This is a genomic window from Ketobacter sp. GenoA1 (genome assembly GCF_003671475.1).
Taxonomy (GTDB): domain Bacteria; phylum Pseudomonadota; class Gammaproteobacteria; order Pseudomonadales; family Ketobacteraceae; genus Ketobacter.
Genome location: NZ_RCHM01000045.1, coordinates 346,029 through 461,371, shown reverse-complemented (window position 1 = coordinate 461,371; position 115,343 = coordinate 346,029). Strand labels below are relative to the sequence as shown.

The 115,343-nt window shown below is 55.9% G+C and carries 96 protein-coding genes (1 of these 96 only partly in view); 59 read left to right on the top strand and 37 right to left on the bottom strand.

Annotation, left to right across the window (positions count from 1 at the left end; all coding sequences use genetic code 11):
• Positions 1 to 2,008, top strand: the 3' portion of a protein-coding gene (locus tag D9N13_RS22515; protein WP_290594227.1) for an EAL domain-containing protein. 854 nt of this gene lie to the left of the window's left edge; 2,008 of the gene's 2,862 nt are visible here — the last part of the coding sequence; the start codon falls outside the window, past its left edge; its stop codon occupies positions 2,006 to 2,008.
• Positions 2,009 to 2,016: 8 nt separating this feature from the next.
• On the opposite strand, the gene D9N13_RS22510 is transcribed toward D9N13_RS22515, so the two are convergent.
• Positions 2,017 to 2,781 carry a DUF4126 family protein gene (locus tag D9N13_RS22510; RefSeq protein ID WP_290594226.1) on the bottom strand — a complete coding sequence of 255 codons (765 nt, stop codon included), beginning with the start codon at positions 2,779 to 2,781 and terminating at the stop codon, positions 2,017 to 2,019.
• 101 nt (positions 2,782 to 2,882) lie between these two features.
• Here D9N13_RS22510 and D9N13_RS22505 point away from each other — a divergent pair, with 101 nt between their 5' ends.
• Complete coding sequence (locus D9N13_RS22505; RefSeq protein WP_290594225.1) at positions 2,883 to 4,547, top strand: Na/Pi cotransporter family protein; 1,665 nt, start codon at positions 2,883 to 2,885, stop codon at positions 4,545 to 4,547.
• A gap of 182 nt (positions 4,548 to 4,729) precedes the next feature.
• Positions 4,730 to 5,254: a hypothetical protein gene (locus D9N13_RS22500; protein ID WP_290594224.1), complete on the top strand. Its 525-nt coding sequence runs from the start codon at positions 4,730 to 4,732 to the stop codon at positions 5,252 to 5,254.
• A gap of 1 nt (position 5,255) precedes the next feature.
• On the opposite strand, the gene D9N13_RS22495 is transcribed toward D9N13_RS22500, so the two are convergent.
• Both D9N13_RS22495 and D9N13_RS22490 read right to left on the bottom strand, forming a co-directional pair.
• Positions 5,256 to 6,299, bottom strand: coding sequence for a hypothetical protein (locus D9N13_RS22495; protein WP_290594223.1), 1,044 nt, complete (start codon positions 6,297 to 6,299; stop codon positions 5,256 to 5,258).
• Positions 6,296 to 7,786 carry a glutamate--cysteine ligase gene (locus tag D9N13_RS22490; RefSeq protein WP_290594222.1) on the bottom strand — a complete coding sequence of 497 codons (1,491 nt, stop codon included), beginning with the start codon at positions 7,784 to 7,786 and terminating at the stop codon, positions 6,296 to 6,298. Before D9N13_RS22490 ends, D9N13_RS22495 begins: the two co-directional genes overlap by 4 nt.
• Before the next feature lie 183 nt (positions 7,787 to 7,969).
• Here D9N13_RS22490 and D9N13_RS22485 point away from each other — a divergent pair, with 183 nt between their 5' ends.
• Positions 7,970 to 10,024, top strand: coding sequence for a neutral/alkaline non-lysosomal ceramidase N-terminal domain-containing protein (locus D9N13_RS22485; protein WP_290594221.1), 2,055 nt, complete (start codon positions 7,970 to 7,972; stop codon positions 10,022 to 10,024).
• A 39-nt stretch (positions 10,025 to 10,063) separates the two neighbouring features.
• Here the strand turns inward: D9N13_RS22485 and bfr are convergent, their stop codons facing one another.
• Positions 10,064 to 10,546: a bacterioferritin gene (bfr, locus tag D9N13_RS22480; RefSeq protein WP_290594220.1), complete on the bottom strand. Its 483-nt coding sequence runs from the start codon at positions 10,544 to 10,546 to the stop codon at positions 10,064 to 10,066.
• A 284-nt stretch (positions 10,547 to 10,830) separates the two neighbouring features.
• On the opposite strand from bfr, the gene D9N13_RS22475 reads away from it, so the two are divergent.
• Entirely contained in the window at positions 10,831 to 11,100 is a 270-nt protein-coding gene (locus D9N13_RS22475) for a YiaA/YiaB family inner membrane protein (RefSeq protein WP_290594219.1), read from the top strand.
• Positions 11,101 to 11,106: 6 nt separating this feature from the next.
• A complete protein-coding gene (locus tag D9N13_RS22470; RefSeq protein WP_290594218.1) occupies positions 11,107 to 11,799 on the top strand; it encodes a PspA/IM30 family protein in 693 nt (230 codons plus the stop codon).
• An 87-nt stretch (positions 11,800 to 11,886) separates the two neighbouring features.
• On the opposite strand, the gene D9N13_RS22465 is transcribed toward D9N13_RS22470, so the two are convergent.
• On the bottom strand, positions 11,887 to 12,768 hold the full coding sequence (locus D9N13_RS22465; RefSeq protein ID WP_290594217.1) for a LysR family transcriptional regulator: 882 nt from the start codon (positions 12,766 to 12,768) through the stop codon (positions 11,887 to 11,889).
• A 164-nt stretch (positions 12,769 to 12,932) separates the two neighbouring features.
• Here D9N13_RS22465 and D9N13_RS22460 point away from each other — a divergent pair, with 164 nt between their 5' ends.
• The 6 genes from D9N13_RS22460 to parC all read left to right on the top strand — a co-directional run bounded on the left by D9N13_RS22460 (position 12,933) and on the right by parC (position 17,724).
• The gene (locus tag D9N13_RS22460) at positions 12,933 to 13,547 is read left to right on the top strand and encodes a glutathione S-transferase family protein (RefSeq protein ID WP_290594216.1); all 615 of its coding nucleotides are present in this window, start codon (positions 12,933 to 12,935) and stop codon (positions 13,545 to 13,547) included.
• On the top strand, positions 13,537 to 13,953 hold the full coding sequence (locus D9N13_RS22455) for a nuclear transport factor 2 family protein (protein WP_290594215.1): 417 nt from the start codon (positions 13,537 to 13,539) through the stop codon (positions 13,951 to 13,953). The genes D9N13_RS22460 and D9N13_RS22455 overlap by 11 nt, the downstream gene beginning before the upstream one ends.
• A 20-nt stretch (positions 13,954 to 13,973) precedes the next feature.
• Complete coding sequence (locus D9N13_RS22450; protein WP_290594214.1) at positions 13,974 to 14,183, top strand: 4-oxalocrotonate tautomerase family protein; 210 nt, start codon at positions 13,974 to 13,976, stop codon at positions 14,181 to 14,183.
• 249 nt (positions 14,184 to 14,432) lie between these two features.
• Positions 14,433 to 15,017: a PEP-CTERM sorting domain-containing protein gene (locus D9N13_RS22445; protein ID WP_290594213.1), complete on the top strand. Its 585-nt coding sequence runs from the start codon at positions 14,433 to 14,435 to the stop codon at positions 15,015 to 15,017.
• Between the two features lie 35 nt (positions 15,018 to 15,052).
• Positions 15,053 to 15,340: a hypothetical protein gene (locus D9N13_RS22440; RefSeq protein WP_290594212.1), complete on the top strand. Its 288-nt coding sequence runs from the start codon at positions 15,053 to 15,055 to the stop codon at positions 15,338 to 15,340.
• A gap of 140 nt (positions 15,341 to 15,480) precedes the next feature.
• Positions 15,481 to 17,724: a DNA topoisomerase IV subunit A gene (gene parC, locus D9N13_RS22435; protein WP_290594211.1), complete on the top strand. Its 2,244-nt coding sequence runs from the start codon at positions 15,481 to 15,483 to the stop codon at positions 17,722 to 17,724.
• 86 nt (positions 17,725 to 17,810) lie between these two features.
• Here the strand turns inward: parC and D9N13_RS22430 are convergent, their stop codons facing one another.
• Both D9N13_RS22430 and D9N13_RS22425 read right to left on the bottom strand, forming a co-directional pair.
• The gene (locus D9N13_RS22430; protein WP_290594210.1) at positions 17,811 to 20,294 is read right to left on the bottom strand and encodes an acyl-CoA dehydrogenase; all 2,484 of its coding nucleotides are present in this window, start codon (positions 20,292 to 20,294) and stop codon (positions 17,811 to 17,813) included.
• Positions 20,295 to 20,316: 22 nt separating this feature from the next.
• The gene (locus tag D9N13_RS22425; protein ID WP_290594209.1) at positions 20,317 to 20,727 is read right to left on the bottom strand and encodes a hypothetical protein; all 411 of its coding nucleotides are present in this window, start codon (positions 20,725 to 20,727) and stop codon (positions 20,317 to 20,319) included.
• A 262-nt stretch (positions 20,728 to 20,989) separates the two neighbouring features.
• Between D9N13_RS22425 and D9N13_RS22420 the strand changes: the two genes are divergently transcribed.
• Positions 20,990 to 21,739, top strand: coding sequence for a response regulator transcription factor (locus D9N13_RS22420; RefSeq protein ID WP_290594208.1), 750 nt, complete (start codon positions 20,990 to 20,992; stop codon positions 21,737 to 21,739).
• Here the strand turns inward: D9N13_RS22420 and D9N13_RS22415 are convergent.
• The 6 genes from D9N13_RS22415 to D9N13_RS22390 are packed head-to-tail and all read right to left on the bottom strand — an operon-like array spanning position 21,728 to position 26,797.
• The gene (locus tag D9N13_RS22415; protein ID WP_290594207.1) at positions 21,728 to 23,212 is read right to left on the bottom strand and encodes a hypothetical protein; all 1,485 of its coding nucleotides are present in this window, start codon (positions 23,210 to 23,212) and stop codon (positions 21,728 to 21,730) included. The two genes, D9N13_RS22420 and D9N13_RS22415, sit on opposite strands and share 12 nt — an antisense overlap.
• Positions 23,169 to 23,822, bottom strand: coding sequence for a hypothetical protein (locus tag D9N13_RS22410; RefSeq protein ID WP_290594206.1), 654 nt, complete (start codon positions 23,820 to 23,822; stop codon positions 23,169 to 23,171). The genes D9N13_RS22415 and D9N13_RS22410 overlap by 44 nt, the downstream gene beginning before the upstream one ends.
• Positions 23,770 to 24,543, bottom strand: a complete 774-nt coding sequence (locus tag D9N13_RS22405; RefSeq protein ID WP_290594205.1) for a lysophospholipid acyltransferase family protein — start codon at positions 24,541 to 24,543, stop codon at positions 23,770 to 23,772. Before D9N13_RS22405 ends, D9N13_RS22410 begins: the two co-directional genes overlap by 53 nt.
• A gap of 21 nt (positions 24,544 to 24,564) precedes the next feature.
• Positions 24,565 to 24,858, bottom strand: coding sequence for a PA4642 family protein (locus tag D9N13_RS22400; RefSeq protein WP_290594204.1), 294 nt, complete (start codon positions 24,856 to 24,858; stop codon positions 24,565 to 24,567).
• Positions 24,859 to 24,913: 55 nt separating this feature from the next.
• Positions 24,914 to 25,936, bottom strand: coding sequence for an AI-2E family transporter (locus D9N13_RS22395; RefSeq protein ID WP_290594203.1), 1,023 nt, complete (start codon positions 25,934 to 25,936; stop codon positions 24,914 to 24,916).
• Between the two features lie 18 nt (positions 25,937 to 25,954).
• Positions 25,955 to 26,797, bottom strand: a complete 843-nt coding sequence (locus D9N13_RS22390) for a glucosaminidase domain-containing protein (RefSeq protein ID WP_290594202.1) — start codon at positions 26,795 to 26,797, stop codon at positions 25,955 to 25,957.
• Positions 26,798 to 27,000: 203 nt separating this feature from the next.
• On the opposite strand from D9N13_RS22390, the gene serB reads away from it, so the two are divergent.
• The 4 genes from serB to D9N13_RS22370 are packed head-to-tail and all read left to right on the top strand — an operon-like array spanning position 27,001 to position 31,695.
• Positions 27,001 to 28,230, top strand: a complete 1,230-nt coding sequence (gene serB / locus D9N13_RS22385) for a phosphoserine phosphatase SerB (protein ID WP_290594201.1) — start codon at positions 27,001 to 27,003, stop codon at positions 28,228 to 28,230.
• Between the two features lie 18 nt (positions 28,231 to 28,248).
• Entirely contained in the window at positions 28,249 to 29,343 is a 1,095-nt protein-coding gene (locus tag D9N13_RS22380) for a GNAT family N-acetyltransferase (RefSeq protein ID WP_290594200.1), read from the top strand.
• 39 nt (positions 29,344 to 29,382) lie between these two features.
• Positions 29,383 to 30,837 (top strand): exosortase A, encoded by a 1,455-nt coding sequence (gene xrtA, locus D9N13_RS22375; protein ID WP_290594199.1) that lies wholly within the window; start codon positions 29,383 to 29,385, stop codon positions 30,835 to 30,837.
• A 33-nt stretch (positions 30,838 to 30,870) separates the two neighbouring features.
• Complete coding sequence (locus D9N13_RS22370; protein WP_290594198.1) at positions 30,871 to 31,695, top strand: XrtA system polysaccharide deacetylase; 825 nt, start codon at positions 30,871 to 30,873, stop codon at positions 31,693 to 31,695.
• A 4-nt stretch (positions 31,696 to 31,699) separates the two neighbouring features.
• Here the strand turns inward: D9N13_RS22370 and D9N13_RS22365 are convergent, their stop codons facing one another.
• Both D9N13_RS22365 and D9N13_RS22360 read right to left on the bottom strand, forming a co-directional pair.
• Positions 31,700 to 32,287 carry an acyltransferase gene (locus D9N13_RS22365; protein WP_290594197.1) on the bottom strand — a complete coding sequence of 196 codons (588 nt, stop codon included), beginning with the start codon at positions 32,285 to 32,287 and terminating at the stop codon, positions 31,700 to 31,702.
• Positions 32,288 to 32,300: 13 nt separating this feature from the next.
• Positions 32,301 to 33,515, bottom strand: a complete 1,215-nt coding sequence (locus D9N13_RS22360; protein WP_290594196.1) for a TIGR03087 family PEP-CTERM/XrtA system glycosyltransferase — start codon at positions 33,513 to 33,515, stop codon at positions 32,301 to 32,303.
• 280 nt (positions 33,516 to 33,795) lie between these two features.
• On the opposite strand from D9N13_RS22360, the gene D9N13_RS22355 reads away from it, so the two are divergent.
• From D9N13_RS22355 to D9N13_RS22305, 11 genes are all read left to right on the top strand, one after another.
• Positions 33,796 to 36,393: a hypothetical protein gene (locus D9N13_RS22355; RefSeq protein WP_290594195.1), complete on the top strand. Its 2,598-nt coding sequence runs from the start codon at positions 33,796 to 33,798 to the stop codon at positions 36,391 to 36,393.
• Between the two features lie 49 nt (positions 36,394 to 36,442).
• Positions 36,443 to 37,564, top strand: coding sequence for a glycosyltransferase (locus D9N13_RS22350; RefSeq protein WP_290594194.1), 1,122 nt, complete (start codon positions 36,443 to 36,445; stop codon positions 37,562 to 37,564).
• Positions 37,561 to 38,562 carry a polysaccharide deacetylase family protein gene (locus tag D9N13_RS22345; RefSeq protein WP_290594193.1) on the top strand — a complete coding sequence of 334 codons (1,002 nt, stop codon included), beginning with the start codon at positions 37,561 to 37,563 and terminating at the stop codon, positions 38,560 to 38,562. The genes D9N13_RS22350 and D9N13_RS22345 overlap by 4 nt, the downstream gene beginning before the upstream one ends.
• Positions 38,559 to 39,596: a FemAB family XrtA/PEP-CTERM system-associated protein gene (locus D9N13_RS22340; protein WP_290594192.1), complete on the top strand. Its 1,038-nt coding sequence runs from the start codon at positions 38,559 to 38,561 to the stop codon at positions 39,594 to 39,596. Before D9N13_RS22345 ends, D9N13_RS22340 begins: the two co-directional genes overlap by 4 nt.
• An 18-nt stretch (positions 39,597 to 39,614) precedes the next feature.
• Complete coding sequence (asnB, locus tag D9N13_RS22335; protein ID WP_290594191.1) at positions 39,615 to 41,501, top strand: asparagine synthase (glutamine-hydrolyzing); 1,887 nt, start codon at positions 39,615 to 39,617, stop codon at positions 41,499 to 41,501.
• Positions 41,502 to 41,504: 3 nt separating this feature from the next.
• Complete coding sequence (locus tag D9N13_RS22330; protein ID WP_290594190.1) at positions 41,505 to 42,605, top strand: glycosyltransferase; 1,101 nt, start codon at positions 41,505 to 41,507, stop codon at positions 42,603 to 42,605.
• Positions 42,606 to 42,876: 271 nt separating this feature from the next.
• Complete coding sequence (locus D9N13_RS22325) at positions 42,877 to 43,530, top strand: hypothetical protein (RefSeq protein ID WP_290594189.1); 654 nt, start codon at positions 42,877 to 42,879, stop codon at positions 43,528 to 43,530.
• A gap of 163 nt (positions 43,531 to 43,693) precedes the next feature.
• Positions 43,694 to 44,893 carry a glycosyltransferase family 4 protein gene (locus tag D9N13_RS22320; protein WP_290594188.1) on the top strand — a complete coding sequence of 400 codons (1,200 nt, stop codon included), beginning with the start codon at positions 43,694 to 43,696 and terminating at the stop codon, positions 44,891 to 44,893.
• Positions 44,894 to 44,905: 12 nt separating this feature from the next.
• Positions 44,906 to 46,030, top strand: coding sequence for a glycosyltransferase family 4 protein (locus D9N13_RS22315; RefSeq protein WP_290594187.1), 1,125 nt, complete (start codon positions 44,906 to 44,908; stop codon positions 46,028 to 46,030).
• Positions 46,031 to 46,270: 240 nt separating this feature from the next.
• The gene (locus D9N13_RS22310) at positions 46,271 to 47,197 is read left to right on the top strand and encodes a glycosyltransferase family 2 protein (protein WP_290594186.1); all 927 of its coding nucleotides are present in this window, start codon (positions 46,271 to 46,273) and stop codon (positions 47,195 to 47,197) included.
• A 23-nt stretch (positions 47,198 to 47,220) separates the two neighbouring features.
• Positions 47,221 to 48,699: a lipopolysaccharide biosynthesis protein gene (locus D9N13_RS22305; RefSeq protein ID WP_290594185.1), complete on the top strand. Its 1,479-nt coding sequence runs from the start codon at positions 47,221 to 47,223 to the stop codon at positions 48,697 to 48,699.
• A gap of 21 nt (positions 48,700 to 48,720) precedes the next feature.
• Here D9N13_RS22305 and D9N13_RS22300 read toward each other — a convergent pair whose 3' ends face one another.
• Positions 48,721 to 50,040, bottom strand: coding sequence for a hypothetical protein (locus tag D9N13_RS22300; RefSeq protein ID WP_290594184.1), 1,320 nt, complete (start codon positions 50,038 to 50,040; stop codon positions 48,721 to 48,723).
• 464 nt (positions 50,041 to 50,504) lie between these two features.
• On the opposite strand from D9N13_RS22300, the gene D9N13_RS22295 reads away from it, so the two are divergent.
• Positions 50,505 to 51,761, top strand: a complete 1,257-nt coding sequence (locus tag D9N13_RS22295; RefSeq protein ID WP_290594183.1) for a hypothetical protein — start codon at positions 50,505 to 50,507, stop codon at positions 51,759 to 51,761.
• Positions 51,762 to 51,862: 101 nt separating this feature from the next.
• Here D9N13_RS22295 and D9N13_RS22290 read toward each other — a convergent pair whose 3' ends face one another.
• The 8 genes from D9N13_RS22290 to asnB (D9N13_RS22255) form a co-directional block, all read right to left on the bottom strand.
• Complete coding sequence (locus D9N13_RS22290; protein ID WP_290594182.1) at positions 51,863 to 53,314, bottom strand: glycosyltransferase family 39 protein; 1,452 nt, start codon at positions 53,312 to 53,314, stop codon at positions 51,863 to 51,865.
• 44 nt (positions 53,315 to 53,358) lie between these two features.
• A complete protein-coding gene (locus D9N13_RS22285; RefSeq protein WP_290594181.1) occupies positions 53,359 to 54,396 on the bottom strand; it encodes a glycosyltransferase in 1,038 nt (345 codons plus the stop codon).
• 22 nt (positions 54,397 to 54,418) lie between these two features.
• Complete coding sequence (locus D9N13_RS22280) at positions 54,419 to 55,471, bottom strand: polysaccharide deacetylase family protein (RefSeq protein ID WP_290594180.1); 1,053 nt, start codon at positions 55,469 to 55,471, stop codon at positions 54,419 to 54,421.
• On the bottom strand, positions 55,461 to 56,534 hold the full coding sequence (locus D9N13_RS22275) for a hypothetical protein (RefSeq protein WP_290594179.1): 1,074 nt from the start codon (positions 56,532 to 56,534) through the stop codon (positions 55,461 to 55,463). Before D9N13_RS22275 ends, D9N13_RS22280 begins: the two co-directional genes overlap by 11 nt.
• Before the next feature lie 12 nt (positions 56,535 to 56,546).
• Entirely contained in the window at positions 56,547 to 57,536 is a 990-nt protein-coding gene (gene nadE, locus D9N13_RS22270) for an NAD(+) synthase (RefSeq protein ID WP_290594178.1), read from the bottom strand.
• A complete protein-coding gene (locus D9N13_RS22265; RefSeq protein ID WP_290594177.1) occupies positions 57,533 to 59,068 on the bottom strand; it encodes a class I adenylate-forming enzyme family protein in 1,536 nt (511 codons plus the stop codon). The genes nadE and D9N13_RS22265 overlap by 4 nt, the downstream gene beginning before the upstream one ends.
• 16 nt (positions 59,069 to 59,084) lie before the next feature.
• Positions 59,085 to 59,333, bottom strand: a complete 249-nt coding sequence (locus tag D9N13_RS22260) for an acyl carrier protein (RefSeq protein WP_290594176.1) — start codon at positions 59,331 to 59,333, stop codon at positions 59,085 to 59,087.
• Positions 59,334 to 59,410: 77 nt separating this feature from the next.
• A complete protein-coding gene (asnB, locus tag D9N13_RS22255; RefSeq protein ID WP_290594175.1) occupies positions 59,411 to 61,324 on the bottom strand; it encodes an asparagine synthase (glutamine-hydrolyzing) in 1,914 nt (637 codons plus the stop codon).
• A gap of 347 nt (positions 61,325 to 61,671) precedes the next feature.
• Between asnB (D9N13_RS22255) and D9N13_RS22250 the strand changes: the two genes are divergently transcribed.
• Complete coding sequence (locus tag D9N13_RS22250) at positions 61,672 to 63,912, top strand: xanthine dehydrogenase family protein molybdopterin-binding subunit (protein WP_290594174.1); 2,241 nt, start codon at positions 61,672 to 61,674, stop codon at positions 63,910 to 63,912.
• Here D9N13_RS22250 and D9N13_RS22245 read toward each other — a convergent pair.
• Both D9N13_RS22245 and D9N13_RS22240 read right to left on the bottom strand, forming a co-directional pair.
• Positions 63,909 to 64,397: a (2Fe-2S)-binding protein gene (locus D9N13_RS22245; protein WP_317622545.1), complete on the bottom strand. Its 489-nt coding sequence runs from the start codon at positions 64,395 to 64,397 to the stop codon at positions 63,909 to 63,911. The two genes, D9N13_RS22250 and D9N13_RS22245, sit on opposite strands and share 4 nt — an antisense overlap.
• A gap of 109 nt (positions 64,398 to 64,506) precedes the next feature.
• A complete protein-coding gene (locus D9N13_RS22240; RefSeq protein WP_290594172.1) occupies positions 64,507 to 67,257 on the bottom strand; it encodes an immunoglobulin domain-containing protein in 2,751 nt (916 codons plus the stop codon).
• Positions 67,258 to 67,747: 490 nt separating this feature from the next.
• On the opposite strand from D9N13_RS22240, the gene D9N13_RS22235 reads away from it, so the two are divergent.
• Complete coding sequence (locus D9N13_RS22235; protein WP_290594171.1) at positions 67,748 to 68,737, top strand: immunoglobulin domain-containing protein; 990 nt, start codon at positions 67,748 to 67,750, stop codon at positions 68,735 to 68,737.
• Positions 68,738 to 68,789: 52 nt separating this feature from the next.
• On the opposite strand, the gene D9N13_RS22230 is transcribed toward D9N13_RS22235, so the two are convergent.
• The 3 genes from D9N13_RS22230 to efp all read right to left on the bottom strand — a co-directional run bounded on the left by D9N13_RS22230 (position 68,790) and on the right by efp (position 71,497).
• Entirely contained in the window at positions 68,790 to 69,899 is a 1,110-nt protein-coding gene (locus D9N13_RS22230) for an NAD(P)/FAD-dependent oxidoreductase (RefSeq protein ID WP_290594170.1), read from the bottom strand.
• A gap of 7 nt (positions 69,900 to 69,906) precedes the next feature.
• Positions 69,907 to 70,866 carry an EF-P lysine aminoacylase EpmA gene (gene epmA / locus D9N13_RS22225; protein WP_290594169.1) on the bottom strand — a complete coding sequence of 320 codons (960 nt, stop codon included), beginning with the start codon at positions 70,864 to 70,866 and terminating at the stop codon, positions 69,907 to 69,909.
• Between the two features lie 67 nt (positions 70,867 to 70,933).
• The gene (efp, locus tag D9N13_RS22220; RefSeq protein ID WP_290594168.1) at positions 70,934 to 71,497 is read right to left on the bottom strand and encodes an elongation factor P; all 564 of its coding nucleotides are present in this window, start codon (positions 71,495 to 71,497) and stop codon (positions 70,934 to 70,936) included.
• 54 nt (positions 71,498 to 71,551) lie between these two features.
• Between efp and epmB the strand changes: the two genes are divergently transcribed.
• The 5 genes from epmB to D9N13_RS22195 all read left to right on the top strand — a co-directional run bounded on the left by epmB (position 71,552) and on the right by D9N13_RS22195 (position 78,419).
• Positions 71,552 to 72,571, top strand: a complete 1,020-nt coding sequence (gene epmB / locus D9N13_RS22215) for an EF-P beta-lysylation protein EpmB (protein ID WP_290594167.1) — start codon at positions 71,552 to 71,554, stop codon at positions 72,569 to 72,571.
• Positions 72,572 to 72,714: 143 nt separating this feature from the next.
• Positions 72,715 to 74,562, top strand: coding sequence for a hypothetical protein (locus D9N13_RS22210; RefSeq protein ID WP_290594166.1), 1,848 nt, complete (start codon positions 72,715 to 72,717; stop codon positions 74,560 to 74,562).
• Between the two features lie 83 nt (positions 74,563 to 74,645).
• Positions 74,646 to 76,724, top strand: a complete 2,079-nt coding sequence (locus D9N13_RS22205; protein ID WP_290594165.1) for an EAL domain-containing protein — start codon at positions 74,646 to 74,648, stop codon at positions 76,722 to 76,724.
• A gap of 243 nt (positions 76,725 to 76,967) precedes the next feature.
• Positions 76,968 to 78,041: a hypothetical protein gene (locus D9N13_RS22200; RefSeq protein ID WP_290594164.1), complete on the top strand. Its 1,074-nt coding sequence runs from the start codon at positions 76,968 to 76,970 to the stop codon at positions 78,039 to 78,041.
• A gap of 66 nt (positions 78,042 to 78,107) precedes the next feature.
• Positions 78,108 to 78,419, top strand: a complete 312-nt coding sequence (locus D9N13_RS22195; RefSeq protein ID WP_290594163.1) for a hypothetical protein — start codon at positions 78,108 to 78,110, stop codon at positions 78,417 to 78,419.
• Here D9N13_RS22195 and asd read toward each other — a convergent pair.
• Together asd and D9N13_RS22185 are read right to left on the bottom strand one after the other, a co-directional pair.
• Positions 78,416 to 79,300 (bottom strand): archaetidylserine decarboxylase, encoded by an 885-nt coding sequence (gene asd, locus D9N13_RS22190; RefSeq protein WP_290594162.1) that lies wholly within the window; start codon positions 79,298 to 79,300, stop codon positions 78,416 to 78,418. The genes D9N13_RS22195 and asd overlap by 4 nt on opposite strands.
• Positions 79,301 to 79,373: 73 nt before the next feature.
• The gene (locus D9N13_RS22185; protein WP_290594161.1) at positions 79,374 to 80,210 is read right to left on the bottom strand and encodes a sulfurtransferase; all 837 of its coding nucleotides are present in this window, start codon (positions 80,208 to 80,210) and stop codon (positions 79,374 to 79,376) included.
• A 408-nt stretch (positions 80,211 to 80,618) separates the two neighbouring features.
• Here D9N13_RS22185 and D9N13_RS22180 point away from each other — a divergent pair, with 408 nt between their 5' ends.
• Both D9N13_RS22180 and D9N13_RS22175 read left to right on the top strand, forming a co-directional pair.
• Positions 80,619 to 82,235, top strand: a complete 1,617-nt coding sequence (locus D9N13_RS22180) for an alkaline phosphatase family protein (RefSeq protein WP_290594160.1) — start codon at positions 80,619 to 80,621, stop codon at positions 82,233 to 82,235.
• Positions 82,232 to 83,236 carry a glycosyltransferase family 2 protein gene (locus D9N13_RS22175; protein WP_290594159.1) on the top strand — a complete coding sequence of 335 codons (1,005 nt, stop codon included), beginning with the start codon at positions 82,232 to 82,234 and terminating at the stop codon, positions 83,234 to 83,236. Before D9N13_RS22180 ends, D9N13_RS22175 begins: the two co-directional genes overlap by 4 nt.
• Before the next feature lie 41 nt (positions 83,237 to 83,277).
• Here D9N13_RS22175 and D9N13_RS22170 read toward each other — a convergent pair whose 3' ends face one another.
• The gene (locus tag D9N13_RS22170) at positions 83,278 to 85,038 is read right to left on the bottom strand and encodes an HDOD domain-containing protein (RefSeq protein WP_290594158.1); all 1,761 of its coding nucleotides are present in this window, start codon (positions 85,036 to 85,038) and stop codon (positions 83,278 to 83,280) included.
• A gap of 98 nt (positions 85,039 to 85,136) precedes the next feature.
• Between D9N13_RS22170 and motA the strand changes: the two genes are divergently transcribed.
• A complete protein-coding gene (motA, locus tag D9N13_RS22165) occupies positions 85,137 to 85,988 on the top strand; it encodes a flagellar motor stator protein MotA (protein ID WP_290594157.1) in 852 nt (283 codons plus the stop codon).
• Complete coding sequence (gene motB, locus D9N13_RS22160; RefSeq protein ID WP_290594156.1) at positions 85,988 to 87,034, top strand: flagellar motor protein MotB; 1,047 nt, start codon at positions 85,988 to 85,990, stop codon at positions 87,032 to 87,034. Before motA ends, motB begins: the two co-directional genes overlap by 1 nt.
• Before the next feature lie 23 nt (positions 87,035 to 87,057).
• Here motB and D9N13_RS22155 read toward each other — a convergent pair whose 3' ends face one another.
• Positions 87,058 to 88,449, bottom strand: coding sequence for a PLP-dependent aminotransferase family protein (locus D9N13_RS22155; RefSeq protein WP_290594155.1), 1,392 nt, complete (start codon positions 88,447 to 88,449; stop codon positions 87,058 to 87,060).
• A gap of 390 nt (positions 88,450 to 88,839) precedes the next feature.
• Between D9N13_RS22155 and D9N13_RS22150 the strand changes: the two genes are divergently transcribed.
• The 7 genes from D9N13_RS22150 to D9N13_RS22120 are packed head-to-tail and all read left to right on the top strand — an operon-like array spanning position 88,840 to position 94,511.
• Positions 88,840 to 89,322, top strand: coding sequence for an MSMEG_0572/Sll0783 family nitrogen starvation response protein (locus D9N13_RS22150; RefSeq protein ID WP_290594154.1), 483 nt, complete (start codon positions 88,840 to 88,842; stop codon positions 89,320 to 89,322).
• Between the two features lie 3 nt (positions 89,323 to 89,325).
• On the top strand, positions 89,326 to 90,267 hold the full coding sequence (locus D9N13_RS22145; protein ID WP_290594153.1) for a Nit6803 family nitrilase: 942 nt from the start codon (positions 89,326 to 89,328) through the stop codon (positions 90,265 to 90,267).
• A 1-nt stretch (position 90,268) separates the two neighbouring features.
• The gene (locus D9N13_RS22140; protein WP_290594152.1) at positions 90,269 to 91,375 is read left to right on the top strand and encodes an MSMEG_0568 family radical SAM protein; all 1,107 of its coding nucleotides are present in this window, start codon (positions 90,269 to 90,271) and stop codon (positions 91,373 to 91,375) included.
• Between the two features lies 1 nt (position 91,376).
• Positions 91,377 to 91,973 carry an MSMEG_0567/Sll0786 family nitrogen starvation N-acetyltransferase gene (locus tag D9N13_RS22135; protein ID WP_290594151.1) on the top strand — a complete coding sequence of 199 codons (597 nt, stop codon included), beginning with the start codon at positions 91,377 to 91,379 and terminating at the stop codon, positions 91,971 to 91,973.
• The gene (locus D9N13_RS22130) at positions 91,966 to 92,934 is read left to right on the top strand and encodes a sll0787 family AIR synthase-like protein (RefSeq protein WP_290594150.1); all 969 of its coding nucleotides are present in this window, start codon (positions 91,966 to 91,968) and stop codon (positions 92,932 to 92,934) included. The genes D9N13_RS22135 and D9N13_RS22130 overlap by 8 nt, the downstream gene beginning before the upstream one ends.
• Position 92,935: 1 nt before the next feature.
• Positions 92,936 to 93,217, top strand: coding sequence for an MSMEG_0570 family nitrogen starvation response protein (locus D9N13_RS22125; protein WP_290594149.1), 282 nt, complete (start codon positions 92,936 to 92,938; stop codon positions 93,215 to 93,217).
• A gap of 28 nt (positions 93,218 to 93,245) precedes the next feature.
• Positions 93,246 to 94,511 (top strand): MSMEG_0569 family flavin-dependent oxidoreductase, encoded by a 1,266-nt coding sequence (locus D9N13_RS22120; protein ID WP_290594148.1) that lies wholly within the window; start codon positions 93,246 to 93,248, stop codon positions 94,509 to 94,511.
• Positions 94,512 to 94,533: 22 nt separating this feature from the next.
• Here D9N13_RS22120 and D9N13_RS22115 read toward each other — a convergent pair whose 3' ends face one another.
• Positions 94,534 to 95,724: a tetratricopeptide repeat protein gene (locus tag D9N13_RS22115; RefSeq protein ID WP_290594147.1), complete on the bottom strand. Its 1,191-nt coding sequence runs from the start codon at positions 95,722 to 95,724 to the stop codon at positions 94,534 to 94,536.
• Between the two features lie 27 nt (positions 95,725 to 95,751).
• The gene (gene rsgA, locus D9N13_RS22110) at positions 95,752 to 96,807 is read right to left on the bottom strand and encodes a small ribosomal subunit biogenesis GTPase RsgA (RefSeq protein ID WP_290594146.1); all 1,056 of its coding nucleotides are present in this window, start codon (positions 96,805 to 96,807) and stop codon (positions 95,752 to 95,754) included.
• A 73-nt stretch (positions 96,808 to 96,880) separates the two neighbouring features.
• Here rsgA and orn point away from each other — a divergent pair, with 73 nt between their 5' ends.
• Positions 96,881 to 97,429, top strand: a complete 549-nt coding sequence (gene orn / locus D9N13_RS22105) for an oligoribonuclease (RefSeq protein ID WP_290594145.1) — start codon at positions 96,881 to 96,883, stop codon at positions 97,427 to 97,429.
• Position 97,430: 1 nt separating this feature from the next.
• Here orn and queG read toward each other — a convergent pair whose 3' ends face one another.
• The gene (queG, locus tag D9N13_RS22100) at positions 97,431 to 98,501 is read right to left on the bottom strand and encodes a tRNA epoxyqueuosine(34) reductase QueG (RefSeq protein WP_290594144.1); all 1,071 of its coding nucleotides are present in this window, start codon (positions 98,499 to 98,501) and stop codon (positions 97,431 to 97,433) included.
• A gap of 78 nt (positions 98,502 to 98,579) precedes the next feature.
• Between queG and D9N13_RS22095 the strand changes: the two genes are divergently transcribed.
• From D9N13_RS22095 to D9N13_RS22045, 11 genes are all read left to right on the top strand, one after another.
• Positions 98,580 to 100,103, top strand: a complete 1,524-nt coding sequence (locus D9N13_RS22095; RefSeq protein ID WP_290594143.1) for an NAD(P)H-hydrate dehydratase — start codon at positions 98,580 to 98,582, stop codon at positions 100,101 to 100,103.
• Between the two features lie 14 nt (positions 100,104 to 100,117).
• Complete coding sequence (gene tsaE / locus D9N13_RS22090; RefSeq protein ID WP_290594142.1) at positions 100,118 to 100,585, top strand: tRNA (adenosine(37)-N6)-threonylcarbamoyltransferase complex ATPase subunit type 1 TsaE; 468 nt, start codon at positions 100,118 to 100,120, stop codon at positions 100,583 to 100,585.
• Between the two features lie 133 nt (positions 100,586 to 100,718).
• A complete protein-coding gene (locus D9N13_RS22085; protein ID WP_317622547.1) occupies positions 100,719 to 102,026 on the top strand; it encodes an N-acetylmuramoyl-L-alanine amidase in 1,308 nt (435 codons plus the stop codon).
• Positions 102,027 to 102,115: 89 nt separating this feature from the next.
• Positions 102,116 to 103,972 (top strand): DNA mismatch repair endonuclease MutL, encoded by a 1,857-nt coding sequence (mutL, locus tag D9N13_RS22080; RefSeq protein ID WP_290594140.1) that lies wholly within the window; start codon positions 102,116 to 102,118, stop codon positions 103,970 to 103,972.
• Complete coding sequence (gene miaA, locus D9N13_RS22075; protein WP_290594139.1) at positions 103,972 to 104,946, top strand: tRNA (adenosine(37)-N6)-dimethylallyltransferase MiaA; 975 nt, start codon at positions 103,972 to 103,974, stop codon at positions 104,944 to 104,946. Before mutL ends, miaA begins: the two co-directional genes overlap by 1 nt.
• An 81-nt stretch (positions 104,947 to 105,027) precedes the next feature.
• Positions 105,028 to 105,294, top strand: a complete 267-nt coding sequence (gene hfq / locus D9N13_RS22070) for an RNA chaperone Hfq (RefSeq protein ID WP_290594138.1) — start codon at positions 105,028 to 105,030, stop codon at positions 105,292 to 105,294.
• A 101-nt stretch (positions 105,295 to 105,395) separates the two neighbouring features.
• Complete coding sequence (gene hflX, locus D9N13_RS22065) at positions 105,396 to 106,709, top strand: ribosome rescue GTPase HflX (RefSeq protein ID WP_290594137.1); 1,314 nt, start codon at positions 105,396 to 105,398, stop codon at positions 106,707 to 106,709.
• 82 nt (positions 106,710 to 106,791) lie between these two features.
• Positions 106,792 to 107,937, top strand: a complete 1,146-nt coding sequence (gene hflK, locus D9N13_RS22060) for an FtsH protease activity modulator HflK (RefSeq protein WP_290594136.1) — start codon at positions 106,792 to 106,794, stop codon at positions 107,935 to 107,937.
• Entirely contained in the window at positions 107,937 to 108,803 is an 867-nt protein-coding gene (gene hflC, locus D9N13_RS22055) for a protease modulator HflC (protein WP_290594135.1), read from the top strand. The genes hflK and hflC overlap by 1 nt, the downstream gene beginning before the upstream one ends.
• A 211-nt stretch (positions 108,804 to 109,014) precedes the next feature.
• Positions 109,015 to 110,199, top strand: coding sequence for an ATP phosphoribosyltransferase regulatory subunit (locus D9N13_RS22050; protein WP_290594134.1), 1,185 nt, complete (start codon positions 109,015 to 109,017; stop codon positions 110,197 to 110,199).
• Between the two features lie 25 nt (positions 110,200 to 110,224).
• Positions 110,225 to 111,526: an adenylosuccinate synthase gene (locus D9N13_RS22045; RefSeq protein ID WP_290594133.1), complete on the top strand. Its 1,302-nt coding sequence runs from the start codon at positions 110,225 to 110,227 to the stop codon at positions 111,524 to 111,526.
• Between the two features lie 42 nt (positions 111,527 to 111,568).
• Here the strand turns inward: D9N13_RS22045 and D9N13_RS22040 are convergent, their stop codons facing one another.
• Positions 111,569 to 115,195, bottom strand: a complete 3,627-nt coding sequence (locus D9N13_RS22040; protein WP_290594132.1) for a response regulator — start codon at positions 115,193 to 115,195, stop codon at positions 111,569 to 111,571.
• Positions 115,196 to 115,343: the final 148 nt, after the last annotated feature.

Sequence of the window (115,343 nt, the reverse complement as noted above, 5' to 3'; positions counted from 1 at the left end):
AACCTACTTTTCCTCCCAGTTCAAAACCATGATGGGTTTCAGTCTGGGCTCCAGTGTCAGTTGGGATGATTGGAAGAACCTGGTGATGGCCGATGACTGGCCGTTTGTAGAGCGTAAGATACAACGCCACATTCAGGGTTTGTCGGATCTGTGCCGCATTGAATACTGCATTCGCCACCGCAACGGTGAGGCTCGTTTTATTCTGATGCGTGGAAAGGTGGTGGATTTTGACGCCGATGGCCGCGCTGTTCGATTCATTGCCACCCACAGTGATATCACATCACAGCGCCGGACCGAGGATGCGTTACGCAGCAGTGAAGAGAAGTACCGAATGCTGTTTGATATGGCCCAGGAAGGCATCTGGGTGCTGGATGCGAATGGATATACAACGCTGGTGAACGATTCTCTGGCGGATATTCTTGGTTATGAAAAAGAGGACATCGTAGGTCAGTCCATTTTGGACTTTGTCGACCCCAGTAACCGTACCCGCCTGCAGGAAGCAATAACTGAAGGGGTTCAGACCAGGGTTGTGCATCAGGACTATGAGTTTGTGTCCCGAACCGGTCGCCGTATTCATGTCACCATTAAAGCGGCGGCGTTGTATGATTCTGCCGGTCAATACGCCGGCAGAATTGTCGGTGTGATGGACATAACGGAGCGTAAGCGGGCAGAGGAACGCATTCGTCAACAGGTGTTGTATGATGAACTGACGCGGTTGCCGAACCGGCGCATGCTTAATGACCAGCTCAGCCAGGAGCAGGCCCGGGCCATCCGCCATGGTCACTGTGGGGCATTGTTGTTTATCGATCTGGATCATTTCAAAAATATCAATGATTCTTTGGGGCACCCCATTGGCGACGGATTGCTGATTGCGATTGCCGAACGTCTGCGCCAGGTGATACGCGAAGAAGATACATTGGCGCGCCTGGGAGGAGACGAGTTCGTGGTGCTGCTGCCGGAGCTGAACGATGATACGTCCAAGGCAGCATCCATGGCACGCAATGTGGCGCTGAAAGTGCAGTCGGCGTTGGCGGAGGCCTTTGATGTTTCGGGCCATAAGCTCAACATTGGTTGCAGTATCGGCATTGCCCTGTATCCACTGGATCAGGATACCATCCACGATATTATGAAGCAGGCGGATGCCGCCATGTATCGTGCCAAAGAGGAAGGCCGAAGCGCCGTTTGTATATTCAGCAAGGAAATGCACCAGCAGATTGAACAGAATCTCAGGTTGCAGATGCTGTTGCCGGGCGCATTGGAGGAAGAACAGTTTATTCTGTATTTCCAGCCGCAGTTTAATGAACGCAGTGAGCTGATTGGTGCCGAAGTCCTGTTGCGCTGGGAAGAACCCACTCTGGGGTTTGTAAGGCCGGATCTGTTTATTCGGGCGGCAGAGGAAAGCGGTCAGATTATTCCTCTGGGTGATTGGGTGTTGCGCAAAGCCTGTCAACAGATGGCTCAATGGCGGGCAAAGGGTCTACCCGACAGTTTTGACCGTTTGGCAATTAACATCAGTGCCCGGCAGTTTTCCCAGGATGATTTTGCGTTGAAGGTGGAGGCGTTTACCAAGGAAGCCAATATCAGCCCCAACGATTTGGAGTTGGAAATCACCGAAAGCATGTTGTTGCACCACCTGGATCAGGTGGTGGAGAAGATGCGCCTGCTTAACCGCATGGGTTTTTATATTGCCCTTGATGATTTTGGTACCGGCTATTCATCGCTGTCTTATTTGCGAGAGCTGCCCTTGCATAAACTCAAGATCGACCAGGCCTTCGTGCGTGATATTCGCAGCGATAAGAATGACCGGGTTATCGTGGAAACCATTATCGCCATGGCGCGCTTGATGGAGCTGGATGTCATTGCCGAAGGTGTGGAAGAGGAATACCAGCTCAACTTCCTGAAGGAAAAGGGGTGTTATCAGTACCAGGGTTATTACTTTGACAAACCGGTGCCGGCGGAGGTGTTTTACGACACCTGGGTAGCCAACCGCAATGCCCAACAGCGCTGAAACTGTGCCTAACCAGTACCCTGGCTGCGCTGACGCAGCAACAGTGCTTTTTCTGTTTCGAATTCTTCCGCGGTTAATGCGCCTTGATCGAGCAACTGCTTCAGCTGACTTAAGCGTTCCAGATAATGTTGCTGGGGCAGGCTATGTGTGCTGGTATCGTCTTTATCCACCAACCCCAGCCATTGTCCCAGCTTCCTTGCCATCAGTTTGATGGCCCGAAAGATTTTCGGCAGCAGCCAGATTGCCAGGGCGAGGAACACCAGCAACAGCAGCAGGAACAGGACCGGATGATTCAGGGCCGCCCACAGCCCGGCCAGTACCAGCACGTCTTCACTGAATGAAGCAATCCAATTGGTCACCGGTTCCGGAGAGGTGTTGATCAGTAAGCGGGTTCCGGCCTTGGTGGCGTGTGAGGTGGCCGCCATGCCGCCGCCGAGTATGCCGGCGGCGATTTCCAGGGTGGGTGTCACATCGCCCACCGCCCCTGCCGCCAGCATGGCCCCCGCCGGAATGCGCACAAAGGTGTGCAGGGTATCCCAGCCGGAATCCACCCCCGGAGTTTTATCGGCAAAGAACTCAACCGCGTACATGGCGCCGGCGGCCATGATCACCAAAGGGTCCTGCAGGGCCCTGAGATCCGGCGGCAAATCGATATTACCGGTGGCACCGCCCACACCCAGCACCAGCAGGGCGGCATAGAGATTGATGCCGCTGGCCCAGGACAGTCCCATGGTCAGCGCAATGGTATTGATAAGTGCCTGATATTCTTCCACGTGTGCCTCTTGTACAATTTATCGCGATGGGGGCCGAGCCGCCTATACCAGTGTGCTGATTTTAACCTTAACCGAGCCTGAATGGGATCGCTAACCTAACCATGTCACTGCCGATGGGATTGTTGTCATTTTTTGCCGGATTGGGGTTGTTCCTTTATGGGATGGCGCAACTTGAAGCGGCGCTGGGGGCCCTCAGCAGTGCCTCGTTCCGGCGTTTTCTGCGTCGTTCCACCGGCCATCCATTGACCTCGCTGTTAGGGGGTACCCTCACCACCATGTTGGTGCAAAGCAGTTCCATGGTGGGATTGATGATGATGGCGTTGGTGGGGGCCGGCGTGCTGCCGCTGGCCAACGCGGTGGGGGTAGTGCTGGGGGCCAACCTGGGGACCACCTTTACCGGCTGGATCGTGACCACACTGGGCTTCAAGCTGGATCTGGCGGCGTTGGCCTTCCCCAGTATGGGGGCCGGTGCCCTGTGGTGCGTATTGTTGTCCCGCAGCGAACCCTGGCTGGCCTGGGGGCGCCTGGTGCTGGGTCTGGGCATGTTGTTGTTCGGGCTGGGGGCCATGAAAAGCAGCATGGAGCAGGTGGCCGGGTTGCTGGATGTTGCGGTTCTGCAGGGTTATCCGGCCATTGTGTACTTACTGGTGGGGGTGCTGTTTACCGCCATGATTCAGTCCAGCTCCGCCACCATGATGATTACGCTCAGTGCGCTGCACGCCGGCATTGTGGACCTGCCGTCGGCTGCGGCTTTGGTCATCGGCGCCGACCTGGGTACTACCAGTACGCTGGCCCTGGGGGGAATTGGTGCCACCGCCATCAAGAAGCAATTGGCCCTGGCGCATGTACTGATCAATGTGGTGACCGCGGGCCTGGCGTTCGCGTTGCTGCCGTTGTTGTTGGGGCTGATCAGCGATTGGGGGCTGGAGGATCCGCTGTACAGTCTGGTGGCGTTTCACAGTGGCTTCAATGCCATCGGTATTCTGTTGTTGTTGCCTTTTGTGAAACCGTTTTCCCGATTTTTGGAAACCTGTTTTGCCGGTGACCAGGAAGAGGTCCGTACCTACATTCAGAGTGTCCCGGCTAATATGGTCAGTGAAGCGGTGCTGGCGGTGGCCAAGGAGGTGGAGTGCCTGTTGCTGAAAGTGATGGCGTTGAGCCTGCGCGATTTGAAGGTGGAAACCGGCAGTTTGCGTATCGGCGGCGAGTTGCAGCGGCGTCTTGATTTGGCGTTTGCCAGTGGGGTCAAATTTGAAGACTGTTATGATGAGATCAAAACGCTGGAAGGAGAAATCCTGGAGTTCTGCGGTGAGGTACAGGCGGGCAGTGTGGCACCGGATCAGGTCAAACAACTGCATCGCTACCTGAGTGCGGCACGTCATGGCGTTTACGCAGCCAAAGCCATGAAAGATATTCGTGAAAACCTGGTGGCGTTGCGTCACGGGGAACAACCTGCTCTGACCGCCTTCTATCAGGCCAGGGTGGCGTTGCAAAAGCAACAGATCGGCGCGCTGTTGAACCTGTTGGTGACCCCCCATCAGAGCGGGCATTTACGGCAGGAACTCACCCGGGTGCGGGAAGCCAGTCGGCGTGATCATGAAGAATCAGAACATGCGCTGTTTGTGCAGGGGTTGCACCAGGACGCCGATGAGCGGGAAACATCAACGTTGTTGAATGTGAATCGCGAATTGCGGGCGGCGGCTCAGAACATGTGCACCGCCATCGGTTTTTTGCGATTGCAGGAGGGTGATTTGGATGATTACTGAGTGCCGGGAAACGTTGTGGTTAAGTCTGTATACGATGGTCGCCAATGAAGTGTGCGCGTGTTCCCGTTTTGTTTTGCTCAATGGCGATTAATTGCCAAATTTGAATGCAGTCCACAGTTTCCGTTGTGATTTGTTTTTAGCATTCATCCCTTGAGACCAATGTGAGTTTCGGGGGATTCTCGGTGCCTGCACCAAAATTCAGACTGTCGATACTGGGCGTATTGAAAGGATTCGATACCGTCACAGTACAAAACAACTTAATCCGCCAGTTGCACTTGACGCCGCAACAAGTGGAATTGCTGCTGAGCAACCAGGCTGCGGCAACCCGCAAATTGATGGCGCACAAGGATGCGTTTCAATTGCAATCCGCCCTGCGCGAAGCGGGTGTTGATTGCGTGATCAAGCCGGTCCCGTTAGAAGGGCTGGCAGAGCGGGCCGAAACCTTCAGCCTGAACGGCAGTGCCGAGCCCAGCGCAGTGAACCGGGCTCCGGCAAGCCGGATTCAGCGCCCGTCGCCGGTACGCACCGGTCGCTCCGCGAATCAGCCGACCCCGTCCACCAAAGGTGCCATGAGTGTCTGGCCCATGGCGGCGTTGGTGATCTTGGTGGTGCTGGCCAGCTGGCTGTTCGAAGCGCCGGAGCGCGGCCTGGATGCCGCTTCTGCTCCACAGGTGGCTTCGGTTCTGGATTCGCGGGCCATCGACTGACTCACTGCAGGTGGCTGCCGTCGTCGGTGACCGCATAGAACAGGCAATCGCTTTTGGCGATGCTGGCATTGGTGGTGATCATAAACAGCTTCAAGGGTTGTGCCGGGTACAGGCGGTTGCCGTCCAGTTTTAGAATCTTGTCTTTAACATCAACCCCGGCGGGTGTGTTGATCACCAGCTTGTCCCAACTCTCCGGTTTGACCCAGCCCAGTTGTACTTCCTCGGTGATGCGGCCGAAGTTGTAATGCTCCACATTGGGCGGCAGGGTAATATCCGCGTATACGTCTTCCGCTTCGCTGTAGGTAATTCGGGCATCGTCACGCAGCTCCAGCCGCACCGGTTCGGTTAACACTTCCAGTTGCCAGTCCGCTGGCTGCGGCGTCAACACATCGTTGGCGGTGGCATAGCGCACCAGGCCCTCGTAGGCGATGTCGTCGGCGCGGGGGTCCTGGGCGCCGCCGCATTCAATGGTGACGGTGGGCACGTCACGCTCGCTGTATTCAAACAGCGCTCCCAGGCGCAAACCGGTGACCAGCATGCGCTTGGTGAACAGGCTGGTGAGGGCTTCGTGTTGGGCATCCTGTTTCATGGAGACGGCAAACGAAGGCCCCATGCCGGAGGTATTGTGAATGTCCACCAGGGCCTCGGGGTTCATCTCCTGCAGAATATCCAGGATGGCCTTGGCCAGACGGCCCTGATCACTCTCGAAGGGGGCCTTAAAACAGCGGTTTAAATCCCGGTCTTGAGGCAGGTGGCGATAGAAAAACGGGGGCTCATGCAGGGCCGTGCGCACCGAACCAAAAAAGCACAACAGGTCCACGGCCGGTTGTATGCCTTCTTGCAGAAAACGGAACATACCACGGGTGCCCGACGGTTCGTTGCCATGCAGCAGGGTACACACCGCGCGCTTGCGCTGGCGGTTGGCACCGGGAATGTGAATCAGGGTGGGGCCTGCCATTTCCTGCAGAAACGCCTCTACGGTTTCCCCCACCATATCGGCTGTGGGATTGTACCAATAGCGGATCAGCGGGCTTCCCAGGCTCATAATTCAGTACTCCATTGGCTGACAGGTTGGTGCGAATTGAAATGCCGGCGATAGCGCTCCAGCATCTGCTGAGTGGCCTCTGTGGCGGACAAACCGGATGCTCGCAGTTTGTGCAGCACAGTCAACTGCCACTGGGCGCCGTTGGTGCGTGCCGCAATCCGTTGGCGAATGTTGTTCATCAGGCGGTTTGTTTCTGCTGCCTCCATACCGGCTTGCTGCAATGCCTCCTCGGCCATGGGGACCAGGCGCTGGGCCAAATCCAGTACCTCATATTCCACCACTTTTATCTGGCTGGATGAAGGCCAGAGCAGGGTCGCTTCCAGTCCATGCTGGGCAGCACGGTAAAAATTGTGTTCAGCAAACTTGAATGGCAGAAGGTTGATTCGGTCGGGCATGGAATCGCGCAACGCCAGCGCACTGCCCAGCAGAAAGGCCCCGGTGGCACTCATGTCCTGCAAACTGGGGCCGGCGGGCAGGGCGCGCACCTCCATGCGCACGTGCCCGCCGTCGTGGTGATCGTAGATGGCCCGGTTCCAGGGCCAGGTGCTGCCCTGGTGCAATCTCAGCTCATGCAACTTGGGGAGCTTGCCCGCCGCCAGCTCCTGCAGCGGATCGTCTTCGTGCAACACGGGCATGATGGGTGGAAACAGTGCCACGCTGGATGCGAACAACTCCAGGGCACCCTGCCTGAGCCAGCCGTTACCAAAATACACCCGCGGCGGGTATTTGCGCTGGGCATGGTTTTCATCCCGGCAATCGATGGATTGCTTGAACAGCGCAATGCGGGTTTCCTGCCACAGCTCATGACCGAACAGCAGCGGCGAGTTGGCCGCCAGGGCCAGGGCGATGGGGGTGATCAACTGCACGGCATTGAAGCTGTTGGCAAAGTGCTCCGGGTTCAGCCGCCAGTGCAGCTGGAACGAGGTATTGGCCCCCTCCAGGGTGACATCATCCCAGGTCAGATTGAGCGGTGGCGTGCCATCAATGTGTACTTCGAACGGGGCGCCCCGCAGGCGCCGCAGGGCATTATCCATGGCCCGATAGCGGGGTTGATCCGTCATCATGTGGGCGCCGAACTGGCTTAAGGTTACGGTGGGCAGGATGCCGATGGGCAACAGCTGCGCGCCCAATGGCTCGGCAACTCGGTTGGTGGCGTCGATGGCGGTTTGCAGCTCCTGCTCGAACCCGCTAAACGGCCTGCCACGGAAGGGTTGTGGCTGCAGGTTGTATTCCAGGTTGAACCGATTCAACTCGGGTGTCAGTTGTGGGTTGCCGGCGGCTTTGAGAATGGCCTGGTTGCAGGGCACCGGGTTGCCCCCGGCATCCACCAAGTAAAACTCCAGTTCGGCACCCAGAGAATCCTCCCCCACACCAAATCCCGGTTGCTCCAGCAGCTGCTGCAGCGCTTTCAGGTTGTCGCGAATCTTGGCGTTAAAGTGCGCGAAGTCTTGCTCGCTGAAATGGTCTTGCCGAATCTCGATGCCCATATGCGGCCTATGTTTTGTGTGCCAGACGGCTTTCTCTTAAAGATGAATCAGTTAGCATGATGTGTCCATGCCTGACATCACCTGGTGCACACTTTTTAACGAGTATGGTTGAGTGAGCGGTTGTTAGGGCAGGGTAATAGTTGGTACTATCGTGCATATTTTGACAGGTGGCGCAGCAGTCTGATGAAAAAAACAATAACAAGAGTGGCCTGCGGGCTGTTGGTGGTGTTGCTGCTGGTGCTGGCCGCCGGGGTACACGCAGTGTGGCCGCTGCTGGCGTATCCGGTGGTGGATATTCAGATCAGCCGCCAGTCACCGCTGCCTTCGCAACCCAATGAGCAGTTTCTGGCGGGGGTGGGGGTCAGCGATATTACGCCTCCGGTGGGCATTCCCAAAATGGGCTATTCCGCCTGGGCACGGGATGCCGATGGCTTTCGCAATCGACTCAAGGCTCGGGCTTTTTATCTGAAACCGGTGAATGGCGAGCCGCTGATGGTGATACAGGCGGACCTGCCGGCCAGCTCGCTGGTGCTGCAGCGCCGGGTGGCCGAGCTGGTGGCAAGCCAGACCGATGTGGCGGTACACAACCTGAGTATTCATGCCACCCACACCCACAGTGGGCCGGGCCAGTATTTCTCCAGTGACTTCTACAATACCTTTGGTTCCAACCGGCCGGGGTTTGATATGGCGGTGTTTGAGTTTCTGGCAACGCAGATCGCCGATGCCGTGGTGCAGGCCTACCAGCAGCGGCGGCCGGCGAAGCTGGCCATTGGTCACACGGATCTGTACGGGGCCACCAAAAATCGAGCCATGGGGGCCTATGTGCGTAACGACACGGTGGTGGACAAGCAGCAGAACGACGCCGCCGCACTGCGGGCGGTAAATCCGCGGATCACCCTGGTGCGCCTGGATGGTCTGACCCAGGGTGGTGAATATCAACCCATGGGGGCCTTTTCAACGTTTGCCATTCACGGTACGGGCATACCGCCTTTTACACACCCTTATCATGGTGACGTCTGGGCAATCTTTGAGCGACAACTGGAAGCCAATATCCGCCAGCACTATCAGCCCCCCTGGCCTGTGGTGCACGGCCCGTTTGAAGCCAATCATGGGGATAACAATCCCAACTACCGGGCCGGGCTGCGCGGCGAGATTGAAACCCGCCGTATCGGCTTGGCATTGGCGGAACAGGCCTGGCAGCTTTTTACCACGCTGGATGCGCAGTTAACCGATCAGGTCGAGCTCACCAGCGCGCAACGTGAACTGGATTTGCTGGCATTGTCGCCGCAGCAGCGTGGCGGACTGTGTCAGCGGGCCATCGTGGGCACGGCAACCGTGGGCGCGGCGAAAAACGATGAAGTGTTTCCCATCAGTTATCTGCCGCCGTTTCAGCGCGGCTGGCCGGACGACGGTGATGACGACTGTCATGGGGAAAAGCGCTGGATGCTGTCGGCACTACAGGCCTGGGGCCTGGCGCCTGAGCGCTACCCACACCGGCTTGCCATCAGTGCGTTCCGCATCAATCAATTACTGGTGGTTGGCTTGCCTTTTGAGGTGACCTTCGAAGCCGGTAATCGCATGGCGGCTGCCGTGCAGAGTACAGCAGAGGAACTTCGGGCAGGTGTAGAGCAGGTGGTGATCAGCAGCCACACCAACGGGTTTTTCGGTTACAGCACCACTGGGGAGGAATACTCTGCCCAATGGTATGAGGGGGGCCACACCCTGTATGGCCCCCAAACCACGCCATTTCTCACCCGGCAGGCAGCCGCCTTGGCCGGTATTATGCTGCAACAGCCGGGCTATGCCGAGCTGCCGTCACAATGGCAGTTCAGCCTGGCCAGTGCCCAATACTTTCCGGCACCGGTGCCGCCCCAGGGCCAGCGGGTGCAGCTGATGCCGCCGCACTTTGTGGACGCCGCCGCCAATCAGGAGCCGTACTGGCAATGGCAGTTACTGGATGTGAATGTCAGTGCCATCCGCTTGCACGAGCCCCTGCTGGCCGTGGAGTACAGCGATGATGGAAAGCATTTTCAACCGTTGCGGGATGCGCAGAACACAGTGGTGGATGATCAGGGGCTGGATCTGCAGATCATTCATGATGGGCCCTCCGATGCCGGCATGGCCCGTTATTTCCTGCGTTGGTACAACCCGCAGATTGCCATACCGGGGCGCTGGTTCCGGTTCAGGGTGGCGGCGCGGGAAGGGCAGCAGGTGTTTTATTCCTCTGCCTTCCGTTGATGGCGGCTGATATGGCGGCTGGTGTGACGATTGGTTTGATTAGGGCGCGCCGGATTCCATTTGCGATTGCAGGTAATTCTCCAGCCCCACCTTGTTGATCAGCCCCAACTGGATTTCCAGCCAGTAAGCGTGATCCTCTTCGGTATCCTTTAACAGGCCCAGCAGAATGTCACGGGTCACGTAGTCCTGTTCCTGTTCACACAGGGCGATGACCGTCTTTAACTCGGCGTCCACCTCGTATTCCACGCGCAAATCACTTTCCAGCATGGCAACCACATCCGCTCCCACTTTGAAGCCTTTGCGTTGGGTCATGTCCGGGGTGCCCTGAAGAAACAGCATGCGCTCAATCAGGGCCGCCGCATGGCCTTTTTCATCGTCAAATTCATGGCTGATGCGCTCATATAATTTATGTAACCCCCAATCCTGATACATGCGGGAGTGAATAAAGTACTGGTCCATGGCCGCCAGTTCACTGGCCAACAGGCCGTTGAGGGCGTCGATGATTTTGGGATTGCCTTGCATGCCGGGCCCCTTGTGGGTGTGAAGCAGGTTGGTGATGGGATTCAATCAGTGGCTCAGTATAACCCTAATAAAGCTGGGGTAAAAATCCCGCGCCTTTCCCAGGAGGCGAGTCAGAGGAGGCGAGTCAGGTGTTGAGTCGGCTGTTGAGCAAGGTTAAATAGTAATCTGGTATCGATTTTTGATACCGAAAGGATATCAGGGTGAGGCTTTCTGGGTTTTGGTTGTTTAAAGCGATACTTCGTTCCAAGCTGACCCTGCTGCTTTCAACAACGGAGAAAACGCACATGATCGATAACATCACGGATAACTCATCAGGTTGGCTGTTCTTTGTCAAAGCCTCGTTTGTGGTGGCGCTGGCCGCCACCGCTGCGGGTATTCTGTTCATTCCCACGGATTTTCTGGTGAAAGGCTACATGGGGTTGTGTGCTCTGTTTCTGGTCAGCACCAGCATCACGCTTTCCAAAACCCTGCGCGACGAGCATGAGAACCAACGCCTGATTAACAAGATTTCTGAAGCGAAAACCAAACAGTTAATCAAGGAATACGCGGAGTAATTCATCATGAGTTTATGGACTAAATTGAACACCCTGTTTCGAGCCTCAGCCGAAGAGCCGTTACATCACCTGGTGGATGCCAACAGTATCCGCATTTTTGAACAGGAAATTCGCGATGGGCAGAAGGCCATTCAACAGGCCAAACTGCAACTGGCAACGGTAATGGCGGAAAAAAAGCAACTGCAACGGCACAATCAGGCGCTGCAGGAAAACATCGGCAACAAGGAGCGTCAGGCCTGCGCGGCACTGGACCAGGAGGCCCAGACGCTGGCGCGGGATGTGGCGGAACTGATAGCGGAAGATGAACACTTGCTGCAGCAGCAGACACAACAGGTGGCGCAGCTGGAAAAACAGGAGGCGCATCTGAAACGGCAGTTGCGCACCGCCGCCACCAGCATGCAGAAATACCAACGGGAGCTGACGTTGGCGAAGGCCAATCGTTCCGCGCAGCAGGCTGTGGGAAACCTGAACGGACATTCCCGGGGCCTGTCGGCCTGCATGCAGGAGATGGCCAGCTCGTTGGACAAGATCAAGGGGCAGCAGACCCGCGCGGCGGAGATGGATGATGCATTGCGGGAAATTGACGCAGAGCTCAATGGCGAACAACTGGATGCCCGCTTGAAACAGGCAGGTATAGCAAGCAGCGAACACGATGCCGACAAAGTGTTGGAGCGGCTCCGAAAGCAGCGAGCGGCCTGACGGATCGGTAACCGGTGTTGACCGGTGCTGGTTCGGGGGGGTGGCGTAAGCCACCCCTGTTTTACGTTAGAGGCCTGTGTTTTAGGCTTAAAACGGTTGGGTTTGAAACCATTGCTGCAGGAATTCAATGCAGCGTAATAATTTGGGCTGCACAAACTGACGGTTGGGGTAAAGCGCATACAGGGTGAGGGTGGGGCGTTCCGCTTTGGGCAGGATTTCCTTGAGCGTGCCCTGTTGGATTCCCGGTGCCGCGACGAAGCTGGGCAGAAAACCGATGCCCAATCCGGCCTCGATGATCTGGCGCATGAAGAGTGTATTGTTAACCCTGAGATTTCCGGAAACCGTAACGCCTTCGTTCAGCGGCCAGCGGTTATGATTGCGAAAATAACTGTAAATAAAGCAATTGTGTTGCGCCAGATCACTGACCTTGCGAATGCGGCGGTGGCGGGCAAGGTACTGGGGTGCGGCACAGACCTGATAGCGGAAGCGGGTTAACGGTTTACCGATGTAGTTGGAGTCAAAGGTTTGGCTGGCGGCGCGAAAGCCCAGATCAAAACCGTGTTCAATCAGATCCAGGCTTTCATCACCCAGGTGTATATCCAGCTCAATGTCTGGAAACGCCTGCAGGTAGGCGGCAAACATGCGGGATAAATCCGTAATGCCCAATGCCATGGGGACATTGATTCTGAGTTTGCCTTTGGGGTTGCTTTGCATGTCCTGAACGTAGGCATCGGCGTCGTCCATCTGCAACAGCAGCGCTCGACAGCGTTGCAGATAACCCTCTCCAATGGGAGTCAGTTGCTGGCCGCGTGTGGATCGGTACAACAAGCGTGCGCCCAGCTCATCTTCCAAACGCCGCAGTTCTTTGCTGACCATCGATTTGGTGACATTCATCTCATCCGCTACGGCGGTAAAGCTGCCGGCGTCCACCACGCGGACGAACAATTGCATTGCTCTGAGTTTATCCATGCTGGATGGTTTCACTGTTTCCTGTGTGTTGACAGTGTATCAACATTATTGCCATTTATTAAGGCGCTGCGGGTGGGCACACTGAGCCCCGAATACATCGGTTAGGTTTTTAATTCGCAAAGAAAGCGCTGTTAAGAGGCAGTGCTGACTCAATGGAGGTGTGCATGTACACGTTGTATTTCATTCCCGACGCCTGCTCGTTGGCAATTCATTCCATACTGAACGAACTGGATCAGCCGTTGACCCTGATTCACAAACAGGACGCCGCCGAATTCGCCCAACTGAATCCGGTGCAGACCGTGCCGGTGCTGGTGGATGAGGGGGAGGTGCTGTGTGAAGGGGCGGCGATCCTGCTGCATTTGCTGGATAAGCATGACAACCGGTTGTTGCCCCGCAGTGGCGCTCCCCGTCAGCGCGCCATCGAACAGATGTTGCTGGCCAATGCCACTGTGCATCCGGCCTATGGGCGCCTGTTTTTCATCGACGGTGTGCTGCAACAGGAAACGGCGCGACACCAGGCTTTTGCTGCCGCCGCCGCCCAGATCAGCGCCCTGTGGCAGGCACTGGAAACCCGCTTGCAGGGTCAGCCCTACCTTGGCGGAGAGCATGTCTCGGCGGCGGATTTTCTGCTGGCCGTTTATTACCGCTGGGGAGCGCTGTTCCCGGTTGAGATCGAAACCGGGCCTCGGGCACGCGCCATGGTAGAGCGGGTGCTGGCCCGCGACAGTGTTCAGCGGGCAATACAACGGGAGCAGGAGTACACCCATCATGCAGGCTGATCTGGTCCAAATTCTCAGTATGGTGGAGCTTTATTTCAAAGGCCTGCATTATGGCGATGCCGGTACCCTGGAAACGCTGTTTCACCAGGATTGCGTGTTGAAAGCGCCTGGCCAGCGGCGCTCCATAAGCACCTGGTTGAATGATGTGGCTAAACGGAGTGTGCCTGCCCACAACAACCATCCCTGGGAGTATCGCGTCCTGGGTGTGGAGTTGATGTCGGAGCAGGCTGTGGTGAAACTTAACTGCCCGTTACCCCATGGCCATTTTATTGATTACCTGGGCCTGTTGAAGGAGCAGGGTGAATGGAAAATCGTAAACAAGATGTACGCTAACAACAGTGCAACCTACTGCTTGCAGTCGAAGGCACCGCAGATAAACCAGAGCAGCAATGTAACTAACCCCTAACCTGAAGAAAGGAGACAAACATGCCATACGTTAATATTAAGATCACCGATGAAGGTGTCACCGAAGCCCGTCTGCAGCGTTTAATCGAAGGTACCACCCAACTGTTGGTGGACACCCTCGGCAAGAACCCTGCCACCACCCATGTGGTGATCGATATTGTGTCCACGGATCACTGGGGTGTCGGTGGGAAAACCGTGACTGAGCTAAGACGGGAGCAGGCCGCAGAGTAGTAATCACCTAAGATGGATAGTCGAAAGTGACATGATTCACCGGCGCGTGTGTCATGTCACTTCGCCGCTCACTGTTGCTTTGTGACATGCTTTTGTAGTGCCGTTGCCGGCACCTTGTTTCGAATGCGTAAAACTACCAGAAACCCCGCCCACTAATACCAACTGACCTGCACGGGCGATCACTGGCATTGCGATTGCCTCTTCCCTGTTATGCGAATCATTTTACGGATCACATTTGGGGAACAGATCATGAAAATTTTAACCAGCATAGCGGTGATCAGCGGATTGATGTTCTGTCTGCCGCTGCAAGCCATGCCCATCACTTATGACTTCTTTCAAGATGGTTATGCCGCCGGCGCGCAGTTGACGGGGCAGTTTGTGGGCGAGGATCTGGACAACAACGGTCAGCTGTCATCCTTTGCCGGTGAGATCAGCGGTTTCCAGCTTCGTTTCGAAGGCGCGGGCTGGTTGGCTTCCTTCGAGCTGGGTATGGAACACCTGGCCGGTCTGGTGTACGACCTGGATGGCGGTGTGTTGGGTGATGGCCCAGGCCACTCCATGGAAGGCTTGTTGGCCTTCGGTGACCATGCCTTGCTGGCCGCAGGCCCGGGTCCGTTCTGGCATGCCTGTGATCAGGCCATGGTGTGCTCAGTGGCGCTGTCCGGCTATCATGCCCTGTTCAGTGAGCACAGCATCCAGGTAAGCCATCACCCCGTGCCCGTGCCGGAGCCGGGCACCGTGGGCTTGATTCTGATCGGCGTCGTGGGCCTTGTGATTGCGCGCCGACAGACCGTAGCCGGATCTCGAAATAGCAGGCTGAATGTGGCAAAGTGAGCGCTACTGTCACTACATGGACGCACAGGATGGCTATGTTCCGCTCTCTGACCATGATCGCGCTGGGCGTAATGTTATTGGCCTGCACCCAACAGGCAGCCCAGAACCCCCAGGATCAAAGTATCGCCCCGGAAATCGAATACCATCAGGATAGCTGGCGCACCCTGATCCCACGCTCCTGCACGCGTTTTTTCGATGGTTGTAATCACTGTACCCGGGCTCCGGGAGCCGACATGGCCGCCTGCACCCGTATGGCCTGTGTGAAGTACAAAAAGCCGGTGTGCCTGGACGATCAACTGCAGTCCGGTGCCGTGGGGTATTGAGCGGGGCCCGGCCAAACCGTTCATCCATCTGACAATAATTAACCCACTGAATCAATTCTGGTTTTTTCGGTCTCTTCTATTAGAATGAAGGCAATCTGTCTTCGACACATCCAGAATAAGAGCGAACAAACCAGACTATTATGACCCAGCCTATGGATTTTGAAGGCGTTGAACGCCTTCCCCTCAAAGAATACACCGAACGCGCCTATCTCGATTATTCCATGTACGTCATCCTGGACCGGGCCCTGCCCAGTCTGGGGGATGGCCTCAAGCCGGTGCAGCGCCGCATCGTATACGCCATGTCAGAGCTGGGCCTGAAAGCCAGCTCCAAGCACAAGAAATCCGCCCGCACCGTGGGTGATGTACTGGGTAAATACCACCCCCACGGCGACAGTGCCTGTTACGAAGCCATGGTGCTGATGGCGCAACCGTTCTCTTACCGCTATCCGCTGGTGGACGGCCAGGGCAACTGGGGCTCACCGGACGATCCGAAATCCTTCGCCGCCATGCGTTACACCGAATCCCGCCTGGCGCCCTATGCGGATGTGTTGCTGGGTGAACTGGGTCAGGGCACGGTGGAGTGGCAGCCTAACTTCGATGGTTCCCTGGAAGAGCCGGTGGTGCTGCCGGCGCGGCTGCCCAATGTGTTGTTGAACGGCGCCATGGGCATTGCCGTGGGCATGTCCACGGATATTCCACCCCACAACCTGCGGGAAGTGGGCAATGCCTGTATCAAGCTGCTGGAAGACCCGGGCTGCTCGGTGGATGATCTGTGCGACATCATTCAGGGCCCGGATTTCCCCACCAATGCGGAAATCATTACCCCCCGCAATGACATCATCAAAATGTACGTGACCGGGCGCGGTTCCCTGCGCATGCGGGCCCGCTATCTGTTGGAAGACGGTGATGTGATTGTGACGGCGCTGCCGCACCAGGTGTCCGGCAACAAGATACTGGAACAGATCGCCGACCAGATGAACAAGAAAAAGCTGCCCATGGTGAGCGATCTGCGGGATGAATCGGACCATGAAAATCCCACCCGCCTGGTGATCACACCCCGTTCCAACCGGGTGGACGTGGAGCAGTTGATGGGGCACCTGTTCGCCACCACCGACCTGGAACGTACCTATCGCGTCAATCTTAATGTAATCGGCAACGATGGCCGGCCCGGTGTGAAGGGCCTGCACGATATGCTCAGCGAGTGGCTGGAGTTCCGGATCACCACCGTGCGCAGGCGTTTGCAGTATCGCCTGGATAAAGTGCTGGACCGCCTGCATATCCTGGAAGGCTTGTTGATTGCCTACCTCAATATCGATGAGGTGATTCATATTATCCGCACCGAGGATGAACCCAAGCCGGTGATGGTGGAACGCTTTGGCATTTCCGACATTCAGGCCGAAGCCATCTTGAATATTCGCCTGCGCAATCTGGCCAAGCTGGAAGAGTTCAAAATCCGTGGTGAGCAGGATGAGTTGGAAGCAGAACGCAAAAAGCTGGAAGCCATTCTCAACTCCAATGCCAAGCTGAAAAAAGAGATCGTCAAAGAAATCCGTGAAGACATGGATAAGTTCGGTGATGACCGCCGATCGCCCATCGTGATGCGTACCGAGGCCCGGGCCCTGGATGAAACCGAGCTGGTGTCCGCCGATCCGGTGACCGTGGTGCTGTCGAAAAAAGGCTGGGTGCGGGCCGCCAAAGGGCATGAGGTGGATGCGGTTGGGTTGAGCTACAAGGCGGGTGACGAATACAAAGCCTCTGCCTTGGGCAAATCCAACCAGAACGCCATCTTCATCGACAGCACCGGACGCAGTTACGCGCTGCCGGCCCATACCCTGCCCTCTGCGCGGGGCCAGGGTGAGCCCCTGTCGGCCCGTTTGTCACCGCCTTCCGGGGCCACCTTTGACGCGGTGTTAATGGGCTCCGACCACCAGCGCTATCTGGTGACCAGTGATGCCGGCTATGGCTTTATCGGCAAGCTGGCGGATGCGGTGACCCGCAACAAGAATGGTAAAGCCTTTATCAACCTGCCCAAGGGTGGCCGTGTGTTGCAGCCTAAACCGGTCACCGATGCCGAGAGCCAATATGTGGTGGCGGTGACCAATGAAGGCCGCATGCTGATGTTCCCGGTGGCGGAGTTACCGGAGCTGGCGAAAGGCAAAGGCAACAAGATCATCAGTATTCCGGGAGCGCGGGTGGAAAGCCGTGAGGAGTTCGTGGTGGATACGGTGGTACTGGGGCAGGATAACCAGCTTAAGATCTACGCCGGCAAACGTCACATCGGTTTGAAGTTCGCGGATTTGGAACATTATCTGGGAGAGCGGGGCCGACGTGGCAACAAACTGCCCCGCGGCTTCCAGAAAGTGGACGCCATTGAAGTGGTGTAAGGTGCCCGGCGCCAGTGGTCTGAGCGACCATCCTCAGACCACCATGCTCAGACCACTATGCTTAGGCCATCGGCGCTTGCCACAGATCAGCTGGCGTTCTGCAGCGCTTTGGTCTGGGCCTTTTTAGTTGCTGTGGCAGCTTTGCCGGCAAAGGAATCCACCCGCAGGGCATCGTAGATGGCGCTCATTGCAGCGCTCAGTTGGCGGGTTTCGTCCTGACTCAGTACACCGTTTTCCTCCGCCCATTGCAGCTTCTTATCCCGCTGTTTTTCCAGCAGCATTTCCAGATCCTTAATGGTTTCCGTTTGGTCGCTTTCCCGCACGGCCCGATGTAATTTTTCCTGCAGGTGCGCGGTTTCCGTTTGCAGTTTAAAGGCATTCAATACGCGGCCCACCGCATCCTCCGGATCCAGGTTGAGGTAGATGCCACGGGTCAGTGTGTCGCGAACCACGCCCGGCTGGGTGATGGTTTGCGACACCTGCTGCCCCAGTAGATCGCCGGGAGGCGCGAGGCGCAGACCCAATGGAAACACCAGTACCCGCAGCAGTGGCCGCAACCATGGCACCGGGTAGTTGGCGATGACGTCGTTCATGGCACGTTGCACGTCGTACAGACAACGTTTCATGGCCCAGTCCACCAGCACCCGTTCTTCTTCCGGATAACCGTTGTCGTGGAAATATTTCAGGGTGGCGGAGGCGTAATACAGGCTCACCAGGCTATCGGCCATGCGCCCGGACAGCCGTTCACGGGCCTTCAGTTTACCGCCGATCACCGCCAGGCTGACGTCCGTCAGCAGTGCCAGTGCCGCTGAAAACCGGTTCAGGCGACGGTAGTAAGGTTGCAGTTGTCCCTGGTTGGGTGTGCGGCTGAGATAGCCCAGGCTCAGCGCCAGGCCCAGGCTGCGCAATACGTTACTGAAGGCGTGGCCAAGGTGACCGAAAAAGGCCTGGTCAAATTGTTTGACCGCGTCTGCACTGGGGTTGGCGGACGCCGCTTCGATTTCCTGTACCAGATAGGGGTGGCAGCGTATGGCACCCTGCCCGAACACCATCAGGCTGCGGGTAAGAATGTTGGCCCCTTCCACCGTAATGCTGATGGGGAGCGACTGGTATACCCGGGCCAGAAAATTCCTCGGGCCGACAATCACGCCGCGTCCGGCCACCACGTCCATGGCATTGTTCACCACGTCGCGCATCAGCTCGGTGTTGCGGTATTTCAACAGCGCCGAGGGAATGGCCGGTTTAATGCCGCGGTCCAGCATGGCGGCGGTGAGGCGCCGCGCGGCGTCCATCATGTAGGTGTCGCCGGCGATGGGTTCCAGCGCTTCCTGCACCCCTTCAAACTCCGCAATGGAGCGGCCGAACTGCTGCCGAATGGCGGCGTAGGCACCGGTGGTCAGGCAGCAATGTTTGCCCGCGCCTGTACTCAATGCGGGCAGGGAAATCGCGCGCCCCACCGACAGGCATTCCAACAACATGATCCAACCCTGTCCGATTCGCTCTTGACCACCAATGATCTGCTCCATGGGGATAAACACGTCTTCGCCCCAGGTGGGCCCGTTCATAAAAGCCTGGTTCATGGGCAGGTGCCGATCACCCTGATGGACGCCGTCGGTGTCGCTGGGAATCAGTACGCAGGTGACACCCATGGGGTGGTCCGCCCCCAGTAACCCGTTTGGGTCTTCCACTTTGATGGCCAGCCCGATCAGTGTTGCCACTGGTGCCAGCGTGATGTAGCGCTTGTTCCAGGTGACACTGAGGCCCAGGGTCTCCTTGCCTTTCCATTGGCCTTTGGTGACGATGCCCAGATCCGGAATGGCGCCGGCATCGGATCCGGCCAGGGCCGAGGTGAGCGCGAAGCAGGGGATCTCCTTGCCGGCCGCCAGCCGTGGCAGGTAATGCTGTTTCTGTTCATCGGTGCCGTAGTGTTGCAGCAATTCAGCGGGGCCCAATGAGTTGGGTACCATCACGGTGACGGCGGCGCTGACGCTGCGGGTGGAAATTTTCATGACGATTTCGGAGTGGGCGGCGGCGGAAAAGCCCTTGCCGCCGTATTGTTTGTCGATCACCAGCCCAAAGAATCCGGATTCGCGGATGTAGCGCCAGGCAGCCTCCGGCAGGTCCATCAATTCCTGGGTAATCTTCCAGTCGTCCAGCTTGGCGCACAATTCGCTGACCGGGCCGTCCACAAACTGTTGTTCCTCATCCGAGAGCCGGAAGGGGGGCGCATTGAGCAGGGTGTCCCAGTCCGGCTTGCCGGAAAATAACTGCGCATCCCAATCCACATCACCGGAACGCAGTGCCTGCTGTTCTGTTTCAGACAGGCTGGGCAGCAGATTGCGGATCAGGTCCAGTACTTTGGCACTGATGCGGGTGCGCACCGGGTTGGGGAACAGCAGGGCTGCGGCCAGCCCCAGCAGCAGGGCCGAGGGTATGATGGCCCACAGACTCCAGCCGTGCCATCCGCAACCCAATAGCGCAGCGACCGTGAGTGCCAGCAGTGCGATTTTGCGTTCGGTACGCAGGTACAGGGTGACCAGTGTGGTCAACAGCATTAAAACAATGGGCATGGGATTCCTCCGGGGTTGACGTTCAGGCGGCGCACATCAGGTTGCGTCGGAACTGGGTAGAGCACAGGCGCAGTTCATTGGCCAGCTCAAAATAGGCAGCGGATTCCAGCTCTTCCGCCCCGGCAGCCTGGTCGTGGCTTTCTTCCACAATACGTTGTTCTTCCTTCGCCATTTCCTGGGCGTGACGGGACACCTTTTCCAGTTGTTCAATCACGTGTTCGCCCCGTTCGCAGGGCAGGGGGGCGTGCTGGATGGCGTTGGCCTTCAGTTCCTCGCAGATGGCGTCGAGGTTTTCCTGCAGAAAGTGATCATCTTCCAGCATGGGATGAAAGCGCTCGATCATCTGGTCCAGCTGCAGAAATGCAGCACCGAATAATTCGGGCTCCAGGGTTTTACGGATGCTCATGTCAGAGTGTCTGGTTGAGTAGTGCATACGGTTTCTCCTGCGTCTGATTTGGGTTTGCTGTATAAAAAAGCGTCGATTACTGATCATGGGTTGAATCGTGATTCTGCTATTGATATCAGTGTTTTAGCCTCGTTTTGGCAGGTGAATACAGTATTTCGGCCCTTTACATCGTCCGCTCCCTGTGGTGGTGTGGAGTAGTACCATTCAACAGTAAAGGGAATAAGTTTTCTGTAGGGCTGCAACCCGGCCACATAAAAATTGCATAAACGCGATATGCGGAGGTGTCCCAATGCGTACATCAAAACCCAGTGTTTTAGTCGTCGATCCGGATCCTCAGGTCAGAAAGATGCTGGCGGTCACGCTGTCTGCCAGCCAGTTTAAAGTGATTGAAGCCGAGACTGCCCCGGAAGCGTTGCGCCTGGCGGGCCTGTACCAGCCGGATGCCATGATTCTGGAAACCGCGTTGACAGGGGAGGCCGCAGGTGGAAAGCAGGCGCGGAGCGTGAACGGTTTGGAGGTGATCCGGGCCATCCGGCAGTGGAGTCGGCTTCCGGTGCTGGCCTTGTCGGAGAGTGATAAGCCGGATCACATTGTGGAATGTCTCCGCCAGGGCGCCAACGATTTCGTCAGTAAGCCTTTCAACATGGAAATACTCATGGCCCGGCTGGAGGTGATGTTGCGGGATCGTTGTGTGCAGGAGGCGGGCAACAGTGAATTGCACTGCGGCGATATCGTGGTGAACCTCACCCGCCATGATGCATCGTTGGCAGGCAAACCGCTGGAGTTGTCCCCCCGCGAATACGAGTTGCTGAGCTATTTTATCCGTAACAAAGGCAAACTGCTCACCCACCGCCAGATTCTGAAAACACTGTGGGGGGATGCCCACACCCATGACCGGCAGTACCTGCGTGTTTATATTATGCAGTTGCGCCACAAGATCGAGCCCGATCCGCAGCAGCCACACTACATTATTACCGAGGCCGGTGTGGGTTACCGCATGGATGAGCCGGAGCCCTTACCCGATCTGTCAGTGGCCTAGCCCTGGCGGATCAAGATCAAGCAGGGTTTCGACGCTTGCCTCGTCAAAATGCCGTTTACCGGCAAAGGCAATGGCGTGGTTACCCTGTTGACGCATGGCGCCGGTGTTCTCCACACCCAGGGGCCATAAAAAGAATCGTTCCCGGCGCGCCGAGCTGGCGATCAGGCCATCGGCATCAAACCAGTTTTTGAAGCCACTGCCGGCGGCCAGTGCCCGTAAGCTGTCGTAGGGTTGCAGTTGATACTGGCGTGCGCCGGGGGTGTCCCGCCCCGGGGTGACCTGGGCCAGGTAATGGGTTGCGGATTCCACATGCAGCCTGGGTTGCGCCGCCGCCGGGGGCAGGGTACTGCGAAAGAACAGAATGGGTTCCAGTGCGGTACTGGTTGCGCGGCTGTCAGTGAGCGGTGCCAGTTGGGAGTGATCAGGAATGTGCACGCTGTGGTAGCAACCACAGGGGTGGATGCTGTCGTAAAACAACACGCTGCCATCGCTCTGCAAGGTAACCCGCCACACCAGTCCATCCAGTTTGCCTCCATACCAATCGTCGGCAGTGGGTTTGGGGCGTTCACTGAACCACAGGGTGTAGTTCAGCTGCAGCAATATGTTCTGTTGAAAGCGAATGTAGCTGGGGTAGGTGTAGAGCGTTGTCTGTTGCGTGTTGATGTGGCGGGTGAGCTGTCCGTTCCGGTTGCGCCATTGTGCCGTTCCGGGGATATCCGCAGCACTGGTATAAGCGATTTCCAATTGCGGTGCATGATGGATAAACAGGGCCTGCAGTTGATCCGCAGTGAGTTCCGGCAGGGCCAGGGGATGATTCTCCATACTCTGGCGGATCCATTGGGAAATTTCCTGGCCGGTGGTGACCGGTTTTTGCCCGGGTCCATAGACCCGGGTGGGCGGCGGCAGCCCGTTAAAGGCATTGATGCGCTCGCGCATTTCCTCTTGGTATTCTGCAATGGAAGCGGCCGCCGCGTATTTGATTAACGCATACAGCCCGAAGAAACGCTGCAGGTCATTGTAACTGTCCGCCACGTCAATGGCGTCAGCGGGGATAGGGCGTTGCAGGGAGTGTTGGAACAACTGGCCATCGCATTGCTGCTGAAAATGGCGAAAGTCGGGTAACGCGCGTTGGGCGGAGGGCGGCAGGTTGGACCACTCCAGGGCCAGGCTGTCCATGCCCAGGGAGTGTAATTGCCGGCGCCACCAGTGTGCCTGTTGTTGATCAAGTTGTTGATCAAGATCCTGCCCCTGGAAGCTGGACCAGAAACGGGTAGTGCGGTAGGTGGGGAACCCGGCAACAGGCTGGTACTGCGCGTCCTGCACGCCATAGCGTTGCACGGCCTCCTGCAGTTGTTCCAGTTGCTGCAGGCATTGCAACAACGCTGGATCCCCGGCACCGGGCCCGGTGCTGCAGCCGAGCAGTCCCAGGCTACCGGCAAGTATGATGAGCAGTAAGCAGGTGGAGCGAAGCATCGGTGGTGTACCTCGTGTAATGGCTTTCTGCCCAGCGTTTGAGGTTGAGCAGAGCCGTCTCGGCCAGTTGCCGGTTGCTGCGGTCAACCAGCCACTGCGGAATCAGGCCGCCCCACTGGCTGCCTGACTGATAGCGCACCCGGGTTTGGCAATCCTCCAGTGCGGTCAGTAGCCAGTACCCTTGAGCTTGCTGAATGCGTCTGTAGCCCGGTTCCGGCGGCAACAATTGCGGCTGGTTGATCATGTTGATCCGTAGTTGTACCGGGGATTCCTCGATCACCTGGAACAGGGTGACGGCGTCTCTGGGTTGGAAGGGCCAACGGGATTGTGTCAGAAAATGCACCCGGGTTTGGTGTTGCGCCGGCCGTTCCAGAACGCGCACCTCATGGGTGAAAGGCAGCCAGTGGTGTTGCACGCTGGCATCCTGCAGCAGGCTTAACAGGGGCCCGATGGGCGCTGTAATCACGATGTCGGCGCGCACCAGCAGATAGGGCAGTGCCTCGCTTTGCAGCACCCAGACCGTTACCGGGTCAGCCGGATCGCTGTGCCGTTGCCAGTCACTTGTCGTCGCTTCCCCGTGGAGGGTTGCGCTGTGAGCGCTGATGATCATGATCAACACTCTGAGCCAGACAGGTTTCATAGCGATGCTGCATCTCCGTTGCTGCTGCCTGCAGATCGGTTTGCGGTGAAACGTAGGTTGCCGGTAACACGCTAACATAAACCGGCCCGGGCTGCAGTTGGGTTGAGCGCGGCGGCAGGCGGCTGCCGCTGTTGTGTATCACAATGGGAATCAGGGGCACCTGGCAGTGGCGGGCAATGGCGAAGGCACCCAGGTGAAACGGCCCCGGGACGGAAGCGGCGGCCCCTGTTGGGGTGGTGCGGGTGCCTTCCGGCGCAATCACGATGGAGAAGCCGGCGGCAATGCGCTGGCTGGCCTGGGGCAGCAGTTGTTGCTGCCAGCCCTGGCCCCGGCGCACAAAGAGAGTGCCGCTCAAGCGCAGCAGTGGCCCCAACAGGGGGTTGGCGGCCAATTGCTGCTTGGCAACACCCACCACAGGCTGGCGCAGCAGGGCAGCCACGATCACTGGGTCCAGCCCACTTTGATGATTGAAAATTAAAACCGCCGGCTGCGGGTTCAGGTGCTCAGGGTGCTCAACCTGAATCGGTGTGCCTGCCAGGTATGGCCCCAGTTTGCCCACCAGACGGGACATGGCCATGACGATGGATTGCTGGGAATGGCCGCGCAGTCGCAGCAGACTGCCCCAGGTGATGGCCACCAGGGCAGGGATCAGCAGGGCAAGGCTGAGGTGGAGCAGGCGCAGCACAGGCATGGCGTTGCTGCTCCCTTCACATTAGCGGGCGCCGTGTTTCTTCAGAATTTCCACGTAGCCCGGTTGATTGGTGTGTTGGGCTGCGATCTGCAACAGGGTACGGCCCTGTTGATCACAGGCGTTTACATCGTGTCCCTGGGCGGTAAACATGGCCAGGAACTGGTCAAAATAGGCCAGCGGCAGGCCGCGGTAGGCCTTGGTTAGTACGTGAAAATCGGCGTTTTCGTCACCAACAGGCTCCATCTCCAGGAAACGGGCCACTTTGGCTGCGTCCAGCTCTTCCCCGATAACCTTCTGTTTGTCTTTGCTTGACATGGCACTACTCTCTCATCACACATCCGTGACATGGGTTTGGCCGCGCATCTTACCACTACTTGTTACCCAGCAACACTGCCAGCCAGTGGCTCTCCTGATTGGATTCCAGGGCCAGTTTTACGATCATGGTGAGGGGAATGGACAACAGCATTCCCACCGGCCCCAACACCCAGCCCCAGAACAGCAGGGACAGAAACACCACCAGGGTGGACAAGCCCAGGCCTTTACCCATAAAGCGGGGCTCGATGATATTGCCCATGACGATGTTGACGATGAAAAAGCCCAGCGCGGTGATGCCGGCTCCGCCGAAGCCAAATTGCACAAAGGACAGCAGCACGGCAGGCACCGCGGCGATGATGGAGCCGATGTTGGGAATAAAGTTGAGGAGAAAGGCCAGCAATGCCCACAACGCCACATAGTCCAGCCCCTGAATCCACAGCCAGATGCCGATGAACAGGCCGGTACCGATGCTGACCAGGGTTTTGATGATCAGGTATTCCTTCACCGAGGCATTGAACTGCTCAAACGCCGCCAGGGAACGGTGTTGTTCGCCCATGGCGCGGCGAAACTTGACCGGAAAACTGGAGGCTTCAAACAGAATGAAGAGCACGGTGAGAAAAATCAGAAAGAAATCCGTAAGCACATTGCCGAAGCCGGTCACCACCTTGCGCACCATGTCCATCACTTTGCCGGGATTGATCTGTTCCTTCACCATCTGTTGGGACAGCTCCACCCCGTGGCCCGCCAGCCAGGTGGTGACCGCCTCGGTTTCCTGCAGCAGGCGGGCCTGGTACCCGGGAACCTGTTTGGCAAAGTCGTTAATAGAGGCGGCCACCACCATGGAAAAGCCGCCCACCGTCAGCACTACCACCAGCACCACCAGTACCACCGCCAGGGTGGTGGGCACGCGGCGTGACTCCAGCCACATCAGAGCCGGTGCGCAGAGGGTGGCAATAAACGCCGACAACAGAAATGGCACCAGAATCTCGGTGGCTGCTTTCATTCCCGCCACCACCACCACGAAGCAGGCAATGCCCAGCATGACACGCAGGGTGGGGCTCAGGGCTGAATAGTCCATAGGGGCTCCTGTGGCCGGTTAGCTGGAAGGCGGGCGGTTGGCGTCCGGCATGGGAGAGAGCTGGCTTTGGCTGTCGTCCTCGGCGATATCCTGGGGGCGAGGCTCAGGCTTGGCTTGTTGTTCGGCAGTGGGCTGCCTGGGTTCATCCTCGGCCACCATGACGGCGGCACAGTGGCCGGCGGCATCCCGTTCCAGCTTGTTAACCCGAATCAGTTGCTTGAGCACTTCGACGTATTCCAAGCCTTTCTCGGAATAGCGCTCCAGGCCCTGGGCCAGAACACAGCCGTTCAGTGCCTGGTTTTGTGCCCGCAGGTTGGCCCGGGCCTGGCGCAACTCACGATAGGCCGGATGGCTGTTCAGGTTGCGCATATAGCTGTTGACGGAGGCCTGCGGCGAGCTGAACAGGCGCACCTCGTGGTATTTCCCCTCGGGCCGGGCTTCCGGCACCAGGCCGCAGCCCTCTTTGAAACACCATTGTCCGAAGTAGTTATTGCCTTCCACTGCAAAGCGGGAGGTGCCCCAGGCGCTCTCTATGGCGGCCTGCGCTTTCACCAGCGATGGCGGTACTTTATCCACCTTCAACATCAACTGGCGATGGATCTCGGCGGGATCTTCACTTTTGATGCGGTAGCGCGTGGCCAGCTCCTGCAGTTCCCCGGCGTCCACCTGCCGGGCTGCGATGCGTTCGCGCAAAGCCAGTATCTCCTGGTTGCGCTTAGTGATATAGGCATCCATGAAGGTGAAGAATGCCTGCTTGCGTTTTCTCACGGATTGAATGCTGCTGAAATCCGGCTTGTCACTGGGCTTGACCGCCAGCGCCGGGGCCCCCGACGAACCGCTCAACCGGGGGCTGATTGTCATGTGAATCACCACAAAGAGGAGGCAGACTACGGTGGTTAACAAGAGTGGTAAATGCCTTGACATACGGGGGTCCTGTTCAATCCCTGGAGGAGGGATTACGCCATGTTCGTTACCAATTTGCAACGTGAGCTACTTTTTCTATAACTTGTGGTTCCGTGTAGAATAGGCGCCAAATTGCGACCTTGGTATTGGAAGGATTGGGCGTGCACGACATTCTGTTGATTAATATATCCGGGCCCGACAAGCCGGGAGTGACTTCCACCATCACCGATCTTCTTGCCCGCTACGATGTCAATGTGCTGGATATAGGTCAGGCGGTGATTCATGACACCCTGACGCTGGGGATGGTGGTGGAAGTACCACCGGGCTCGGAATCTTCCTCGGTACTCAAGGATGTGCTGTTTGCCTGCCATGGTATGGGTATGGCGGTGCGCTTCACGCCCATCGATGAGGCAGAGTACGAGGAGTGGGTGCAGGGTCAGGGTAAGGATCGCTTTATCGTCACCATTCTGGCACGCAAGATTACTGCCAAGCATATCGCTGCCGTCACCAGTATCGTGGCCGGTCATAACCTTAATATTGATCATATCAACCGGTTGTCCGGGCGTATTTCCTTGGGTGAGCAAAGCCTTGATCAGAAGGCCTGTGTGGAACTCTCGGTGCGCGGTGCCCCCAGTGATATTACCCGGATGCGGGCCCAGTTTCTGGCCGCTGCCGGTGATCTGGGCGTGGACATCGCCTTCCAGAAAGACAATGCTTACCGCCGCAATCGCCGCCTGGTGTGTTTCGACATGGACTCCACCCTGATTGAGGCGGAAGTGATTGACGAGCTGGCCAAAGCCGCCGGGGTGGGTGCCGAGGTGTCCGCTATTACCGAGCTGGCCATGGCGGGGGAGCTGGATTTCACCCAGAGCTTCAAGCGCCGGGTGGGGCTGCTGAAAGGCCTGGACGAATCGGTGCTGGAGGGCATTGCCCGTAATCTGCCGGTCACCGAGGGGGCGGAAGATCTGATTCGGGCGTTAAAGGCGCTGGGCTATAAAACGGCTATTCTTTCAGGAGGTTTCACCTATTTTGGCCGCTATCTGCAACAGAAGCTTGGTATCGATTACGTGTATGCCAACGAGTTGCAGATCGAAAACGGCAAAGTCACCGGTGAGGTTAAAGGGCAGGTGGTGGATGGGCAGCGCAAAGCCGAGCTGTTGAAACAGCTGGCTGAGAAAGAGAACCTGAACTTACAACAGGTTATCGCTGTGGGCGACGGCGCCAATGACCTCCCCATGCTGAGTCTGGCCGGGCTGGGTATTGCGTTCCGGGCCAAGCCGCTGGTGAAACAAAGCGCTGACCATGCCATATCCGAACTGGGACTGGATGGGATTTTGTATTTGTTAGGGGTTCGGGATCGGGATAGTGAAGAGCTGCTCACCCGAACCTGATGCCGACAGGGGCCATTCTTGGTTGAACTTGATCGCTATACCGTTTCCATAGAGGCGTTTGAAGCAGCAGAGATATTGCCGTTGTGGCAACAGCTGGAGCACCGGGTCAAGCCCCATTTTTTCCTGTCGGCCTGCTGGGTGTCGGTGTGGGTTGAGGTGTTTCAACCCGAGGTGCAGGTGGTCAGGATTCATTGCGACCACCAACTGATCGGCCTGGGTCTGCTCACCTGTCGCAAACAGGTTCGTCATGGTGTGCTTAGCAGCCGGGTGCTGCGTCTGGGTCAGACCGGGATTCCATCACAGGATCAAATCTGGATCGAATACAATGATTTGTTGCTGGAGCCTGAGCACGCGCAGCAGGCGCCAGCAGCGTTTATGCGCTTTTTGATGCAGCGCCGGGATTGGGATGAAGTTCAATTGGGTGCCATCCTGGAAGGCCGGGCGCGGTATTTCACGCTGCCGGCACTGCACTCGGTGGTACAGTGGTCCGCGCCGCTGTACAGGGTGGATTTGTTGGCAATCAGGCGTCGGCAGAGTCGCTATCTGGATACCCTGTCGCGTAATACACGCTACCAGATTAACCGCAGCGAGCGTCTGTACAGCGGGCGCGGCAAACTGGTGTTCTCGGTGGCACGCAGCGCGGAAGAGATCCTGCCGCTCTGGCAACGTCTTGGCGCCTTGCATACCGCCCGCTGGGGGGAAGGGCCGGGCCAAAGCGGCTTTGCCAACCCGGATTTTGTGCAATTTCATCGGGCGCTGATCAACAAGGGCTGCGGACAGAACAGGGTGGAATTCTGTTTGCTTTGGCTGGATGATGAACCCATTGGCATGCTGTACAACTTTGTGTATCGCAAGCGGGTGTATTTTTATCTGTCTGGAATCAGTTACGAAGAGGACGCGCGCTGCAAGCCGGGGCTGGTTTTGCATGCCCGCGCCATTCAACATTATCTGGATGCCGGATATGACTGCTACGATTTTATGGGTGGCGAGGCACGTTACAAGCAATCATTGGGGCAGCCGGGCGGGCAGTTGCAGCAGATAAGTCTGCAGCGGCCACGCTTGGCGCTGAAGCTGGAACAACTCGGCCGCAAGATCAAATCCTGGGTACAATGAAGGTGGGTTCACATCATTATCAATAGTAAAATCAAAACCTTGAGTGCAGTCGTGGGGTGCTGGCTGTTGCTGTGGGCCGTGGTTTTCCACGATGCGCTGTTGAGTGCGGTGGATGTTTGGCTGGCCAATGACACGTTCAATCATTGCTTTCTGGTGGTGCCCGGAGTGCTCTACGCAGTCTGGCAGCAGCGTGGCGCAGTGCTGGCGCGGGCTCCCGGTTATTCCTGGCTGGGGGCGTTGGGGGTGGCGGCGGTTATTTTCGTGTACGCATTGGGCCAGGCTGCATACGTCGAGTTACTGCAACATTTAGCGATCTTTGGCATGTTACCGGCGATGGCGCTGTTTCTGTTTGGCTGGCGTGTGGTACTGGCAATCTGGGCACCGCTGGCGTTTACATTGTTCAGTGTTCCGGTGGGTGAAGAGCTGATCCCGGCGTTTCAGGATGTCACCGCTGATATGGCGGTGATGATGCTGAAAATGATAGGCATACCGGTCTACCGGGACGGGCTCTACATCTCTGTCTCCAACGGGAATTTTGTGGTGGCGGAAGCCTGCTCGGGGGTGCGTTTTTTCATTGCCTCGGTGGTGATCGGGTGCGCTTATGCATACCTGAACTTTATTGCCTGGTGGCGGGCATTGGCCTTTGTCGTGTTTTCTGTGGTGCTGCCCGTGGTTGCCAACGGCATACGGGCATTCGGCATTATCTATATTGGTCATGCCACTGAGATGGAGCATGCTGCCGGGGCCGATCATCTGATCTATGGCTGGTTCTTCTTTGCTGTGGTGATTGTGTTCCTTATTCTGATAGGCCACTGGTTTTCCGATGGCCATCGGCAGTGGCAGAACCAGGTCACCCACGTGGATGCTGGCTGGAACCAGCGCAATACGCGGTTACTGGTTGCCGCCGCGTTGTTGCCGTTGCTGCTGGCAGTGGGAATCAAAGCGCTGGTGAATCAGCAACAAAGCCTTGATTTTAATATTGAAAAGGGTGGGCTTGAAGGGCTGCCCGCAGAGCAGGCGAATCAACTGGATTGGACACCACGGTTCGCAGACGCGGATATCTACCGGGTGGGGAGCGATCCGGTTTATGGTGTGTCTTTCTATCAGGCGATATACTTCAACAGTGAGCCGGGGCGTGAGATGCTGAAATGGTCCCAGCGCACCTTTGATATCGAAGCCTGGAGCCTGAAAGGGCAATATACCCAAGACGTGCCGCAACTGGGTACGGTGATGGTGAGTCATGTGACCTCCCTGTCCGGCCGCCAACGCCTGTTGGCCCATTGGTTTGTGGTACCGGGCTTGATCAGCAGCAGCACCGCTATGGTGAAACTCCAGCAGGCCATTAACACCTTGTTCCTGCGCCCGTCCGGTGGCGCCCTGGTTGCGGTGAGTCTGGAGTTTGACGGGCCACTTGAGCAGGCCAGGGATCGCTTGGCGCAGGTGTTGTTGGAACACGCGGTGGACATGAGCCAACCGGTCATTAAACGAAAGTGAATACCTGGGATTAATACAGAGAGACAGTTGCCAATGAAGCATGCAATGACCATCGACGTGGAAGATTATTTTCAGGTCTCCGCATTTGAGAATCTGGTTCGCCCGGAGCAATGGGAGAGTATGGCACCCAGGGTGGAAGCCAATACGGACCGCCTGCTGCAGCTGTTCGACGACTACGATACCAAGGCCACGTTTTTCACCCTGGGTTGGGTTGCGCAGCGCTTTCCCCAGTTAATTACGCGAATCGTTGAGCAGGGCCATGAACTGGCCAGCCATGGCATCATGCACCAGCGCGCCAGCAACCAGAACCGCGCGCAGTTCCAGGCCGATGTGGGCGGCGCCAAGCGTCTGTTGGAAGATTTGTCGGGTAAGCCGGTATTGGGCTATCGCGCCCCCAGCTTTTCCTTCACCAAGGAGAATCTGTGGGTTTACGATATTCTGGCAGAAGAGGGTTATGTTTACAGTTCCAGTGTGTACCCGGTGGTGCACGATCATTACGGAATACCGGACGCTCCCCGTTTCCGCTACCAAACTCCCGCTGGAGTGGATGAGATTCCCCTGAGCACGTTACCGCTCATGGGAAAAAACGTGCCCATATCCGGTGGTGGTTACTTTCGCTTGTATCCCTATATGTTTACCCGCTGGGCGGTAAACCGTTTTATGCGCCGGGAAGAGCAACCCTATATCTTCTATTTGCACCCTTGGGAGGTGGATCCGGATCAACCCCGCATGGAAGGGGCCTCTGCCAAGAGCCGGTTTCGACATTATCTCAACCTGGACAAAGTGGAGCACCGCCTGGGCCGCTTGCTGACGGATTTCGAATGGGGTTCGCTGGCGCGGTTGTATCAATATCAATAGGCGCTCAAGCAGTGTTGCGCTTTTTGATGACGCGCGCCGGATTGCCGGCAACAATGGAGTAATCCTCCACCTCCTGGGTTACCACTGAGCCCGCGGCAATGATGCATTTCTTGCCCACATTGGCCATCACCAGGGCACCGTTGCCGATCCAGGTGTCCTCGCCGATGGTCACTCTCTCAAATTCGCCGCCCTGCTCTCGTATGGGCGTATCCAGGTCGTCGAAGTTGTGCTGCTTCTTGCCGCTGATAATGTGTACGCCGCTGCCGAACAGACAGTTCGCGCCGATAACGGAGCGTCCGATATTACACTGCGGGCCGATGTAAACCCCGTCGTGGATTTCGGTATCCTGATGGGACATCAGCACACCGAATGAGATGACCGTGTTGGTGCTGCAGTGGCTCAGGATAAAGCGCAAGGTGCATTTGCGAATGTAGTTGCCGGTTTGCCCCGGAAACAGGCTGAGGAATTGTGTGTAGGCGGGGATCAGGGGATCTTTGCCAAATATCAGCGCCAGCAGGTGGTAGGACAGATACAGCGGGCTTACCAGAATCATGACCAAAGCGGTAAAAAGTGACTTTATCAGATTTTTCATGGTGTGCGGTTTCTCAGGTGGCGGAACGTTGCTGCAATAACGGCTCCAGGCTGGCCAGTTGGCTGTCCCAGGAGAAGTGATCGTGAATCAGTTGCATGGCATTGTGGCCTATGCGCCGGCCTTGCTCTGGGTTGTCCACCAACCACTCGATGTGACGGATAAAATCAGTCATGGTCTCGGCCACCAGAACGTCGTGGTCCGGGGTACAGTCGATGCCTTCACAACCCATGGGGGTGGTGATCGTTGGCAGTGCGCAGGCGAAGGCCTGCAGCACTTTGTTTTGTACTCCCCGGGCGAGGCGGAAGGGTGCAATGAAAATATGGGCGCGATCATAGTAGTCGCGAATATCCTCCACGAAACCGGTAATTTCAACCCCGGGGTATTTCGCCAGTGCTTTTACCCTGGCGGAAGGGTTCATGCCCGCGATATAGAATAGCGCACTCGGGTATTTGGCTTTTATCCGGCTCCAGGCTTCTTCTACAAACCAGGCCACGGCATCCTCATTGGGCAGATAATCCATGACCCCGGTGAACAGCATGACCGGGCCCGGTTGCGGTTTGGGGGTGGTTGCCGGTTGAAATGCGTTGGTATCCAGTCCGTTGGCAATCACCTGCAAGCGGCCGAGATCCGGATTATGCTGCAGAAACAGGTCGATCTCCGCCTGGGAGATAAACAGGCAGGTATCAAACCGTTGGTGAATGCGCTTTTCCAGTTGCGCGATCAGCCGTGCTTCCCGCCGATAAAGCAGGCTCAGGGGAAACCCTTTCAGCGCCTGGTACTGACGCCATTTATCCGAGTCCAGATCCATAAAGTCCGTCACCAGAACCGGGCGATTAGCGGAACTGAAGTCGATGGCCTTTGATCGCAATACGTACACGGCCATGCTCGAACTGGTGCAGACCACGGCATCCACGTTGCAGTCACCCAGCAGCCGGTCAAACTGCGCCTGTAAGGATTTGCTGTAAAAATGGTTTACGCTCAGCGCGTTTCCGCTTAACAAGGCTTTCACGAGCGCCAGGCGCCCGGGGGCCGGAGCATGGAGGATCTGCCGGCAATGCCGTTCCTGTAACGTCTGCAGATGGTTCAGATCACCGGCATCACTGACCGGGGCCATCACGGTAATGTCATGACCTTTCCGATGCAGATATTCAATCTGGTGGAAGGTGCGGATACGCTCGCCTTTGTTGGGGGGAAAGGGTGTGCGGTGGCACAGGTATACTATCTTCATGGCGGCCGACTGGAATGGTGGATGGGTGGTTATATTGCCAACATAATCAATACATTAAAAGTCCGCATAATATGTCAATATTGCCACAAAAACGGGGCTTGGAATCGGTATACTGGGTGGCTAGGTGCCATAATGGAGTAAGTATCCTGTTGTACCTGTTGGTTGACCGTTTTGTTTTGCCCTCAACGGTTTGATGCATTGGTTTGATACTTGGGTTTGATACGTAGGTTTGATGCATTGATTTGTGGGCGCTTATCCTCCGGGGAAAGTGACAATCATTATGAAGCTCGTAGACATAACGTTTTTCGAGACCGAGGGTCTGGACAGAATTCGAGAGCCCATCGCATTCGGCGTGCCTGTGGCGCAGGGGCTGTTGTCGAATCCCGATGGCCTGACATTGAGCGCCGGGGAGCAAACCCTGCCGCTGGATGTTCGCGCGATTCAGCATTGGCCCGATGGCAGTGTGCGCTGGTGTTTGCTGGATACGCAGGTGGATGTGAAAGCCGGGCAGCCCACGGTGTGCACCCTGGCCACCGGCGACCGGCCTGCGCCGGCAGCGGCGGTGAGTGTAGTGGATGCCCGGGCCGGCTCCGTCTTCGAAGTAAACACCGGGGTGGCCGGATTCAAGGTGAAAACGGATGACCTGTCGTGTGTTGCCGGAGGTGGCAGCACCGGGTTGCAGGATGTCCTCCTGGAGACCCCGGCGGGCCGGCATCTGAGCCCTACCATCGAAACCAGCCAATGGTCGCGGCATCAGGGGGCAGCCCGAGCAACGCTGTCACAGCAGGGAAGTTATTGCGACGAGGGCGGTGAGGCGCTGTGCCGGTTTGTTTCTGAGTTGACCTTTCATGCCGGTTCTGCCCGGGTTTCCTGGCAATTTACCCTGCACAACCCAAGAGCGGCCGAGCACCCCGGTGGCTTATGGGATCTGGGCGATCCGCAATCACTGTTGTTCAAAGGCCTGCAGGCCACGGTTCGGTTACCGGAAGCGTCGCGGGTGCAGCTGCAGGTGGAGCCCGAGGGCCACTGGCTGCCGGTATCGCAACTGCTGAATGTGTTCCAGGCTTCCAGTGGTGGTGAGCATTGGGACAGTCGCAATCACGTTGACCGTACCGGAAAAGTCAATCTGCCGTTCAAAGGCTACCGCCTGCAGGTGGATAATAGCGAGCAGAACGGTTCTCGGGCGACGCCGGTGTTGGTCGCTGACAGCGGTGTCGCGCTCTGTATTGATCGCTTTTGGCAAAACTTTCCCAAGGCACTGAGTTTTCAAGCCGGTGCTGTGGGTTTGCACCTGTTTCCCGCAGCCTGTGCCATGGAACATGAGCTGCAGCCCGGTGAACAGAAGACCCATCGGCTGGAGTTGGATTTTGCTGCGACGATGGATTCCGCACCGGCATTGCGTTCAGGCCTGGTGGCGCACCTGGCGCCGGAATACGTAGCGGCAAGCGGCTGTTTAGCGCATTTTTCCTGTCGGCCGGAGCCGCTGGATCGGCTGATCGCCATGGGCCTTGACCCTAAACAGGGCTTTCTCGCCAAACGGGAAATCGTGGATGAGTATGGATGGCGTAATTTCGGTGATATTTTTGCTGACCATGAGAGCCTCTACCTGGCGCAAGGAAACCTGTTCGTTTCCCACTATAATAACCAGTACGATCCGCTGTATGGCTTTCTGCGGCAGTTTTTGTTGACGGGGGATGCCCGCTGGAAGCGCATGGCCGATGAACTGGCCTGGCACATCACCGACATCGATATCTACAATACAGTACAGGACCGGGCCGAATACAACGGGGGTTTGTTCTGGCACACCGATCATTACGTGGATGCTTACACCTCCAGTCACCGCACCTATTCGCGCCATCAGAAACCCAATGGCCGGGATGTCACCCAGGGCGGAGGGCCCGGGGCGGAACATTGTTACACCCATGGTCTTATGCTGCACTATTGCCTGACCGGCTCAACGCGGTCCCGTGAAGCGGTTCTGCAACTGACCCAGTGGATAACGGATTTTTACGAGGGCACCGGCACCGTAGTTGAAGTCATGCTGGATGCCCGGAACCGGGTGTTGCCAAAACTCAAGGCGCGCGGCGTTGATGGCAGAATCCTGAGCCATCGTTACCCTTTTAATCGCGGCGTGGGAAATTTTATTAATGGCTTGCTGGACAGTTTCGCTCTCACCGGAGAAAAGCGGTTTGTGCAAAAAGCCGAGCAGGTGATCAGCAAAACATTCAGCCCGCAGGATAACTTGTCCGATCGCAAGCTGGAGGAGGTGGAAGTCGCCTGGTTTTATACTATTTTTTTACAGGCGGTTGCGCGTTATCTGGAAACGAAAAAGCAGTTGGGGGAAGAAAACACCGCGCAATATGCTTTCTCCCGGCAGGCTTTCATGAAGTATGCCACCTGGATTGCACAGCATGATCAACCTTATCTGAGTGAGCCGGATATCCTGGAATTTCCCAATGATACCTGGGCGGCACAGGATTTACGCAAGGCCTGGATACTGTATTACGCAACCATGTACGCCGCCACCGAAGCCGAGCAGAAGACGCTGCGGGATCGGGCTGACTTCTTTTACCACTATGTGGAGCAGACGCTGTCGAACAGCGAAACCCGGCACTTTTCCAGAATATTGGCCATCCTGATGCAGAATCATGGTGTGCATGGCTTTTTTAGCGCTGCGGAGAAGCCAGTGCCGGGGGCGGATCATGCTGAGGATCGCGTGTTTCCCAGCCCCTATAAAAATACCTTGCAGTGGGCCCTGCTGCCTGTCCGCGACCTGCTGTCAGCCCTGTGGCGCTTTTCATTACGAAAAGAGCTGCACTGGCTCAGTCATCGTAGCGGTATGTTTGCCCGCTGGTACAACCGGTTGTATGGACGTTGAGTAATTGTTGGCTGGCCCTATGGCCGCATATAAAGAAGCGAGTTTGTGAATGAGCGATACGGTTAAAGTACTCCAGTTTATCTGTCCCACGGGGTTCTACGGTGCAGAGCGCTGGATACTGACCTTGGCCAAGAACCTGGACCGGCAACAGGTACAGTGTGATCTGGCAGTGACGGTGGAGCCGGATTTGCCCGAGCTTGAAGTGGAGAAACAATATAAACTGCTGGCCGGTGCAACCCATAAGCTGGCCATGTCCGGTCGCTTTGATCTGAGCGTTATACGCAAATTGTGCCAGCTGATTCGCCGTGAGGGCTACCAGATAATTCATACTCATGGCTACAAGTCAGATATCCTCGGGCTGATCGCGGCACGCCTAACCGGCATTACGGCCCTGTCTACACCGCATGGTTTTGAAAACGCCGATGACTGGAAACTGAAGGCCTATATTGGTGTAGGTAATCGGTTTTTGCGATGGTTTGATGGCGTTGCCCCACTGTCGGAGCAGCTCTGCAAAGACATGGATACCATCGGTGTCAGGCGCAGCAAGGTGCACTATATTCAGAACGGTGTTGATCTCGATGAAGTGGAGCGCTGCCGTGTTGATCCGGCAACGCTGCCCAAAAGCCGTAAGCGTATCGGGTTTATCGGCCAGATGATCAGCCGTAAAAACATTTTTGAGTTGCTGGATATCTTTGAGGATATTGCGTCGCGCCACGATGACGTGGAACTTAAGCTATTGGGGGACGGTGATCAGCGGGTGGAACTGGAACAATACGCCGCCACCCTCACGGCCAGGGAAAGTATAGAATTTCTGGGATTCAGGGATGATCGTTTGGACTGGCTCAAGAGCTTTGACCTGTTTGTGATGACATCAACCCTGGAGGGAATACCCAGATGCCTGATGGAAACCATGGCCATGGGGGTACCGGTTACCGCCTATAATATTGCAGGAATAGACCAACTGCTGACGCACAACGAAACCGGCTTGCTGGCGGAGCTGGGTGATAAGCAGAGTCTGACCCGGCATTGGGAGGCAGTACTGTACGATGAGAAGCGGGCGCGGGAGCTTGCCGATAACGCGCGGCAATACGTGATGGATCATTTTTCCGGTCACAGGATGGCTCAGGAGTACGATGCGCTGTTCAAAAAACTGCTGGCGAAAACCGGATGATGAAAGCAAAGGAGCGCAAAGCAGATAAGCTACTGTTTGTCCTTTCAGTGGATACCGAAGAGGAATTTGACTGGGAGGGTGGTTTCCCTCAGGAAAATTGCAGCGTCGACAACATACGCTATCTGCCTGAGTTTCATCAGTTCTGTGAATCCCTCAACATCCGGCCCACCTACATGGTGGATTACCCCGTGGCTTCTACCGCTGAATCGGCTGCCATTATCAAAGATATTCTGGCACGGGGAAACGCGGAAGTAGGCGCCCATTTGCACCCGTGGTGTACGCCGCCCATTGAGGGCCCGAACACAGAGCGGGAATCGCATGTCATCAATTTACCGGCCAAGCTGATTAGACGAAAACTTGAAGTCTTGCTGGCAGCCATTGAGGACAACATTGGTGTCAGGCCTACCGTGTTCCGCACGGGGCGTTGGGGTATTGATGGCAAAGTTCTGCAGATTTTGATCGACTACGGCTTCAAGGTGGATTCCAGCGTCTACCCTTATTACTCGAACCAGTATTTCTCCTGCCGTGATGCCTGTGATCAACCCTATTGGCCGAATCTGGCAAAGCCAAACTATCCCGGTACCCAGCGTAAAATTTTTGAACTGCCCATCACATCCGGCTTTAACCGCCCAGACTTTCCTTTTTGGGAGAAGGTGCACGCCAGGATATCATCGCCCGGCCTGCAGACGGTGCGATTGGTTGGCCTTGCCTGGCATACGCAGATGCTGAGAAAATTGTTCCTCAGTCCGGAGTTGACCACGGCGGGGGATATGATTGCCCTGGTGAAGGCGGCCATAGCATCCGGCAGTCCGGTGATTCACATGTTTCTGCACAGCTCAACACTGCTGGAGAAACCCGGCGAGTACAACCAGAACAATATTCGGCGCCGCGAGTTATACGCCAGTGTGCGCTCTGTGATCGAGTATCTGAGTACAACGGGTAGTGTTGAATTTTGTACATTGACTGAAGCAGCAGCACGAATGGAGAGCAAAAGTTGATTGGGGTTAGGCAGGTATCCTGGCAGGATTCTTCGATCTGGGATCAATACGTTGAACAGCACCCACAGGCCACACCTTATCATTTGATGGCATGGGGCAGGGCAGTGGAAAAGGCCTATGGTCATCGGTGTATTTATCTGGTGGCAGAGCAGGAAGGTAGCCTGGTGGGCGTGCTGCCATTGGTGGCGTTTTCAATCCCCCTGCTGGGCACCCAATTGTGCTCGCTGCCATTCTGCGACCTGGGTGGCATCCTCTCGGACAATGAACAGGTGAGTGTGGCACTGCTGCAGCACTTGAAGCAGTTCATGTCGGATCAGCGGGTTAAGTCAGCCGATCTGCGCCACACCGAACATGTGGCTTCGGAGGCAGCGCAGCCGGGCGAGAAAGTCAGAATGGTATTGCCGCTGGAAGCGAGCGCCGAGCAGCAGTTCAAGCAGTTCAAATCCAAACTGCGCAGCCAGGTACGCAAGGCCGAAAAAAACGGTGTCGTTTTTCTGCAAGGCAGTAGTGAGGCCCACCGCCAGGCGTTCTATCGGGTTATGCAGGTGAATATGCATCAGTTGGGATCTCCGGTGCATTCCCGCTTGTGGTTTGATTCCGTACTGGATTGTTACGCCGGCCGGGCCAGGCTGGGCCTGGTGGAGTTCGAAGGTAAGATTGTGGGCGGCGCGATCATTCTGTTGTGTGGCAACACGGTCACCGTACCCTGGGCGTCTACGTTGCCGGAATACAATAAGCTGGCTCCCAACATGTTGCTGTATTGGGGCTTGCTGTCCATTGCCGCCGAGGGTGGATTCAAGCAATTTGACTTTGGGCGTTCCACCGTTGATGAAGGCACATACCGATTCAAAAAACAGTGGGGCGCGTGCCCCGTACCACTGCAATGGCAGGTGATGCGGGATCAGCAACTGACCATGGTTGAAAGCGGTGTGGGCGGTGGTATGCGCGATAAGGTGGCTGAGATTTGGCAGGCGTTGCCGATGCCGCTGGTGAATTTTTTTGGACCCATTGTCAGGCGTTACATCAGTCTTTGAAGGTATAGGTAATTCGATATGTGTGGTATAGCAGGCTTTACACGTTTCTCTTCGTCCTATGGTGACGAAGGGCTGTTGAAGCGAATGGGGCAGGTTATGCTGTACCGCGGGCCCGATGCCGGTGGGGAGTACCTGGATGCCGGCGTGGGCTTGTGTCATCGACGACTAAGTATCATTGATTTGTCCGCTGCCGGCAATCAACCCATGTATGGGAAGGGCGGTGAGCTGGTTATTGTCTTCAATGGGGAAATCTATAATTTTCAGACATTGCGCGCCGAATTGATGGCGCAAGGCTACCAGTTCACCTCACAGACGGACACCGAAGTGTTATTGGCGCTCTACCAGCGTGATGGCGAAGATCTGGTTAAAAAAATCAATGGTATGTTTGCCTTTGCTATCTGGGATCAGCGGGCACAGAAATTGTTTATGGCCCGCGACCGGCTGGGTAAAAAACCCCTGTACTATTACCCCTGCGACAATGGTGTGGTGTTTGGTTCGGAGTTGAAGTGTCTGTTGGAAGCGCCGGATATTCCGCGCAAGATCCGGGCGGACGCGGTTGCGGATTTTTTTGCCTACCAATATATCCCCGATCCCAAAACCATATTTCAGGGTATTTATAAACTGGAACCGGGCTATACCCTGACAGTGACCCGGGAGGGAGTTGAGAAACGACAGTATTGGGATCTCAATTTCCGGCAGCAGGTAACACAAGCGGAAGATACCGTTGCGGATGAACTGCTCAGCCGGGTGCGTGCCGCCGTAAAGCAGAGGATGATCAGTGATGTGCCCCTGGGAGCGTTTCTGAGTGGTGGAGTGGATTCCAGTGGCGTTGTTGCACTGATGGCGGAGTGCAGTGACAAACCGGTCACCACCTGCTCCATCGGCTTTGATTCCAAAGAGTATGATGAAGTTGACTTCGCCCGGGAGATTGCGCACCAGGTTCAGGCCGATCACCACGAGTTTACCGTCAAGGAAAATGTGGTGGACAACCTGGAAAAAATAGCCGCCTATTTTGATGAGCCGTTTGCCGATCCCTCTCTGGTGCCCACCTACTTTGTATCGCAGCTGGCGCGCAAACAGGTGACAGTGGCCATTGCCGGTGACGGAGGCGATGAGAACTTTGCCGGTTACAGCAAGTACGCGGTGGATGCGGTGGAGCATCGGTTGCGCAGCAAGGTGCCGCGTATGGTTCGCAAGCACATCCTGCCGCTTTTGGCGGGTATGCTGGCGGGGCGGGGAGGCACCCTGTTGAGAAAGGCCCATACACTGCTGTCTTCGCTTGCCCATGAGCCCGGCTATGCCTTTTTCCTCTCCAACTCCACGTTTCGACCGCAGCTCTGGGATAGATTGGTAAGGGATGATTTTCTCCACCAACTGAACGGCTACCATGCCTCGGATGTGACGGTGAGTGTATTCAATCAGGCCCCGGCGGATGATCACCTGTCCCGGGTTCTGTATACGGATTTTAAAACCTATCTGCCCGGCGATATACTGGTTAAAGTGGATCGCATGAGTATGGCCAATTCACTTGAGGTGCGGGCACCGCTGCTGGATTATGAGTTGGTGGAATACGCGGCCACCATTCCGGGGGAGCTGAAACTGAAGCAGGGCGATAAGAAGTATATTCTCAAGAAAGCGTTTTCCCGGCTGATTGACCCGGACAAACTGAAGCGCAAAAAAATGGGATTTTCCGTGCCTCTGGGCGAGTGGTTGCGGCATGAAATCAAGCCCCTGGCGGAGCAGTTACTGTTTCAGTCTGAAACAGGCCTGTGTGACTATTTCAAAATGGATCAGGTCAGGCTGCTGTGGGATGAGCATCAGTCCCATAAACAGGACTATGCTGATGAACTGTGGAATATGGTGATGTTCCAGTTGTGGTTTAATCGGTACGCAACCGGGAATTAATACATGGCACAACAGCATATCTTGCACATAACCTACGATATGAACATCGGCGGTACGGAACAGGTGATCAAAAACCTGGTGCTGGGGCTGGATCCGACGCGCTATCGATCATCGGTGCTCTGTATTGATGGCACCATCGGGCCATGGGGTAAGGAGCTGGAGCAGGCCGGCATCAGGCACTATTGCCTTCACCGCAAGCCCGGCTTTGATCTGGACCTGATCCGCCACATCCGCCGGCTTATCGTCAGTGAAGGCGTTGATATTGTTCATGCCCACCAATATACGCCTTTTACCTACGGCTGGTTTGGCTCGGTGTGCACCGGCAAACCGGTGATTTTTACCGAGCACGGCCGCTTCTATCCTGATGTGAGCAGCCTGAAGCGAAAGCTGGTAAATCCGTTGTTGCAGTTAAGAACGGCGGCCATTACCAGCATTTCCGCCGCCACCAGGCAGGCCCTGGTGAACTACGAGAACTTTGACGCTGGGCGTATTGAGGTGATCTATAACGGCATTGCAGACAGCGCCTGCCCTGCAGATGCCGAACTTGCCGAGGAGCTGGGGTTAAAACCGGGGCAGGTGGTATTTGGTACGATTTCCCGTCTTGATCCCATCAAGAATCAAGCCATGATGATCAGGGCCTTTGCCCGCTGCCTGCAAGGCAATCGTCATCTTCGACTGTTACTGGTGGGCGACGGCCCGGATCGCCCCATGCTGGAAAAACTGGTGGCCGAACTGGAACTCACAGAGTTCGTTTTGTTCACCGGGTTTCAACCAAAGCCGCAGAAGTATCTGGCGCTGATGGATGTCTTTCTCTTGCCCTCGTTGAGTGAAGGCACCTCAATGACGCTGCTGGAGGCCATGTGCTTTGCCAAGCCGTCGCTGGCGACCGCAGTGGGGGGGACTCCGGAAATCATCACCGATGGCGTATCCGGGTTGCTGACCCCCAATAATGATGAGGATGCATTGTGTGAGGCAATGCTGACCTTGGCCCGGGCACCCGAGTTGCGGAAGCAAATGGGCCGGGAAGCCCGCTCCACCTATGAGACCCGGTTTACTGTGCGGGCCATGTCCGCCCAGTATGAGGCCTTATATGATGGCCTTTGACGGCTCACAGCATGCCGTCAAAGGCCCGCACCGGATAATTGCATATATCCTGCTCAATACTGAATGGTCTTCAGTCGATGTGAACTCGATGTGAAAAAGTAACACTGAATATATTTAACTTTTTTGCAGTTTGACGTTAACGTGATGGGCGTATGCGTATACTATAAAGCATTATTTCACGTAAGAATCCAAGCCCGTGTTGTAGCATGGAAGCAAATTATCCGCTTATAAAATTATTAGAAGGCTGGGGTATCCGGTCAAGGGGTTGTCTGTGTTGAAAGCACTTTTTGCCCACAGCAGGCGTTGGTCCTGTCTGGGGATTTCGTTTCTGTTTTCTGTGTTGATCGCCGGTAATGCACAGGCTTTGCTGGTGTCGATGGATTCCAGTGAATTCGGCTCAGATACCATTACTTATGACACCGATACCGGATTGGAATGGTTGGATCCGGTGCTGGGTATGGGCAACGGAAGCTGCTGCTTCAGCTATAACGAGGTGCAGGCGGAATTTGCCAGTGGCGGACTCTATGAAGGGTTCCGTTTTGCTACCGCATCGGAACTGGAGACCCTGTTCTTTGACTCAGCCGGTATTGCATTGGGTAGCCCCGGAGCAAGCCAGGCAATTGCTGATCTGATCGGTCTGGTGGGGGATACCTTCAATACGCCCATTTTTTTCGCGGCGTCGGGATACTATGACACCGGGGTTTCCGGCCAGGTGGGTTTGGCCTCTCTGGAAGTGAATTTCCTGGGTAGCTGGGGTAATGGAAAAGCCTATGTGGGCTTGTCCTCCGATTCGCCTGATCTCAACGGCGGCCCGTTCGGCAGCTGGTTGGTGCGGGATGCGGTGGCGGTCAGTGAGCCTGCAACCCTGCTGTTTATCTTCATGGCCGGCTTGGCGGTTGTGTTACGGCGTCGCCCCCGTATCTGAGCGCCATTGATTTTCGCTGAGTGCAGCGCCCGGCCAAGGGGCTGCACCCAGCTTCAGCACCCAATCATTGGGAGGCTTTATGCTCGCAACTTGTTGACAGAGTTGCTATATTATGGCGCCAATAAGGCCATTTTCTTTCAAGTTGTTCTCATCCCTGACCCTTATGAAGAAGCCCAAGATTCTAGCGATTACCAGTGAACTGCCTTGGCCGCTCAATACTGGTGGACACCTTCGCACCTGCTTTCTGCTGAAAGCCATCGCAGGGCAATTTGATCTGACCCTGGTGGTGCCGATCGGCGGCGGCGACGAGGAGGGGGTACAGGCGCTTTCCGGTTTTGGCATTAAAATGGAGGGGGTGGAGGTGTCGCCCCGTTCACCCCTGGGGGAGGCAAAACGCGCTCTGCTGGCCGCCGTTCGATCCGAACCCTACGTCATGTTCCATCGGCATAATCGTAAGGAAGTCCGTGGGCGGTTGGCACAGCTGCTGCGGTCGGAACACTTTGATGCAGTGTATATCGACCATTTGGACCCTTACGTATTCCGCGATCTGTTTCCCGCTCACCCTATTATTGTGGATGTACACAACGTCTATTCATTGCTTGCGGAAAGGGTGGCCCGAGAGCACAGTGGGCCGCGTCAATGGTACTTGTTGCGAGAAGCCCGGTTGCTGGCCGGTATTGAGCGCAAAATAGCGGCGGATGCGACTGCATTGACGGCCGTATCCCAGGAAGAGCAAGAGGACTTTTCCCGTCTGGGCAATGACAATGTGCATCTTGTGGCCAATGGGGTGGACTGCTCTCACTATTTCACCTTGCCAGTGGGGCGCACTGTGCAACCGCCGGTATTGCTGTATATAGGTGCCCTATCCTGGCAACCCAATGCTCAGGCGGCCAAGTTTCTTGCTCACCACGTGATTGGTAAGGTGCGGGAGAAATACCCGGATGCGTTGTTGCGTGTGGTGGGGCGCAGCCCTGATCGGTCGGTGATGGAACTTGCGCAAATACCCGGTGTGGAAGTACACGCGGATGTGCCCGATATCGGGGTATACCTGGAGCAAGCTTCCCTGCTAACGGTCGCCCTGGATTCCGGTGGCGGCACCCGTTTGAAAATATTGGAGGCCTTCGCGGCCGGATTGCCCGTGGTCAGCACGGCCACCGGTTGTGAAGGAATTGATTGTGAGCATGAGCGTCATTTGTTGATTGCCTCCCGCGATGAATTTCCGGCGGCTATTGACCGGATGCTGAGTGCGCCGCAGCAGGCACAGGCAATGGCGGAAAACGGCAGGCGCCTGGTAGAGCAAAAATACGATTGGGGTGCGCAGGGCTCACGGGCCTGCAAGGCCATTGAATCCGTTCTGACATAAGTTTGAGGGTATATGCGGGAAGCAAAAGAGATTACTTTGGTGCTGGCGTCCAATGACAAACGCTCCCGCAATCTGGAGCAGGCCCTGCGCGAGCGCGTTGGGAATCTGATCACCATTGACTATGATCCGGTTGCACCTCACTACAAGTACCTGGCCGCGTTGTTGTCCTATCATCCCGACCGGGCTGTCTGGTGGACGCGATATCAATGGCATCCGATTATCCAGGCCGGGCGTCGCGCCAATATCGTGTCCCGGCTTAAGTCGCTGGCGCTACCCTTTGATGCGTTGCTGATGTGGGGTAGCTGGACCCATCCCCTAAAAGGCTCCCCCTTTTCAGACAAGCCTTTCTATTATTACATTGATCAGAGTTGCAACAAGCGCCTGGATCCCTTCGATCCCGTGGATGCCCCGGGTTTGACCAAACCCCGCCTGGCGTTTAATCAGGCGCAGGGTGTCAGTTATCGCGATGCGAAACGGGTGTTTTGCATGTCTCAATGGACGCGGGAGCAAACCCTGGACAGTCACGATATTGAAGACGACAAGGCGGTTGCCGTCGGTTGGGGGCCGATCGGGATCAATTTGCTGGAGGAAGATTTGAGTGCCCAGCGTGCAGACAAGATTGTGCTGTTCGTGGGGAATGAATTCCTGCGCAAGGGTATGGATTATCTGCGGGAAGCCATACCCATGGTGGTGGATCAGGTGCCGGATGCCCGATTTATCGTTGTGGGTGAGAATGCGGATCATTATGAATTGGAAGGGCACCCCAACCTGGAGTTAACCGGGTTGATCTCGGACGTGGAGGCGCTGAAAAATCTGTACAGGACGGCGTCCGTATTTGTACTGCCCCATCGTTTTGAGCGGGCAGGTCATGTCATCATTGAAGCAATGACAGCAGGTCTGCCTATCGTAACCTCCAATCAGGGCGGCCCGCCGGAGGTGGTAAAAGAGGGGGTCAATGGGTTTGTCATGGAGATTGGTGATGTCAATAAGTTGGCGGAATCCCTGATCACGCTACTGCAGAATCCGGACCTTGTTCGCGCCTTTGGCGAAAGCAGTAAACAGATCGCCGCTGACGGATATTTATGGGGTAATATTGCCGACAAAATGCTGGACTGTATTGTGGGTGATCTCCATTAACCTTATTTGAGAAGGGGCGGGGCGCGGTGGTCCACTCGGGCAGGTAAGAGTAAACTGTACTCCGTTTTGATTTTGGTATGGATACTATTGGACACCAACCTACACGGATTTTTACCAAATTCAGGTGATTAGGTGCGGGATAACAACAGTAGAATGGAGCCTGCTGAGAATCCGGCACCGGCCTGCCACAACAAGTGTCTCAAGCGACTATCCACAAATCTGATTTAGATGGTTTATACAATGCAGGATACAAACTGTGATCTGGTAAGTGTGGTGATTCCCGTCTATAACGCCGAGCGATATCTGCAGCAGACACTGGACAGCGTTTTTCGGCAGACGTACCGGAACATTGAAGTGGTTGCCGTGGATGACGGCTCCACCGACCAGTCGCTGCAGATACTGGAATCCTATGGCGATCAACTGAAGCTGGTAAAGCAACCCAACAAAGGGGCGGCCGCCGCCAGGAACCTGGGTGCCCGGGTGGCGACGGGTAAGTGGATCGCATTTCTGGATTCAGATGATATCTGGGCCGCCGATAAAACCCGGCAACAACTGGAAGATTGCGCGCAGTATCTGTGGTCGTACAGCGATACCGAGTTCTATGGTGGTGTTAACAACGGCAAAAAAGACAGCGACTTCTCACCCAAGTCCGAGGGCAACATTCTACAGGAACTCATCCAGTGCAATTTTATCGGCACCTCCAGCGTCATCATTGATCGCGAGATGTTCCTGGGGTTTGGTGGTTTCGACGAATCCCTGGATTCCATTGAAGACTGGGAGCTGTGGATGCGCATAGCGGCGCAGCATAAGGCGGGATATTGCAAAAAGGCCCTGGTGCAGTACCGCATCCACCCAGCATCCATGTCACGCAGTACGCGCCGGACGTTGCCCAGTCACATGGTGGTGATTGACCGCGTGTTTGGTGCCGGAGGGCCAGCGGCCCACCTGGCGGGGTTGCTGAACCAGACCAAAGCCAATTCCTATGGCATTTGCTCCGATATTGCAGAGGAGGAAGGAGACCAGTCCTTTTCCGTCTATTGTGCGTTGATGGCGTTGCGCCACGAACCACTGCAGATAGCCCGTTACAAGGCCATGATCAAGTCCATACTGAAATACTTGATGGCATTTTCCAGGCCCAAAAGGCCCAACCCTTCATTGCATGATTAAGCTGTAAGGTTGAACGTATCTGAATGAGCCAAGTCCGCCAAGCAATTTTCTTTTCTCTTGTTAATTCCTATTCGTTGCAGGCTGTAAGCTTTGTAACGGTCGCGGTTTTGGCGCGTTTGCTTACACCAAAAGAAATAGGATTGTTCGCTGTCGCCACATCCATAGCCTTTCTGGCATCTTCCATCCGTTCGCTCGGTGTCAGTGAATACCTGATTCGGGAGAAAGAGATAACGGCAGAGCAGGTTAAGTCGGTGGTGGGTGTTGTTCTGGTCATGTCCTGGGGGCTGGGCGCGGTGCTGCTGGCGGCATCTCCCTGGATTGCAGAGTTCTATGGCGAGCAGGATCTCACTTTAGTGCTGTGTATTATCACGATCCCTTTTTTCCTGGCACCGTTTACGGCTGTTCCCTTTGCCCTGATGGCACGGGAGATGAATTTCAGCCATATATTCCGGGTGGACTTTGCCGGTGGATTGATTGGCAGTGTTTCCAATATCAGCCTGGTGGCCATGGGCTTCAGCTATTACGGACTTGCCTGTGGCACGGTCATTGGGGTGGTCGCGGAGTTTTTGATCATTACCTATTACCGCCCCAAATCCATGGAGTGGATGCCTTCGTTCCGCAACATGGGGGAAATTTTCCGCATCGGTATGCTGATCAGTATCAGCAAAACCTTGAATACCACCTCCCAGAATGTAACCGATTTGGTGTTGGGACGGTTGGCAACCATGGACAAAGTCGGGCTGTTTTCCCGCGGTATAGGGCTGATTCTGTTTCTACGTAACCTGATCATCAACTCCGTGGGCAATGTGGCGCTTCCCCATTTATCACAGGTGCATCGGGATGGGGAATCGGTAAAGGATGCGTATCTTAATGCCATTGTGCTGGTGGGGGCCTTCGCCATGCCCATCTTTGCGGTGGTCAACCTTTCCGCTTATCCCATGATAACCGCGCTGTTTGGCAATCAATGGACCGAATCCACTGAAATTGCCTCGATTCTCGCCATCTGGGCAATGTTGCAATCCGTTCACTGCTTCTCCTCTCAGGCGTTGCTCACCATTGGCAAAGAGCGCACCATCATGTGGTACGACACCCTGTCATTTGCCGTCAAGTTGGGGTTGATTATTGTTGCCGCCACCATCAGCATGACCCACGTGGCCTGGGCGATCGTGTTGTCAGGCGCATTTGACCTTATTGTCATCTCCTGCATTCTGTATTACGCCATATCGCTGTCGCCGCTGCAGGTGTTTCGGGCATTCGCGCCGAATCTGATTGTGGCTGTATCCTGTTGGGGGGCAATCAAGCTGCTGTCGTTGGAGGTCAACTTTGAAGAGACCAATTCGTGGCTGGTGATTCTGCTGATTGCCGCGGTGGCGGTGCCGACCTGGACATTGGGATTGAAGTTAACCAGTAACAAGGCCTGGGCAATTGTTGTCGAGCTGTGCTCGCACCTGTTGAAAGTGGTGAGTCGCAAGGGAAGCCAAGGCAAGGGAAGCCAGGGCTGATCCCTTGCGACCGGTATACCGCTAGAGTTGTGATCCGGAAATATCGGTGGGAGGATTGGGTGGGCTCAATGCGTTCAGTTCATGTGCCCCGATGTCCACCTTGCCTGCGCCGCTCCTGACAAAGCCGTCGATATCAGTGGTGGCATACTCCGATACGCTGACTTTATCCACGGCAGCAATAGCTGAGCTGTTCAGGCGCAGGTTAGCGGTGGCTGCATCCACAAACATGTCTGCATCGGCGCTGGTCAGATTGCCTGATTGAGAAAAGCTTGCTGAGTTTCGACTGCCGATGGGGGCATCAACCAGGTTGTTGATCGCCTGTGCGCCCGTTGTGGTACTGAAACGAAATTCGATGGATTTGTTCAGGTTGCCGTTGCTGAGCACGGTATTGTGAGCCACCACGGTATTCGGCGAATTCCATACCAGGATGGCGCCATCAGAGTCGGCGATGCGATTGGATGAGAACTGGCCTGGGGCGTAATACACCATATTGTTGCGAATGATGCCTCCGCTGTGATCAACATCACCATTGCGTTCCATCAAGCCGAAGGCGATGGCCCGGTCAACATTGATAAAAACGTTATTCTCAACCACTGAGTTTTGCCCGCCGTTCCACATCAACACCGCCGGATTCCACCACCAGCTGGAACTGTCGGGGGTATGAAAATTCTCGAACCGGTTACCACTAATCAGCCAGTTGTCCCCGGCGTGAATATCAATGCCGTTGGTGTAACCGATGCCGGCACCGTGATCGGTTTGAGGGGTGCCGTTGGTATAGGCAAAGCGTGAGTTCAGCACCACACCATTGTCGACGCCAACCCCGTACTGCGTAGGATTGCCCTTAACGAGCTGCTGGCCAGTGTTCAAAATTTGAACGCTGTTAAAGGTGGGCGACTGGGCTCCTGAATTCAGGACAACGCCATGCAGATAAAAGTTCTGAATGGTCAGGTTCATCAGTTGTAAATCCGCTGCGTCGGTCCAGATTCCGTGGGGGGCATTGCCAAAATCGGCGTTGTCCATGCCTGCGCCGTTCAGTACCACCGCTTCGCAGGAACCACCGTTGCCCCGTATGGTGAGGTTGTTGGTGCGAATGTACAGAGTGGATGACAGGTTATAAGTGCCGGGGGCCAGTAACAGAGTGGTTCCCGCTGCAGCGTTCTGGATGGCGGTTTGCAATTCAGCATTGCCGGACAGGGACAGCGTTGGCCCGCTGATGGCAGGCAGCTCCGCCTGGGGCAGGCAGGGGGAGGCGGCAGAAACCCTGACCGAGACCAGCATCAGAGCAATTAAGAATAACGATGTTCTCGTGGAGTATAAGGGGGTATGAGCGTGTATTTGCATGGGTGACACCGTCGGGGCCGCTGAAGGATGGATAAGACTCGATTGCTAAGACTAATCCAGTCAAAGCGGATTTTCAGCTTTAAGAAGTCTAATTGTGACTAAATTACCAGATAGGCTGCGGCGGTGGTAGGATTCTGTGGCTCAAATGAAGGCGCTGACCTCACAGTTTGATGTGTTACACAGGTAGGACTAAAATTAGGGTCCCAGTGCGAGGGGCCCATATAAATGAATGCAGTGCCAACATGACGACTGGTTCTAAGAAAACTGTGATTTCCCTCGCCATATGAACTTTTAGGGGCACGATGTCAGGGTAGACGTAATATACTTACGGCAAGCTCAATCATGACATGGCAGGATGTGCCTGTGTTCCCAGTGGAGGATGAGACGTGTTTCTGCATCAAATTTTATGTAATTCGACAATGGGTCGAGGATTACCTGTCAAACAGGCGTTGAAGGTAATTTCGATGGTGGCAGTGTTAGGCTCTCCGGGCGTGTCGTACTCCGCTGATCTGGCCACGCTACAGAATTTGCCCCTGTTCCAGATTGGCAACCTCAAATTTGCGGGTGGATTCAAAGTGCCCCAGGAAACATTGGGTGAATCCGAAGCCAGTTACGCTGAGGGCCCCATCACCCTGGGTGCCAATGGCACCTCCATGTATATGGTGGGCCATGCCTATCAGCAGGCCATTGCCGAAATCAGCATTCCTGAAATCGTAAACACGACGTCGGTCAGCGCCTTGAGGCGAGCTTCAGCCATTCAGAATTTCAGTCGGGTGTTGTCCCGGCCCGCCAGCGGTAACGTGGATAATCTGGACCGCATTGGGGGTATGGAATATGTGAACGGAATGTTGCTTGTCAATGCCTACGTCTATTATGACGCCAACGCCGGCGCTGACACGACCACCATGGCAATTCAGAACGCAAACAATTTGTCCGGTTCTGCCGTTGCCGGTTACCATCGCTTTGCCGCCCGGGCTCATGCCGCCGGGTGGATTTCGCCCATACCGGCTGAGTGGCAACAGGCACTGGGCGGAACCCATATCTCAGGTTATTCCAGTGGTGGCCCGATCATCAGCCGTTGGAGTGTTGGCCCGTCGGCCTTTGCCTTTACGCCAACCAACCCAAATCTGGCGAACGCTTCACCCACTACCATTCCTGCCACCACATTGATGGATTTCAGCCTGCAAAACCCAATGGGGATGGATGCCGGGTCTGCTGAAAGCTATCTGAACAATTCAGATCGTAATAACAAAATGTGGAACCACATCACTTCCGCGAAGTATGGCTTTGTGGTGCCGGGCACCAGAACCTACATGGCGGTTGGTTTTTCCGGTGGCTACGACAGCGGTGTGGGCTACAAGATCACCCAGGACAACGGTAATGTCTGTGGCGGTTACTGTGCATATAGTGCATCAGACTACTCAAATTATTATTGGCTGTTTGACCTCAATGATCTGTTGGCCGTCAAGAACGGATCCATGAACTCTTATGATATTAAGCCCTATGCTTTTGGTAAATTCGAAAGCGCGTTTGCCAACGGTGGGTTCTCGCCGATTCTGGGCGGGGCCGTGGATATCAACAGAGGATTGCTGTATCTGAATCTGGAAGCGGTTGAGCCTTTTGAATGGGGTGGTGGTTATCCCGGTGTGGCGGTGTACTCGCTGGGTACTCAATCGCCCCCAAAGCCGCCGGCCGACACTAACGCCCAAGTATTGGAATAATCCGCAGTACTTTTCGCCTGGTTGGGCAGGGCACGCTGCCCAACCAGTCCTTACCCCCCCCTTAATTCCCTATTCCCTCTCTTCAGGCGTTTCCAGGCTCGCTAGCGGATCTCAATGACACTGACGCTGGTGGCGCTTTTCTGGTGTGGGTTAAACACCGTTACCTGCTGCCCGTTTTTTATGAGCTCCGCTGCCAGGGCTTCCACGTCATAACTGTGATGCTGGAGCAGAACAAATGCATTGTGCGAGAGGGCGGCAATGTGCTGTTGCTTGATGGGGTTCGGCTCGGGCTTTTCTTCGAAATAGTACAGCGCCATCAGCTTGTGCACTTTCTGCAGCTTGTCACTTCTGTCCAGATAGTAAAACACATCACCCGGGCTTAGGTTTGCCTCTATGTATTGGGCTGCCGCTCGGTGGTTTTCGATGGGCGTCGTTTTATTACGCAGCAACAAGGCGGACACGGCGAGGTTGGAAATCATAAACAGAATCAAAGCCGGTGTAGCCAGGTTGAAAAGCGCTTGGTTGAGCGCTTGCGCAGCCAGGGTGATGAGAATGGAAAAGGCCGGCAGCAAAACGATAAAATTTCGATGGGTCGATATGGGTGAATGAAGGTCTATGAATGCGATGAGGGCTATGTAGGTCACCAGCACAAGGCTCAGCTTGCGCCCGTACACGGATTGGCGGGCTTCGGTTTGCCGCTGCTTTGTTGAAAAAAGAATCACCAGCAATAGCAGTGCCGTAAACACCACGGCGGTCAACACATCCTTCAACCCAGCACCAACCAGTGCCTCGGAAACAACATTCAGCTGTGGGGTCAGGCCATCGGATACGGTGGCGACAGTGGTGGCTATGCCGTTGGTTTCAATCCAGAAATTCTGACCGGTTCGGCTGCCGATGTCTCCATACAGGTAGTGGATTGCAGGCCACACCAGGCACATGCCGCCCAGCAGGATAAAGCCAATGCCAGCGCGCAGGTCCCTGCGTGCATCCACCAATAAAAGCAGAATAATGGTGCCGCTATAAATCAAACCGAAGTAGTGCGTCAGTGAAAGCAGCAACAGAGAAACCGCCAGTAGCACCGGTTTTATGCGGTGGGTTGGTTCACGGCAAGAATCCAGATACAGGAACGTAGAGCAGGTAGTCAGCAGCAGTAGCAATGAATAGGATCGGGTTTCCTGAGCAAAGTAGGAAAAAAGAGAGCAACTGACCATAACAGTGAGCGCCGTCAGGGTAGTGGCTTTATGGAAATGCCGACGCCCCAATACCCAGAAAGCAAGCACGGTCATCAGGGAAAACAGGGTGCTCAGCGCGCGGGTGGTGCGCTCGCCATCACCGAAGGCCGTGATCCAAAGCTTAAGTGCAAACTGATAAAAAGGCGGGTGCACATCCTCCATGATGAAATCGGACATCATGGAAGCCATTGACAGGCGTGCACCAACTACGGAATAGAGTTCGTCCCACCAGTAGGAGTAGGACAGGACCAGGCCGGAACAGGCCATAGCCAGGCCACAAAACAGGATTGCACCAAGAAAGTAAGTTTCTGATTTCTGCATGGTATCGTTTGCCGGTGTTTAAACTGGCCCATTAAAGTGGTCGGTCAGGAGTTAATAAGATTGCGTATCAACCTGGGTAAATACGTGATCAGACGTGCCAGTTTATAGGATTTTGACTGATATATGTTGCGTAACAGTATTGCTGACTTGGTGTAACGGTAAGCGGCTTCGGAATTCAGTAAATTGCTGTAAAGGTAATGATCGGTTGGCTGCATGCCATCAACCTTCTCACGCTCGGGTGCGGGCAGGTTATAGTATATTTTTGACAATGTATGGTGGATGCCGGAAAGCTCCAGGTTAACCGCTTGTTGAACCGTTGCAGGCAGAGCTAAGCGCTGACAAAAAGCCTGCATCTGAATAAAGCAAACAAAATAGCCGTAAAAGTGATTGAAAGTGTGGCTTTGAGTCATGGTGGAATTGGCTCTGACCCGGCGGTTGAACAGGGTTGACTTCAGATGCGATGCACGGGCTGCGCTCAGCAGGCATTGGATTGCGAAAAGATTATCCTCGTGAATGATACCTTCGTAGAAATGTATATTGTGCCTGATCATATGCTCGCGGCTGGTGATCTGCAGGCAAGGCGAAACAATATAATTACCATCGTTCTTCAAGTGCAGAAACAGGTCCGGGCCATTGGTTATCTCTTCGTAGGATCGGTTACGGGTGAAGTAATATTCTTCGCTCAGGTCGTTGGCGCTCATATTCGCTTCATAAAACGTGCGTCCATCGAAGTACAGGACATCCAGATCATTCTCTGATGCTTTTCTGTAGAGCTGCTCCAGTGCTTTTAAATCCAGCTTGTCATCCGCATCCATAAAATAGATGTACTGGCCTGTGGCTTGTTTGAAGCCCCGGTTGCGGGCTGCTGATTGCCCGGCGTTTTCCTGACTGATGATTGAAATACTGGGGTGGATTGCAGCAAAGTGCTCAAGAATATTGAGGCTGGAGTCAGTTGAGCCGTCATCGACGCATATTATTTCTATTTCTTTCAGTGACTGGTTAACAATAGAGTCCAGGCACTCCTTCAGAAAGGGCGCAACGTTGTAGACCGGTATAACGACAGATATCTTTATATTATGCATAGCATCTCGCTGACTCTGCCACCTAATGAGTACTGCCGCTGAACAGTCCTTTCATAACACCGCTCAACGCTTCCTTGGTTGAGCCCAGATTGTTGAAGCTGATGCCACCATTCAGGGTGAGGTCGAAGACATCAATGTCGCAATCGCTCAGAATATTGGTTCTTGGCAGGTCCAATGGATTGGATGTCTGTTTAATGGTTCGATACTGGCCACAGGTAAAAATCAGCTGGTAACCTGCCTCTTTGGCCATGTGGTCATGTTGTTCATTAAAGTCTACTCCGCGCCGACCAAATGGGTAGGCGAACGCCTGGCAATGGCCGATCCGTTGCTGGATGGTGTGTTTTGATGCGTTGATCTCCTGCCTGGATTCAGCGTCCGGGAGGTGGATCAGGCTGCGATGGGTCACTCCATGGGAGCCAAACTCGATCACCGGTGACTGCTTCATCGCATCGATCTCATCCCAGGTCAAAAAGCGCATGGCCTCATAGGTGGAGGAGGTAAAGAATTGCTCTGCATCGAAACGGGTTTGCGTTTGAAAGTCCTGGCACGCCTGCTGGATCTCGTCTGCGGTAAGACTGGCAAACTCTTTGGTAAGCTCAATGAAGGTATCCTGCTTATCATCGGCGCTGGCAATGGGAAAGCACTTACCTTTGAATGTGAGTTCTTCGCAGGCACTGCACTGTAAGATTGAAATCAGCATTTCAGGCCATCCCAGGGTCTGCTGGCCCACCAGCCCGGTGGATATAAAGACGGTGGCGGGAATATTGAATTTTTCCAGGATGGGCAGTGCGGTTGAAAAGTTATTATAAAAGCCATCATCGAATGTAATGACCACAGCGTGCTTTGGCAGGCTGTGGCGGTCCAGCGCTTCCCGTAGCTGTGACAGGGTTAAGCAATTAAACTTGGAATGGGCCAGGTACTCCATTTGTTCGTGAAACAAATCTTCATCTATATGATAGGGAGTCTGGAACAGGTTGGCCTGTTTGGGGAGAACGCTGTGATAGGTCAACACGTTGGCTTCCTTCCGGGTCAGGAAGCCTTTGAATGCCCGCTTCTTTGATGTTTCAAATGACATCGGTATCTCCTAGATTGAATTCCCATAACTGTGGGTTATTCATGGCTTCTTTCAGCGGTTTGTTTCGCGCATAAAACATGAAACGGTGAGTGCTGGGGGAGGAGCTGAAGCCAAGCACACGCAGTGCCTGTGCCAGTGGTTGATTGAGTGCAGTGGTGGTCATGGCGGTATAGCCAAGTTTCCTGTAGTGGCGAATCGCTCTGATCAACAATTGTATCAGTTGGGGCTGGCATTCACCCGCCATGATAACATCCATAATGGCAGCGGTTTTGTTCACATTATCAGCGTGGATTACCAGCAGGCAATGGGGTTGGTGATCCCGCAGGGCCGCGAAGTACCGACAGGACAGATTGGGAGAATCCTGGTATCGCCACCTCAGGTACTCAGTCGATTTCAGGATTTTGATTCGGCTGGCAGTATCCTGGGACGGCAAGTCAGGAACCCAATCGGGATTTAACTGATCCGAACTCGGGTAGGTGTAGCCACCCCTGTTGGTGAGCAAGCCTTTCAGATGGGTCCAGTTCAGCAACAGGCTTCGGATGCAGGCAATGGCCAGGCGCCGCAGCCGTGCTTTCACGGGCGCGGGGCTGGTGTCGGGCTTCAGGCCGTAATAATAGTTTTGGATATGGCTGTTGAGCTGCAGGAAACCAGCGGCGGTAAACAGCTTTTCCGCATCATCGGAAACATAGGAAGCGTAGTGTACCGGGCGTTCGGCGAGCATCTTGCGAAACAATCTCAGCGCCGGCAATCCCTTGCACTGCTCGGTGACAAAGAAATCCACCGGATGACAGGCTGGGTGATGTTCCCCTTGCACCGAGAGCGTTGCGGGCAGGCCACCGATGGCCCCACAAATCCGCTGGTCTTGCTGCAATGCAAAAAACAGCGGTTTGCCCTGTGACTCAGGATGGCGCAGGAATTCCCATTCCCATAATGCTTGGTTGGTAAGCTTGGGAATATGCGCAAACTCCGCGACATAGAACTGATGAAGCGCGATGGCATCATTCTCCGTTATCGCTTTTATCTCAACTGCGCTGGTTTCCCGGGCCATGGTTGCTTCCGTCATGATGGTTCCAGATTACAGTCCAAGATCAACCGGCTCAATCAGGATGGCCGGCCAATGCAGGGGCGCGGTGGTCTTACGCTTGGCTTCGATGTCTTTGTAGATGAAAGCCGCCTGTTCTTCCGCGATTTCCAGAACCTTGGCCAACTCGTTTGCCGGCATGTTCTTGTTGTAGCACCACAGGGCAATGTCCATTTCCTGGTAGGGGAGGGCGTAATAGAACTCGTCCTGTCCCTGGGGCATGCTGTAGGTGTCGGTGGTGGGTGTGGTGTTACAAATGGCCTCCGGCAGGCCAAGGTGCTTGGCCAGCGCATAAACCTGGGTTTTATACAAATGCGCGATTGGTTTTATATCGGCAGAGCCATCGCCGTTCTTGACGAAGAAACCCTGATCGTATTCAACCCGGTTTGGTGTTCCAACCACTGCATAGTTGAGTCGGTCGGCGTGGAAGAACTCCACTGTTTTACGTATCCGTTGCTTGTAATTGGTTGCCGCTACGATCTGGAGGTATTCCTTCAGCCCCAGGCGTTTCTCGGTAATCTCTCCAGCAGGGGATTGCACCACTAACTGAAAGTGATTGAACTGACCCTCTGAGCCGCCGGCAATGACAATTTTGTTTTTCCAGCCCTCGCCGTATTCAGGGAAGGTTGCCTTGATGGCTTCGTCACGCCACTGATAGCAGCCGATGGCTTGCAGAGTGGGGGCGATGTCATGGACCAGGTATTCAATACCATGGTGTTTGGCCAGAATGTGCCCTTTGGTCTCGCTGTCCGATGATGAATCCTGTTCCGGCAGTAACAGCCCAAACACTTTTTTCGGGCCCACGGCCTTTACACTCAAAGCGGATGAAACTGAGCTGTCTATGCCCCCGGACATGGCCACCACCAAGCCGCGCTTGTGTAATTTTTTACTGAGCAATGCGCGCATATTGGAAGTGATTTTCTCAACCTCGGCGTCCATATCAAAGTTCAGAATTTCCTGGGCAATGTCCGTTTTTAAACTCATGATAGTTCCTCGATTAGCAAATGCTTTTTGACTTTTCCTGAGGCGGTTTTTGGTAGCGCCTGCAGCTCATGTATGGACTTGGGGATTTTATAGCTGGCGAGATTTTCAAGGCAGTGCCTTTTCAGGGCCTTGTGGTCCAGTGAATGGCCTGGCTTTATAACCACAAACGCCGCTACGGTCTGCCCCAGCAATTCATCGGGATGCCCTGCCACCGCCACTTCTTCAATCTCCGGCAGTTCGGAAATAACCTCTTCGATTTCCAATGGGCTGATTCGGTTGGCACCGGATTTAATCATATCTGAGCGCCGCCCTTCCAGATAGAGATAGCCTTCCTGGTCCTTGTGCCCGAGATCGCCGGTGCGCAGCCAGCCATCCTGAAAGGTGGCGGCGGTGGCGTTCGGATTGTGCCAGTATCCGGGGGAGATGTTGTCCCCCCGTGCCAGGACCTCACCGATTTCGCCGGGCATGCACTCACGGCCGTCATCGTGAACGATCTTAATTTCCACTCCCGGTATGGGCAACCCGACGGAGCCCAGCTTTTGATCCAGGTCAGCGGGTGGCAGGCAGGTGAGCCGCGCAGTGGCTTCTGTCTGCCCATACATCACATACAGCTCTCCACCAAACTGCTCCCGCACTTCTTGAATCAACGGGGTTGGCATTGCCCCACCCGCCTGCAGAGAAAATTTCAAGCGGGAAAGGTTGTATTCACTGACCTTTCCCCGGGCCATCAACAACGCGTAGGTGGATGGTACGCCGGCGAAGCCTGCGATCTCCAGAGTCTGGAGTTTTTCCAGTATCCGGTTGGGATACATGGTGCTGTTTTCCAGGTACAAAGTGGCACCGGCACAGATGCTGGAATGCAGTACCGAGTTACCGTAGGAATAGTAGAAAGGCAGTACATTCAGAAAGGCATCGCCGGGCCTTATGGGCAGTACCTCCAGAATCGAGCTGATGTTGGCGCTGAGATTCTGATGGTTGATCATCACGCCTTTGGGGTTGCCGGTGGTGCCGGATGTATAAATGATACAAGCCAGATCCGAGCCCGCAATGGTTGCATGGTTAGCCAGCGGTTGACAGGATTCTACCTCAGACCAGGTGCCGCAGATTCTCTCTTGTTGCTGTTTGGTCAATGGTTGTTTTAGATCGGTATCAATGGCAAATAACTGGGTCGGTGCGGGCGTATCCAGTAGCTTGCGCAGTTCACGCGGAATGAAGTCGACAACCGCCATGCGGGCAGCGCAGTGCTCAAACCAGTTATTGAAATCACGGATTTTGGAGCTGGTGTTCATTGGCACCACCACGGCACCCGCCAGCAGGGTGCCGTAAAACGCAGCGACGTAATACGCTGAGTTGTCGCAGACCAAAGCGATGCGATCGCCTTTGCGAATCCCTTGTTGCGTGACATAGGCGGCAAACCTGGCCGCGTTTTCCCACATTTCACCATATGACCAGCTATTGCCTTCGCTTACAATGCAGGGCAGGTCACTTTGTTGGTCGACAACCTGTTTGATCCGTTGCAGTACATTGTTCACTGTGTCGTGTTTCCGGTCAGCTTGCCTGGCGTTTTTCGACGAAAGCGACCAGGTTGTCTATGGAATCCAGATTCTCGGGAATCATTTCTTCGTCCTGCACCTGAATATCGAACTCTTCTTCCAAAAAGAAAACCACCTCCATAATGCCGGTGGAATCGATAATGCCCTGTTCCATAAAAGAATCGGAATCATTCAACGCGCTCTGGTCGTCGGTAAACAGGTAGTTCTCAAGAATGTAGTTTTTCAGTTTTTCTCTGGTTGGCATGAGTGTTCCTTTGAATCAAGTGTTTACAGTCAATGATGCTTGGATCAATGGGGTCGCCCCGCTCATGATCGTATTGGTTAGCCCAAAAATTGCTTGTGCCATATCTGTGTGGACAGGATGCCCACCAGGGCCATATTGTCTTTGTAGCCGATGGCACGGCCCAGTCGAATTTTTTTCAATAACAGGCTGACGCGCTTGGCATCGAATAAATCGTTGGCGCGTATGGCTGATTCACTCAGTAACTCCTCCACATACGGCGGCGTCTGCTCGGCAAAAAAAGCAGGTATGTCCGGTGCCCGGTAAGGTTGCTTATGGCGCGCGACTATTTCATCAGGGAGATATTTCGCCATGGATTTCTTCAGCAGATATTTTTCATTGAGTGCTTTCATTTTGAATTTCGGCGGCAGTTTGTTGGCAAATTCAATCACCCGATGATCGAGAAACGGGAAACGGCCCTCCACAGAGTTGGACATCAACATACGATCACCCTGGGAATTCAGCAGATAGCCGGCCATCAGGGTTTTGGCTTCGATGTATTGTGCCCGGTTAAACGCATGCCATTGAGTAATGTCCCTGGGCAGTGACTGCTCCAGCAGCTCGATGGGGTTTGCGCTCAGTGCACTTTTAACTGATGCGGAGAAAAAATCCTTGCACTTGGCCGTGGTTGTCCATCTGGGAGTATGGGAAAAGTAGGGCAAATCGGGTTGATCCAAATCACTGCCAAAGAAACTTTTCAAATACTGCTGGGCTCGTCCCGGTGAGATATCCAGATAGGGGTAGAGCTTTTTAAGGAGGGCCGGCCGGAATGAAGAATCGGGCTTGCGGGCCCAGAACTGACGAATCTTGGCTTCTTTAAAAATGTCATAACCGCCCAGAACCTCATCGGAACCCTCGCCGGTTAAGACCACCTTGTAATTCTGCGATCGCACCAGCCCCGACAGGAGCCGCATGGGCACGGGGGCCGTGCGCAGGATGGGGGCCTCAGTGTGCCAGATGGTGTTGTAAAAGTTCTCAGCGATGTCCTGTTCACTGCAGGTGATTGCGCTGTGTTCGGCCCCCACCTGGTCGATCATCAGGCGCTGGTAATCAGATTCATCGTGGGATTTACTGTCGAAGCCGATGGAGAAGGTACGCAGCCTGGCATTGCTGTGATGATGTATCAACGCCACCAGGACAGAGGAATCAAGCCCCCCCGAAAGGTACGCGCCCACCGGTACATCCGAGCGCAGCCGAATTCGGGTGGCATCGATCAGCAGTTCGTGCAGCTGCTCGGCCAGTTCGCTATCGGAACCGCCCTGGTAATCCCGGTGGGTGGGAAACTGCCAATCCCAGTATCGGGTCAGTTTGAATCCATTCAGGTCATAGGTGGCCATGTAACCCGGGGGAATCTCATAGATGCCCTGGAACAGGGTGTTGGGGCTCAGGGGCGCCCAGAAGGTCATCAGTTGGTCCAGGGCATTCAGGTTAATGGTCGGCTTGTGCCCCAGCTCAGGCAGCAAGGATTTGATTTCTGAACCAAATATCAGCTTGCCGTTGGCCTCGCTGTAATATAGTGGTGCGATGCCCACCCGATCACGGCACAGGATAAGTTTTCCCTTGTTCTCATCCCACAGGGCAATGGCAAACTGGCCGTTAAGATGGTGTACAAACTGGTCGCCGTAGCGCTCATAGAGCTGGACAATGACTTCAGTGTCGCTGTGGGTGTAGAAGCGGTGGCCTTGCGCCACCAGTTCCTGGCGCAGCTCGATGTAGTTGAAAATCTCGCCATTGAAAACGACCTGTACGCTGCCGTCCCGGTTATGCACTGGTTGTGCGCCGCCTTCCAGATCGATGATGCTCAGCCGGGCGTGGGCAAGCCCCGCCCGGTCACCGTGGTAGAAGCCCGTACTGTCCGGCCCCCGGTGATGCAAAGTGGCTATCATCTTGTTCAGGCGTTGCGGCAGGTCCGGACCCACACCGCCAGCGCATACTACACCCGCTAATCCACACATACTGTATGTGAAAGCCCTCGTTTCGATTTATTACTATTCACAATCAGGAGACGGGATGATCTTACACAGCCCCAGTCGGTGTCGGCTCCACAGGCATGGGCATGATTCTGATTCTGAATCATTGCTGTCTGCCGGCTCGCGCGCGGGCGCTGGAAGCCGAGCCTATCGTGCCCCAAAATTAGCGAGTCTAATGTCAAACTTGTCATTGTTAAAGTTATCCACACCAGCTAGAACCAAAAAACCTTCATTTTCTTCAGTTTAGCCGGTATTTTTTTACACACTTTATACGCGCACCGGATTTACAGGGTGATTTCAATCCTGGCTGGCAGCGAAATCAGGAGGGGTGAATGGCGGATATTGCAAAAATCAGCAGAAGGGTGTTTTTGCTTTCAGCAGGATTGGCCGGGGCAGGAGTGGGCGGCCTGTATGTGACCGGGAAGCTTACGGTAGTGCAGAACATGGTTTATGGGGCGCTCAGTCAGTCAGCTAAACCCCTGGAGTTGTTTGTTCGAATCGGCACTGATAATCGCATTACCCTGGTTTCCCATCGCAGCGAGATGGGCCAGGGCATTAAAACCGGGCTGCCCCTGGTGCTGGCGGATGAGCTGGAGGCAGACTGGGCGCGGGTGGATGTGGTGCAGGCCCCGGGACACCCCGATTACGGGGATCAGAACACCGACAGCTCGCAAAGTGTACGGTTGTTTTATCAATCCATGCGTGAAATGGGAGCCAGTGTCAGGTTGATGCTGGAACAGGCTGCGGCCCAGCGCTGGGGGGTACCGGTGGCAGAGTGCCGCGCCCGATTCCATCAGGTGGAGCATCCGTCAAGCGGCCGCCGGCTGTCGTTTGGGGAACTTGCTGAGGCGGCTGCACAGTTGCCGGTGCCGGCACGGCATCAGTTGCAACTGAAACCCAAAGCGGACTTCAGGTACATCGGTAAATCGACGCCCATTGTGGATCTGCAACCCATGGTGTCCGGAGCTGCCCAGTATGCGTCGGATATGGTGCTGCCGGGTATGCTGTTCGCGGTGGTGGAGCATGCGCCTGTGATTGGCGCGGTGCTGGAGGCCTGTGATGATCAACAGGCGCGAGCCGTGCCCGGTGTGGTTGATGTAGTGGTGTTGCCCCCATTACGTTTTCCGGTGGGTATTCAGCCCTTGCACGGAGTGGCGGTGCTGGCAGAGCACAGCTGGGCTGCGCTGAAGGCCAGAGGCCTGCTGAAGTGCCGTTGGTCCACTGGCAAATACAGCCAGCGAAGTTCTGAAGCGCAGCGTCAGCAATTGCGGGAGCGGGTGGCAACCCCCGGCCAGTTGCTGCGCAAGAACGGCGATGTGCAGCAGGCGTTTCAGGATGCGGCACAGGTGCATGAGGCGACCTACACTGCTCCCTATCTGGCGCACGTTCCCATGGAGCCGCCGGTGGCAGTGGCGGATACCGGGTGGAACCATTGCCGGATTTGGGCCAGCTCACAGAACCCGCAGAACGTACGCAACGAAATTGCCCATTATCTCAACCTGCCTTATCACAATGTGGAGGTCAATGTACCTTTGCTGGGCGGGGGGTTTGGCCGTAAATCAATGGGTGATTTCTGTGTGCAGGCGGCATGGCTGTCGGACCGGGCGGGCCGTCCGGTTAAGCTGTTCTGGTCCCGAGAGGATGACGTTCGCAACGACTATTACCACCCCATCAGCGCCCAGTATTTCAAGGCAGCCATGGATCGGGACAATCGTGTCACCGGTTGGCTGCAGCGGGCAGCCTACCCCAGCAATCAAAGCACGTTTGACAGCGCAGTGGTGCAACCCAGCGCCGGTGAGCTGTCCAGCGGAGGTTTTACTTCCAACCTTTACGCGGTGGCGTCGTTGCAGGCGGAAGTGCATCCGGCAGAGGAGGCTGTGCGTATTGGTTGGCTGCGCTCGGTCACCAGTATTCATCACGCCTTTGCCATCAATGGCTTTGCCGATGAGTTGGCGGTGATACGCCAACTGGACCCGGTAACCAATCTGCGTCAGCTCATTGGTCCCGGCCGTATCGTGGATCCGGCTTACCTGCAGGTGGATTACCCGGCTCAACAGCAACACCCAATCGATACCGGGCGCCTGCTGGGGGTGTTGGATCGCGTGGTTGAGGCAAGTGGTTTTCAAAGCCTGGATCCGGGGCAGGGCTGGGGCCTGGCGGTGCATTTCAGCTTTATGAGCTACTGTGCGGTGGCCACCCGGCTCTCGGTGCAAGATCGCCAGGTGCAGGTGGAGGAAGTCCATGTTGTGCTGGACTGTGGCCAGTATGTGAATGAGGATCGCGTCAGAGCGCAGTTGGAAGGGGCGGTTGTCTTTGGTTTGTCCCTGGCCTTAATGGGCGAGATTACCGTGGAAAACGGGGTTGTGAAGCAGAGTAACTTCCACGACTATCCCATTTTGCGAATCAAACAGACACCGCGTATTGTAACCCATCTGGTGGAAAGCGATGCCGCCCCCGCCGGTGTCGGGGAACCCGGTGTGCCACCGGTGGCGCCCAGTGTCACCAATGCAATCTTCGCGGCTACCGGGGAGCGTATTCGTGATTTACCGTTGAGCCGGCATTTTTCCGTTTAGGAGGGGCTGTCGGCAGCTGACTTGATGGCGGCCCTGATTCGGATATAGGTGCCGCAGCGGCAGAGGTTGCCGTTCATGGCGTCATCGATGTCGGAATCGCTGGGAGCCGGGTTTTTCTGCAGTAAGGCGGCTGCGCTCATAATTTGTCCTGACTGGCAGTAGCCGCACTGGGGCACATTATGCGCTTTCCAGGCCCGTTGTACCGGGTGCTCGCCGTCAGCCGACAAGCCTTCGATGGTGGTAATTTGCTTGCCTTGAAGCTGCTCTACGGTGGTGACGCAGGCGCGCACTGCCTGCCCGTCCACGTGGATGGTACAGGCCCCGCATTGAGCTATCCCGCACCCGTATTTGGTGCCGGTTAACCCCAATACATCCCGCAACACCCACAATACCGGGGTGTCATTTTGTACATTCACTTCGTGTTCCTGAGCGTTGATAAGTAGGCGCACACTTTGATCCTGATTGATTGGCGGTTTGATTGGCATTTGGGCAATTGTGCAGGATATTGGTGCCGGATTCCAGGTGGGGCTGGGAAGGGCGGTGCTACCTGTCGGGTGAGGTCACAGGCAGCACCGGAGTTGATTCCGTCAGTGGTTATTCGATGACGATGGGGTTGGCAGCGGACAAGCTGCTTTCCAGGCCGTTTACATCAATGGTGGTTACCGCCAGGTCGTAGGTACCGGGAGCCAGTTCTATGATGGCTTCGGTGCCGGTGCCCTGGGTGGTTGCCATTAACTCGAATTGATTGCTGCCTTCGGGGCAGATATGAATGCTGTAGCCGGCGATCTCCAGGGGATCCAGCAAACTGTCATCGGCCCGGCTGTCCGGTGCATCCCAGGTGACCAGTACACGGCGGGATTCGATGCCCAGTACATCCAGTGAAACCGTGTCACTGGTGACCGTGGAACCTTCATTGCTGACCGTGCAGTAATAAGCACCGGCATTGGCCGCTGTAATGTTGTTGATAACCAGCTGTGAGGTTTGGGTGCTGCTTAGAACCAGGGAGCCATTGAAGAAACACTGGTATTGCAATGGGCCTTCTCCGCTGGCCTGTAGATCCAGGGTGAAGCTTTCCCCAACGCTCAGAATTTGGCTGGAGGGTTGTTTGGTGATGCGGGCTTTCTCCAGCACCACCACAGTGACGGGATTGCAGGCTACCGAATTAACCGGGGTGGCAACCACACAGCGATATTCACCGGCCTGTTCCAGTGTCAGTGGGCTCAGGGTCAGGAGTCTGGTGTCTGAGGCAATCAACAGGTCATTGAAATACCAGTTTACCTGGGCTTCTTCACCGCCGTTATGTTCTACAGCGAGGGTGACGTTGGCATCTTCATAGGCGGTGCTGCCAACCGGTTGGGTGGTAATGGCCACAAGCCCGTTGATGGTCAGTGAAAAGTCGGTGCAATGCACGCTGCTGTATTCGTTCCACACCCGGCAGGTGTAAGAACCGGCGTCTTCGGCGCTCAGTTCCGACAGGCTCAGCGTCGGGCTGTTGAGGCCCAGGCTCTGGCCGTCTTTCAGCCAGTCGTAGTTCAGGTTTTCACCGCTGGCCACCACCGTGAAGTTGACGCTGGTGCCCTCATTGGCGCTGGTGTTAACCGGCTCACTGGTAATTTGCACGGCGTTGCTGATGCTGACGGTGACCGGGTCGCAGTAACTGGAGCTGATGTCGTTGGACACCAGGCACTGGTATTCACCGGCTTGCTGGGCTGAAACATTGTTGAGAGTCAAGGTGTTGCCGCTGCCCACGATTTCACCATTGAAATACCATTCAACGGAGGGCGCCGGGTCGCCGGAGGCCACTACGTTAAGGGCGATGCTGCCACCTTCGTAGGTGGATTGGGGCGTGGGCTGGGTGTTGATAATAACCGGTGACTGCACATCGAGGGAAAAGGCTGCACAATTGGCGCTGCCGCCACTGTTGTAAACCCGGCAGCCATAGGATGCCTCATCCAGCTCGCGCACCGAGGCGAAACTGAGAGTGGCGCCTGAATTGGGCAGTGACTGGCCGTTTTTGGTCCACTCATATTGCAGATCATCGCCGGATGCGATGACTGAGAAGCGGACGCTTTCCCCAACCTGGGCAGTCTGGCTCACTGGAGACTGATCAATGTTCACGGACTGCAATACGGTTACCGTGGCGGCATTGCTCACGTCACTGGATACGGCGTTGCTGACGCTGCAACGGTAGCGGCCGGCAGTGCTGCTGGTGACGGTGGCAAAACTCAGACGGCTGGCGTTGGCGCCGCTGATGTTCTGCCAGCTGCTGCCGTTCCATTTCTGCCACTGATAGCTGATGGGGTTGTCACCGCTGGCGGCGATCAGCAGCTCACCGCTGCCTCCGCTGTAGACCGTGGTGTCGTTGGGGTGAACGGTGACAAAGGCGGGCCCCTGTACCGACAGCTCAGCGGACGCAGAGTTCATGCTGCGGCCTTCATCATTGCTGATGGCGACATAATACAGGCTGGCATCGCTGGGCGTTACGTTCAGCACCGACAGATTGGCGGAGCGGGTACCCTGATACTTGCTGTTGTCACTGAGGGCAGTACCCGCCCTGTACCACTGGTAGCTGAGGGTGCCGTAGCCGGTGGCGGTCACGGCAAAGGCTGCGTTTTCACCGCTTGCCACCAGCTGGCTGGTGGGTTGTGAAGTAATGCTGATGGGATTCTTCAGATTGATACGGGTGGTGCGGGAGGTTTTTTGCCCGCCATCGTTTTTCACTTTTACCCGGTACTGCTTTTTGGTGCTGGTGCTGACATCTTCAACCACCAGTGTGTCACTGGTTTCGTCCAGTGTGTTCCAGCCCAGCAGGCCGCGACTTTGCCACTGGTATTCCACATCATCGCCGCTGGCGCTCACGGTGAAGACGGCGGTTTCACCCGGATAGATGCTCACATCCTGGGGCTCACGGGTGATGTCCGGCAGCGCGGTGACAAACAACCGGGCTGATTGGCTGGTGGAATTGGTCAGATTGCTGATTCTGACGGTATAGGTGCCCGCATCTTCGCTGCCATTGATTATGAAGGAGAGGGTGTTGCTGGTGGCACCGGGGATTTCCGTGTTGTTCTGATACCACTGGTAGGTCAGGGTGGCGGCACTGCTGGCGGTAACGGTGAAGGTGGCGCTTTGCCCCGGGTATCCGGTCAGATCCTGGGGGGCTGCGTTAACCTGTATGGGTTCGAAGGTTGGCTCAGACGGGTCCACCACCTCCGTCACCGGATCCACAACATCGTTGTGATTTTCGGTTACAGATTGATCCCCATTCAGTTCTTTACAACCATTCATGGTCGGCAAGCTGGCAGCGAGAAACAGCGCCAGCAGTGCTCTCTTATGCAACGTTTTCATTGGTCTTAAAGCCAGGCAGCTTGTGCAAATTATTATTGGACCGCCATCATCCCAAAATTCTTTTAGGCGGGAGTTGAAAGCTATCACAAACTTTGTGAAAAATGCCCTGTTTTTATTGTTTAAAAATTGATATTGATCGAGAAATGACCTATTGCGATTTTGTCGGTCTGTGTCTGTATAAAAATTGATCAGAGCCCGTCGGTTTCGGCAACTGCCTCGGGTCGCCATTGCCGCTTAACGGAATGCCTGCCGGCGTCCCTGCGGCAGGTACAGAAGAAACCATCGCAGCACGGTTGTTTATAGAGTAATCAGTCGGCCTGGAAAAACCGTACGCCGTGCGCTTGATGAGTGTGACTGCCTGCGCAGTTTTTGCGTTTTATTAGCGGGTTTTATCGGGGTGTGAACTGGCCCACACGTGCCTTTCCGGGGGTGAACTAATCTTGGCTTTGTAAGTTCAACACCCCCTAATTTTGTAAAGGTACTACTGCTGATGTCGGTTTCATTTTTCCCTAATGGTCTATGTTTTAACAAGGTGCTTGCGGCGTTTATCGTGGCTTTCACCCTGGTTTTGGCTGGGTGCGGGGCTGGCGGCGAAAGCAATGAAGCCAGTGCTCAGGTTTCAGGTGACGGTGGTGACAGCCACGACGAAACCGGCGACGCGGGTAATACCGACCCGGATGAGGTGCCTGAAGAGCCGGAGCAATTCGTGCTGAATCTGGTGTCACAACCGGGCAATGTCACCATCAATGAAGGTGACACCTACACCTTTTCTGTTGCAGTGCAAAACGATCTGCCGATTACCGTGACCTGGTACCGTAACGGCTCCGTTGTACAGAGTTCCGCCAGCACGTCGTTCAATGCGTCTGAGCAAGGCACCTATGACTGCGCGGTTACAGATGGCCAGTCCACCCTTGAGTGCGACAGCTTTTCCCTGAACGTCACGGTTTCCCAGTTTGTGACCATCACCACTCAGCCCAGTAACCAAATGGTGAATGAAGGCGTGGATGTCACCTTGAGTGTGGCGGCCACAGGTACAGGTGTACTGAACTACCAGTGGTATTTCGATGGTGCGGCCATTGCCGGTGCCAACGCCCCTTCACTGGTGCTGAATTCAGTGACCGTGGCGGATGGCGGTGAATACTATGTGGTGGTCAGCAACACCGGCGTTTCCACCACCTCCAACAGTGCCCAGGTCAGTGTGGCTGCCAATACGTTGGCCGACGCCCTGATCACCTGGAGCCGCCCGGCTCAGCGAGCGGATGATTCAGCGTTGGCGGAGTCTGACATTCAAGCCTACGAAATCTACTACGCCGAAAGCGTGAATGGTCAAATGCAGCAAATCGACACGGTGGATGCGTCAGAGCTGGATTATGTCGCGACGGGCCTGGCGGCAGGTACCCATTACTTCAGCCTGGTGACCGTTGATACCACCGGCCTGAAAAGCGCGCTCTCAACACCGGTGAGTGTGACCGTCAACTGATCGCGGACACACCATCGCTTCGACAAAAACGGGCTGCGGCCCGTTTTTGCGTTTAAGCGCCGGCCAGTGACTCTCCCACCCGTTCCGCAATGGCCAGAGCGGCGGTCAGGCCCGGCGATTCGATGCCGAAAAGGTTGATCACGCCGCTCGGATTGACGTCAATTCTGAAATCGCAGGGGGCAGCAGTGGGGCCTTGCAGCTTGGGTCTGATGCCGGCGTAGGCCGGTACCAGGCGGGCTTCCATAAGGCCTGGATAGTAGTGCTTGATGGCGGCAATGAAACGGGCTTTACGGCTGGGCTCCACCTGGTAATCCACCTGTGTCACGTAGTCAGTGTCCGGGCCGAAGCGAACCTGGCCCGCCAGATCCAGGGTGGCGTGAATGCCCAGGCCGGTGGTGTTTGGCTCCGGCAGGGGGTAGATCAGGCGTGAAAACGGCGCCGGCCCGTGCAAAGCAAAATAGCTGCCTTTGCAGTAGTGCAACGGGGGGATCAAGGGTGTCTGGCCAGCCTCAATCCGCGCCGCCACGGATTGCGCCTGGAGGCCTGCCGCGTTGATCAAATGCGTGCAGCGAAAGTGGTAAGGCTCGCCAACGCTGGATACGGTGACATCAAAGTGGTCGCCACTGAAGCGGGCATGCTGAAACCGGGTGTGCAGACTCAGAAGTCCCCCATGCTGTTCCAGCTCCATGCACAGGCTTTGCATCAGGGCATGGCCGTCGATGATGCCGGTGGAGGGTGACAGCAGCGCCATGCAACCGGCCACTTCAGGCTCCATGGCTTTTAGCCGCGCTGCGGGGATATGCTCCAGATCCGATACACCATTTTCAAGGGCATTATCGGCAATGGATTGCAGTGCCTCGCCCTGGGCGGATGAGCGGGCGACGATCAACTTGCCAATCCGCCGATGCGGAACTCGGTGTTGTTCACAGTACTGATAAAGTTGGTGTTTGCCGTGGACACAAAGCTGTGCCTTCAGGGAATTCGGGGCATAGTAGAGCCCCCCGTGAATCACTTCGCTGTTGCGGCTGCTGATGCCGGAGCCGATACAGCCGGCCTGTTCCAGTATGATGGTGCTGCGCCCCGCCCGTGCCAGCTGCCGGGCGATGGCCAGTCCGATGACGCCGGCGCCGATAATGCAGCTGTCAAAGTGCACCTGTTGCATGGATTGATCAGGCCCGTGTGGTGGTAAAACTCAACACTTCTTCAATGTTGTCGCAACCCAATAGTACCATCAACAACCGATCCAGTCCCAGGGCGACGCCTGCGCATTCCGGAAACCCGTTCTGTAACGCAGCGATCAATTGGCCGGGATTGGGGACGCAGGCCAATTGATGGTTTTCCCGATAGTGCAGATCCTGTTGGAAGCGTTGGGCCTGCTCGGCGGCATCCACCAGTTCCTGGTAAGCGTTGGCAATTTCCAGTCCGCGAATATAAAGCTCCGCCCGCAACGCCACGGTGTCGCCCTTGCTGGACAGGCCGGTTTTGGCGAGGCTGGCCTTGCTGGCGGGAAACTCGGTAAGGATAACGCCCTCCCGGGGCAGTTTGGGCTCCACCAGGTGGCTGGCCACCAAATCCAGCAAGCCGTCGCGATTCAGAGTGCTGAAGTCCCCGTTGATCTGTGCGTTGGCCACCTGCAGCAGATCCTGGGCACTGCAGCGGTGGGGGTTCAGCCCCACGGTATCTTCAAACGCCTGTTGATAGGTGAGGCGTGGAAACGGCTCCAGGGTGAGGCCAAAGGCAGACGCGGCGTTGAGCACCAGTGCCTCCACCTCATCCATCAACCGGGTCAGGCTCCAGTCCGGGCGGTACCATTCCAGCAGGGTGAATTCCGGGTTGTGCTGGCGGCTGTGTTCTTCGTGGCGAAAGGCTTTGCCCAGTTGATAAATGGGCCCGCAACCGGCTGCCAGCAAGCGTTTCATGCAGAATTCCGGCGATGTTTGCAGGTAGTAGGTCTTGCCGTTGGCGCAGCTGTGCCAGCTGCTGAGGTGAGGGTCGGTGGCCGTGCTGGCGCACAATAGGGGGGTCTCCACCTCCATCACGTCCCGGCGGGCAAAGAAATCCCGCAGCAGGCGATTCAGTTTGGCGCGGGCTGCAATAGTGGGCAAGGTTGCACTGGGTTGCCAGGTCATGGGATCACTTTGGATGGGGGCTGGAAACGGCCGGCTGCCCGTCATGACGCAGGCAGCCGGCACAGCATCAGGCGCGGGAAACGTACTCGCCGGTTCGGGTATCCACTTTGATTACGTCACCCTGGTTAACAAAGAGCGGCACCCGTACCACAGCACCGGTGGACAGTGTGGCGGGTTTGGAGCCGCCGTTGGCGGTATCGCCTTTCAGGCCGGGATCCGTTTCAATGATCTCCAGTTCGACGAAATTCGGCGCTGTTACCGCCAGGGGAGAGCCGTTCCACAGGGTCACGGTGCAGACGTCTTCTTCTTTCAGCCATTTGGCGGCCTCACCTACTGCAGTGGCATCGGCGGCCTGCTGTTCGAAGCTCTGCTGATCCATAAAGTGCCAGAACTCGCCGTCGTTGTAGAGATATTGCAGGTCCACGTCCATGATGTCGGCGGCTTCCACGCTTTCGCCGGACTTGAACGTGCGTTCCCAGCTTTTTCCGGTTTTCAGGTTGCGCAGCTTCACGCGGTTGAAGGCCTGACCTTTACCGGGTTTTACCACCTCGTTTTCGACGATGGAGCATGGGTCTCCATCCAACATCACTTTAAGACCCAAGCGGAATTCGTTGGTAGAATAGTTGGCCATTGATCAACACCTGTTTTCTTTCAATTTGCAGTACCCGTAATGGGAAAGGCGCTAATGATAACTCGAACTGCCCCAACTTGGCATACTGAAGACTGGCAATTTCTGCTTTCGGGCAGTATTCGCAGCCCGGAAACCCTGTGGCAACGCCTGCAACTGCCTCTGCACAGCCTGCCGGCGGGTCTGCAGGGCCATAATGCGTTTGCGCTGCGGGTGCCCGAGCCCTATCTGGCCAAAATTGAGGTGGGCAATCCCGATGATCCCCTGTTGAGGCAGGTGCTCCCGGTGCAGGCGGAAACCCAGCCCCGGGACGGGTTTATTGCGGATCCGCTGGGGGAGCGGCAGGTGAACCCGCAGGGTGGCCTGCTGCACAAATACCACAGCCGGGTATTGCTGGTGCTGAGTGGGGCCTGCGCCATCAACTGCCGTTATTGCTTCCGCCGTCATTTCCCCTATGAGGACAACCGGCTGTCAAGCCGGGAATTCGATCAGGTGGCGGCCTACCTGCAGGCCCACCCGGAGGTGAATGAGGTCATCCTAAGTGGCGGCGATCCATTGGTGGTGAGCAATGGAAGGCTTGATAAACTACTGAAAACCATAGAACAAGTACCTACAGTCAAGCGCTTGCGCATACACACCCGGTTGCCGGTGGTGATCCCGCAGCGGGTAGACGCGGGCTTACTGGACTGCCTGGGAAATACCCGGCTGGACTCGGTTCTGGTGACGCACAGCAATCACCCCCGCGAGCTGGATGGGCTGTTTGATCAGGCCATGGCGGCATTGCGCCAGGCCGGGGTGCATTTATTGAATCAGGCGGTGTTGCTGCGGGGGGTCAACGACACTGCGGAAATTTTGACCAATCTGAGTGAGCGTCTGTTCCAGGCCGGCGTGCTTCCTTATTATCTTCACCTGCTGGATCCGGTGGCGGGAGCCCATCATTTTGATGTGCCCGAGCAGGAGGCGCGTCAGCTGATGTGCGCCCTGCATCGGCACTTGCCGGGTTTCCTGATACCGCGCTTAGTGAGAGAGATTTCAGGAAAATCAGGCAAGACTCTGATAGATTTGCATTTATCCTGAGTGATTGGTCACAATCAATGTTTGCGCATCCTGTGCAAAGTCTGCCTATACTTACTAGTAAGGGATCCTCCCCATGTGTCTTGTGGCCGGATAAAGGCGGGGCCAGGACAAGACAGAACGCAGTGAAGAAACGGGATAACTGAATGTCGAATACAGCTGAGCACCTTAGCTTGAAGCTGCCTCCCCACGATCTGGAGGTGCTTTCGTTCTGTGCTCCTCAACCCAAGAAGGTTCAGGCTTGGGTGGAAGGCCTGCCTAAAATGAACGTGGGGGAAAGTGCCAAGCGGCTGTATTCTGCCATCCAGGAATTGAACCGCCTGAAGACAGACTCGGAAACCCGCTTCCAGCTTATGGAAATCATGCGCGGGCCCATTCACTACATATGCGAAAGCCTGGAAAAACATTTTCTGAACAAGGCGGTGGTGCTGCCGCCCAAAGAAGCCAAGATCGCCGCTCTGGCGCAGGCGTTGCAAAATCACCTGGCCACTGGCTACAAAGCCGTTACCATGCAGTCCCTGCCCCGTGTCAAGAACATGGACAAGGAGGCCAAGAAACTGTGTCAGAAAGCCATCCACCGGGCTATCTCGGAACAAAGCCAGGTGCTGCTGCGCAGCTTTCAATTGTATTATCCGGCGCCGGCCAACTTCTGGCGTGAGATGCATTTGCTGTACCTGATCGCCCAGCGCTTCGGCATGCTGGAATTGCCCACGGTGGATCCGGAGGAGGATAACTGGGAATCCAGTATTTACGATCAATACATGCGGGCGTTGTTGCTGTCCACCGCCAAGCCCAATCAACTGCGTCAGACACAAATACAGCAGGTTTATTACGCGGCGCGATACTGGGCACGCTTTGCCTCAGTGACCGATGCGAAATCGGCCTCAGGCTTATTCGTGATCGATGTGACGACGGATTACCCGCCCATTTACCAGTCGCTGATGCGGCGTACAACATTGCCCCACAACATTCGTTATTTTGATGCGTCGGTGATTTCCGATCATCTGCGAGTGTTACTGCAGTTGCCCCAGGGCCAGCCACACCCGGTTGCCAGTTTTTTTGTCCCCGACCGCTTTCCCGCCGATTTGACCCGGATTCTGATTCAGGCATGGGGCGTGTTGGCGGAGCGGGCGTTCACCCGCATCGAAGAGCACGGCAGTCTGAGCCTGTGCATTGGATTGAGCGCCACCCACTATTTTGTGTCCGGAAAAGCGGATTTTAACCGCATGGTGAGTGGCAGTGTGCTGGACCCGGAGCTGAATAATCCGTTTTTGCAGCACGGGCCTGGCGGCCGGCGCCGGGACATCTACGAGAGCAATGATGTCTGGGGGCTGAACGTGGACACCTCCAAACTTAAGCTGGAAAAGGATTCCGTTGGCGGCGAGATCGAAAAGCATGCCGAGCAACGCCTGTTGGCAGAAAAAGACAAATACCCTCAGTACAGTTGCGAGGTGGTGAACACCAGCCCCGGTGGCTTTTGCCTGAGTTGGCATCAGGATGTGCCCCATCAGGTTAAGACCGGTGAAATCGTCGGCATATTGGAAAAAGACAAGTCCCACTGGAGCATTGGTGTCATTCGTTGGGTGAAACAGTTCAAGGATGAAGGTGTGCGCATGGGGGTGGAGTTGATTGCGCCGAAAGCAGAAGCGTGCGGTACTCAGGTGATCCACAAGAAAGGAGGCGTGACGGAATTCATGCGCACATTGATGCTGCCTGAGTTGCGGGCAATCGGTCAGCCGGCCACCTTAATTACACCGAATATTGCGTTTCATGTGGGGTACAAGGTCAATATCAACGAGAGTGGATTGGTTTCCAAGGGGCAATTGATTAAACAGGTAACTTCTACTGCAAGTTTCAGCCAGTTTCAGTTTAAAATGCTGGTGCCTGCAGCGGGTCGCGAAGAAATGGTGGAAGAACGTTCGCGTAATCCGGCTGATGAAGAACGCAACAAAACTCAAGACGACGATTTTGATTCCATCTGGTCAAGCCTGTAGTGTTTGACCTCAGGGTGTGACACCCTGTTTCGGAGTTTCCAGCAAATTCTCACCCGCAAGGGTTTAATTGAAATAAAGAGTGCATGACTAAGAAAGCTGAAACCATAAAGTTGCTGATTCTGCATGAGTCGCCTGATGACGCCGAGCAGTTGATGAACCTGATTCGTAACTCCGGCCGGGCCACCCGCGGTCAGATGATCGAAAGTTCAGACGGTCTGCTGCAGGCACTGGGTTCAGGCCAGTGGGATCTGATGCTGTTGCGTCCGGAAGCCAATGAAATATTTGCCATGGAGTGCCTGAAGGAAGTCAAGAAGCAGTCCAAGGATATCCCGGCCATCCTGTTGGTGGATGAATACGATCCGGAAGAGGTGGTGGAAGGTTTGCGCGAGGGGTATGAAGACGTGGTGGTGGAAGAAGACCACGACCGTCTGATACTGGTGATTCAGCGCGAACTGAGAAATCTGATGGAACGCAGGGCCCGGCGTACTGCGGAGCTGCATCTGCGGGAAGCGGAAAAGCGTTGTGCGGTGTTGCTGGACAGTTCCCGTGATGCCATCACCTATGTTACCGACGGCATGCACACCTACGCCAATGAGGCCTACCTGGAACTGTTTGGTTATGACGATGCGGATGACCTGGAAGGCATGCCCATTATGGATATGGTGGCGGCCAAGGATCATGAGGAATTCAAACAGTTTTTGCGGGCCTACAGCGCCGGCGAAAGTGATACCAATGAATTCGTTTGCCATGGGTTGTGCACCGATGGTACCGACATTCAGGCACGGATGATTTTTTCCAATGCCACCTACGATGGCGAACCCTGCACCCAGATACTGATCCGCACCAACCAGGCGGACGCCGAGCTGCAGGAACGCCTCAAGGAAATCAGCAGCCAGGATTTACTCACGGGCCTGTTCAACCGCTCCCATTTCACCCAGGAGCTGGACAACATCATGCAATGGGCGGTCACTCAGAGTAAAACGGCGGTGCTGGCCTATATTCAACTGGATAATTTTGCTTCGGTGCAATCGGATATTGGTTTAGCCGGTGCCGACATGGTGTTGGCGGATGTGGCAACCCTGTTACGGGAATCGCTGCCGCAGGGCACCATGCTGGCCCGTTTCGGTGATGAAATATTCACGGCACTGATTAAAGAAAGATCCCTGGAAGAAGGTCGTAGTTTGGGTGAGGCATTGCGCAGTGCCATTGAGGATCACCTCTCCGAAGTGCAGGAGCGTACGGTTCAGGTCACCGCCAGTATTGGTGTTACCCTGATCAGCGAAAACACCGATGACGCCGAGGAGATCATTACGCGGGCCCATCAAGCCAGCGAACAGGTGCGCGAAGAAAACCCGTTGGGTAACGGGGTGTCGGTGTTTGATCCGGCCTCGATCAAGAAGATTGATCCCAGCGATACCGGCGCCATCGTTCAGGATGCCATTGACAAGGGGCTGTTCAAACTGTTGTTCCAGCCAGTGATCGATTTGCGGGGCGGCAGCGGTGAGCTCTACGAAGCCTTTCTGCGGATGGTGGATGAAGACGGCAAAGAGGTGTCTCCCAATGAGTTTCTGGGGGCTGCATCGCAACAGGATTTGAGCGAAAAAATCGATCGCTGGGTTATTCTGCAGTCCATCAAGCTGTTGTCGGATCACCGATCCAATGGTCACGACACCAAGCTGATCATTAACATCACCGGTGAATCCCTCAAGGACCAGACTCTGTTGCCCTGGTTGAGCGTGGCCTTGAAAGCGGCGCGCATGCCCAGTGATGCCATTGTGTTCCAGTTCAGTGAGAGTGATGCCACCACCTACCTGAAACAAGCCAAGGAATTTACCCGTGGCTTGCGTGAACTGCATTGCAAGGTATCCATTTCCCGTTTTGGTTGTGCGCTTAACCCATTCAATACCCTCAAACATCTGGAGGTGGATTACCTCAAGGTGGACGGCTCCTTTATGAAGGAGATCGCCAGTGAGGAAAGCAAAGAGGCATTGAAGGAAATGGTGGCGGCGGCCCACGCCCAGGGTAAGCTCACCATCGCCCCCTTCGTTGAGAGCGCAGCCATTCTGTCCACCTTGTGGCAGATCGGGGTGAATTACATTCAGGGTTATTACCTGCAAGCACCCACCGAACAAATGAATTACGACTTCTCCAGCGACGAATAGTCCTGTTCCACTGGTCCGTCAGAGCACTGGGCAACTGATTCAAATTTTCTTAGGTTGTTTAGTGTTCAGTCGGCCTCAGACTGTGACAAATTTCCGGTCAAAACAAAATGCCTTAGGGGTTTATCAAGCCTGAAGTGTCTATACTGTCCATGGATCTGCTCTGATTGACGGGTCTCTGGCAATCTGAGGCCGAATGAATGCAGTTATACCCAACCAGCAGGAACCCAGTTGAGGGACGCGCTCATGGATGAAGCCCGTAACATTAAAACGATTCTTTACCCCCTGGCCCGTGATGTGCGCAACCTGCACACATTTGTCGCCAACATAAACAATATTCTGCAGGCAGAACCGGACCGGTTTGCCCTGGCGGCGCCGCCGGGGCTGGCATCGTTGCGCAATACGTTACGCAGTCTTGCCAAATCCACCAAAGCCATGCAGGAAGTCAACGACATTGCCATCGGCGAGAGTGAAGTGGCGGAGAAGCTGGCGCGCCGTTCCATGACCCTGGTGCTGCGTCCGGCCGCTCACCTGCACGATACGGCGCGATCGCTCAAGGCCCCCATCGACCGTGCCTATAATCAGATTGCCCGCCTCAACGGGTATCTGAACCCCCTGTTTGTTTTTACGGTAAGTACCTCGCCGGTCATTGAGTTGATGGCCCGGGATCTGGAAAAGCTTGATGAGCGCCTTACGCTGTTGAAAAAAGCCGTGGTCCGCCTGTCCGATCAGGAGCTGATGTCCGGTCTGCCCATACCGGTGGAGGAACAGCTGGCGTTATACGGGCCGCGGTTGAAGGTCATGGAGAGCGAAACCTCGGATATTGCCAATACCATGTCCATACTGATGGGCAAAATGAATCGGCTGATGGAGTTGAGTGCGCGCTTGGAGCCATTGATGCGCATGGCCGTTGCCATGGACAGCGCCATTGACGATCTGGTGCCTTCCATGGTGGTGCTGAAAAAACTGGGTAAGGCCCTGACCTCGGTGGATGTGCGTTACGATGCCGAGGGTTCCATAACCGACAAGGTGGATGCCGCGCTGGCGCAGTTGGATCTGCCCATGGATGCTCTGATCCAGTTGGAATTTCAGCTGCGACGGGAGGTGGAAACGTACATTGATCCGATCATTGAGCCGCTGCAGGAACTGACTGATCATGTGAAAGGTGGTTTGCCGGTGACCCATGAGTTGAACGGGCTGGAGAGCACGCTGTTGGCGCAACATAACCGTTTTAATATGGTGATGAAGTTGTCTGTATCGTTGTTTGAAGGCTTTGATCGCCTGTTGCAGGAGTATCGGCTGACCTCACATGTGGCGTAAGGCTTTGTTTAACGGCCCCTGACGCTTACAATGGCCACCTCGAAATAACGCAGGGGCAGTCCGATCATGGAACTGACTGAACAACTTATTGGGGATTGCTCTCCCTATATCGGCAATCTGGTGTACGACATCGACGTCCGCCTGGTGTTTGTGGAGCTGTTGGACGGGCCGGAAAGCCAGAATCTTAAACGGCGGATCGTTTTTCCCGGCATCGTCTCCTTTCACGAAACCAATCTGCTCAACCAGCCGGAAGACGATTCCATCGATGATGTGGTGAGTATTCAGCGCCTGGATACCAACCGCCTTATCCTCACCACCTACAAGAAAGAAATCCTGCTTAACCTCACCGAAGAACCTTTCGTGGAAGTGATCGACTAGCGGCCGGTGGATGACTCGGACGGCAGGGGTTTACCCAGTTGTTCCCCCATACAGACACGGGAACCGGCCTGCAGGGCATCGTTCCACTGCATTTTGCCCGGGCCGAACAGCACGATGGCGGTGGATCCCACCTTAAAGCGGCCCATCTCTTCGCCTTTGCCCAGCTCAATGCGGCGATCCCGGGGAGCGTAGTCAAAATGCTTGAGGGTGCGTTTGGGCGGCGTCACCAGGCCCTCCCAGACGGTTTCGATGCTGGCCACCACCATGGCGCCTACCAGCACCACGGCCATGGGGCCAAGCTCCGTGTCAAAGTAAGCCACCACCCGCTCATTGCGGGCGAACAGCGCCGGTACCTGGCCGGCGGTAAGGTTGTTCACGGAAAACAGTTTGCCCGGCACGTAAGTCATGTGGGTCAGTTTGCCGGCCAGGGGCATATGAACCCGATGATAATCCCGGGGTGACAGGTACACCGTGGCAAACTGACCATGGCGGAACCGGGCTGCCATTTCCTCATCGCCACCCAGCAATTGGTTCAGGGTGTAATGGTGGCCTTTGGCCTGGAAGATACGATCATCATCTATGGCCCCCAATTGACTGATGCTGCCGTCCGCCGGGCAGGCGATGCCGTGCTCGGTGATGGGGCGAACACCGTCCTTCAGGGCACGGGTGAAGAAGTCGTTGAAGGTGGCGTAGGCGGTGGGGTTTTCTTCCGCCGCCAGGGACATGTCAATGCCGTAGCGGCGCAGGAAGAACTGGATAAAGGTATTTTTAATCAGAGGCCAGCGGGATTCGGCCAGCAGTCCCACCGCGCGGGAGAGCAGGTGTTGGGGGACGCAATATTGCGGCAGCACTTTCAGTCGATTGAGTGCGGAATCAGTCATGTCGGGTACTCTATGGTCGTGGCAATTACAAAGATCGGTTCAATAAACGAATGCCGGTTGCGTGACGGCGCGATTATGAGCTGTGAGGCGCCCCGGTTTCAACCGGGGTATGCGGATCATTTCCCCATTCCGACCAGGATCCCGGATAGGCCTGGATGTTGTCAAAGCCCAGTATCTTTCCCAGCAGATAGGTGAACCCGGAGCGGTGGTGGCTCTGGCAGTGGGTGACCACATGTCGGTCGGCACTGATGCCCAGCGCGGCCAGTTCCTGGCGCACTTCTTCCAGGTTCCGGATGCGCAGGCCGTTGCGACGATCCAGAGCCCGGGTCCATTCATAGTTCACCGCTCCGGGTATGTGGCCGTTCTTCTGGGCGCCGTGACGGATGCCCAGGTATTCTTCCGGTGAGCGCGCATCCCAGATGGTGAAATTGGGTAACTCCAGGCGCTGCAGTATTTCTTCCTTGGTCATGCTGGGCCGGGGGTTATAATGGGCTGTGTAGGTGCTGGGGGTCGGCACATTGACTCCCTCCTCCAGGGGGCGTTGCTCAGCGGCCCAGGCGTGCAAACCGCCATTGAGATAGGAGTAGCGGGTGTGGCCCAGTACATCGAGGGTCCAGATCAGGCGGCCGGCCCAGCCTCCGCCCTCATCATCATAGGCGACCACGTGGGTGTCCGGGGTTAATCCCAGCGCCGAGAAAACCTGTGACAGGCTGGCTTCCGGGGGCAGTTTGCCGGGGCCCGGCATCTGGCCGCTCATCAACTGTTGGTACGGCAGATAGACTGCCCCGGGAATATGGGCGGCCGCATACTGTTCCGGCCGACACAGGTCGATGATCAGCAGCTTGGCCTGATCCAGATTAGCCGCCAGTTCGGCAGGTTCGAGCAACAGGGGTAAGGTCAATTCACTCATAGGTTCTCTCTGGGCAATTCAGGCTGATTGTAACACTTTTGACACCTCCTATTACGGTGTGATTCCCGCCCAATGCCCGAAGCAGGTGCACGGCTGCTTCAATTTAAGGCTGGTGGCAGGTGGCTTTGACTGTTGCCTGCCAACCCCCATAAGCAGAGTCCGCGGTCAGAGGATGCGGAAAATGGTCATAATTCCCGGATAAGGTGTGATTATTGATTAGTCAGGGAATAATCGGCACTCAGCGGCCTGTGACTGCCGGAATGCACACCGTGTTTGTGGGCATATAAGAGCTGGTCTGGTTATTGCTTTGGTTTAATATTGTTCGCCGTCCGATCATTCAGCAGGCAACGTTCTGCACATCTGATAACAATGATGATTCCGGGCAAATTCATAAAGGAGTGTATGCCGATGCCGAGTTCCCGTGTATTTCTGGTTGGTTTGGATGCTGCCGATAAGGATTTGATCGATCTGTGGGCGGGTAAGGGTGTATTGCCGAATTTCAGCAGGCTGCTGGATAATGCCCTGGTGGGGGATGTGGATGTGCCTCGGGGCCTGGAGGCCGGTTGTGTCTGGCCCACCTTCTACTTTGGTCTGCGGCCGGGGAATATGGGGCAGTACGATGGCGCCCGTCTGTTCAATCCCGAATCCTACGAGCATCAGTCGTTTCAGCCGCAACAGGATTCCACGCCACCGCTGTGGACCGTGTTGAGCCGGGCGGGAAAGCGCTGTGCGGTAATTGATGCCCCTTACCATTATCCCGTCGACGGCATAAACGGCATGAAGGTGGTGGACCGTGCAGGTCATGTGCCCGCCGGTGGCGGGGATTTTCTGCATTTACGCACTCATCCGCCGCAGTTGGCCGATGAGATTGTGCAACGCTTTGGCCCCGATCCCGCCGGCGGTCGCTCCAGTGACTTTTTCGCCATGGATACAGTGGAAGCCGTGCAGGAATTCGTGGAGATCTACAGCCGGCGAATCGAAAGCAAGACCGATATGATTCTGCACTACTGGCAGCAGGCTCCCTGGGATTTTTTCATGTCGGTGTTTACCGAAGCCCATTGCGCCGGACACCGCTGCTGGCATCTGCACGATCCGGATTATCATCTGCACGATGCTGAGTTGGCGCGGCAGGTGGGAAACCCGTTGCGGGAAATCTACAGGGCGCTGGATCGTGCCTTGGGCCGGTTGCTGGATGCCGTGGCCGATGACGCTCGGGTGATGGTGTACCTCAGTCATGGTATGGGGCCAAGGCACAGTGCGACCCGGATGCTGGACCGGGTGCTGGCCAAACTGGAGAACCAAACGGTGGCCACGCGCTCGGGCTGGCTTATGGACAGTGCCAGAAAAGTCTGGAGAATCATGCCGGAACCCGTGCGCAAGCCGTTTCTTGGTTTGCGCAACAGCGTCACCAACGATGGCTTTCAACCCAATCGTGCAGGGCGTCGCTTCTTTGAGGTGTATGCCAATGACCGTACGGCAGGGGTACGCATTAATCTTCAGGGTAGAGAATCCAGGGGTGTGGTGACCGAATCTGAATACGCTGCGCTGTGTGACCGGTTGATTGCGGATTTGACGGCCTTGCGCAACCCGGAGTCGGGTGAGCCCGTGGTGCGTGAAGTTCTCAAGACCCGGGAGCATTACAGTGGCCCCTTCCTGTCACGCTTGCCGGATCTTCTGGTGACCTGGAATCGTAACCATGCCATCAACTTCATCGAGTCCGACAAGGTTGGGCGCATTGATGCGCAAGGCCTGGATATGCAAACCCGGACCGGAGATCATCGCATCAAGGGACGCTTTTTTGCCCTGGCCCACGAATGGCAGGCGCAAACCATGGCGCGCACGGTGAACACAGAGGATCTGGCGCCCACGCTGGCAGCTTTGCTGGGAGTTGAAATGGGCCACGGCGATGGTGGCCCTATTCCAGAATTGTTGCAGCCGGTGCCGGCACCGCTGAAAGAAACGCTCACTGACAATGGAAACCTGCGCGCGCGTGGTGTGGGTCATAAGGTCAAAGCAACGGTATGAGTCAAACGCGGGTATCCGTTATCATCCCGGCCTTTAACGCGGAAGCGTATCTGGAACAGGCTGTGCAATCGGTGCTGGCACAGACCATGGGGGATGTGGAAGTTCTGGTGGTGGATGATTGTTCCCTGGATGAAACCCTGGGGGTTGCAAACCGGTTGGCGGCGCGGGATGCGCGGGTGCGTGTTTATCAAAGCGCCGCAAATCGGGGGCCGGGGCATGCCCGCAACATCGCACTGCAGGCAGCCAACGGAGAATGGGTTACCATGCTGGATGCCGACGATTGGTATGATCGCGAGCGTCTGGCCACGCTGCTGGAAGTGGCAAACAACACCGGTGCCAACATCATCGCTGACAACCAGCGTTTTATTACGGCGGCAGATGGCAGTTGGAATAAACTGTTGATCGAAAACAGTGCCGGTGCAGTGCGCTATCTGAGTATGGAAGATTACTTGCGGGGTGATCGCGTTAACCGGGCGTCACGCAATCTGGGGTTGTTGAAGCCATTTATCCGGCGTTCATTGCTGACCCAGCACAACATAGGTTACGACGACAACAAAAAACTTTCCATCGGCGAGGATTTTTATTTCCTGCTGGAATGTCTTCAATATGAGCGGCAAATGGTATTCGTGAGTACACCCCATTACAATTATCGGGTTTACGATCCATCCATGCTGACCAAACGACAGACGGTTGACAGCTACATCGACTGGAAAAACATGCACGCGCGGTTTGCCCAGAAGTTCGATGCGCAAGAAGACAGCACGGTGGCGGCCCTGATCGAGGCGCGGGGTCATGACATCGAGCGTTACATCCAGTTTCGTAGAATCGTAGACCCGTTGAAATTCTGGGATTTCGCGGAATTTTTTCGCCAGGTCAAAGCCAATCCGAAAAGTCTGATTTTATTACTCAACGGTGTGGCGTTTGATCCCGGCTCCATCGTGCTGTTTTTACGTTATTCGGTGCGTAATGTGCGGCAGCGATTGTCTCTTTCCTTACGCTAAAGGACAGGCTTCACCCTGGTTGGTTTCCTGCTCGGTATCGCTTATTGATTGGCAGGCTTGGCAGCGGCGCGCCTGCCTTTGATTCCCAAGTGCTTGCTGCAGGTATTGCAGGCAATTTTAAAGATTTTGTATTCGGATTCCGACATGCCGATGCGGTCATGGGTTCCTTTGTCTGCGTAGAACAGGCCATAGGCGCCCCGATGATTGAATACGGACATCAGGAAGAAGTGATCGCTCTGGGCGGCCTGCTTGAACGTGCCCGGAATCAAACCCGCAATGGGGGAGGGGCGGTCCGGGCTGATCCAGGTGGCAGCCGGTTGCTTCAGCAACTGGCTGAACAGGTTGCTGGGCTGCAGTCGGACACTGCATTTTTTTAATCGTGGATAATCCTCACAGCCGCGGGCGTAATAGGTTTCCACGGTGTGTTCATCACGGTTATAGAGTGTGACCAGAACCCGCTGCAGCGCGGTGCTATCGGTCAGTATGTCCACCACACAGCGAATGGATTCGTATTCAGTGGAGAAATAATCCGGCTCCTTCAGCAGCTTTTGCATCAGCTCTTCAAACTCTTTTCTCTTATCATGGGAGACAAACCCGGGGTGCGGTTGTGGTGCCGGTCTGCTGGCCAGGGGGCGCGGGGCATTGAGAATGGCGTGACGATCCAGATCCTCCGGCAGATGCTCGCTGTGGATGCCGATGGGTTTGGGTTTGCGCGGCTGGCCGGCTGCGGGAGGAGGGGTATCCTTGGGTGCGGTGGCGGGTGCCGGTGCTTTTAAGAGTGCTGCCACCGCGGCCGGCAGCTGCGCCGGTGTCAGCCGCCGTGGTTGTCGCGGTTTGGCCGGCCAAATCAGATTTGCCGCCGGGGCCTGTGTGCCGGGCAGGTTCCAGCGCCCGGACGCCCTGATGGCCACTTGCTTGGCCAGTGCCTCTATGGTGTCCAACGGTTGTTCCAGGTACGCGGCGATGATGCCCAGGCAACGCACGGTTTGCCGGGAATACCAGTCTTTGGCAGCCTCCTGCGCCAGGTGATGGCTCAGGGCCAGGGGCAGGGCGGGATTGTTGACCAGTCCGCCGTCCGGGGTGCGGTTAGGCATCCGGTAGTGGGGGTTCTTTTGATGCTGTGCCGCGCAGCGGACCAGAAACCGTGCGCCAGGCAACTTGTCACCGCTGAGCGCATCCTGGATACTGGGCGGCATATGCCAACGCTGGGCCAGTGCCACTGCAATGGCTTCCCGGGTGCAGCCCAATACCGCCTGTTCGGCCTCGGCAAGGGGGATGTGTTCGCGTTTGAACAGGCGCTCGATGACCGCCATTTCCCGATGGGCGTAACGCCACAGGCACCAGTAGGGAACCCCCACCATGAGAGCACCCACAAACATGGTGTCCGGGTTGGCCTGGTTACGGTATCCGGCCCAGCTGGTTGCCTGTTCCGCTGCATGCAGAGTGGTGCGTATGGCTTGAAAATAGTGGCTGTCCCGTGCTGAGTTGACATCCCCTCTGGCGGCTTTGAACTGACGCATCAGAATGCTCAGTTTGTCCAGGCCCAGCATGGATGCACAATGCTGGGGGTTGGCCAGGACTCCGGCTGCACGCGCGCCGAACTGGCGGTTGCACTCCCGTACCACATGTATCCACATAACCGGGTCGGTGGCGATGACCGATCCCAGGTCGTGCAGTGAGACGTCGTCCGACTGCAGTAAACGCCCCACTTTACGGGCGCTGGCGGGCAGGACAGGCAAGCGCTGCTCGTCCAGCTTGTTGACCCAGCTTTCCAGGCCTTCAGGTTGAAATTCGCTCGCCATAGCCCCTACGTAGCCCCTAGATGTATTCCGTTAGTTGTTAAATCCGTCAAGCTGTCCTTAACTTTTAACTATAGACGTTGAAAAGCTTTACAGGTCATATGATTAAGTTAGTTGGATTCATCATTGTGATTAGCAGTGTCCTGGGTGGTTATGTGTTGTCCCACGGCGAACTGCTGACCTTATGGCAGCCTTTTGAGCTGCTGATCATCGCGGGATCTGCCCTGGGTGCCTTTGTGGTCGCCAACCCTTTGCATGTGGTGGCCGATGTGGGCAGGTCACTGGGGCGTTCGTTTATTGGGCGGCGCCACGGTCAGGCCCTGTATATGGATCTGCTGTCGCTGCTGTATGAGTTGTTCAATAAAGCCCGTCGCAATGGGCTCATGTCCATCGAGGAGGATGTGGAAGAGCCCAAGTCCAGTGATATTTTCGAGCGCTATCCCCGTATCCTCGAGGAGCACATCCTGTTGGAGTTCATCTGTGATTATCTGCGGATTATTTCATCGGGAAACCTGTCTGCTTTTGAGCTGGAAACCCTGATGGATCAGGATATTGAAACCAGCTATCAGGAGGCGGAGCAGCCTGCCCACGCTCTGGGGCGGGTATCGGATGCATTACCGGGTTTTGGTATTGTGGCGGCGGTCATGGGGATCGTGATCACCATGAAATCATTGGGCGGCCCGCCGGAAGAACTGGGTACCCATGTGGCGGCGGCACTGGTGGGAACCTTCCTGGGTATCCTGTTGGCCTACGGTTTTGTGGGGCCGCTGAGTAATGCGCTGGAACACGAAGCCAAAGAGCGGATGAAAGCATTGGAGTGCGCCAAAACGGCCATCTTGGCCATGGTCAATGGCATACCGCCGCAGCTGGCGGTGGAATTTGGGCGCAAGACATTGTTTTCCAGTGAGCGGCCCTCGTTTACAGCGCTCGAAGACCACCTGCGGGGTCGCTGATGGAGTTCGAGAGCGGCGACAGACCCGTCATTGTTCGCAGGGTCAAAAAAGTTCAGCACGGCCACCATGGTGGCGCCTGGAAAGTGGCGTTTGCTGATTTTGCCACGGCAATGATGGCTTTTTTTCTGGTGCTGTGGTTGATGGAAGCCGCCACCATTGAAGAAAAGGCCGCCATCTCAGGGTATTTTTCGGACCCCACCGCATTTACCGAAGGTGGTTCCCCCTATGTTATTGATCTGGGTGGTGGCCTCAAGGATGATCAGTATTCCGGGGACTCCAACGTGGAGACGCCGGATACCAAAATCCAGGATAAGGGCATCGTGCTGACCGAGGACACAGTGCAGGATCTGGCCGCGCAGATTGAGAGCCGAAAGTTTCAGGATTTAAAAAAGACTCTGGAAACCCGCATCGAGCAAGATCCCAGTTTGCGCAAGTACAAGGACCAGATCATCATGGATGTGACCAAAGATGGTCTGCAGATCCAGATCGTGGATGCCAAATCACGGCCCATGTTCGACAGCGGCAGTGATGAGATCAAACCCTACATGGATGACATCCTGAATGCCCTGGCCGGCACCATTTCCAGCGTGCCCAATGGGCTCAGTATCACCGGCCACACAGACGCAGAGGCGTTTACCGATCGGCGTGACTATTCCAACTGGGAGTTATCGGCGGATCGGGCCAATGCGGCGCGGCGGGCGTTGCAGAAAAACGGGGTTTCCGAACAGCAGTTGGCGCAGGTGGTGGGGCTCTCATCTTCCATGCTCTACGATAAAGATGATCCGAAAAATCCCATCAATCGTCGCATCAGTATTCTGGTAATGAGCGAACGGTCGGAAGCCAAGCTGAAACAGCAGCAGAGTGGTAAAGCGTTGCCAATGGGGGATGAGTTTCCCGTGCTGCCGGATAGCGGCAATGATACCGCCGAGCCGGATGTGGAAGAAGAGTTTGAGGCCTTCGAGCGCCTGCGCAAAACCATGACCCGAAAACAGCGCGATGATGCCGCCCGTACGCAACCCCCGCCTCCCCGCGACGAATTGTTTTAATACCGCTGCAGGTTGGGGGCGCATCAGATCATGGTGAAATTCACGTTTTCCTGCAGTACATCCCGTAACAGATTCAGGCGTTGTTCCAACTCGCGCAGCCCCACGGGGCCACCCAGACACATACGCATGGCTTGTGGCGGATTGTTGTCGGTGCAAAACGCGGCACTGGAAACCGCACTGATGCCGTGATTGCGCAGGAATACCGCCACATCCGACGGATTGACCGGAAGCGAGGCGGGCAGGGGCAACCACAGATGAAACCCATCCTCATTGGCCACCGGGTGCAAGTGCCCCAGCACCTGTCGGGCGCGCCGTTGGCGTTGGCGGGACAGCTCGCGTTGTTGATTGCGCACCGTATGCAGCGTGCCGTTCTGAATCCAGCGCGTGGCGAGAGCATTGGTAATGGGGCTGGCCATTACCGATAAGGCACGCAATGCCCCGGCAATGCGTTGGCTCTGAATAACACTGGGCGCGATCAGATACGCGGTGCGGCTGCCGGCGCCGAAGCATTTGGACAGGCCATTGATATAATAGGTAAGCTCGGGGGCCAGGTTGGCAATGGCTGGTGCAGGTGTTTCAGGCACCAGGCCATACGCATCGTCTTCAATGATCGGCAGATTATAGCGCAGAGCCAGATCGGCAATGGCCTCCCGGCGGCGCTGTCCCATGGTGAGGGTGGTTGGGTTTTGCAGTGTTGGGTTTAAGTACAGTGCGGATACTTCCTGTGATTTGCACAATGCTTCAATGGATTTCACCCGTGGCCCATCCTGATCGCATTGCACGGCAACCAGCGATACACCCAATTGAGCGGCAATGGCTTTGAGGCCGGGGTAAACCAGATGGCCCACACAGAGTGTGCCCCGCTTACCGCACAGTAGGGACAGCAGCGCTACCAACGCGCTGTGAATACCGGGGCACACCAGCAGGCGCCGGGTATCGGCACAGTGGATCAGATCGCGCAACAGCCAGACAGCGGCCTCTTTGTCCTGCTCACTGCCGCCAAAATCCTGATAACGTAACAGGGTGTTCAGATCCGCCTGTTGTGTTACCTGGATAATGTCTTCGCGGATACGGGTCTGCAGACCATGATCCTCGATCTCCGGCGGCATATTCATGGTCATTTCCACGTTGCTGCCATTGCGTGGCGGCAAGGTGCTGGTGCGGCCTTTTACATAGGAGCCGGAGCCGGGGTGGGAGTCGATCAGGCCGCGGTTGGCCGCTTCCTTATAGGCGCGGGTCACCGTGGTGTAGTTCAGGCTCAGCAGCGAAGCCAGATCCCGCAAGGGTGGCAGTCGGTCCCTGGCCTGCAGAAAGCCTTTCTCGATATCCGCTTCAATCAAGTCCGCAATCATCAGGTAGGCGGGCTTCTTTTCCGCTGCATGCAACGCCTGTTGCCAGTGGCGATATTTATCCATAGGTGTCTCCAGGGCTGCCAATGTCCCCCAGCGCAACAATTTCAACTTTGTTTGCAGATATTGTTCCAATCAATTTGATGCCCCGGCGCAGCAATTGATTGCATAAAAAAGCAATCAATTGTCACTCGTAATCTGCAACATCCCGATGCGTGGCAAGGGGTTTGTGTGCTGATTCGGTGCGCCCTGTGACGGTAGCGAAAAGGCGTACAGCCCGGTACACAGCGCGCGTTGAAAAAAATCTTCCGTTGTGGGTTTTGCCAGCTGTATTTGATCGCATGTTGATTGCATGGGGGGGTGATTTGAATGGCACAGCTGTTGCTCTGGCAGAGATGCACGTTAACGCCGATGCGTTAATCCACCAAGTCAATCTGCGAAAAGAGGAACAGTCCTATGCCAACCGTCGAGACTCCCATGCATAAAGATGGCGATTACTTTGTCGACTATGAAGAAAAAGTGTTTGAGGATGTGCAGGCGCAACCCGGTCAGAAAGCACTGGTGACCTTTCACACCGTAGCGTTTGAAGGCTCCATTGGTTTTGTGAACATGCTGCAGGCCACCCGTTTGCAGCGCAAAGGCTTTGAAACCTCCATACTGTTGTATGGACCAGGGGTCACACTGGGTGTGCAGCGAGGCTTTCCAACCTTGGGGGATGAAGCGTTTCCCGGCCATCAGAACTTCAACAATCAACTGAAAAAATTCATGTCAGAGGGGGGTAAGGTGTACGCGTGTCGCTTTGCGCTGCAGGCATTGTATGGCCATGGCGAACCCTCGCTGATTGAAGGTATACGACCCATCAACCCGTTGGATGTGCTTGATCTCAAGTTGCTGCATATACGTGATGATGCAGTGATAGTCGATACCTGGACGGTATAGGTCATGCCCCGCGTGGTGCGTGCAGCGGCCGCACAGCTGGCTCCCGATCTCGAGACAGGCGAAGGCACGTTGCGTAAAGTTCTGGATTGGATGGATGAAGCGGCAGGTCGCGGTGTGGAGCTGATGGTGTTTCCGGAAACCTTCCTGCCCTACTATCCCTACTTTTCCTTTGTTTACCCGCCACTGCGCTGTGGGGCCGAACATCTGCGGCTGTATGACAATGCGGTGACCGTGCCGGGGCCGGTGTGCGATGCCATTGCAGAGCGCGCCGCGGCCCACGGCATGGTCGTGGTGGTGGGGGTGAATGAACGGGATCACGGTTCGCTCTACAACACCCAGTTGATTTTTGACGCGGATGGGGCCTTGTTGCTGAAGCGCCGCAAGATCACCCCTACCTACCACGAGCGCATGATTTGGGGGCAGGGTGATGCCTCTGGACTGAAGGTGGTGCCCGCCAGGGTGGGGCGGGTGGGCGCGTTGGCCTGCTGGGAGCACTATAACCCCCTGGCACGCTATGCGTTGATGACCCAGCATGAGGAAATCCATTGCAGTCAGTTTCCCGGTTCACTGGTGGGCCCGATTTTTGGCGACCAGATTGAGGCCACCATTCGTCATCATGCGCTGGAGGCAGGTTGCTTTGTGGTTAATGCCACCGGTTGGCTGACCGAAGAACAGATTTACTCCATTACCCCGGACGAAACGCTGCATAAAGGATTACGTAACGGCTGCAACACGGCCATTGTGTCGCCGGAAGGTGTGCACCTGGCTGATCCCATTACCGAAGGGGAGGGCCTGGTTGTGGCGGATCTGGATATGCAACTGATCACCAAACGCAAGCGCATGATGGATGCAGTGGGTCACTATTCACGGCCGGAATTACTGACCCTGTTGATTCATGACCAACCCGGTCAGCATGCCCAGCGATCGGTTAGGGAGGAAACCTAGTATGAGCGCCGCCAAACAGCAATTACTCACGGATCTGCAAAGCCACGGTGTCCAGGTGTTGAATCCGCAACACCTGCCGTTAACTCGCAAAGGCGGGGCCGGCCCCAGCGATCACCAGGCCCTGGTGGTGGAGGGTGAAACCATTATGGTACCGGTGCACACCCATGCCGCCCGCCGCTCACCTTTCAGTATCGAGTACGATGCCAATGGGCATCAGGGCAGGCCATCGCGGTTGTTGAACAAGGGGATTCCGGTGGCCGATATTACCTTTGCCGCGCGGCCCCGGTTTTACGATTTAAGCACCGCCGCAGGCATTCCCTATTCCCAGATCGCAACGCTACACAGCCGTGATGTGCTGGCCACCACGGTGTTGCAAAACTGCATTCGCTACGATCAACCGGATACCGCGTGCCAGTTCTGCTCCATCGGACAATCCCTGGCGGCGGGCCAAACCATTGCCCACAAAACCCCGGAACAATTGGCTGCTGTGGCCAAAGCAGCGGTCGAACTGGATGGTGTGCAGCATATGGTGATGACCACCGGTACCCCGGCCACCCATGACCGTGGTGCCCGCGTGTTGTGCGACAGTGTGCGTGCGGTCAAAGCGGCGGTGGATTTGCCGATCCAGGTGCAATGTGAACCACCCAAGGATCTAATCTGGTTGCAGCGCCTGCGTACAGCGGGGGCTGATGCCCTGGGCTTACACCTGGAGGTGGTGAACCCCGAGGTACGCAAACGCATTATGCCCAGTAAAGCCAATATTAGCGTGGCGGAGTACATGGCTGCATTCGCCTATGCGGTGCCGCTGTTTGGCCGTGGCCAGGTCAGCACCTACATACTGGCAGGGTTGGGGGACAGCGCCGCAGACATCCTGGCGGTGTGCGACCGGCTGATCGATTTGGGTGTGTATCCCTTTGTGGTGCCTTTTGTGCCCATTGCCGGCACCCAACTGCAGCATCACCCGGCACCGGATGCCGCCTTTATGCAATCCATTCTGGAACCCCTGGGGCGCAAACTGGCGCAATCGGATCTCACCTCAGAGCGGGTCAGGGCCGGTTGTGCCCGTTGCGGAGCCTGTTCTTCGTTAAAAAGTTTTGAGTGTAAATAGGATGAGCCTGTTCCAGTGCGGATATTCTGACTTTACCGTGAAATGGGCCACCCTGGAGTGGGAGAAAGGCCAGGCGCTGGCACTGAGGCGTCAGGTGTTTTGCATTGAACAGGGTTTGTTTGCCCAACATGATCTGGATGCCGTTGATGCCCATGCCCGCTGCCTGGTTGCCATCGCCAATCATGGCGGCTGGCCGGAGAAGGTGGTGGGCACCGTGCGCATTCACCGGCATGAGGAAAACATTTGGTGGGGATCGCGCCTGGCAGTGAGCCCCGATTGTCGTCAGCGCGCGGGGATCGGTGCGGCTCTGATTCGCTTGGCGGTGGGCAGTGCCCATGGCCTGGGCTGTACGCAATTTTTTGCCCAGGTGCAAAAGCAGAATGAAGCCTTGTTCAACAGGCTTAACTGGCGCAGCCACCATGCGTTAACCGTACGTAACCGGCCCCATGTAATGATGGAAGCGGACTTGTCCCAATACCCACCCCTATTGCAGCCGGAGAGCGGATTTGTGTTGAAAGGCGCCCTGCCGGAGGTGCCCGAGGATATGGCACCCTGTCTACTGCACTTGTTGAGCGAATCGGATGCGCGTCATGTCTGAGACGGTGCAGCTTAGTCATTTGCTCAACCGTGTGCGGGACAGCAGCGGGCTATTGCAAAAGCGGGATATTCAGCTGGTTCAACGCAACCTGACGCAGGCGAGTCCGGCAACCTACCCCAATGGCGATGATGCCGCCGCCATTGCCCATGGCGATGGTTTTGATCTGCTGGCAGGGGAGGGGTTTATGGACCAGTTTGTTGCCGCGGACCCCTGGTTTGCCGGTTGGTGCGGCGTCATGGTAAACGTCAGTGATATCGCCGCCATGGGGGGAGTGCCGGTGGCGGTGGTGAACGCATTATGGGGTGGAGCCGATGCGCGTACCGAGCAGCTACTGCAGGGCATGAGTGCGGCGTCCCGTGCCTATGGCGTTCCCATTGTGGGCGGGCACACCAATTTGCGGTGTCAGGATCTGCGTCTGTCGGTGTCTATCCTGGGGCGTGCGCAACGTCTTCTGAGCAGTTTTGCGGCCCACCCAGGCCAGCACCTGGTGATGGCCGTGGACTTGCGGGGGCAGTATCAGGCGCCGTTCAATAACTGGAATGCCAGTACAGGGGCGCCGCCGCAACGGTTGCGGGAGGATCTCGCACTGTTGCCGCAAATCGCCCAGTTACAACTGGCCAGTGCCGCCAAGGACATCAGTCAGGCGGGGGTGCTTGGCACTACGGTCATGTTACTGGAAAGTTCCCAGGTGGGTGCGCACATTCAATTGGAGTCCATTCCCAAACCTGCGCAAGTGGCATGGCAGCAATGGCTGCAAACGTTCCCCAGTTTCGGTTTTCTGCTGACCTGCGATGAGCAACAGCTAGCACCCTTACTGACACTGTTCCAGCAGCGGCATATCAGTGCCGCCGCCATTGGTGAGATTAACGATTCCGGATTGTGTACCTTGTCCTGGGATAGCCAGACTGATCTGTTCTGGGATATTCATACCACACCGCTTACTGCCATGGGGGGCCATTAGCATGCCTGAAACTTATTTCCGGGTGCGTTGGCCCGATGGTGAGGAACAAAGTTGTTATTCCCCGTCCAGCGTGGTGGCGGAGTATTTTGCTGCGGATCAAACCTATGCCCTGTCCGAGTTTCTGCGTATCAGCGAATCCGCGTTATCGCAAGCCAGCGAGCGGGTCAGGCAAAAGTACGGATTCTATTGTTCCAGTGCAGCGGATCAGCTCAAGCAGATTCAACAGCACGCAACCCGGTTCAGCGCCAGCGACCCGGTCACCATCGTGCAAATTCACAATTGATTTAGAACCACCACGGGGAGGAGGGAGCATGCAACACTATTCAGTGATTATTGTCGGGGGTGGACAGGCCGGGCTTGCCATCAGCCATTACTGCCAGAAGTATGGAATGCATCATCTGGTGTTGGAAAAAAACACAGTGATGAACGCCTGGCAAAACAAACGCTGGGATAGTTTCACCCTGGTGACCCCCAACTGGCAATGTCTGCTGCCGGATCACCCCTATGACGGTACTGACCCTCATGGATTTATGCAGCGGGAAGAAATCATTGACTATTTGAATCGCTTTGCGGAAAAGGTAAATGCTCCGGTTCTGGAACACACCCAGGTGCAACAGGTTAGTCACGACGGGCACCGGTTTCAGGTGGTGACCAGCAATGGCGAGTTTACGGCGGATCAGGTGGTAGTGGCTTCCGGCAGTTACCAGGATCCAATTATTCCGCGCCTGGCAGAGCGCTTGCCGGTATCGGTGCAGCAGCTGCATTCTGAACAGTATAAAAACCCGCAGCAATTACAGGACGGTGGTGTGCTGGTGGTTGGGTCCGGCCAATCCGGCGCGCAGATCGCTGAGGATCTGCATCTGGCGGGCAAACAGGTTTATCTGGCTGTGGGAGAAGCACCCCGTTGTGCGCGTTTTTACCGGGGCCGTGATGTGGTGGATTGGTTGACGGAAATGAAATACTACGAAATGCCGGTACATGAACACCCGTTGCGGGAAGGCGTGCGTGACAACACCAATCATTATGTGACCGGCCGTGACGGTGGCCGTGACATTGACCTGCGCCGGTTTGCCCGGGATGGGATGGAGCTGTATGGCAAACTGCTTGATTTTAATGGTGGGTGTTTACGCTTTTCGCCCACGTTGAAGTCGGCATTGGACAGTGCCGACAAGACTTACAATGCCATCAACGAACGCATCGATCAGTACATTGAACGGGCCGCAATCGAAGCGCCTGCCGGGGGCCGGTATCAACCGGTATGGGAACCGCCACAGGAGCGGGAAACGCTGGAACTGGCAGCATCCGGTATTAGCAATGTAATCTGGTGCATTGGTTTTCGGCCGAATTACCAATGGCTGGATGTTCCGGTGTTCAATGGCCGTGGCTATCCGGCCCATACCCGGGGAGTAACCGGCTTTCCCGGTTTGTACTTTATCGGTTTGCCCTGGTTATACACCTGGGGGTCGGGCCGCTTTTCCGGCATCGATCAGGATGCCCGTTATGTAGTGGAATACCTGGTTTCCCTGGCCAAATCCCGTCATTGGAAGCAGTCCAGCGGGTTATACAGTCTGGCGTAATCGTCCGGCTCGCAGCCATCGCTCACAGGCCAAGATCCTGCAATGTGGCGTGGGTCAGCTCCGGGTGTTGGGTTTCGATGTAGTGGGTATAGCGCTGGGTATATTGACGGTAATCCGGTTTTAAACGGACCGACTCTTTCAGTAAAGGGTAGGCTTTTTCATACTGCAGCAGGAACATATACGCTTTGCCCAGATAAAAAAGTTGCCAGGCTCCGTTACCTTCCAGCAATGCGTACTGATGGAAGGCTTCCCTGGCGTCATCCCAGCGCTCCAGTTGGTCAGCACAATAGGCGTACTGCTTCAGGCCGTAGGCGTAATACGGGTATGACTGCAGGCCCTGCTGTGCGTAGTCAACGCATTGCTGATAGCGCTTGTCTTTTTTATGGAGACGGGCCTGCTTCACCAACAGATAGGGGTAGCCGGTGAATTCGTAGCGCTGCAGCAGCTTGCTGGCTTCAGCGTATTTTTTATCGCGGATCAGCCGGTCCGCTTTGTCGTTGGCGATCATCCCCTTCAACATTTGATAATTTTTGTCATCCGGTTTAAACAAGGGTTTGATGTTGAGCAATGTGCTTTGCATGGCTTGATAGCTGCCACCCCAGCGGGGCAGCTGAGCGGTTAATACCGCATGCCACAGTACGTAGCTGTCGGCTTTCACCTGTTGTGCCTTGCGCGCTTGTTGCTTGATCAGGTGCTGTGCATTGTCTTGTGAATCGTTTTTGTAGATATTGATCAGCGTGCGATAACCATGAATCAGATCCGGTTGCACCGCGATGGCCTGTTTGCAGTAGTCGATGGCAATGTTGTAATCCGCCCACATCGCTTGAATGTTACTTTGGGGCGTCTTGTTGATCCACTTGCCGCCCCGTCGATGGGAGCCGCGCTGAAAATAATAGCTGCCAAGTAATAATTGAGTCAGCGCGGATTTTTGCGGTATTGCTTCAATGGCTTTGATTTGTTGTTCAACTGCCGGTGAATCCAGATCCCGTTCGAACCAAACCCAGTCAAACGCGGGGTAGAACTGTTGCCAGGTAATTTCACCTTTGCTATAGGCTGTGTTGATGGCCTGCTGAGCCTGTTCCAGTTTGGCGTATTCCTGGTTCAAAAACAGCGCCCGGTAGTAACCAAACTCCATCGCTTTATCCGCTGGCGCAGAGACGCAAGTCAGGCTCAGTAATGAGAGTACGGCGAACATTGTGAATTTATTCAACATGACAATCCCTGGTCTGTGGTTGTGCCGTCAGCTGGCCAACAGTGCATGATAAATATTGAAGTAATTTTCAAACCGTTGCCGGTGTACGTCACCGCGCTGCACGGCGTCCTGCAAGGCGCAGCCGGGTTCCTGCTGGTGTTTGCAGTCACGAAACCGGCATTCAAAACGCCAGGGCTCGAAGTCGTGGAAACCATCAATGATTTTCTCCGGCTCCAGATGCCATAAACCGAACTCGCGAATGCCGGGCGAATCAATCAGGTCACCACCGGAAGGAAAATGAAACAGACGAGCGTTAGTGGTGGTGTGGCGGCCCAAGCGGGAATTTTCCGACAGCTCACCCACCTTGGCGTTGACACCAGGCAACAAGCCATTCACCAAAGACGATTTGCCCACGCCGGATTGGCCTACAAATACCGACGTCTGCTGATCCAGTTGCTGTTTGAGTTCATCCAGGCCGTGTAATGTTTTAGCAGAGCATTCCCACACCTCATAACCAATGTCCCGATACACTTTCAGCAGATCATCCAGCATGGCTTCATTCATATCGGTGATGAGATCGGTTTTATTCAGCAGGATTTTGATCTGCAGTTGCTGTAGCTCGGCCGCCACCAGATAACGGTCGATCAACACACTGGAAGGCGCCGGCTCCGGTGTGATCACCAGCACCATAAAATCGATGTTGGCCGCCACTGGTTTAAGGTTGCCCCGCGGGTCGGGGCGCGACAGCAGTGAACTGCGCGGCAGCACGGTTTCAATCACCCCATAGCCGGATTTGCCCCGCCGCATCACCACCCGATCACCGGCCACAATGGCACCGACATTAGCGCGAAAATGACATTGATAAGTGGCTTCAGTGCCGGACAGCGCATCGGTGGCAGGGGCTTGCGGTGTTGTGGCTTCAGGCGCAAGCGGCTCCACTTCGACAAAAGTACCGAAATGGCTCACCACCAGCCCTTCTTCTTCATCACCCAATTCATCGGAATCGCGCAGCTGGTCGGTTTTCCTGGCCATGCGGGCGGCTTTCTCTTCCTGTACCTTCTGCACGCGCCAGGACTGGCGGCGGGTGAGTTTTCGTTTGCTCATGGTTGCCTTTGCGGTCAAAATCCGGTTCTTGCGCTATTCTACGTTAATAGTTTGATTGTCTGAAGGATTACCCATGACCACTGACCGTAATAACAATCTGATCTGGCTGGATCTGGAAATGACCGGCCTGGATCCGGATACCGATGTGATCATCGAGATCGCCACCATCGTCACCGATGCCGAACTTAACATTCTGGCGGAAGGCCCGGTGTTTGCGGTGCATCAGAGTGACGATACCCTGGCCCGCATGGATGAGTGGTGTACCCATCAGCATGGCAAGTCCGGCCTCACCGAGCGGGTGCGCCAGAGTCAGGTGGACGAAGCCCAGGCAGAAATGGCCACCATAGAGTTCCTGTCCCAGTGGGTGGATGATCGTGCGTCGCCCATGTGCGGCAACAGTATTTGTCAGGATCGCCGCTTTTTGTATCGTTACATGCCGAAGTTGGAGGCCTTTTTTCACTATCGGAATCTTGATGTCAGCACCCTCAAGGAATTGGCCCGGCGCTGGAAACCGGAGGCGCTGGAGGGTTTCAAAAAGTCCGCCACCCATCTGGCACTGGATGACATTCGTGAATCCATTGCCGAACTAAAGCATTACCGCAGTACGTTTATCCAACCGTAAATTATTCAGATCTGAGGTCGATTCGCGGATTGTCGTGGTGGCGTTGCAGAGCCCACTGCACGTGTTCCCGCACCAGTTCGGATTCGTGTTGCGCCCGGGTTTTAAGGGCATCGACCACAGCCGCACTGGTGGGTGCGTTGCCCAGTCCAACCGCCAGATTGCGCAACCAGCGCAGGTAACCGATGCGGCGAATGGCAGAGCCTTCCGTATTGCGCAGAAAAGTGTCTTCATCCCATAGAAACAATTCCACCAGGGATCGATTGTGCAGGTGGTGGCGGGGCAGGAAATCAGGTTCCTGGGTGAATTTGGCAAAGCGGTTCCAGGGGCACACCAGCTGGCAATCGTCGCAACCGAAGACCCGATTGCCCATGGGGGCCCGCAGTGGCTCGGGAATGGGGCCGTGCAGCTCAATGGTGAGATAGGAAATGCACTTGCGTGAATCCAGTTGATAAGGCGCCACGATGGCCTGGGTTGGGCACACATCCAGGCAGGCGGTGCATGTGCCGCAATGACCGCTTAGCGGTGGGTCCGTTGGCAGCGGCAGGTCTACGTAGATTTCCCCCAGAAAAAACCAGGATCCGGCGCTGCGGTCCAGCAATAGGGTATGCTTGCCGATCCAGCCCAGGCCGGCCTTTGCCGCCAACGCTTTTTCCAGCACCGGCGCGCTGTCCACAAAAGCGCGGTAACCGTAGGGGCCCACTTCGGCCTCGATGTGTTTGCCCAATTGCGCCAGGCGTTTTCGAATCAGCTTGTGGTAATCCCGGCCCAGGGTATAGCGTGAGATAAAGCCTTTGGTGGGATCGTTCAGAACATCCACCATACCGGTGTCCGGCGGCAGATAGTCCATGCGGGCGCTGATCACCCGCAGGGTGCCGGGCAGCAGTTCCTGAGGCCGGCTGCGTTTGCTGCCGTGGCGCGCCATATAATCCATCTCGCCGTGAAAACCGGCGGCCAGCCATTGTTGCAGGTGTTGCTCATGGTCATCCAGTGCCACGTCGGCAATGGCAATCTGTTGAAAGCCCAGTTCCTTTCCCCATTGCCTGATTTTGTCTGCTAATGCCTGGTAATCCAAACTGCCGCCTGTGTCATGAGAAATGAAAGGTGCCTATGGTATAAGGAGCAGTGCTGAAGTGCACACAAGGAGACCCCAATGACCAGTGACACAACCAAGCAGTATACCAGTGAATTGCCATCGGCCCTGTATCGTGCCGCCCAGGTGCGGGAGCTGGATCGTATGGCCATCGACGATCACGGCATCCCCGGCTTTGATCTGATGAGTCGTGCCGGAGAGGCTGCCTTTGAGCTGTTGCGGGATCAGTGGCCCCAGGCCCGGCGCTTGTGTGTGTTCTGCGGTGTGGGCAATAACGGTGGTGATGGCTATGTGATTGCCGCGTTGGCGGAAAAAGCGGGCTTTGAGGCCCAGGTGGTGCAGGTGGGGGATGTGGCGAAAACCCAAGGTGATGCGCTCACCGCGCTGCAGCGGGCCCGGGATGAGGGGGCAGAGTTTGCCGCCTTCAGCGAAGGCACACAGTATCGCGCGGATGTCATCGTTGATGCGTTGCTGGGTACGGGCTTAAACGGCGATGTGCGGGGCGACTACGTTGCCGCCATCGACACCATCAACCACAGCAACTGCCCGGTGCTGGCGGTGGATATTCCCTCCGGCCTGTGCTCCGACACGGGCCGGGTATTGGGTACGGCGGTCAGGGCTGACTGCAGTATCAGCTTTATCGGCCTGAAGCAGGGGTTGCTCACCGGGCAGGCGCCGGACTATGTGGGGGCTCTGTACTTTGCCTCATTGCAGGTGCCGGAGGCGGTGTTGTCCTCCCTGCCGGCCAGTGCACAATTGATCGGCCAGGCCCATCTGCGCCGGTGGCTGCCACCCCGCTCCCGTCTCAGTCACAAGGGCAATCATGGCCATGTTCTGGTGATCGGTGGTGATCTGGGTATGGGGGGCGCAGTGGCCATGGCGGCGGAGGCGGCCGGCCGGGTCGGCGCGGGCCTGATCTCGGTGATCACCCGCCCCCAACACATTGCTGCCATTCTGGCGCGGCGGCCGGAATGCATGGTATTGGGAGTGGAAGAAGGCGATTCCATCAGCCATGGATTGCAACAGGCCGACGTGCTGGTGGTGGGCCCAGGCATTGGCCAATCCGCCTGGGGTCTGTCCCTGCTGCAACAGGCACTGGCCACGGATCTGCCCCTGGTGCTGGATGCCGATGGCCTCAACCTGCTGGCCGCCAGGCGGCAGGAACCCGCTGCCCGCCGCGGAAACTGGGTACTGACACCCCACCCCGGGGAAGCGGCCCGACTGCTGTCCAGCACCACGGAAGCCCTGGGCCGGGATCGCTTTGCCGCCATCAGCGCGCTGCAGCAGCACTATCATGGGGCCGTGGTATTGAAAGGGGCCGGCAGCCTGATCGCCGGCGACGAGGGCGCCCTTTGGGTGTGCCATTCCGGCAATCCCGGTATGGCCAGCGGGGGCATGGGGGATGTGCTCAGTGGTGTTATTGGCGGGCTGCTGGCTCAGGGCCTGACCCTGGAGCAGGCCGCCGCTGCCGGGGTACAGGTGCATGCCGCTGCCGGTGACCGGGCAACGGAGCAAAGCGGCCAGCGGGGCTTGCTGGCCACGGACCTTATGCCCTATATTCGCCGCCTGGTGAATCTTCGGTAATGCAGCAGGCCGCCATGACCTCGACTTTGGAACTTACTTTACAGGATGAATCGCAAACCCTGGCCCTGGGTCAGCGCCTGGCGTCGTTGCTGCGCGGGGGCGGTGTACTCTATCTGCAAGGGGATCTGGGGGCCGGCAAAACCACCCTCAGTCGCGGCATTATTCAAGCCCTAGGGCATTCAGGTGCGGTTAAGAGTCCCACCTATACACTGGTGGAACCCTATGAGCTGGCCGATCTCAAGGTGTTTCATTTCGACCTGTACCGCCTGGCGGACCCGGAAGAGCTGGAATTCATCGGTATCCGGGATTACGTCGAGCCGGGGGCCGTTTGTATTGTGGAGTGGCCTGATCGCGGTGCGGACCTGATTCCGTCTCCGGATCTGAGTCTCACCCTGGAAAAGGACGGTAAAGGGCGCAAAATCACGATGATGGGCCGTTCACCGGCTGGCCAAACAATGTTAGGGGGATTAACGAAAATTTGACCAAACGCCAAAAAAAGCCTAAAAAGTCAGATGGGGAAAGTGGTTTGCGTTCATGAGGTTAGGAAAGAGTTTGAAAAAGTCACTTAAGAAAGGGCTCCAGATAGCTTCAACCTGCACTGTGTTGCTGGTGTTGATGCTGCTCACCCCGGTTCTGCAGGCCGCAGAAAAAATCAGCAGTGTACGGGTGTGGAACGCGCCGGATCATACCCGCATCGTGTTCGATCTTTCCGGCCCGGTCACCCATCATCTGTTTACACTGGACGCACCGGATCGGGTGGTCATCGACATTCCCAACGCGCAAAAAACCCGCGCTCTGGATTTGGTGGATTTCAAGGGCGGCCCGCTGGTGAACGTGCGCAGTGCAGCGCAGTCCAATGGCGATCTGCGGGTGGTGCTGGATCTGGATCGCAAGCTCAACCCCAAGAGTTTTCTGCTGAAACCCAGCGAACAATATGGCCACCGCCTGGTGATTGACCTGGAGCAAAGTGGAAAAGCCGCGCCGGTGGCGGTAGTCAAACCGGCCAGTGTCAGTCAGCCCAAATCCTACAGCAGCATGGGCAGCGGCCGCGACATTGTGGTGGCCATTGATGCCGGCCACGGCGGCGAAGACCCTGGCGCTATCGGTGCCAATGGCACCCGTGAAAAAGACGTGGTGCTGCAGATTTCCCGCCGTATCTACAATGTGCTCAAGGCCGAAAAAGGCGTGAAGCCGGTGCTGATCCGCACCGGGGATTACTTTATTCCGTTGGCCACCCGCCGTGACAATGCCCGCCGCAAATACAACGCCGACCTGTTCGTGTCCGTGCATGCGGATGCCTTCCATAACCATCGCGCCCGGGGCGCGTCGGTGTTTGCCCTGTCCCGCAGTGGCGCCACCAGTACGCTGGCCCGGGTTCTGGCCGAGCAGGAAAACCAGTCGGACGCCATTGGTGGTGTGCAGATTGATAACTCCGACGAAATGGTGACCTCGGTGATTTACGATCTGGCGATGGAAGGCAGTATGGAGCACAGCATCAAAGTGGGCTCCATGGTGTTGAGAGAGATGGGTGGCGTTACCCATCTGCACAAGAAGCATCTGGAGCAGGCCGGTTTTGCCGTGTTGAAATCCCCGGACATCCCGTCGATTCTGGTAGAGACCGGATTCATCTCCAACCCTACCGAAGAGCGTAACCTCAGTTCCAAGAACCATCAGGTGAAGCTGTCACGGGCCATCAGCCGCGGCATCATCACCTATTTCGATCAGCACCCCCCGCCGGGCACTTATTTCGCCGCGCGCAAACTGCAGCAGGATTCGCAGCAGCACCGCATTGCCCGGGGCGAAACCCTGTCGGAGATCGCCCACCGTTATCGGGTGGACCTGGTGTCCCTGATGCAGTACAACCAGCTCAACAACACGGACGTTATCCGTGAGGGGCAGGTGCTGCGCATTCCCAATTCCTGAGTCTGCCGCCGCCGCCCAGTTACGCTATCCCCGCAAACTACGTTATCATAGTGGGCCATTTGCAGCAGGCTCACAGGTAAGGTTTTCTTTTGGCAAGGATCAATCGTTTATCCACCCGGCTTTCCAACCAGATCGCCGCCGGCGAGGTGGTGGAACGCCCTGCCTCTGTCGTCAAGGAGTTACTGGAAAACAGTCTTGACGCCGAAGCCGGGCGCCTGGATGTGGAGGTGGAACAGGGTGGCGTAAAACTGATTCGGGTGCGGGACGACGGTTGCGGTGTGGAGCAGGATGATTTGCCGCTGACCATTGCCCGTCATGCCACCAGCAAGATTCACGATCTGGATGATCTGGAAGGGGTGGCCACACTGGGATTTCGTGGCGAGGCCCTGGCCAGCATCAGCTCGGTGTCGCGCCTGAGCCTCACCTCCAGCGCCGACCACAGCGGTGCCGGTTGGTCGGTGCAGGCAGAAGGCCGGGATATGGACGCGGTAATTGTGCCGGCTGCCCATCCCCGTGGCACCTCGGTGGAAGTCCGTGACCTGTTTTTCAACACCCCGGCTCGACGCAAGTTTCTGCGCACGGAAAAAACCGAATTCAGTCATCTGGAAGAAGTCATCAAGCGTCTGGCTCTCAGTCATTTTGAGGTGGGTTTCAGTCTGCGCCACAACCAGCGCTCCGTGCATGCGCTGAAACCGGCCGGCAGTGAGGCGGAACAGGATCGGCGGGTGGCCGCATTATGCGGCCCCACCTTTATCGAGAACGCCGTGCGCGTGGATACGCAACTGGGAGAGCTGCGCCTGTGGGGATGGCTGGGTCTGCCCACGTTTTCCCGCAGTCAGGCGGATCTGCAGTATTTCTTTGTGAACGGCCGCAGTGTCAAGGATAAAGTGGTAAATCATGCTGTGCGCCAGGCCTATAAGGATGTGATGTACCACGGCCGCCATGCTGCCTTTGTGCTGTATCTGGAGCTGGATCCGAAGGGGGTGGATGTGAACGTGCATCCCACCAAACACGAAGTGCGCTTTCGCGAAAGCCGCCAGGTGCATGATTTTCTGTTTCGTACCCTGCACCGGGCTATCGCGGAGCTGACGCCGGCGGATATGAAACAGCCGGGGGCTATGGGCGTCACCACGGCGGCAGCCGGTGGTTTTGCCATGGATCCAGCCCCGGCTGCGCCGGCCGGTGGCTTGCAGGCGGGCGAATTCCGCGAGCAGGGGCGATTGCATTTATATGACCAGCCGGCGGGGCAGCGCCCTGCGCAGGTGGCGGAAACCCTGCGCGCCTATAGCGCTTTTCATCCGTCATCAGCACCGTCTCCGGACAGCACAGACGGCGCCGCCGCGGAATACTCCGCGCAAGAGATTCCACCGCTGGGATACGCCATTGCCCAACTGCACGGAATCTACATTCTGGCTCAGAACCAGCACGGACTGGTGGTGGTGGATATGCACGCCGCCCACGAACGCATTACTTATGAGCGACTGAAAACCAGCTGGCAGGAAGAGAAAGTCCGTTCACAACCCCTGCTGGTGCCTTTGAGCATGGCCGTGAGCAGCCGGGAGGCGGATTTTGCCGAAGAACACCGGGCATCATTGGAAAAGTTGGGCTTTGTTATTCAGCGCATGGGGCCGGAAACGTTGCTGGTACGGGAGTTGCCGATTCTGTTGAGACACGCTGATGTGGAGTCCCTGGTGCGGGATCTGCTCTCCGATATCGTCACCCACGGCAGTTCGGACCGTATAGAGCACTCCATCAATCAGCTGTTGTCCACCATGGCCTGTCATGGCTCGGTGCGGGCCAACCGTAAACTCACGCTGCCGGAAATGAACGCGTTGCTGCGGGATATGGAAATCACGGAACGCAGTGGCCAGTGTAATCATGGCCGGCCTACTTGGAGTCAGATGTCACTGGCTGAGTTGGACAAGCTGTTCCTGCGGGGGCGCTGATGGCCGACCCCCAAAAGCCCTGGTGTATCTTTCTGATGGGGCCTACCGCTTCCGGCAAAACGGCGTTGGCGGTGGAGTTGGTCCAGCGCTATCCCATGGACATCATCAGCGTGGATTCGGCCCTCATCTACAAGGGCATGGATATAGGTTCCGCCAAACCCGATGCCGCCACCCTGGCCAGGGCACCCCATCGCCTGATCGATTTTCTGGATCCCGCCGAGCGTTATTCCGCCGCCGATTTTCGCCTGGATGCGTTGCGTGAAATGCAGCAGATCGTTGCCCGGGGGCGTATTCCTTTGCTGGTGGGGGGAACCATGTTGTATTTCAAGGTTCTTAGAGAAGGCATTGCAGAGCTGCCGACGGCGGACGCGGCAATCCGGGCCAGTCTGCTGGAAGAGGCGGCGGCCAAAGGTTGGCCAGCCCTGCATGCCGAGCTGGCGGCGGTGGATCCGGAGTCGGCTGCGCGCTTGAATCCGAATGATGGCCAGCGTCTGCAGCGGGCGCTGGAGGTCTATCGCAGTACCGGGATACCGCTTACCCAGTGGCACCGGCGGAAGCAACAGGATGGCGATGGCAGTTGGGGTGGCAACGCCGACACTTTCCCTTACCGGGTAGTGAATCTGGCGGTGTGCCCGGCGCGGGACGTGCTGCACCAGCGAATTGCCGATCGCTTTCATCAGATGTTAAACGAGGGCTTCTATGATGAAGTCAAGGCACTCCACGAACGCGGTGACCTGAACGTTGATTTGCCCGCCATACGGGCAGTGGGGTACCGGCAGATGTGGGATTGTCTGGAAGGCAAATTGAGCTACGCTGAAATGGTGGAGCGCGGCATAATTGCTACCCGGCAACTTGCCAAGCGGCAGATAACCTGGCTACGCAGTTGGAAGGATCTGCATTGGTTGGATAGTCTGGATCCAAATTTGTTGGAAAAGGTCTTGAAAATTTTGTCTGCTGACGACATGCTATCTTAGCCGACGATCCCTCGTGATAGCGAAATCGTGTTTTATTTTTGATCTTTTAGCCCGAGTTTGGGCCCATACAAGGAGACACTTATGTCTAAAGGGCACTCTTTACAAGACCCTTTTTTGAACGCACTGCGCAAAGAACGAATTCCGGTTTCCATTTTTTTGGTCAATGGCATCAAGTTGCAAGGCCAGATTGAATCTTTCGACCAATACGTAGTTTTGTTGCGCAACACTGTAAACCAGATGGTATACAAGCACGCCATTTCAACCGTTGTACCTGCCCGAAACCCACGTGCCCATGGCGGTGGTGAGCGTGCGCCAGGACCTGAGAACAGCGGCAACACAGATCACTGATCAATTTCGATCTGCCAGCGCAGCCCGTGACAAATTACCGGTGCGGCAGGTAAGGTGTGTTTATGCCTGCCACTTTTGAATTGTGGAAAGATTACCGGTAGATGGAATCACTCTTTGACCGTCCCCAGAGTGGGGAGCGGGCCGTACTCGTGCACATTGAATTTCCGCAGGAAACCGATTGTGAGGACCTGCAGGAGTTTGAAATGCTGGTGGATTCCGCCGGCGCCCAGCGCCTTGGCGTATTGACCGGCTCGCGTCCGGCTCCCAACCCCCGCTTTTTTATTGGCAAGGGCAAGGTGGAGGAGCTGGCGGGGCTGGTAGCTGAGTTTGAGGCGGATCTGGTGATCTTCAATCATGCCTTGAACCCGTCCCAGGAACGCAATCTGGAACGGGAGCTGAAATGCCGGGTGCTGGATCGAACCGGTCTCATTCTTGATATCTTTGCCCAGCGTGCCCGCACCCACGAAGGTAAGTTGCAGGTGGAACTGGCGCAGCTGGATCACCTGTCCACCCGTCTGGTTCGGGGCTGGACTCACCTGGAACGCCAGAAAGGGGGCATCGGTTTACGTGGCCCCGGTGAAACCCAGCTTGAGACCGACCGCCGCCTGCTGCGGGCCCGGGTCAAATATATCCAGCAGCGCCTGCAGAAAGTGCGCAAGCAGCGGGATCAGGGGCGCCGGGCCCGGCGCCGGGCCGAGGTGCCGACGGTGTCACTGGTGGGCTACACCAACGCCGGCAAGTCCACCCTGTTCAATAATCTCACCGCGTCTGATGTGTATGCGGCGGATCAGCTGTTTGCCACTCTGGATCCCACCTTGCGCCGTATTGACGTACCCGATCTGGGGGCGGTGATCCTGGCGGATACGGTGGGATTCATCCGACACCTTCCTCACAAGCTGGTGGAAGCCTTCCGCGCCACCTTGGAGCAAAGCCGCGAATCGGAATTTTTGCTGCATGTGGTGGATGCCTGCTCACAGGAGCGTGAGGACAATATTTTTCAGGTAAATGAAGTGCTGCAGGAGATCGAGGCAGACAAGGTGCCGTTTCTGATGGTCTACAACAAAATTGACCTGATGGGCGACTTTCCACCACGCATTGACCGCAACGATGAAGGGGTGGCGGTAGCCGTCTGGCTCTCTGCCCGCACCGGCCAGGGGCTGGATCTTCTGCGCCAGGTATTGAACGAACGCCTGGGCAAGCGCATGGTGGAAGGGGTGTTGCGGCTGCCGCCCCGGTTGTCTGCGGTGCGTGCACATTGTTATGGTTTGAAGGCCGTACAAGACGAATCAGCCGATGAAAACGGCAACACACTGTTGACGATCCGGATGCCCCAGAAATCCTGGGAGCAGATGGTGAAACGTTTCAATCTGGACAGGCAAACTCTGGAAGAAAGTGAGTCAGGGTTGCGAAATTGACCCTATTCGGAATAATAAGCCTGTTATAACGTTTTGAGATGCAATAACATTTCCCGAGCACTGAATAATAGCGGAGCAATATATGGCTTGGAACGAGCCCGGCGGCGGGCGTAATCAGGATCCCTGGCGTGGCCGAGATGGTCGCGGACAACCGGATCTGGACGATGTAATCAAAAAGCTGCAGGACCGTTTCGGCGGCATGCTGGGCGGTGGCGGAGGCAACGACAGCGGCGGTTTCGGGTTGTTGGCGTTGGTTCTGGGGGTGATTCTGGCAGTCTGGTTTGTGGCCGGTTTGTATCGGGTCGAGCAGGCTGAAGAGGCCCTGGTGCTGCGCTTCGGCAAATACCACTCCACCGAGAGTGCCGGTTTGCACTGGAATCCCTGGGGCATCGACTCCATCATGAAGGTGGATGTCAACCAGCGTGAAACCATGCCGGTACGGGCCACCATGCTGACCGAAGACCAGAACATCGTAGATATCGATCTGCAGGTGCAGTACGTGGTCACGGACTCGCGCAACTTCTTCCTGGAATCCAGCTCCCCCATCGATACCTTGCGTAATTCGGTGGAATCGGCCTTGCGCCATGTGGTTGGGGGCAGTGAAATGGACCGCGTTCTGACCGATGGTCGTGAAGCCATTGCGGTGGAAGTACACCAGCGCCTGCAGGATTATCTTGATCGATACAAAACCGGGTTGATGGTGGACAAACTCAACATTGAGGATGCCCATCCCCCCAAGGACGTTAAGGCCGCCTTTGACGATGTGATCAAAGCGAAGGAAGACGAAGAGCGGGTCAAAAACGAGGCGGAAGCGTACGCCAACCAGATTGTTCCAGAGGCCCGTGGTGAGGCCCAGCGTATGATCGAAGAAGCCAACGCCTACAAGGCGGAGATCGTCGAACGGGCCAAGGGTCAGGCCAATCGCTTCGAGCGGCTCTACGTCGAGTACAAGATGGCGCCGGAAGTGACCCGTCGCCGGATGTACATCGATACCATGGAAAACGTATTGAGCAATACCTCGAAGATATTGGTGGATGTTGAAGGTGGCAACAACCTGATGTACCTGCCACTGGATAAGCTGATGCAGGGGCGGCATGACGAACGCTCCGTGGTGACCGAGGCCAATACCTCCCAGCAGAGCAAAACCACCACCCAGAAAACCTCTGATACGGTGCGCGGTCTGGAGCGTATTCGTCAATCCCGCGAAAGCCGATGGGAGAATCGCTAATGAATAACAAGAGCATGTCGGTACTGTTATTTCTGGCGCTACTGGCTTTGGTTGTGAGCAGTGCCATCTTTACCGTGAAAGAAAGTGAGCGGGGCGTTCTGCTGAAGTTTGGTGAGGTAGTGAAAGAAGATCTACAACCCGGCCTTCAGTTCAAGTTTCCCTTTGTACATGAACCACGTCTGTTCGATGGCCGGATCCGGGTGCTGGAAATGCGTCAGGAAGAATACCTGACGCAGGAAAAAAAGCGCCTGATCGTGGATTCCTACGTTATGTGGCGGATCAACGATGTCAAGCAGTTTTATATTGCCACCGGTGGCGGCCAGGAAGGCCGGGTACGACTGTTGTTGGGGCCGCGGGTGAATGAAGGGCTGCGTAATCAATTCGGCGAGCGCACGGTGTATGAGGTGGTGGCCGGGGAACGTGAAGAACTGGTGGAAGTTCTGACCGACTCCATAGACAGTAAATCGAAGGAGGCACTGGGGATTGATGTGGTGGAAATTCGTGTCAAGCGCATCGAACTGCCGTCCAGTGTCAGTGGCTCGGTTTACGATCGAATGCGTGCCGAGCGGGAGCGAGAAGCCCGCAGTCACCGGGCCCGTGGTAATGAGCTGGCCGAAGGGATCCGCGCAGCAGCTGATCGTGAGCGCACTGAGATTCTGGCCGGCGCTTATCGCCAGGCCGAAGAGTTGAAGGGTGCCGGGGATGCGGAAGCCGCGGCAATCTACGCCAACGCCTATCAGAAAGATCCTGATTTTTATGGCTTTTATCGCAGTATGGATGCCTATCGGGATGTCTTCAGCAGCAAAGAGGACCTGATCCTGGTGAAGCCGGACAGCGAGTTCTTTGAGCATATGAAGCAGCAATAGGCAAAAAGCGGCTGAAAGGTTTAACTCGGCCGCAGGTTGCGTGTTATCATAAGGAAACCGGGGTAACCCCCCGGTTTTTTTGTGGGCGAAATCAGGCTTCAGCACCTGAACTCAGTGCCCAATGACGGCACTACAAGCCGTATCTGGATCAGCCCGAAACGGCTTGCAGTACGTAATAAAGTCATTGAAAGAGGAAGACGGCGAACACGCTATGGCCACAGCAGATCGATGGTTGCTCCCCGATGGGATTGATGAAATCCTGCCCCCACAGGCGGCGAAACTGGAACAGTTGCGTCGGGACTTGTTGGATCTGTACAGAAGCTGGGGCTATGAGCAGGTGTTTCCGCCATTGGTTGAGTATCTGGAATCTCTGCTTACAGGAGCCGGTAATGATCTGGCCCTGCAGACGTTCAAGCTTACCGATCAGTTAACCGGTCGCCTTATGGGTGTGCGGGCCGATATGACCACCCAGGTGGCGCGTATTGACGCCCACACCTTGCAGCGTGAGGGGGTCACCCGCTTGTGTTACGCCGGCCATGTCCTTCATGCCAAGCCGGAAAGCCTGGCCGCCAGCCGCAGCATCATTCAGATTGGCGCTGAGATCTATGGCCACGGTGGGATCGCCAGCGACGTGGAAGTGATCAGCCTGATGCTGCAGACCCTGCTGCGTGGTGGCTGTGCCGATATCCATCTGGATCTGGGGCACGTGGCTATATACCGGGCTCTGGCTGCCGAAGCAGGATTGGGGGCCGATCTGGAATGGCAGTTGTTTGAGATATACCAGCGCAAGGCCGTGCCTGAACTGGAGGCATTTCTGGCGGCGCAGGTGGCCGATGGAGAACTGCGGGATATGTTGCGGGCTCTGGCATCACTGGCCGGAGACATCAGCGTACTCGAAACCGCAACGGCGCGCCTGGCCAAGGCACCGGCAGCGGTGCAGGCCGCATTGGCGGACCTGCAGCAGATTGCGGCGCAACTGCAGACCCGCTATCCGAACATCACCCTTTATTTCGATCTGGGTGAATTGCGGGGTTATCATTACCACACCGGCCCCGTATTCAGTGCCTACATTCCCGGAATGGGACAGGCTATTGCCAATGGCGGCCGTTACGACCATATTGGTGAAGTGTTTGGTCGGGCGCGGCCTGCCACCGGATTCAGTACCGATCTGGCGGCACTGGCACAGCGCGTGACACAATCCGTATCCTTTACTCGAATTTTTGCGCCTCATACTGATGCCGAAGGGCTGCAGGAGGCGATTCAACAACTGAGGGCCGCTGGTAAAGTGGTGATTCAGGCGCTTGATGCAGAGCAAACACCTCGTTCAATGGGGTGTGATCAGCAGTTGACCCGGTCGCAATCCGGCTGGGTTACAGAAGCAGTTTCCGGTTCTTAATCTGTTCTTGGTAGAGACAAACGCAATGGGCAAGAGTGTCGTTATTCTGGGCACCCAGTGGGGTGATGAAGGCAAGGGTAAAATCGTCGATCTGTTAACCGATCGAGTCGCCTGCGTGGTGCGGTTTCAGGGTGGCCACAACGCGGGCCACACACTGGTGATTGATGGTGTTAAAACAGCGTTGCATCTGATTCCTTCAGGTATTCTGCGTGATAACGTGAAATGTCTGATCGGTAACGGCGTGGTGTTGGCGCCGGATGCTCTGCTGAGAGAGATGGCCATGCTCGAGGAGCGTGGCGTACCGGTGCGTGAGCGCTTGCGCCTGAGCCCGGCGTGCCCCTTGATTCTGCCCTACCATGTCGCCCTGGATAAGGCTCGGGAAGCAGCGCGGGGCAAAGCGGCAATTGGCACCACCGGCCGTGGTATCGGCCCTGCCTACGAAGACAAAGTGGCGCGCCGTGGGCTGCGTCTGGGCGATGTGTTTCATCGTGAACGTTTTGCTTCCAAGTTGGGTGAAGTGCTGGATTATCATAATTTCACCCTGAAGCATTACTACAAGGTGGATACACTGGATTTTCAGAAACTGCTGGACGAAACCCTGGAAATGGGCGAGCAACTGAAGCCTATGGTGGCCGATGTCACCGAAATACTGCACCAGCACCGCCTGGCGGGTGACAACATTCTGTTTGAAGGGGCCCAGGGCACCCTGCTGGACATTGACCACGGCACTTATCCATTTGTTACTTCATCCAATACCAGTGCCGGTGGTACGGCAACGGGCTCCGGCTTTGGCCCATTGTTTCTGGACTACGTGATGGGCATTACCAAAGCCTATACCACTCGCGTTGGTTCCGGCCCGTTCCCCACGGAATTGTTTGACGAAGTGGGTGATCACCTGCGGGAAAAGGGCCATGAGTTTGGTACCACCACCGGCCGTACCCGGCGTTGTGGCTGGTTTGACGCGGTTGCGCTGCGCCGGGCCATGCAGATCAATTCGGTAACCGGTTTGTGCCTGACTAAGCTGGATGTATTGGATGGTTTGGATGTGATCCGCATCTGTATCGGCTACCAGGATGAGAAGGGCAATCGAATAGATGCGTTCCCGGTGGATGCGGCTGACTATGATGGCATCGAGCCGATCTATGAAGAAATCGCCGGCTGGAAAGATTCCACCTTTGGCGCCAAGTGTATGGAAGATTTACCGGCCAATGCCGTTGCCTACGTGAAAAAGCTGGAAGAGGCGGTGGGCGCCCCCATTGATATTATTTCAACGGGCCCGGATCGTAATGAAACCATGATTCTACGCAATCCCTTTAACGGCGAGTAATGTGAATCACCCATAAAAAAAGCCTCTTCTGTGAGGCTTTTTTTATGGGCTGCCATAGCGCTGCTCGGGGTGGTGGTGCAAATATTCTGTAAATAGCTCCTCAATGGTTTGATGCTGTTGAAGGATGTCTTCCATCAGCGGCATCAGGTTTTCGGTTGCTCCCGCCCGTAATGCGGCCTCCAGTTTTTCTGCCGCCCCCGTCAGGTGCAGTGCGCTGAGATTGGCTGCAACGCCTTTCAAGGTGTGCACGGCGTGTATTCCCGCAGCGATGTCGCCGTCCACAAGGGCTTGCCTGAGTTCATCCAGCAACGTGGTGCTACTGGTGATGAACATGGTTATCAACGTTTGCAAGCGCTCAGGTTTGTTGCGTACTCGTTTTAACGCATCCGCCTGATCCCACGGCACCCCATCATCGCCGGTCAGATCAGGCAACGGCTGTGGCACCCGGTCCGTTAGCCAGAGGCTCAGTTTTTCGAACAGTTCATCGATGTTGATGGGTTTGGACAGATAATCATTCATACCGGCTTCCAGGCATTTTTCCCGGTCACCGGCCATGGCGTTGGCGGTCATGGCAATAATCGGGATGGTCTGGTGTTTATCCCCGGCCAGTCCCTGTCGAATGGCCCGGCTTGTGCTGTAGCCATCCAGCACCGGCATCTGGCAATCCATCAACACCAGATTGTAGGGATATTTGGGGTCTGAATTCCGGATCAGCGCCAGGGCCTTCTTACCGTGGTCGGCCATGTCGCAATGCAGGCCAATCTCCTCCAACATGCCCTGTACCACGGTTTGATTAATACTGTTGTCCTCCACAACCAATAAGCGACATGGCTCTGGCCAATGGCCTGGCATCGGCGAGGTATTGCCGGCCAGGCTTTTCAGATAGTGATGAGTGACCAGGGGCGATGCTTTGGCCAGGGCATCGCCATCTTCCAGCAAGACTGCCAGGGCGTCCTGCAGATCCGATAACGTCATGGGCTTGGTAAAGTAACCATCGAACCCGATGGCGGCGAATTTGGCTGCATCACCCCGGTTGCCGATGGCGGTCATCATGATCATTTTGGTTGATGCGAAGTTCGGGTTTTCGCGTATGGCCTGCCCCAGTTGGTTGCCGCCCATATCCGGCAACAGCCTATCCATAAACACCACGGCATAATGCGGTGCATCCGGGTTCTCCAGTTTGGCGTTCATCATGTGCAAGGCCCGCGCGGCGTTGTCGGCCAGGTCAACCCGGGCACCCCAGAGTTCAAGCTGCCGGCGCAGAACTTCGCGGTTGGTACCGTTTTCATCCACCACCAGTAAAGGAACGTTTTCGATGTTGGCGCTGGGTACAGTGGCGCGGGACAAACGGCTGGGTTGCAATGGCAGATAAAAGCGAAAGCAGCTGCCTTTTCCCTCTTCACTGGAGACCTGAATATCACCTTGCATCAATTGGCAGAGCTGTTTGACGATGGCCAGGCCCAAACCCGTGCCGCCAAAGCGTCGGGTGGTGGAAGCGTCCACCTGAGTGAAGGAATCGAATATATGCTGGGTACGGTCCTTGGGGATCCCCATCCCGGTATCGCTGACTGAGCACTCGAACTGGTAACGGTAATCGTCGGTGGTGTTCAGCATCGCGCAAATGACGATTTCACCTTCTGCAGTGAACTTGATGGCGTTACTCACCAGGTTGGACAGGATCTGTCGTATACGGCCGGGGTCGCCTCTTACCATGCTGTGTTCGATGCCTACGGTATCCAATATTAGTTGGAGGCCTTTCTCGTGCGCTTTGTGAGCTACGGTTTCGACAAAATCCCCCAGCATGGCACTGAGATCAAAATCGATGTATTCGATATCCAGGCGGCCAGCTTCGATTTTGGAAAAATCCAGAATGTCATTGATGATAACCAACAGTGATTCCGCGCTGTTCATGGCCAGTCGGGCCTGGTATTGCTGGTCGGCATTGAGTTTGGTGCGCAGCAGCAGGCCCAGCATACCCAGTACACCGTTCATGGGCGTGCGGATTTCATGGCTCATGGTGGCCAGAAATTCACTCTTGGCCCGGGCCGCCCCCTCTGCTGCGTCACGGGCTTCCCGTAACTCCTGTTGCACCGCTTTTTGTTGGGTGATGTCGGTACGCATGGCAATGTAGCGCTCGATCTTGCCGGTGTGATTCTTGATGGGGGCAATGGTGGTCGCAACCCAATACAGTTGCCCGTTCTTGGCCCGATTGCAGATCTCAGCGTGCCAGACCGCACCGCTGGAAATGGTTTTGTACATATTTCGAAAGAAGGATTTGGGATGATAGCCCGAGTTTAAAATTCGATGATTGTTGCCCACCAGTTCTGCAGACGGGTAACCGCTCACCTCTTCAAATTTTTTATTCACATACAGTATGGTGCCTTCAACGTCGGTTATGGCAATGATGGCATGATGAGACAGAGCCGATTGCTGCTCGCTCAATTCGATCAGCGCTGCTCGGGTAGCCGTTTCGCTGATTCTCAATTTTCCTTCATAGCGTTCACGACTTGCCATCATCCGGTTGACGCTGTCGGCCAGGATTTTGATTTCATGTTTGCCTTTTACCTGCACGGGTTCGGTCGGTTCGTTGCGGGCGAAGGCCTCCATAGTTGCACTGAGCCGGGTGATAGGGCGTGTTAATCGCTTGGATACGTAAAGTGATGCGGTGGTAATGATGACTGTGCTGATAACCAGCAGCATCAGGTTGAACCTGGCCAGCCAATTACTGGCGGAATAAGCTGCCGCCTGGTCGATTTCACTGATCAGGACCCATTGGATGTTGCCGATGGTTAGACTGTTATGCTGTCCCAGCACGCCTTTCTGCAACGGGTTGACGTATTGCTGGGTAGTGCTTGATGTTGCAATCTGTTGCCACTGGGTAAAAGTGGGTGTTGCGATTCGCTTTTGCAACACATCGGGTTCATGTCCCGCCAGGGGAGACCGTAACAGGCCATCGGTTCCCACCAGATAGTGATACACCTGATCTTGCTCTTCATGGGCCAACAGGGCATACAGCCGATCAAGGCGAATTTGCATGGCAAACGCCCCTTGTATTTCTCCATTATCATCGCGTAGAGGGGCCACTAAAAAACCGCACAAAAGGTTGTTTGATGGTGGGTAGCGTTCGATGTCCGAGAATATTGCTCGGTCTTGGGCCAGCGACTGTGACACTGCACCGGCAAAGCGCGATTGTTGCAGAGGGCCGGTAAAAAGGTTGCTGCCCAGGTCACTTTGCTGTGCTTCACTAAAGAGTATGTTGCCGTTGAGATCAATCAAAAACAGATCGTAGATATAGTCGTAATGGTTGCGGATATCGCGCAGGTCCGACCGCGCAGCTTTGTTTATGGTTTGCCATTGTGATGATTCGATGAAGAGCTCCACCGGCAGACCGCTGCGGCGTAGTGCCTCCGACAGTGTATTCAGTAAGGCCTGGTTTTTTGCGGAACTGGCCTGCAATCTCAAATCCATCCAGCGATAATCAAACCAATTGTTGATAAAGCGGATTTTTTCGTCGGCGCTCTGGCCCAGGCTCTGTTCGGCAGCCTGGTGCAGGCTTTCCCGGCTTTGAAAATAGCTGATCAGCGCAACCACCAGCCAGGGTAAAAGACCCACCACCAGAAACCAGCCTGTCAGTTGCCTGCTAAGGGTGCCTGTTTTGCCCATCTTCATGACGCCTGTACCCGTCCTTTGGGTGGGGTTTGTGTGAATGTTAAGGATAGTTCAGGCTACGGAAGGGGCTAATTCGGCACATTGATACAAATATCATGATATGTATCAATGTGCCGGGCTGGTGGTGTTTTATCATCAGGTCTGTACT

Excerpts from the sequence above, each read along its gene's own strand:
- D9N13_RS22505 (WP_290594225.1), top strand. The coding sequence starts at position 2,883 with ATGTCACTGCCGATGGGATTGTTGTCATTTTTTGCCGGATTGGGGTTG.
- D9N13_RS22495 (WP_290594223.1), bottom strand. The coding sequence starts at position 6,299 with ATGAGCCTGGGAAGCCCGCTGATCCGCTATTGGTACAATCCCACAGCC.
- D9N13_RS22490 (WP_290594222.1), bottom strand. The coding sequence starts at position 7,786 with ATGGGCATCGAGATTCGGCAAGACCATTTCAGCGAGCAAGACTTCGCG.
- D9N13_RS22485 (WP_290594221.1), top strand. The coding sequence starts at position 7,970 with ATGAAAAAAACAATAACAAGAGTGGCCTGCGGGCTGTTGGTGGTGTTG.
- bfr (WP_290594220.1), bottom strand. The coding sequence starts at position 10,546 with ATGCAAGGCAATCCCAAAATCATCGACGCCCTCAACGGCCTGTTGGCC.
- D9N13_RS22475 (WP_290594219.1), top strand. The coding sequence starts at position 10,831 with ATGATCGATAACATCACGGATAACTCATCAGGTTGGCTGTTCTTTGTC.
- D9N13_RS22470 (WP_290594218.1), top strand. The coding sequence starts at position 11,107 with ATGAGTTTATGGACTAAATTGAACACCCTGTTTCGAGCCTCAGCCGAA.
- D9N13_RS22465 (WP_290594217.1), bottom strand. The coding sequence starts at position 12,768 with ATGGATAAACTCAGAGCAATGCAATTGTTCGTCCGCGTGGTGGACGCC.
- D9N13_RS22460 (WP_290594216.1), top strand. The coding sequence starts at position 12,933 with ATGTACACGTTGTATTTCATTCCCGACGCCTGCTCGTTGGCAATTCAT.
- D9N13_RS22455 (WP_290594215.1), top strand. The coding sequence starts at position 13,537 with ATGCAGGCTGATCTGGTCCAAATTCTCAGTATGGTGGAGCTTTATTTC.
- D9N13_RS22450 (WP_290594214.1), top strand. The coding sequence starts at position 13,974 with ATGCCATACGTTAATATTAAGATCACCGATGAAGGTGTCACCGAAGCC.
- D9N13_RS22445 (WP_290594213.1), top strand. The coding sequence starts at position 14,433 with ATGAAAATTTTAACCAGCATAGCGGTGATCAGCGGATTGATGTTCTGT.
- D9N13_RS22440 (WP_290594212.1), top strand. The coding sequence starts at position 15,053 with ATGTTCCGCTCTCTGACCATGATCGCGCTGGGCGTAATGTTATTGGCC.
- parC (WP_290594211.1), top strand. The coding sequence starts at position 15,481 with ATGACCCAGCCTATGGATTTTGAAGGCGTTGAACGCCTTCCCCTCAAA.
- D9N13_RS22430 (WP_290594210.1), bottom strand. The coding sequence starts at position 20,294 with ATGCCCATTGTTTTAATGCTGTTGACCACACTGGTCACCCTGTACCTG.
- D9N13_RS22425 (WP_290594209.1), bottom strand. The coding sequence starts at position 20,727 with ATGCACTACTCAACCAGACACTCTGACATGAGCATCCGTAAAACCCTG.
- D9N13_RS22420 (WP_290594208.1), top strand. The coding sequence starts at position 20,990 with ATGCGTACATCAAAACCCAGTGTTTTAGTCGTCGATCCGGATCCTCAG.
- D9N13_RS22415 (WP_290594207.1), bottom strand. The coding sequence starts at position 23,212 with ATGCTTCGCTCCACCTGCTTACTGCTCATCATACTTGCCGGTAGCCTG.
- D9N13_RS22410 (WP_290594206.1), bottom strand. The coding sequence starts at position 23,822 with ATGATCATCAGCGCTCACAGCGCAACCCTCCACGGGGAAGCGACGACA.
- D9N13_RS22405 (WP_290594205.1), bottom strand. The coding sequence starts at position 24,543 with ATGCCTGTGCTGCGCCTGCTCCACCTCAGCCTTGCCCTGCTGATCCCT.
- D9N13_RS22400 (WP_290594204.1), bottom strand. The coding sequence starts at position 24,858 with ATGTCAAGCAAAGACAAACAGAAGGTTATCGGGGAAGAGCTGGACGCA.
- D9N13_RS22395 (WP_290594203.1), bottom strand. The coding sequence starts at position 25,936 with ATGGACTATTCAGCCCTGAGCCCCACCCTGCGTGTCATGCTGGGCATT.
- D9N13_RS22390 (WP_290594202.1), bottom strand. The coding sequence starts at position 26,797 with ATGACAATCAGCCCCCGGTTGAGCGGTTCGTCGGGGGCCCCGGCGCTG.
- D9N13_RS22370 (WP_290594198.1), top strand. The coding sequence starts at position 30,871 with ATGAAGCATGCAATGACCATCGACGTGGAAGATTATTTTCAGGTCTCC.
- D9N13_RS22365 (WP_290594197.1), bottom strand. The coding sequence starts at position 32,287 with ATGAAAAATCTGATAAAGTCACTTTTTACCGCTTTGGTCATGATTCTG.
- D9N13_RS22360 (WP_290594196.1), bottom strand. The coding sequence starts at position 33,515 with ATGAAGATAGTATACCTGTGCCACCGCACACCCTTTCCCCCCAACAAA.
- D9N13_RS22355 (WP_290594195.1), top strand. The coding sequence starts at position 33,796 with ATGAAGCTCGTAGACATAACGTTTTTCGAGACCGAGGGTCTGGACAGA.
- D9N13_RS22350 (WP_290594194.1), top strand. The coding sequence starts at position 36,443 with ATGAGCGATACGGTTAAAGTACTCCAGTTTATCTGTCCCACGGGGTTC.
- D9N13_RS22345 (WP_290594193.1), top strand. The coding sequence starts at position 37,561 with ATGATGAAAGCAAAGGAGCGCAAAGCAGATAAGCTACTGTTTGTCCTT.
- asnB (WP_290594191.1), top strand. The coding sequence starts at position 39,615 with ATGTGTGGTATAGCAGGCTTTACACGTTTCTCTTCGTCCTATGGTGAC.
- D9N13_RS22330 (WP_290594190.1), top strand. The coding sequence starts at position 41,505 with ATGGCACAACAGCATATCTTGCACATAACCTACGATATGAACATCGGC.
- D9N13_RS22320 (WP_290594188.1), top strand. The coding sequence starts at position 43,694 with ATGAAGAAGCCCAAGATTCTAGCGATTACCAGTGAACTGCCTTGGCCG.
- D9N13_RS22315 (WP_290594187.1), top strand. The coding sequence starts at position 44,906 with ATGCGGGAAGCAAAAGAGATTACTTTGGTGCTGGCGTCCAATGACAAA.
- D9N13_RS22310 (WP_290594186.1), top strand. The coding sequence starts at position 46,271 with ATGCAGGATACAAACTGTGATCTGGTAAGTGTGGTGATTCCCGTCTAT.
- D9N13_RS22305 (WP_290594185.1), top strand. The coding sequence starts at position 47,221 with ATGAGCCAAGTCCGCCAAGCAATTTTCTTTTCTCTTGTTAATTCCTAT.
- D9N13_RS22300 (WP_290594184.1), bottom strand. The coding sequence starts at position 50,040 with ATGCAAATACACGCTCATACCCCCTTATACTCCACGAGAACATCGTTA.
- D9N13_RS22295 (WP_290594183.1), top strand. The coding sequence starts at position 50,505 with ATGGTGGCAGTGTTAGGCTCTCCGGGCGTGTCGTACTCCGCTGATCTG.
- D9N13_RS22290 (WP_290594182.1), bottom strand. The coding sequence starts at position 53,314 with ATGCAGAAATCAGAAACTTACTTTCTTGGTGCAATCCTGTTTTGTGGC.
- D9N13_RS22285 (WP_290594181.1), bottom strand. The coding sequence starts at position 54,396 with ATGCATAATATAAAGATATCTGTCGTTATACCGGTCTACAACGTTGCG.
- D9N13_RS22280 (WP_290594180.1), bottom strand. The coding sequence starts at position 55,471 with ATGTCATTTGAAACATCAAAGAAGCGGGCATTCAAAGGCTTCCTGACC.
- D9N13_RS22275 (WP_290594179.1), bottom strand. The coding sequence starts at position 56,534 with ATGACGGAAGCAACCATGGCCCGGGAAACCAGCGCAGTTGAGATAAAA.
- nadE (WP_290594178.1), bottom strand. The coding sequence starts at position 57,536 with ATGAGTTTAAAAACGGACATTGCCCAGGAAATTCTGAACTTTGATATG.
- D9N13_RS22260 (WP_290594176.1), bottom strand. The coding sequence starts at position 59,333 with ATGCCAACCAGAGAAAAACTGAAAAACTACATTCTTGAGAACTACCTG.
- asnB (WP_290594175.1), bottom strand. The coding sequence starts at position 61,324 with ATGTGTGGATTAGCGGGTGTAGTATGCGCTGGCGGTGTGGGTCCGGAC.
- D9N13_RS22250 (WP_290594174.1), top strand. The coding sequence starts at position 61,672 with ATGGCGGATATTGCAAAAATCAGCAGAAGGGTGTTTTTGCTTTCAGCA.
- D9N13_RS22245 (WP_317622545.1), bottom strand. The coding sequence starts at position 64,397 with ATGCCAATCAAACCGCCAATCAATCAGGATCAAAGTGTGCGCCTACTT.
- D9N13_RS22240 (WP_290594172.1), bottom strand. The coding sequence starts at position 67,257 with ATGAAAACGTTGCATAAGAGAGCACTGCTGGCGCTGTTTCTCGCTGCC.
- D9N13_RS22235 (WP_290594171.1), top strand. The coding sequence starts at position 67,748 with ATGTCGGTTTCATTTTTCCCTAATGGTCTATGTTTTAACAAGGTGCTT.
- D9N13_RS22230 (WP_290594170.1), bottom strand. The coding sequence starts at position 69,899 with ATGCAACAGGTGCACTTTGACAGCTGCATTATCGGCGCCGGCGTCATC.
- epmA (WP_290594169.1), bottom strand. The coding sequence starts at position 70,866 with ATGACCTGGCAACCCAGTGCAACCTTGCCCACTATTGCAGCCCGCGCC.
- efp (WP_290594168.1), bottom strand. The coding sequence starts at position 71,497 with ATGGCCAACTATTCTACCAACGAATTCCGCTTGGGTCTTAAAGTGATG.
- epmB (WP_290594167.1), top strand. The coding sequence starts at position 71,552 with ATGATAACTCGAACTGCCCCAACTTGGCATACTGAAGACTGGCAATTT.
- D9N13_RS22210 (WP_290594166.1), top strand. The coding sequence starts at position 72,715 with ATGTCGAATACAGCTGAGCACCTTAGCTTGAAGCTGCCTCCCCACGAT.
- D9N13_RS22205 (WP_290594165.1), top strand. The coding sequence starts at position 74,646 with ATGACTAAGAAAGCTGAAACCATAAAGTTGCTGATTCTGCATGAGTCG.
- D9N13_RS22200 (WP_290594164.1), top strand. The coding sequence starts at position 76,968 with ATGGATGAAGCCCGTAACATTAAAACGATTCTTTACCCCCTGGCCCGT.
- D9N13_RS22195 (WP_290594163.1), top strand. The coding sequence starts at position 78,108 with ATGGAACTGACTGAACAACTTATTGGGGATTGCTCTCCCTATATCGGC.
- asd (WP_290594162.1), bottom strand. The coding sequence starts at position 79,300 with ATGACTGATTCCGCACTCAATCGACTGAAAGTGCTGCCGCAATATTGC.
- D9N13_RS22185 (WP_290594161.1), bottom strand. The coding sequence starts at position 80,210 with ATGAGTGAATTGACCTTACCCCTGTTGCTCGAACCTGCCGAACTGGCG.
- D9N13_RS22180 (WP_290594160.1), top strand. The coding sequence starts at position 80,619 with ATGCCGAGTTCCCGTGTATTTCTGGTTGGTTTGGATGCTGCCGATAAG.
- D9N13_RS22175 (WP_290594159.1), top strand. The coding sequence starts at position 82,232 with ATGAGTCAAACGCGGGTATCCGTTATCATCCCGGCCTTTAACGCGGAA.
- D9N13_RS22170 (WP_290594158.1), bottom strand. The coding sequence starts at position 85,038 with ATGGCGAGCGAATTTCAACCTGAAGGCCTGGAAAGCTGGGTCAACAAG.
- motA (WP_290594157.1), top strand. The coding sequence starts at position 85,137 with ATGATTAAGTTAGTTGGATTCATCATTGTGATTAGCAGTGTCCTGGGT.
- motB (WP_290594156.1), top strand. The coding sequence starts at position 85,988 with ATGGAGTTCGAGAGCGGCGACAGACCCGTCATTGTTCGCAGGGTCAAA.
- D9N13_RS22155 (WP_290594155.1), bottom strand. The coding sequence starts at position 88,449 with ATGGATAAATATCGCCACTGGCAACAGGCGTTGCATGCAGCGGAAAAG.
- D9N13_RS22150 (WP_290594154.1), top strand. The coding sequence starts at position 88,840 with ATGCCAACCGTCGAGACTCCCATGCATAAAGATGGCGATTACTTTGTC.
- D9N13_RS22145 (WP_290594153.1), top strand. The coding sequence starts at position 89,326 with ATGCCCCGCGTGGTGCGTGCAGCGGCCGCACAGCTGGCTCCCGATCTC.
- D9N13_RS22140 (WP_290594152.1), top strand. The coding sequence starts at position 90,269 with ATGAGCGCCGCCAAACAGCAATTACTCACGGATCTGCAAAGCCACGGT.
- D9N13_RS22135 (WP_290594151.1), top strand. The coding sequence starts at position 91,377 with ATGAGCCTGTTCCAGTGCGGATATTCTGACTTTACCGTGAAATGGGCC.
- D9N13_RS22130 (WP_290594150.1), top strand. The coding sequence starts at position 91,966 with ATGTCTGAGACGGTGCAGCTTAGTCATTTGCTCAACCGTGTGCGGGAC.
- D9N13_RS22125 (WP_290594149.1), top strand. The coding sequence starts at position 92,936 with ATGCCTGAAACTTATTTCCGGGTGCGTTGGCCCGATGGTGAGGAACAA.
- D9N13_RS22120 (WP_290594148.1), top strand. The coding sequence starts at position 93,246 with ATGCAACACTATTCAGTGATTATTGTCGGGGGTGGACAGGCCGGGCTT.
- D9N13_RS22115 (WP_290594147.1), bottom strand. The coding sequence starts at position 95,724 with ATGTTGAATAAATTCACAATGTTCGCCGTACTCTCATTACTGAGCCTG.
- rsgA (WP_290594146.1), bottom strand. The coding sequence starts at position 96,807 with ATGAGCAAACGAAAACTCACCCGCCGCCAGTCCTGGCGCGTGCAGAAG.
- orn (WP_290594145.1), top strand. The coding sequence starts at position 96,881 with ATGACCACTGACCGTAATAACAATCTGATCTGGCTGGATCTGGAAATG.
- D9N13_RS22095 (WP_290594143.1), top strand. The coding sequence starts at position 98,580 with ATGACCAGTGACACAACCAAGCAGTATACCAGTGAATTGCCATCGGCC.
- tsaE (WP_290594142.1), top strand. The coding sequence starts at position 100,118 with ATGACCTCGACTTTGGAACTTACTTTACAGGATGAATCGCAAACCCTG.
- D9N13_RS22085 (WP_317622547.1), top strand. The coding sequence starts at position 100,719 with ATGCTGCTCACCCCGGTTCTGCAGGCCGCAGAAAAAATCAGCAGTGTA.
- miaA (WP_290594139.1), top strand. The coding sequence starts at position 103,972 with ATGGCCGACCCCCAAAAGCCCTGGTGTATCTTTCTGATGGGGCCTACC.
- hfq (WP_290594138.1), top strand. The coding sequence starts at position 105,028 with ATGTCTAAAGGGCACTCTTTACAAGACCCTTTTTTGAACGCACTGCGC.
- hflX (WP_290594137.1), top strand. The coding sequence starts at position 105,396 with ATGGAATCACTCTTTGACCGTCCCCAGAGTGGGGAGCGGGCCGTACTC.
- hflK (WP_290594136.1), top strand. The coding sequence starts at position 106,792 with ATGGCTTGGAACGAGCCCGGCGGCGGGCGTAATCAGGATCCCTGGCGT.
- hflC (WP_290594135.1), top strand. The coding sequence starts at position 107,937 with ATGAATAACAAGAGCATGTCGGTACTGTTATTTCTGGCGCTACTGGCT.
- D9N13_RS22050 (WP_290594134.1), top strand. The coding sequence starts at position 109,015 with ATGGCCACAGCAGATCGATGGTTGCTCCCCGATGGGATTGATGAAATC.
- D9N13_RS22045 (WP_290594133.1), top strand. The coding sequence starts at position 110,225 with ATGGGCAAGAGTGTCGTTATTCTGGGCACCCAGTGGGGTGATGAAGGC.
- D9N13_RS22040 (WP_290594132.1), bottom strand. The coding sequence starts at position 115,195 with ATGAAGATGGGCAAAACAGGCACCCTTAGCAGGCAACTGACAGGCTGG.